This window comes from Cellulomonas chitinilytica, from assembly GCF_016862675.1.
In the GTDB taxonomy this organism is placed as follows: domain Bacteria; phylum Actinomycetota; class Actinomycetes; order Actinomycetales; family Cellulomonadaceae; genus Cellulomonas; species Cellulomonas chitinilytica.
The window spans coordinates 281,318-395,296 of the sequence record NZ_BONK01000001.1 but is presented as its reverse complement, the minus strand read 5'-3'; the positions used below and the strand labels follow the sequence as shown (position 1 = coordinate 395,296).

The 113,979-nt window shown below is 73.7% G+C and carries 104 protein-coding genes and 1 tRNA gene (2 of these 105 only partly in view); 69 read left to right on the top strand and 36 right to left on the bottom strand.

Annotated elements, in window-relative coordinates; genetic code table 11:
• Positions 1-829, top strand: the 3' portion of a protein-coding gene (locus Cch01nite_RS01880) for an MFS transporter (RefSeq protein ID WP_203747774.1). 410 nt of this gene lie to the left of the window's left edge; 829 of the gene's 1,239 nt are visible here — the last part of the coding sequence; the start codon falls outside the window, past its left edge; it ends in the stop codon at positions 827-829.
• Positions 830-925: 96 nt separating this feature from the next.
• Here Cch01nite_RS01880 and Cch01nite_RS01875 read toward each other — a convergent pair whose 3' ends face one another.
• Both Cch01nite_RS01875 and Cch01nite_RS01870 read right to left on the bottom strand, forming a co-directional pair.
• Complete coding sequence (locus Cch01nite_RS01875; RefSeq protein WP_203747771.1) at positions 926-1,780, bottom strand: ABC transporter permease; 855 nt, start codon at positions 1,778-1,780, stop codon at positions 926-928.
• The gene (locus tag Cch01nite_RS01870) at positions 1,777-2,751 is read right to left on the bottom strand and encodes an ABC transporter ATP-binding protein (RefSeq protein WP_203747769.1); all 975 of its coding nucleotides are present in this window, start codon (positions 2,749-2,751) and stop codon (positions 1,777-1,779) included. Before Cch01nite_RS01870 ends, Cch01nite_RS01875 begins: the two co-directional genes overlap by 4 nt.
• Before the next feature lie 196 nt (positions 2,752-2,947).
• Between Cch01nite_RS01870 and Cch01nite_RS01865 the strand changes: the two genes are divergently transcribed.
• The 3 genes from Cch01nite_RS01865 to Cch01nite_RS01855 all read left to right on the top strand — a co-directional run bounded on the left by Cch01nite_RS01865 (position 2,948) and on the right by Cch01nite_RS01855 (position 6,400).
• Positions 2,948-3,778: a Bax inhibitor-1/YccA family protein gene (locus Cch01nite_RS01865; protein WP_203747767.1), complete on the top strand. Its 831-nt coding sequence runs from the start codon at positions 2,948-2,950 to the stop codon at positions 3,776-3,778.
• A gap of 77 nt (positions 3,779-3,855) precedes the next feature.
• Positions 3,856-5,253 carry a cystathionine beta-synthase gene (locus Cch01nite_RS01860; RefSeq protein ID WP_203747765.1) on the top strand — a complete coding sequence of 466 codons (1,398 nt, stop codon included), beginning with the start codon at positions 3,856-3,858 and terminating at the stop codon, positions 5,251-5,253.
• 88 nt (positions 5,254-5,341) lie between these two features.
• The gene (locus Cch01nite_RS01855) at positions 5,342-6,400 is read left to right on the top strand and encodes an acetylxylan esterase (RefSeq protein ID WP_203747763.1); all 1,059 of its coding nucleotides are present in this window, start codon (positions 5,342-5,344) and stop codon (positions 6,398-6,400) included.
• 84 nt (positions 6,401-6,484) lie between these two features.
• On the opposite strand, the gene Cch01nite_RS01850 is transcribed toward Cch01nite_RS01855, so the two are convergent.
• From Cch01nite_RS01850 to Cch01nite_RS01840, 3 genes are all read right to left on the bottom strand, one after another.
• Positions 6,485-7,042 (bottom strand): aromatic ring-opening dioxygenase LigA, encoded by a 558-nt coding sequence (locus tag Cch01nite_RS01850; protein ID WP_203747761.1) that lies wholly within the window; start codon positions 7,040-7,042, stop codon positions 6,485-6,487.
• 338 nt (positions 7,043-7,380) lie between these two features.
• Positions 7,381-7,992, bottom strand: coding sequence for a TetR-like C-terminal domain-containing protein (locus Cch01nite_RS01845; protein WP_203747759.1), 612 nt, complete (start codon positions 7,990-7,992; stop codon positions 7,381-7,383).
• Positions 7,985-8,857, bottom strand: a complete 873-nt coding sequence (locus Cch01nite_RS01840) for an alpha/beta fold hydrolase (protein WP_203747757.1) — start codon at positions 8,855-8,857, stop codon at positions 7,985-7,987. Before Cch01nite_RS01840 ends, Cch01nite_RS01845 begins: the two co-directional genes overlap by 8 nt.
• Positions 8,858-8,957: 100 nt before the next feature.
• Here Cch01nite_RS01840 and Cch01nite_RS01835 point away from each other — a divergent pair, with 100 nt between their 5' ends.
• The 3 genes from Cch01nite_RS01835 to Cch01nite_RS01825 all read left to right on the top strand — a co-directional run bounded on the left by Cch01nite_RS01835 (position 8,958) and on the right by Cch01nite_RS01825 (position 11,316).
• The gene (locus Cch01nite_RS01835) at positions 8,958-9,365 is read left to right on the top strand and encodes an FKBP-type peptidyl-prolyl cis-trans isomerase (RefSeq protein ID WP_203747755.1); all 408 of its coding nucleotides are present in this window, start codon (positions 8,958-8,960) and stop codon (positions 9,363-9,365) included.
• A gap of 103 nt (positions 9,366-9,468) precedes the next feature.
• Positions 9,469-10,338: a MerR family transcriptional regulator gene (locus Cch01nite_RS01830; protein ID WP_203747753.1), complete on the top strand. Its 870-nt coding sequence runs from the start codon at positions 9,469-9,471 to the stop codon at positions 10,336-10,338.
• Between the two features lie 33 nt (positions 10,339-10,371).
• Entirely contained in the window at positions 10,372-11,316 is a 945-nt protein-coding gene (locus tag Cch01nite_RS01825; protein WP_203747751.1) for a transglutaminase-like domain-containing protein, read from the top strand.
• Between the two features lie 7 nt (positions 11,317-11,323).
• Here the strand turns inward: Cch01nite_RS01825 and Cch01nite_RS01820 are convergent, their stop codons facing one another.
• Both Cch01nite_RS01820 and Cch01nite_RS01815 read right to left on the bottom strand, forming a co-directional pair.
• Positions 11,324-12,574, bottom strand: a complete 1,251-nt coding sequence (locus Cch01nite_RS01820; protein WP_203747749.1) for a D-arabinono-1,4-lactone oxidase — start codon at positions 12,572-12,574, stop codon at positions 11,324-11,326.
• A 311-nt stretch (positions 12,575-12,885) separates the two neighbouring features.
• Positions 12,886-13,977, bottom strand: a complete 1,092-nt coding sequence (locus Cch01nite_RS01815; RefSeq protein ID WP_203747747.1) for a pectin acetylesterase-family hydrolase — start codon at positions 13,975-13,977, stop codon at positions 12,886-12,888.
• 114 nt (positions 13,978-14,091) lie between these two features.
• On the opposite strand from Cch01nite_RS01815, the gene Cch01nite_RS01810 reads away from it, so the two are divergent.
• Both Cch01nite_RS01810 and Cch01nite_RS01805 read left to right on the top strand, forming a co-directional pair.
• Complete coding sequence (locus tag Cch01nite_RS01810) at positions 14,092-15,360, top strand: sensor histidine kinase (protein ID WP_203747745.1); 1,269 nt, start codon at positions 14,092-14,094, stop codon at positions 15,358-15,360.
• Positions 15,357-16,016: a response regulator gene (locus tag Cch01nite_RS01805; RefSeq protein ID WP_203747743.1), complete on the top strand. Its 660-nt coding sequence runs from the start codon at positions 15,357-15,359 to the stop codon at positions 16,014-16,016. Before Cch01nite_RS01810 ends, Cch01nite_RS01805 begins: the two co-directional genes overlap by 4 nt.
• A 72-nt stretch (positions 16,017-16,088) precedes the next feature.
• Here the strand turns inward: Cch01nite_RS01805 and msrA are convergent, their stop codons facing one another.
• Complete coding sequence (gene msrA / locus Cch01nite_RS01800) at positions 16,089-16,757, bottom strand: peptide-methionine (S)-S-oxide reductase MsrA (RefSeq protein ID WP_203747741.1); 669 nt, start codon at positions 16,755-16,757, stop codon at positions 16,089-16,091.
• Positions 16,758-16,873: 116 nt separating this feature from the next.
• Between msrA and Cch01nite_RS01795 the strand changes: the two genes are divergently transcribed.
• The 3 genes from Cch01nite_RS01795 to ilvA are packed head-to-tail and all read left to right on the top strand — an operon-like array spanning position 16,874 to position 20,579.
• Positions 16,874-18,106, top strand: a complete 1,233-nt coding sequence (locus tag Cch01nite_RS01795; RefSeq protein ID WP_203747739.1) for a cystathionine gamma-synthase — start codon at positions 16,874-16,876, stop codon at positions 18,104-18,106.
• A complete protein-coding gene (locus tag Cch01nite_RS01790) occupies positions 18,103-19,380 on the top strand; it encodes an AI-2E family transporter (protein ID WP_203747737.1) in 1,278 nt (425 codons plus the stop codon). The genes Cch01nite_RS01795 and Cch01nite_RS01790 overlap by 4 nt, the downstream gene beginning before the upstream one ends.
• Positions 19,377-20,579, top strand: coding sequence for a threonine ammonia-lyase (gene ilvA, locus Cch01nite_RS01785; protein WP_203747735.1), 1,203 nt, complete (start codon positions 19,377-19,379; stop codon positions 20,577-20,579). Before Cch01nite_RS01790 ends, ilvA begins: the two co-directional genes overlap by 4 nt.
• Positions 20,580-20,665: 86 nt before the next feature.
• On the opposite strand, the gene greA is transcribed toward ilvA, so the two are convergent.
• Positions 20,666-21,151, bottom strand: coding sequence for a transcription elongation factor GreA (gene greA, locus Cch01nite_RS01780; RefSeq protein WP_203747733.1), 486 nt, complete (start codon positions 21,149-21,151; stop codon positions 20,666-20,668).
• Positions 21,152-21,439: 288 nt separating this feature from the next.
• Complete coding sequence (locus Cch01nite_RS01775; RefSeq protein WP_239069725.1) at positions 21,440-21,877, bottom strand: DUF4307 domain-containing protein; 438 nt, start codon at positions 21,875-21,877, stop codon at positions 21,440-21,442.
• 145 nt (positions 21,878-22,022) lie between these two features.
• Between Cch01nite_RS01775 and mca the strand changes: the two genes are divergently transcribed.
• The 3 genes from mca to Cch01nite_RS01760 are packed head-to-tail and all read left to right on the top strand — an operon-like array spanning position 22,023 to position 24,075.
• On the top strand, positions 22,023-22,886 hold the full coding sequence (gene mca, locus Cch01nite_RS01770; RefSeq protein WP_203748134.1) for a mycothiol conjugate amidase Mca: 864 nt from the start codon (positions 22,023-22,025) through the stop codon (positions 22,884-22,886).
• Positions 22,883-23,254, top strand: a complete 372-nt coding sequence (locus Cch01nite_RS01765; protein ID WP_203747729.1) for a hypothetical protein — start codon at positions 22,883-22,885, stop codon at positions 23,252-23,254. The genes mca and Cch01nite_RS01765 overlap by 4 nt, the downstream gene beginning before the upstream one ends.
• Positions 23,251-24,075, top strand: a complete 825-nt coding sequence (locus Cch01nite_RS01760) for a nitrilase-related carbon-nitrogen hydrolase (RefSeq protein ID WP_203747727.1) — start codon at positions 23,251-23,253, stop codon at positions 24,073-24,075. Before Cch01nite_RS01765 ends, Cch01nite_RS01760 begins: the two co-directional genes overlap by 4 nt.
• 34 nt (positions 24,076-24,109) lie before the next feature.
• Here Cch01nite_RS01760 and trhA read toward each other — a convergent pair whose 3' ends face one another.
• Positions 24,110-24,850: a PAQR family membrane homeostasis protein TrhA gene (gene trhA / locus Cch01nite_RS01755; RefSeq protein WP_203747725.1), complete on the bottom strand. Its 741-nt coding sequence runs from the start codon at positions 24,848-24,850 to the stop codon at positions 24,110-24,112.
• 230 nt (positions 24,851-25,080) lie between these two features.
• On the opposite strand from trhA, the gene Cch01nite_RS01750 reads away from it, so the two are divergent.
• Together Cch01nite_RS01750 and phoH2 are read left to right on the top strand one after the other, a co-directional pair.
• Positions 25,081-25,842, top strand: coding sequence for an isoprenyl transferase (locus tag Cch01nite_RS01750; RefSeq protein ID WP_203747723.1), 762 nt, complete (start codon positions 25,081-25,083; stop codon positions 25,840-25,842).
• A 353-nt stretch (positions 25,843-26,195) separates the two neighbouring features.
• A complete protein-coding gene (phoH2, locus tag Cch01nite_RS01745) occupies positions 26,196-27,548 on the top strand; it encodes an RNA 5'-3' helicase PhoH2 (protein ID WP_203748132.1) in 1,353 nt (450 codons plus the stop codon).
• A 50-nt stretch (positions 27,549-27,598) separates the two neighbouring features.
• On the opposite strand, the gene Cch01nite_RS01740 is transcribed toward phoH2, so the two are convergent.
• Genes Cch01nite_RS01740 through Cch01nite_RS01725 form a run of 4 tightly spaced genes read right to left on the bottom strand, consistent with a single transcriptional unit; the run spans position 27,599 to position 35,568 of the window.
• A complete protein-coding gene (locus Cch01nite_RS01740) occupies positions 27,599-28,321 on the bottom strand; it encodes an ABC transporter ATP-binding protein (protein ID WP_203747721.1) in 723 nt (240 codons plus the stop codon).
• Positions 28,318-29,367, bottom strand: coding sequence for an ABC transporter ATP-binding protein (locus Cch01nite_RS01735; protein WP_203747719.1), 1,050 nt, complete (start codon positions 29,365-29,367; stop codon positions 28,318-28,320). The genes Cch01nite_RS01740 and Cch01nite_RS01735 overlap by 4 nt, the downstream gene beginning before the upstream one ends.
• Positions 29,368-29,380: 13 nt before the next feature.
• Positions 29,381-32,245 carry an FtsX-like permease family protein gene (locus tag Cch01nite_RS01730; protein WP_203747716.1) on the bottom strand — a complete coding sequence of 955 codons (2,865 nt, stop codon included), beginning with the start codon at positions 32,243-32,245 and terminating at the stop codon, positions 29,381-29,383.
• Positions 32,242-35,568, bottom strand: coding sequence for an FtsX-like permease family protein (locus Cch01nite_RS01725; RefSeq protein WP_203747715.1), 3,327 nt, complete (start codon positions 35,566-35,568; stop codon positions 32,242-32,244). The genes Cch01nite_RS01730 and Cch01nite_RS01725 overlap by 4 nt, the downstream gene beginning before the upstream one ends.
• 281 nt (positions 35,569-35,849) lie before the next feature.
• On the opposite strand from Cch01nite_RS01725, the gene Cch01nite_RS01720 reads away from it, so the two are divergent.
• Together Cch01nite_RS01720 and Cch01nite_RS01715 are read left to right on the top strand one after the other, a co-directional pair.
• On the top strand, positions 35,850-36,497 hold the full coding sequence (locus Cch01nite_RS01720) for a PadR family transcriptional regulator (RefSeq protein ID WP_203747713.1): 648 nt from the start codon (positions 35,850-35,852) through the stop codon (positions 36,495-36,497).
• Positions 36,498-36,553: 56 nt separating this feature from the next.
• Positions 36,554-38,200, top strand: a complete 1,647-nt coding sequence (locus tag Cch01nite_RS01715) for a DHA2 family efflux MFS transporter permease subunit (RefSeq protein ID WP_203747711.1) — start codon at positions 36,554-36,556, stop codon at positions 38,198-38,200.
• 67 nt (positions 38,201-38,267) lie between these two features.
• Here the strand turns inward: Cch01nite_RS01715 and Cch01nite_RS01710 are convergent, their stop codons facing one another.
• Complete coding sequence (locus Cch01nite_RS01710) at positions 38,268-39,731, bottom strand: class II fumarate hydratase (protein WP_275407153.1); 1,464 nt, start codon at positions 39,729-39,731, stop codon at positions 38,268-38,270.
• Positions 39,732-39,783: 52 nt separating this feature from the next.
• Here Cch01nite_RS01710 and Cch01nite_RS01705 point away from each other — a divergent pair, with 52 nt between their 5' ends.
• Positions 39,784-40,116, top strand: coding sequence for a DUF2087 domain-containing protein (locus Cch01nite_RS01705; protein ID WP_203747709.1), 333 nt, complete (start codon positions 39,784-39,786; stop codon positions 40,114-40,116).
• A 31-nt stretch (positions 40,117-40,147) separates the two neighbouring features.
• Here Cch01nite_RS01705 and Cch01nite_RS01700 read toward each other — a convergent pair whose 3' ends face one another.
• Both Cch01nite_RS01700 and Cch01nite_RS01695 read right to left on the bottom strand, forming a co-directional pair.
• On the bottom strand, positions 40,148-40,750 hold the full coding sequence (locus Cch01nite_RS01700; protein WP_203747707.1) for a P-loop NTPase family protein: 603 nt from the start codon (positions 40,748-40,750) through the stop codon (positions 40,148-40,150).
• Positions 40,747-41,376, bottom strand: coding sequence for a carbonic anhydrase (locus Cch01nite_RS01695; protein ID WP_275407152.1), 630 nt, complete (start codon positions 41,374-41,376; stop codon positions 40,747-40,749). The genes Cch01nite_RS01700 and Cch01nite_RS01695 overlap by 4 nt, the downstream gene beginning before the upstream one ends.
• Positions 41,377-41,532: 156 nt before the next feature.
• On the opposite strand from Cch01nite_RS01695, the gene Cch01nite_RS01690 reads away from it, so the two are divergent.
• The 4 genes from Cch01nite_RS01690 to Cch01nite_RS01675 are packed head-to-tail and all read left to right on the top strand — an operon-like array spanning position 41,533 to position 45,925.
• Entirely contained in the window at positions 41,533-42,825 is a 1,293-nt protein-coding gene (locus tag Cch01nite_RS01690; protein WP_203747705.1) for an extracellular solute-binding protein, read from the top strand.
• A 13-nt stretch (positions 42,826-42,838) separates the two neighbouring features.
• Complete coding sequence (locus tag Cch01nite_RS01685; RefSeq protein WP_203747700.1) at positions 42,839-43,798, top strand: carbohydrate ABC transporter permease; 960 nt, start codon at positions 42,839-42,841, stop codon at positions 43,796-43,798.
• Between the two features lie 8 nt (positions 43,799-43,806).
• Positions 43,807-44,646 carry a carbohydrate ABC transporter permease gene (locus Cch01nite_RS01680; protein WP_373309760.1) on the top strand — a complete coding sequence of 280 codons (840 nt, stop codon included), beginning with the start codon at positions 43,807-43,809 and terminating at the stop codon, positions 44,644-44,646.
• A 16-nt stretch (positions 44,647-44,662) separates the two neighbouring features.
• Positions 44,663-45,925, top strand: coding sequence for an ABC transporter ATP-binding protein (locus tag Cch01nite_RS01675; protein ID WP_203747694.1), 1,263 nt, complete (start codon positions 44,663-44,665; stop codon positions 45,923-45,925).
• 74 nt (positions 45,926-45,999) lie between these two features.
• Here Cch01nite_RS01675 and Cch01nite_RS01670 read toward each other — a convergent pair whose 3' ends face one another.
• From Cch01nite_RS01670 to xseA, 3 genes are all read right to left on the bottom strand, one after another.
• Positions 46,000-46,929 carry a carbohydrate kinase family protein gene (locus Cch01nite_RS01670; RefSeq protein WP_203747692.1) on the bottom strand — a complete coding sequence of 310 codons (930 nt, stop codon included), beginning with the start codon at positions 46,927-46,929 and terminating at the stop codon, positions 46,000-46,002.
• A complete protein-coding gene (locus Cch01nite_RS01665) occupies positions 46,926-47,258 on the bottom strand; it encodes an exodeoxyribonuclease VII small subunit (protein ID WP_203747690.1) in 333 nt (110 codons plus the stop codon). The genes Cch01nite_RS01670 and Cch01nite_RS01665 overlap by 4 nt, the downstream gene beginning before the upstream one ends.
• Before the next feature lie 117 nt (positions 47,259-47,375).
• Positions 47,376-48,698 carry an exodeoxyribonuclease VII large subunit gene (gene xseA, locus Cch01nite_RS01660; RefSeq protein WP_373309756.1) on the bottom strand — a complete coding sequence of 441 codons (1,323 nt, stop codon included), beginning with the start codon at positions 48,696-48,698 and terminating at the stop codon, positions 47,376-47,378.
• Between the two features lie 187 nt (positions 48,699-48,885).
• Between xseA and Cch01nite_RS01655 the strand changes: the two genes are divergently transcribed.
• Entirely contained in the window at positions 48,886-49,200 is a 315-nt protein-coding gene (locus Cch01nite_RS01655; protein ID WP_203747686.1) for a hypothetical protein, read from the top strand.
• A gap of 126 nt (positions 49,201-49,326) precedes the next feature.
• Positions 49,327-50,376, top strand: a complete 1,050-nt coding sequence (locus Cch01nite_RS01650) for a 4-hydroxy-3-methylbut-2-enyl diphosphate reductase (protein ID WP_239069724.1) — start codon at positions 49,327-49,329, stop codon at positions 50,374-50,376.
• 12 nt (positions 50,377-50,388) lie between these two features.
• Here Cch01nite_RS01650 and Cch01nite_RS01645 read toward each other — a convergent pair whose 3' ends face one another.
• The gene (locus Cch01nite_RS01645) at positions 50,389-51,819 is read right to left on the bottom strand and encodes a DNA recombination protein RmuC (protein ID WP_203747684.1); all 1,431 of its coding nucleotides are present in this window, start codon (positions 51,817-51,819) and stop codon (positions 50,389-50,391) included.
• Positions 51,820-51,914: 95 nt separating this feature from the next.
• Here Cch01nite_RS01645 and Cch01nite_RS01640 point away from each other — a divergent pair, with 95 nt between their 5' ends.
• The 9 genes from Cch01nite_RS01640 (at position 51,915) to Cch01nite_RS01600 (ending at position 59,989) form a co-directional block, all read left to right on the top strand.
• Positions 51,915-52,715 carry an ABC transporter ATP-binding protein gene (locus Cch01nite_RS01640; protein ID WP_203747682.1) on the top strand — a complete coding sequence of 267 codons (801 nt, stop codon included), beginning with the start codon at positions 51,915-51,917 and terminating at the stop codon, positions 52,713-52,715.
• Positions 52,691-54,247 (top strand): hypothetical protein, encoded by a 1,557-nt coding sequence (locus Cch01nite_RS01635; RefSeq protein ID WP_203747679.1) that lies wholly within the window; start codon positions 52,691-52,693, stop codon positions 54,245-54,247. The genes Cch01nite_RS01640 and Cch01nite_RS01635 overlap by 25 nt, the downstream gene beginning before the upstream one ends.
• 135 nt (positions 54,248-54,382) lie before the next feature.
• On the top strand, positions 54,383-55,042 hold the full coding sequence (locus Cch01nite_RS01630) for a hypothetical protein (RefSeq protein WP_203747676.1): 660 nt from the start codon (positions 54,383-54,385) through the stop codon (positions 55,040-55,042).
• A 31-nt stretch (positions 55,043-55,073) separates the two neighbouring features.
• Positions 55,074-56,159 carry a redox-regulated ATPase YchF gene (ychF, locus tag Cch01nite_RS01625; protein WP_203747675.1) on the top strand — a complete coding sequence of 362 codons (1,086 nt, stop codon included), beginning with the start codon at positions 55,074-55,076 and terminating at the stop codon, positions 56,157-56,159.
• A gap of 217 nt (positions 56,160-56,376) precedes the next feature.
• On the top strand, positions 56,377-56,814 hold the full coding sequence (locus Cch01nite_RS01620; RefSeq protein ID WP_203747673.1) for a DUF3592 domain-containing protein: 438 nt from the start codon (positions 56,377-56,379) through the stop codon (positions 56,812-56,814).
• A gap of 156 nt (positions 56,815-56,970) precedes the next feature.
• Positions 56,971-57,402, top strand: a complete 432-nt coding sequence (locus tag Cch01nite_RS01615) for a DUF7832 domain-containing protein (protein ID WP_203747672.1) — start codon at positions 56,971-56,973, stop codon at positions 57,400-57,402.
• Between the two features lie 43 nt (positions 57,403-57,445).
• Positions 57,446-57,910, top strand: coding sequence for a DUF8821 family protein (locus Cch01nite_RS01610; RefSeq protein ID WP_203747671.1), 465 nt, complete (start codon positions 57,446-57,448; stop codon positions 57,908-57,910).
• A 136-nt stretch (positions 57,911-58,046) separates the two neighbouring features.
• Positions 58,047-58,856 (top strand): serine/threonine-protein kinase, encoded by an 810-nt coding sequence (locus tag Cch01nite_RS01605; RefSeq protein WP_203747670.1) that lies wholly within the window; start codon positions 58,047-58,049, stop codon positions 58,854-58,856.
• A complete protein-coding gene (locus Cch01nite_RS01600; RefSeq protein ID WP_203747669.1) occupies positions 58,853-59,989 on the top strand; it encodes a J domain-containing protein in 1,137 nt (378 codons plus the stop codon). Before Cch01nite_RS01605 ends, Cch01nite_RS01600 begins: the two co-directional genes overlap by 4 nt.
• A 28-nt stretch (positions 59,990-60,017) precedes the next feature.
• On the opposite strand, the gene Cch01nite_RS01595 is transcribed toward Cch01nite_RS01600, so the two are convergent.
• On the bottom strand, positions 60,018-61,415 hold the full coding sequence (locus Cch01nite_RS01595) for a sugar porter family MFS transporter (RefSeq protein ID WP_203747667.1): 1,398 nt from the start codon (positions 61,413-61,415) through the stop codon (positions 60,018-60,020).
• A 137-nt stretch (positions 61,416-61,552) separates the two neighbouring features.
• Positions 61,553-62,029, bottom strand: coding sequence for a nitroreductase/quinone reductase family protein (locus tag Cch01nite_RS01590; RefSeq protein WP_203747664.1), 477 nt, complete (start codon positions 62,027-62,029; stop codon positions 61,553-61,555).
• Positions 62,030-62,414: 385 nt separating this feature from the next.
• Between Cch01nite_RS01590 and Cch01nite_RS01585 the strand changes: the two genes are divergently transcribed.
• The 3 genes from Cch01nite_RS01585 (at position 62,415) to Cch01nite_RS01575 (ending at position 67,165) form a co-directional block, all read left to right on the top strand.
• A complete protein-coding gene (locus tag Cch01nite_RS01585) occupies positions 62,415-64,271 on the top strand; it encodes an ABC transporter family substrate-binding protein (RefSeq protein ID WP_203747661.1) in 1,857 nt (618 codons plus the stop codon).
• Between the two features lie 180 nt (positions 64,272-64,451).
• A complete protein-coding gene (locus tag Cch01nite_RS01580; RefSeq protein WP_308439181.1) occupies positions 64,452-66,092 on the top strand; it encodes an ABC transporter permease in 1,641 nt (546 codons plus the stop codon).
• Complete coding sequence (locus Cch01nite_RS01575; RefSeq protein ID WP_203747659.1) at positions 66,089-67,165, top strand: ABC transporter permease; 1,077 nt, start codon at positions 66,089-66,091, stop codon at positions 67,163-67,165. Before Cch01nite_RS01580 ends, Cch01nite_RS01575 begins: the two co-directional genes overlap by 4 nt.
• Before the next feature lie 63 nt (positions 67,166-67,228).
• On the opposite strand, the gene Cch01nite_RS01570 is transcribed toward Cch01nite_RS01575, so the two are convergent.
• Positions 67,229-67,840: a PH domain-containing protein gene (locus Cch01nite_RS01570; protein ID WP_203747657.1), complete on the bottom strand. Its 612-nt coding sequence runs from the start codon at positions 67,838-67,840 to the stop codon at positions 67,229-67,231.
• 80 nt (positions 67,841-67,920) lie between these two features.
• On the opposite strand from Cch01nite_RS01570, the gene Cch01nite_RS01565 reads away from it, so the two are divergent.
• From Cch01nite_RS01565 to Cch01nite_RS01535, 7 genes are all read left to right on the top strand, one after another.
• Positions 67,921-69,816, top strand: a complete 1,896-nt coding sequence (locus Cch01nite_RS01565; protein ID WP_203747655.1) for an ABC transporter ATP-binding protein — start codon at positions 67,921-67,923, stop codon at positions 69,814-69,816.
• A gap of 170 nt (positions 69,817-69,986) precedes the next feature.
• The gene (locus Cch01nite_RS01560; RefSeq protein ID WP_203747653.1) at positions 69,987-71,807 is read left to right on the top strand and encodes an ABC transporter substrate-binding protein; all 1,821 of its coding nucleotides are present in this window, start codon (positions 69,987-69,989) and stop codon (positions 71,805-71,807) included.
• Positions 71,808-71,875: 68 nt separating this feature from the next.
• The gene (gene typA / locus Cch01nite_RS01555) at positions 71,876-73,816 is read left to right on the top strand and encodes a translational GTPase TypA (protein WP_203747651.1); all 1,941 of its coding nucleotides are present in this window, start codon (positions 71,876-71,878) and stop codon (positions 73,814-73,816) included.
• A gap of 15 nt (positions 73,817-73,831) precedes the next feature.
• Positions 73,832-74,785 carry a PIG-L family deacetylase gene (locus Cch01nite_RS01550; protein ID WP_203747649.1) on the top strand — a complete coding sequence of 318 codons (954 nt, stop codon included), beginning with the start codon at positions 73,832-73,834 and terminating at the stop codon, positions 74,783-74,785.
• A 5-nt stretch (positions 74,786-74,790) separates the two neighbouring features.
• On the top strand, positions 74,791-75,270 hold the full coding sequence (locus Cch01nite_RS01545) for a hypothetical protein (RefSeq protein ID WP_203747647.1): 480 nt from the start codon (positions 74,791-74,793) through the stop codon (positions 75,268-75,270).
• Entirely contained in the window at positions 75,267-75,770 is a 504-nt protein-coding gene (locus Cch01nite_RS01540) for a flavin reductase family protein (protein ID WP_203747644.1), read from the top strand. Before Cch01nite_RS01545 ends, Cch01nite_RS01540 begins: the two co-directional genes overlap by 4 nt.
• A 172-nt stretch (positions 75,771-75,942) precedes the next feature.
• The gene (locus Cch01nite_RS01535; protein ID WP_203747641.1) at positions 75,943-79,452 is read left to right on the top strand and encodes a VanW family protein; all 3,510 of its coding nucleotides are present in this window, start codon (positions 75,943-75,945) and stop codon (positions 79,450-79,452) included.
• A 4-nt stretch (positions 79,453-79,456) separates the two neighbouring features.
• On the opposite strand, the gene Cch01nite_RS01530 is transcribed toward Cch01nite_RS01535, so the two are convergent.
• Positions 79,457-79,729: a hypothetical protein gene (locus Cch01nite_RS01530; protein ID WP_203747638.1), complete on the bottom strand. Its 273-nt coding sequence runs from the start codon at positions 79,727-79,729 to the stop codon at positions 79,457-79,459.
• 131 nt (positions 79,730-79,860) lie between these two features.
• Here Cch01nite_RS01530 and fdxA point away from each other — a divergent pair, with 131 nt between their 5' ends.
• The 3 genes from fdxA to Cch01nite_RS01515 all read left to right on the top strand — a co-directional run bounded on the left by fdxA (position 79,861) and on the right by Cch01nite_RS01515 (position 82,823).
• The gene (fdxA, locus tag Cch01nite_RS01525) at positions 79,861-80,187 is read left to right on the top strand and encodes a ferredoxin (RefSeq protein WP_203747636.1); all 327 of its coding nucleotides are present in this window, start codon (positions 79,861-79,863) and stop codon (positions 80,185-80,187) included.
• Positions 80,188-80,197: 10 nt separating this feature from the next.
• Positions 80,198-81,343: a succinyldiaminopimelate transaminase gene (dapC, locus tag Cch01nite_RS01520; protein WP_203747634.1), complete on the top strand. Its 1,146-nt coding sequence runs from the start codon at positions 80,198-80,200 to the stop codon at positions 81,341-81,343.
• Positions 81,344-81,524: 181 nt separating this feature from the next.
• Entirely contained in the window at positions 81,525-82,823 is a 1,299-nt protein-coding gene (locus Cch01nite_RS01515) for a citrate synthase (RefSeq protein WP_203747632.1), read from the top strand.
• A 64-nt stretch (positions 82,824-82,887) separates the two neighbouring features.
• Here Cch01nite_RS01515 and Cch01nite_RS01510 read toward each other — a convergent pair whose 3' ends face one another.
• Positions 82,888-83,793: a hypothetical protein gene (locus Cch01nite_RS01510; protein ID WP_203747630.1), complete on the bottom strand. Its 906-nt coding sequence runs from the start codon at positions 83,791-83,793 to the stop codon at positions 82,888-82,890.
• Positions 83,794-83,796: 3 nt separating this feature from the next.
• Positions 83,797-84,738 (bottom strand): 2,3,4,5-tetrahydropyridine-2,6-dicarboxylate N-succinyltransferase, encoded by a 942-nt coding sequence (gene dapD, locus Cch01nite_RS01505; RefSeq protein WP_203747628.1) that lies wholly within the window; start codon positions 84,736-84,738, stop codon positions 83,797-83,799.
• 182 nt (positions 84,739-84,920) lie between these two features.
• On the opposite strand from dapD, the gene dapE reads away from it, so the two are divergent.
• From dapE to Cch01nite_RS01475, 6 genes are all read left to right on the top strand, one after another.
• Entirely contained in the window at positions 84,921-86,012 is a 1,092-nt protein-coding gene (dapE, locus tag Cch01nite_RS01500; protein ID WP_203748120.1) for a succinyl-diaminopimelate desuccinylase, read from the top strand.
• Positions 86,013-86,114: 102 nt separating this feature from the next.
• Entirely contained in the window at positions 86,115-86,936 is an 822-nt protein-coding gene (locus Cch01nite_RS01495) for an LOG family protein (protein ID WP_203747627.1), read from the top strand.
• Positions 86,937-86,965: 29 nt separating this feature from the next.
• The gene (folP, locus tag Cch01nite_RS01490) at positions 86,966-87,907 is read left to right on the top strand and encodes a dihydropteroate synthase (RefSeq protein ID WP_203747626.1); all 942 of its coding nucleotides are present in this window, start codon (positions 86,966-86,968) and stop codon (positions 87,905-87,907) included.
• The gene (locus Cch01nite_RS01485; RefSeq protein ID WP_203747624.1) at positions 87,904-89,169 is read left to right on the top strand and encodes a putative hexosyltransferase; all 1,266 of its coding nucleotides are present in this window, start codon (positions 87,904-87,906) and stop codon (positions 89,167-89,169) included. Before folP ends, Cch01nite_RS01485 begins: the two co-directional genes overlap by 4 nt.
• 207 nt (positions 89,170-89,376) lie before the next feature.
• Positions 89,377-89,544, top strand: coding sequence for a DUF3117 domain-containing protein (locus Cch01nite_RS01480; protein WP_013772033.1), 168 nt, complete (start codon positions 89,377-89,379; stop codon positions 89,542-89,544).
• A gap of 17 nt (positions 89,545-89,561) precedes the next feature.
• Complete coding sequence (locus tag Cch01nite_RS01475; protein WP_203747622.1) at positions 89,562-91,190, top strand: leucyl aminopeptidase family protein; 1,629 nt, start codon at positions 89,562-89,564, stop codon at positions 91,188-91,190.
• 67 nt (positions 91,191-91,257) lie between these two features.
• Here Cch01nite_RS01475 and Cch01nite_RS01470 read toward each other — a convergent pair whose 3' ends face one another.
• Positions 91,258-91,890, bottom strand: coding sequence for an O-methyltransferase (locus Cch01nite_RS01470; RefSeq protein ID WP_203748117.1), 633 nt, complete (start codon positions 91,888-91,890; stop codon positions 91,258-91,260).
• 298 nt (positions 91,891-92,188) lie between these two features.
• Here Cch01nite_RS01470 and sigE point away from each other — a divergent pair, with 298 nt between their 5' ends.
• The 8 genes from sigE (at position 92,189) to Cch01nite_RS01430 (ending at position 99,794) form a co-directional block, all read left to right on the top strand.
• On the top strand, positions 92,189-92,761 hold the full coding sequence (gene sigE, locus Cch01nite_RS01465; RefSeq protein ID WP_203747618.1) for an RNA polymerase sigma factor SigE: 573 nt from the start codon (positions 92,189-92,191) through the stop codon (positions 92,759-92,761).
• Complete coding sequence (locus tag Cch01nite_RS01460; protein ID WP_203747615.1) at positions 92,758-93,759, top strand: zf-HC2 domain-containing protein; 1,002 nt, start codon at positions 92,758-92,760, stop codon at positions 93,757-93,759. Before sigE ends, Cch01nite_RS01460 begins: the two co-directional genes overlap by 4 nt.
• Positions 93,756-95,372, top strand: coding sequence for a S1C family serine protease (locus tag Cch01nite_RS01455; protein ID WP_239069722.1), 1,617 nt, complete (start codon positions 93,756-93,758; stop codon positions 95,370-95,372). The genes Cch01nite_RS01460 and Cch01nite_RS01455 overlap by 4 nt, the downstream gene beginning before the upstream one ends.
• Positions 95,373-95,469: 97 nt before the next feature.
• Positions 95,470-95,868, top strand: a complete 399-nt coding sequence (locus tag Cch01nite_RS01450) for a twin-arginine translocase TatA/TatE family subunit (protein WP_203747612.1) — start codon at positions 95,470-95,472, stop codon at positions 95,866-95,868.
• A 111-nt stretch (positions 95,869-95,979) separates the two neighbouring features.
• Entirely contained in the window at positions 95,980-97,149 is a 1,170-nt protein-coding gene (gene trpS, locus Cch01nite_RS01445; protein ID WP_203747610.1) for a tryptophan--tRNA ligase, read from the top strand.
• Complete coding sequence (locus Cch01nite_RS01440) at positions 97,146-97,775, top strand: 2'-5' RNA ligase family protein (RefSeq protein ID WP_203747608.1); 630 nt, start codon at positions 97,146-97,148, stop codon at positions 97,773-97,775. The genes trpS and Cch01nite_RS01440 overlap by 4 nt, the downstream gene beginning before the upstream one ends.
• Positions 97,776-97,784: 9 nt before the next feature.
• Complete coding sequence (locus Cch01nite_RS01435; RefSeq protein WP_203747606.1) at positions 97,785-98,846, top strand: YihY/virulence factor BrkB family protein; 1,062 nt, start codon at positions 97,785-97,787, stop codon at positions 98,844-98,846.
• Positions 98,847-99,059: 213 nt separating this feature from the next.
• Positions 99,060-99,794: a PP2C family protein-serine/threonine phosphatase gene (locus Cch01nite_RS01430; protein WP_203747604.1), complete on the top strand. Its 735-nt coding sequence runs from the start codon at positions 99,060-99,062 to the stop codon at positions 99,792-99,794.
• A gap of 3 nt (positions 99,795-99,797) precedes the next feature.
• Here Cch01nite_RS01430 and rarD read toward each other — a convergent pair whose 3' ends face one another.
• On the bottom strand, positions 99,798-100,748 hold the full coding sequence (rarD, locus tag Cch01nite_RS01425; protein WP_203747602.1) for an EamA family transporter RarD: 951 nt from the start codon (positions 100,746-100,748) through the stop codon (positions 99,798-99,800).
• Positions 100,749-101,040: 292 nt separating this feature from the next.
• Between rarD and Cch01nite_RS01420 the strand changes: the two genes are divergently transcribed.
• Together Cch01nite_RS01420 and Cch01nite_RS01415 are read left to right on the top strand one after the other, a co-directional pair.
• On the top strand, positions 101,041-102,909 hold the full coding sequence (locus Cch01nite_RS01420; RefSeq protein ID WP_239069720.1) for a carbohydrate-binding module family 20 domain-containing protein: 1,869 nt from the start codon (positions 101,041-101,043) through the stop codon (positions 102,907-102,909).
• Between the two features lie 278 nt (positions 102,910-103,187).
• Positions 103,188-104,564 carry an FAD-dependent oxidoreductase gene (locus Cch01nite_RS01415; RefSeq protein ID WP_203747598.1) on the top strand — a complete coding sequence of 459 codons (1,377 nt, stop codon included), beginning with the start codon at positions 103,188-103,190 and terminating at the stop codon, positions 104,562-104,564.
• A gap of 102 nt (positions 104,565-104,666) precedes the next feature.
• Here Cch01nite_RS01415 and Cch01nite_RS01410 read toward each other — a convergent pair whose 3' ends face one another.
• From Cch01nite_RS01410 to Cch01nite_RS01400, 3 genes are read right to left on the bottom strand one after another with little or no spacing between them, the layout of a single operon-like run.
• Positions 104,667-105,419, bottom strand: coding sequence for an amino acid ABC transporter ATP-binding protein (locus tag Cch01nite_RS01410; protein WP_203748111.1), 753 nt, complete (start codon positions 105,417-105,419; stop codon positions 104,667-104,669).
• A gap of 23 nt (positions 105,420-105,442) precedes the next feature.
• Positions 105,443-106,309, bottom strand: a complete 867-nt coding sequence (locus tag Cch01nite_RS01405; protein ID WP_239069715.1) for an amino acid ABC transporter permease — start codon at positions 106,307-106,309, stop codon at positions 105,443-105,445.
• Positions 106,306-107,154: an ABC transporter substrate-binding protein gene (locus tag Cch01nite_RS01400; RefSeq protein ID WP_239069714.1), complete on the bottom strand. Its 849-nt coding sequence runs from the start codon at positions 107,152-107,154 to the stop codon at positions 106,306-106,308. Before Cch01nite_RS01400 ends, Cch01nite_RS01405 begins: the two co-directional genes overlap by 4 nt.
• Positions 107,155-107,260: 106 nt before the next feature.
• On the opposite strand from Cch01nite_RS01400, the gene htpX reads away from it, so the two are divergent.
• Both htpX and Cch01nite_RS01390 read left to right on the top strand, forming a co-directional pair.
• Positions 107,261-108,145 carry a zinc metalloprotease HtpX gene (gene htpX, locus Cch01nite_RS01395; protein ID WP_203747592.1) on the top strand — a complete coding sequence of 295 codons (885 nt, stop codon included), beginning with the start codon at positions 107,261-107,263 and terminating at the stop codon, positions 108,143-108,145.
• Between the two features lie 145 nt (positions 108,146-108,290).
• A complete protein-coding gene (locus Cch01nite_RS01390; protein WP_203747590.1) occupies positions 108,291-109,454 on the top strand; it encodes an FAD-dependent oxidoreductase in 1,164 nt (387 codons plus the stop codon).
• A gap of 125 nt (positions 109,455-109,579) precedes the next feature.
• On the opposite strand, the gene Cch01nite_RS01385 is transcribed toward Cch01nite_RS01390, so the two are convergent.
• Positions 109,580-110,083, bottom strand: coding sequence for a YajQ family cyclic di-GMP-binding protein (locus Cch01nite_RS01385; protein ID WP_203747588.1), 504 nt, complete (start codon positions 110,081-110,083; stop codon positions 109,580-109,582).
• Between the two features lie 183 nt (positions 110,084-110,266).
• Between Cch01nite_RS01385 and Cch01nite_RS01380 the strand changes: the two genes are divergently transcribed.
• The 3 genes from Cch01nite_RS01380 to Cch01nite_RS01370 all read left to right on the top strand — a co-directional run bounded on the left by Cch01nite_RS01380 (position 110,267) and on the right by Cch01nite_RS01370 (position 112,299).
• A tRNA-Tyr gene (locus Cch01nite_RS01380) sits at positions 110,267-110,348 on the top strand.
• Between the two features lie 153 nt (positions 110,349-110,501).
• Positions 110,502-110,978, top strand: coding sequence for an RrF2 family transcriptional regulator (locus Cch01nite_RS01375; protein WP_203747586.1), 477 nt, complete (start codon positions 110,502-110,504; stop codon positions 110,976-110,978).
• A gap of 58 nt (positions 110,979-111,036) precedes the next feature.
• Positions 111,037-112,299, top strand: coding sequence for an acyl-CoA dehydrogenase family protein (locus Cch01nite_RS01370; RefSeq protein ID WP_203747583.1), 1,263 nt, complete (start codon positions 111,037-111,039; stop codon positions 112,297-112,299).
• Here Cch01nite_RS01370 and Cch01nite_RS01365 read toward each other — a convergent pair.
• A complete protein-coding gene (locus Cch01nite_RS01365; protein WP_203747579.1) occupies positions 112,212-113,504 on the bottom strand; it encodes an MFS transporter in 1,293 nt (430 codons plus the stop codon). The genes Cch01nite_RS01370 and Cch01nite_RS01365 overlap by 88 nt on opposite strands.
• Positions 113,501-113,979, bottom strand: partial view of an LLM class flavin-dependent oxidoreductase gene (locus Cch01nite_RS01360; protein ID WP_203747576.1) — the 3' portion only. 589 nt of this gene lie beyond the right edge of the window; only the last 479 of its 1,068 coding nucleotides appear in the window; its start codon lies off the right edge, out of view — the gene reads right to left on this strand; it ends in the stop codon at positions 113,501-113,503. The genes Cch01nite_RS01365 and Cch01nite_RS01360 overlap by 4 nt, the downstream gene beginning before the upstream one ends.

Here is a 113,979-nt window from a genome sequence, read left to right as displayed (position 1 = left end):
GTTCGAGACCTGCGTCGGCCTCGGCTTCGCGATCGGCCCGCTCATCGGCGGGCTGCTCGGCGAGATCAGCTGGCGCGTGCCGTTCCTGCTGTGCGGCGTGTTCATGATCGTCGCGCTCACCGTCTCGGTCACCCGGCTCAAGGACCCCGCCGAGAAGCCCGCGCCGCTCACCCTCGGCCAGGTGTTCACGCCGTTCCGCCGCCCCGCGTTCGTGATCCTGTGCGTCATCACGGCGACCTACAACTTCGTGTTCTTCGTCGTGCTCGGGTTCACGCCCGTGTTCCTGCACCTCGACGTCATCCCGCTCGGCTTCGTGTTCACCGCCTGGGGCGTCGGCCTCGCCCTCGGCATCCTCGTGGTCGGCCACCGGCTGGCGCACCGGATCGGTGCCGTGCAGACCGTCGGCATCGCGATCATCGTGCTGCTCGCGTCCCTGTTCGGCCTCGCGACGTCGCACAGCACCACGCAGTCCGTGCTCGTGCTCGTCGTCGCCGGCGTCTGCATGGGCATCTGCAACGCCAACCTCACGGACCTCGCGCTCGCGGCCGGCTCGCCCGACCGGCGCGTCACCACCGGGTCGTTCAACCTGGTCCGCTGGGGGTTCGCGGCCCCCGCGCCCGTCGTCGCCGGGCTGCTCGCCGAGCACGTCGGCCTCACGTCGCCCTACTGGGTCGCGATCGGCGTGCTCGCCGTCGGCGTCCTCACGTTCCTCGTCGCCGGTCACGTTCTCGCCCGCAACGTCGGGGAGCGGGTCTTCTGGTCCCGGCTGAACCGCGACGCCGCGACCGTCGAGGGCACCCCCGAGGAGGCGGTCGCCGAGTTCGTCTGACGAGCCGCCGCAGACGAGCGACGCCCGGCCGGACCGTGAGGTCCGACCGGGCGTCGCTCGTTCGTGCGGGACGAGCCCGCCGCGTCAGGCGTCGGGTCAGGCGTCGCGACGCTTGAGCAGCACCGCGGCCGCCGCCAGCACGACGACGACGTACGCGGCGAGGACGCCGAAGCCCGCCCACGCCGACAGCGTGATGACGTCGGGCTGGGCCGCCGCCATCGCCGCGATCTGGTCGTTCGTCTGCGTGACCTGCGCACCGGCCACGTTCGGCAGGAACGGCATGATCTTGTGCAGCGGCTCCCACGGGATCGCGCTGAACATGATCGGCAGGATGAGCAGCGCGCCGAGCACGGTGGCGATCGCCGCGGCGGAGTGCCGCATGAGCGCACCGAGCGCGAACGAGAGCAGCCCGATCATCGAGATGTACAGCGCGTAGCCGGTCAGCGCCCGCAGCGTCTGGGAGTCGTAGACGTCGACCGTCATGCCGTCGCCGCCGAAGATCGCGGCCTGCAGCAGCGCCGCGACCGCGATGGACGCCGCCGAGACGACGAACACGACCACGAAGAGCACGAGCGCCTTCGCCCACAGCACCGGGGTGCGGCGGGGCTCCGCGGTGAGGCTGGAGCGGATCATGCCCGTCGTGTACTCGCCCGTGATCGACAGGGCGCCGAGCACCGCGACGGCCAGCGGACCGAGGTAGACGTTCAGGCCGAACGCGTCCAGGGGGTTCGTCGGCGCGCCGGCGTCGTCGGGCGCGTTGACCATGGCCAGCGTGAGCAGCACCGTGAAGCCCACGAGCGCGACGGCCGTGATGGCGAGCGTCCAGATGGTCGAGCGGACCGACCAGAACTTGATCCACTCGGACTTGAGCAGGTGGCCGAACGACAGCTTGTGCGTCGTCGTCGGGCGCGTCACCTCGGCCCGCGCGGGGGCGACGGTGGTGGTGCTCATCGGGCGTTCTCCTCGTGGGTCGGGGCGGCGGCGTCCGTGCCTGCCGAGGTGTGCCCGCCGGCAGGTACGGCAGCCGAGTGGTACTCGACGGCGTCCTGCGTGAGGCTCATGTACGCCTCCTCGAGCGAGCCCGTGATGGGCGTGAGCTCGTGCAGCACGATCCGGCCGGCGGCCGCGACCTCGCCGACGGCCTCGGACGTGGCGCCGTGCACCTCGAGCAGGCCCGGCTCGGCGGACGTGATCGTGACGTCCGGGGCGGCGAGCAGCTCGGCCAGCTGCGAGGCCTGCGGCGAGCGCACCTTGACCGTCGCACGCGTCGCGGCGGCGATGACCTGGTCCACCGGGCCGTCCGTGATGATCCGGCCGCGGCCGATGACCACCAGGTGGTCGGCCGTGAGGGCCATCTCGCTCATGAGGTGCGACGACAGGAAGACCGTGCGGCCCTCCGACGCCAGGTACTTCACGAGGTTGCGGACCCACAGGACGCCCTCGGGGTCGAGACCGTTGACCGGCTCGTCGAGGATCAGTGTGCGCGGGTCGCCGAGCAGCGCCACGGCGATGCCGAGCCGCTGGCCCATGCCGAGCGAGAAGCCGCCGACGCGCCGCTTGGACACGTCGTGCAGGCCGGTCATGTCGATGACCTCGTTGACGCGCTTGTCGCCGATGCCGTGCGTGGCGGCGAGCGCGCGGAGGTGGTTCTTGGCGCTGCGGCCCGTGTGGACCGCCTTGGCCTCCAGCAGCGCCCCGACCTCGGTCAGGGGCGAGCGGTGCTGGGCGTAGGGGCGGCCGTTGACCGTGACGGTGCCGGCCGTCGGGCGGTCGAGCCCGACGATCATGCGCATCGTGGTGGACTTGCCGGCGCCGTTCGGGCCGAGGAAGCCCGTCACCTTGCCGGGCTGCACCGTGAACGAGATGCCGTCCACGGCGGTCTTCGCGCCGTACTTCTTGGTCAGGCCTTGGGCCTCGATCATCATCGGTCCTCGTCTGGGGAAACTGTGACTGTTCGACCCTAGGTGCTCGCCCGGGCGGTTGTATCCGTCATTGGGTGGATATCCGGGACGGTTCAGGGTGGACCCTGAGTCGTCCCAAGGAACGATCCGGGGTTCACCCGCGTTCGGTACGGTGAACGCAGTCCTTGCGTGCTGCCGAGCCGTCCAGGAGGACGACGTGCCCAATCCCGTCTTCGACAACAGTCCCGTGTTCTCGGACCCTGCCGACCGGCGGGCCCGCACCAACGCGCAGCCCGGGGGGTCGACGGCCACCGCCGGCCAGGGCAACGCGCGCACGCTCGACGTCGCGCAGCTCGACGAGATGTACGCCCTGCCGTCCGCCGGCCCGCGCGAGACCGGCCGGATGACGTACGACGACGTGATCATCCGCACCGGCGGCCTGCTGGCCCTGCTCGTGGCGAGCGCCGCGGTGACCTGGGGCGTCGCTCCCGGCCTGTGGGTGGTCGGCGCGATCGTCGGGCTCGTGCTCGGGCTCGTCAACGCGTTCAAGCGCAAGCCGAGCCCCCTGCTCATCACGCTGTACGCGCTCGCGCAGGGCGTGTTCCTCGGCGGCCTGAGCAAGTTCTACGAGGACTGGCACGACGGCATCGTCGGGCAGGCCGTGCTGGCGACGGCCGCGGTGTTCGCGACGTCGCTGATCCTGTTCCGCTCCGGCAAGGTCCGCGTGACCCCGAAGTTCACACGCATGGTGCTGCTCGGCCTCGTCGGCTACCTGGTGTTCTCGCTGCTCAACGTCGTCCTCATGCTGTTCGGAGTGGGCGGCGGCCAGTTCGGGCCGATGCGCAGCGGCTGGCTGGGCGTGGCCGTCGGCCTGGTCGCCGTGGCGCTCGCGGCCGCGAGCCTCGTCATCGACTTCGACTCGATCAAGCGCGGCGTCGAGCAGGGCATCCCGTCGCAGTACGCCTGGTACGCGGCGTTCGGCCTCGTGGTCACGCTGGTCTGGCTGTACCTCGAGCTGCTGCGGCTGCTGGCGATCTTCCGGCAGTGATCCGCAGGCCCTGATCTGCGCACGCCGAGCGCGCGCCTCGGCGGGTCATCCGTGGCCCGCCGGGGCAGACTCGGCACGTGAAGTACGCACACCACATCTCGGAGCTCGTCGGCGGCACCCCGCTCGTCCAGCTCACGTCCGTGACCGCAGACCTGACGGCGACGATCCTCGCCAAGGTCGAGTACATGAACCCCGGCGGGTCCGTGAAGGACCGCATCGCCCTCAAGATGGTCGAGGCGGCCGAGGCCAGCGGTGCGCTGCGGCCCGGCGGCACGATCGTCGAGCCGACCAGCGGGAACACCGGCGTCGGCCTCGCGCTCGTCGCGCAGCGCAAGGGGTACCGCTGCGTGTTCGTCTGCCCCGACAAGGTCAGCCAGGACAAGCGCGACGTCCTGCGCGCGTACGGCGCCGAGGTCGTCGTGACGCCGACGGCGGTCCCGCCCGACCACCCCGACTCGTACTACTCGGTCTCCGACCGGCTGGTGCTGGAGATCGAGGGCGCCTGGAAGCCGAACCAGTACGCCAACCCGAACGGCCCGGCGAGCCACTACGAGTCCACCGGGCCGGAGATCTGGGCCGACACCGACGGGCTGGTCACGCACCTCGTCGCGGGCGTCGGCACCGGGGGCACGATCACCGGGACGGGGCGCTTCCTCAAGGACGCGTCGGCGGACCGCGAGTCCGGACCCGTGGTCGTCATCGGGGCGGACCCCGCGGGGTCGGTGTACTCCGGCGGCGACGGGCGCCCCTACCTCGTCGAGGGGGTCGGCGAGGACTTCTGGCCGGCCGCGTACGACCCGACGGTCCCCGACGAGGTCATCGCCGTCTCGGACGCCGACTCGTTCGCGATGACCCGCCGCCTCGCCCGCGAGGAGGGGCTGCTCGTCGGCGGCTCCTGCGGCATGGCCGTCGAGGCGACGCTCCGGTACGCCCGCCGCCTGCAGGACCGCGACCCCGAGGCCGCCGCGCGCGCCGTGATCGTGGTGATCCTGCCCGACAGCGGTCGCGGCTACCTGTCGAAGATCTTCAACGACTCGTGGATGCGCTCGTACGGCTTCCTCGCGGCCGACGAGGGGGCGACCGTCGCGGACGTGCTCAAGACGAAGACGGGGACGCTGCCCGACCTCGTGCACACCCACCCGAACGAGACCGTGCGCGACGCCATCGAGATCCTGCACGAGTACGGCGTCTCGCAGATGCCCGTCGTCGGGGCGGAGCCGCCCGTGAAGATCGGCGAGGTCGCCGGTGCGGTGTCCGAGCGGGCGCTGCTGGACGCGGTGTTCGCGGGCGACGCGTCCCTGTCCGACAGGGTCGACCGGCACATGTCCCCGCCGCTGCCGCTCATCGGGATCGGCGAGGCCGTGCAGGCCGCCCGCGCCGCGCTGCAGCAGGCCGACGCGCTCATGGTCGTCGACGACGGCGCGCCCGTCGGCGTGCTCACGCGGCACGACCTGCTCGGTTTCCTCGCCCGCTAGTGAGCCGTTCGTCAGCCCGTCGACCTGCCGGGTAGCCTCCCGGCAGACGGCCCGCGGCCGTCCCACGACCGACGTCCGAGGGAGCACGATGGCCCTGTTCGACCTGCCCCTGCCCGAGCTCGAGCGCTACCTGCCGGAGCTCGACGAGCCCGCGGACTTCGACGCGTTCTGGACCACGACGCTCGTCGAGGCCCGCGCGCACGACCTCGCGCTCACGGCGGTCCCGGTCGACACGGGCCTGCGGCTGGTCGACACGGAGGACGTGACGTTCGCGGGGTTCGGCGGGCACCCGATCAAGGCGTGGGTGACGCGCCCGGCGGGCAGCGCGGGGACGCGCGAGCTGCTGCCGGCGGTCGTCGAGCTCCTCGGGTACGGCGGTGGGCGCGGGTTCCCGCACGAGCGTCTCGCGTGGGCCGCCGCGGGCTACGTGCACCTCGTCATGGACACGCGTGGGCAGGGGGCGACGTGGGGGAGCGGCGGCCACACGGCCGACCCCGCCGGCACCGGGCCCGCGTTCCCGGGCGTGATGACCCGCGGCATCGAGGACCCCGCCGACCACTACTACCGCCGGCTCATCACCGACGCCGTGCGTGCCGTGGACGCGGTGCGGGCGCTGCCGGGGGTCGACCCCGACCGGGTCGCCGTGACCGGGATCAGCCAGGGCGGAGGGCTCGCGCTCGCGGTGGGCGGCCTGGCCGACGGCCTCGTCGCGGTCATGCCGGACGTGCCGTTCATGTGCCACTACCGCCGGGCCGTCGACATCAGCGACGCCAAGCCGCACGGTGAGCTCGTCGACTACCTCGCCGTGCACCGTGGGCGCGAGGCCATGGTGTTCCGGACCATGTCGTACCTCGACGGCGTGCACTTCGCCCGCCGTGCGAGCGCCCCCGCGCTGTTCTCCGTCGCGCTGCGGGACGTCACGTGCCCGCCGTCGACCGTGTTCGCGGCGTACAACCACTACGCCGGACTGGCCGGCGAGCGGCCCGCGACCGAGATCGAGGTGTACGCCTACAACAACCACGAAGGCGGCCAGGCGTACCAGGTGGACCGTCAGATCCGGTGGCTGGGTGCGCTGCTCGGCGGCCGGGGGGCACCCGTGCCGGCGGTCGGCGCGGCGGTCGGCGCGGAGGTCGCCGCAGAGGTCTGAGCGCAGACGTGCGGGAGGCCGGCGCCTGGATGTGGCGCCGGCCTCCCGGTGGTCGCACGTGCGGCGGGTTGTCCGCCGGACGGGTCAGACCGCGGCTGCTGCGAGCGGCCGCTCCGCGCCTGCCGTGGTCGCGGCGGTGGCGGGGGTGCCGGCCGAGCGGATCGCCCAGCCGATGAAGGCGATCGTGACGCCGAGACCCATCGCGAGGAACGCGACACCGAACGCGATCACCGAGGTGAACAGCGAGGCGCGCAGGAACGAGCCGTTCATCACGACGGTGCGCAGCGCGGTCAGCTTGGCGTAGTCCGCGTCCTTGGCGAGCTCCTCCTTGGAGGCGTCCGGGTTCGCGGCCTCGATCTCGTGGAGCTCGGTGCCGATCTCGGCGTACGTCTTGTCACCCGTCGCGGTCAGCGCGTGGTGGTTGATGATGTCGGCCTGCGCGAACGCCTCCCACGGCGTGTCGACGAGCTGGCCGCCGAAGTGGGCCGCGTCGGGCGACACGGTGATGTCCTCGGCCTTGAGGTGGCTCGACACCGCCCCCCAGGTGACGGCGCCGGCGACGAGGAACACGCCGCCGAGGATCATGACGATGAGGCCGTACAGGCGGGTGTGCGAGGCGGGGCGGGCGATGCTGGTGCTCATGTCTTGTGGACTCCTTCGAGTACCCCCGGTGTCCGGGCCTCTCCAGGCCCGATGAGCCGATCGGGCTCATGCGGAGATACTTGCGCGGCGTCATCTCCCGGGTGCAGGACCCAAGTCCCGGGTGCGGGTGATGTGAAGACGCAGGTCAGCGAGGGGGGCATCCGGGCGCGCGGAGGAGGGCGCGCCCGAACCGGGGGGTCGGACGCGCCCTCCTCGTCACCGGGGACGCATCCCCACGTCCCGGCGACGGGCCCCCTGCCACCTCGGCCGGCCGCACCCGCCGGACCCCGAGGCCTTGACGGTCATCCGACCGCACGCAACCGGGGACGGCCTGGGACCTAGGTCACGACGACGCGTCGCAGGCCGCCCACCAGGCCCTCGACGAGGAAGTCGAAGCTCTCGTCGACGTCGTCGGGCATGCCGAAGCCGCCGTCGAGCTCGAGGACCACGAAACCGTGCACGGCGGCCCGCACGGCGCGCACGGCGTCGATGCGCCGTTCGGGCGGGACGCCGAGCGCCGCGACGGCCGCGGCCAGGTGCTCGACGACCGCGGCGCCCGCCGCGCGGACGGCGTCGGCGTCCGGGTCGTGCACCCACAGGCTGCCCTGGACCGCCTGGTAGCGGCCGGGTGAGCGGCGGGCGAGGTCGCGCACCGCGTGGGCCATCGCGCGCAGGGTGCCGTCGTCGGCGCGCTCGTCGTGCTCGTCGGCGCCGTGCTCGGCGTCCACGGCCGCGAGGGCGTCCCGGAGCTGCTCGACGCAGACCAGGGCGACCTCGCGGCGCAGGGCGGGCAGCCCGGCGACGTGCTTGTAGAGGCTGGGCACCGCGACGCCGGCGCGGGCGGCGACGGCGGCGAGGGTGAGGTCGGCGAAGCCGGTGGGCCCGCCGTCGTCGACCACCGCGAGCGCGATCGTGACGACGGCGGACCGGTCGAGACCCGCCCTAGGCACGGGTGGCCGCGCGGACCTGGAAGCGGCCGTCGGCGTCCCGGGGGAGGCCGGCGAGGAACGCCAGGGTGCCGGGGACGACGACCTCGGGGGCCTGGTTCTGCGGGTAGTGCCCGACCTCCGGGATGAGCGTGACGTCGGCGTCGATCGCGCCGCGGAGCCAGGCGGCCTCGGCGGCGGGGTCCTTGAAGTCGGGGTCGACGGCGCCGACGAACGCGACGGCGGGGGCGGTGACCTGCGGCACGCGGGCCTCGACGGGGGCGTGCGTGAGCTGGACGGTGAGGTGCCGGAACGAGCGCAGGTGGGCGGGGTCGTGCATGGCGGCCCGCAGGTCGGCGACGTGCTCGTCGAGCCAGGGCGCCTTGCGGCCTCGGTTCAGGTACCCGCGGTAGTAGGACGCCCAGATCGCGGCGCCCCAGGGCCGGGAGAACAGGACCCGCATGAGGCCGTGCATGGTCGCGGTGACGAACCCGGGGACCGACGGATCGCGCAGGAACGGGCCGGTGAGCACGAGTCCGGCGACGAGGTCAGGCCGCTCGGCCGCGGCCCACGCGACGGCCCCGGCGCCCATCGAGTTGCCGCCGAGCACGGCCGGCCCGCCGAGGTGCTCGACGAGCGCGATCGCGTCCTGGCCGGTGACGACGTCGCCGTGGGTGCGGAAGGTGGTGTCCGAGTCGCCGTGGCCGCGCAGGTCCATGACGGCGACGCGGTGACCGGCCTCGACGAGCGGGCCGACGAGCTCGCGCCAGGTGCTGCGCAGGTCGCCCATGCCCGGGACCAGGACGACGAGCGGGGCGTGCGCCGGGCCGTCGACCGTGTACGCGATCCGGCCCTCGGGCCGCTGCAGGTGGTGCACCGTGGTGGTCATGACTGCAAAGCTAATGCCATTAGCCAAGCGGGTCAACAGGTTCGCGTCGGCGGCTGTTGGCAAGATGGTCCGGCACTGTCATCCATCGAAGGAGTACGTCATGTCCGCAGCGCTTCCCGAGGCGTCCGGCTCGTTCGGCGAGAAGCCCACGCTGACCTTCCCCGACGCGCAGGCACCCGCCGAGCTCGAGGTCGTCGTCCTGTCCCGCGGCGACGGCGCGCTCGTCGAGGCCGGCGACGACATCGAGGTGCACTACCTCGGCCAGACGTGGGGCGGCCACGTGTTCGACAACTCCTACGACCGCCGCGAGTCCATCAGCTTCCCGATCGGCGTCGGCGCCGTCATCGGCGGCTGGGACGAGGGCCTCGTCGGCCAGCAGGTCGGCTCCCGCGTGCTCCTGTCGATCCCGTCGCACCTGGGCTACGGCGACCGCGGTGCCCCGCAGGCCGGCATCCGCGGCGGCGACACCCTCGTGTTCGTCGTGGACATCGTCAACACCAGCAACTGACGCCAGGCACGGGCGGGACCCGGGGGAGCAGGTGCCCCGGGTCCCGCCCGTCCCTCGTCCCACCGCCGTTCCCACCGGCCACGGCCGCCCGTATCCTCGGCCCGTGCCGTCGGACGCGGATCTCACGATCGGGGAGTTCGCCCGCAGGTCAGGGCTCTCGCTCAAGGCCCTGCGGCTGTACGACGCGCGCGGGATCCTGCCGCCCGAGCGAGTCGACCCCGGCAACGGGTACCGGTACTACGGCGCCGGCCAGCTCGACCGGGCACGGACGATCGCCCTGCTGCGCCGGCTCGACATGCCGCTCGCGCTCGTCGGCGAGCTCCTCGACGGTCCGGAGGACCGGCTCGCCGGCACGGTCCGCACCTGGTGGGCCGACCGGCGGCGCGAGCTCGACGACCGCGGGCCCGCCGTCGACCTGGTCGTTCGGACCCTGGCGACCGCCGCCGACGCGCCGAGCAGGGCCGGGACGACGGCGGTGACCGGGTTCACCGGCGCCGACGTCGTCGTCGAGCGGGCCCCCGCCCGGCGCGTCGCCACCCTCCGTCGCCACGTGAGCCAGCCCGAGCTCGTGGCGTCCTTCACGGCCGACGTGCTCACGCTGCGCCGCCACCTCGCGGACGCCGGGGCGTCGACGGGCGCCGAGTTCTGGGTCCTGTTCCACGGTGCGGTCGGCCCCGACGGGGACGGACCCGTCGAGACGTGCGTGCCGTACGAGGGCCACGCGGACCCCGCCGGACCGGTCGTGCTGCGCGAGGAGCCTGCGCACCTGCTCGCGTCGGTGCCCGTGACGGCGCAGGACTGCCGCTACCCGCAGATCATCGGCGCGTACCTCGCGCTCGAGGGCTGGTTCGCCGACCACCGGCTCGACGGTGCCGGACCGGTGCGCGAGCTCTACCCCGTGCCGTGGTCGGACGAGGGCGTCGTCGCCCACGTCGCCCAGCCCCTGCCTGACGGCGCGGACCTCATCCCTTGACCCTGCCCCAGGGGCAGACCGGACCCTGACGACATGCCGCACATCGACGCGTACGCCCAGCACAGCCCCTACTCCGACCCCGGCCCCCACGGCGCGCTGCTCAAGGAGGTCGAGCCGACACCGCCCGCGCTCCACCAGGCCGCCTGCGCGACGATCGTCCACTACCGCGGCCAGGCGTCCGAGCTGGCCGCCGGGCAGGACGCCGACATCGACCTGCGCTGGCTGTCACACGTGCTCGACGTCGCGACGGCGCGCGTCCCCGGGTCGCTCACCGCGGACCGTCCGGTGCACGACCGGGTCGCGGGCTGCTGCCGGGACCACTCGCTGTTCGCCGTGGCCGTGCTGCGCGAGCACGGGATCCCGGCGCGCACGCGGGTCGGGTTCGCGGGGTACTTCGAGGGCGGCTTCCACCACGACCACGTGGTCGCCGAGCTGTGGGACGGCGACCGGTGGGTGCGGTTCGACCCCGAGCTGGACCCGGTGAACGGACCGGTGGGCGGCCCGCAGCCGTGGGGCTTCGACATCGACGACATGCCCACCGGACCGGGGGCACCGTTCCAGACCGCCGCCGAGGTGTGGCAGCAGGTCCGCGCGGGGACCGTCGACCCGAGCGTGTACGGCGTCGACGCGTCGATGCCGGAGCTGTGCGGCGCCGAGTTCGTGCGCGGGTACGTCGTCGAGGAGCTCGCGCACCGGCAGCGCGAGGAGCTCCTGCTGTGGGACGTGTGGGGCGACACCGTGCCGCGTGACCTGGCCGACGGGCTCCCGCCCGAGGAGGAGGTCGACGCTCTCGTCGACGAGGTCGCCGACCTGCTCGTGCGTGCCGACGCGGGGGACCGGGACGCCGAGGCGGCCCTCGACGCGCTGTACGGGACGAGCCCGCGCCTCAACCCGAGCGCGGGCGTCCTCACGCTGTCGCCGACCGGCCGCGTGGGGGACACCGACCTGGCCGCCCGCTCGACGCGCTGGCGCCCCTGACCCAGGCTCAGTCGCGCAGCACGTGCCGGTCGAGGAAGCCGTTCCGGAACACCCCGTCGGGGTCGACGCGCGCGACGAGCGCCCGGAAGTCGTCCCACCGCGGGTACAGCCGGCGCAGGTCCCGGTCGACGTCGGCGAACAGCTTCCCCCAGTGCGGCCGCGCGTCGAACGGGGCGAGCGCCGCCTCGATCGTCGGAAGCAGCGCCTCGACCTCGGGCTGGCGGGGGAGCCACGTGAAGTGCAGGCCGACGACGTCCTCGCCGTACGCGCTCGACAGCCACAGCTCGTCGGCGGCGACCGTGCGGACCTCGCTGACCTGCAGCAACGGCGCGATCCGGTCGCCGAGGTCCCGGAGGGCGGCGAACGCGCCGACGGCGTGCCGGCGCGGCACGAGGTACTCGGACTGCAGCTCGTCGCCGTTGCTCGGCGTGAACGCGAGCTTGAAGTGCGGCCACCGCTCGTGCCACGGACCCGGGACGCCGCCCTGCTGCGTGGCGTTCACGGGGTCGATGCCGGGCAGCATGTGCCGCTGGGAGGCGGCGGCCGTCCCTCCGAACAGGTCGGTGCGAGGCGCGTACGACGAGGTCACGCGGGTCTTGCGCCACACCTGACGCAGCGTTGGCTCGGCCCAGTCGGTGAACACGCTCACCGAGTCGGCGCTCGCGGTGAGCTCGTCGTAGTGGTGCAGGACCGCGTCCCACGGCACCTCGTCGTGCACCTCTTGCGCGACGTCGTACGTGGGCTCCACGTCGAGCGTCACGCGCGCCGCGACCCCGAGCGCTCCCAGCGCGACGACGGACCCCGCGAAGTCGTCGTCCCCGCGCGCGACCTGCCGGAGCTCGCCGCCGGGGCCGACGTACGTGAGCGCCGCGACCGCCGCCGCGAGGTTCGTCGACCGGTCCCCGGAGCCGTGCGTCGCCGTCGCGACCGCACCCGCGACGCTGATGTGCGGGAGCGACGCCAGGTTGTGCACCGCCCAGCCCGCGGCGTGCAGGTGCTCGGCGAGCGCGCCGTACCGGACCCCGCCGCCGACCGTGACCGTCCGGGCCGCGGTGTCGAGCACCACGTCCGGCGCGATCTCGTCGAGCAGGACGAGCGCCTCGGGCCCGTCGCCGAGGTCGTTGAAGCAGTGCCGGGTGCCGAGCGCGCGCACGTGGCGGGCGTCCGCGACGACCTGCCGCAGCTCGTCGACGGAGCGTGGTCGGTGGACCGTCTGCGCGCCGTACGCGTAGTTGCCCGCCCAGGTCGTCAGCGTCATGGGTCGTCCTCCTCGTTCCTGCCCGTCGTCGGACCGCCCTGCCAACGTACGTCAGCCCGCTGACCTGGACCTCGGTCCTGCCCTGCGTGGACAGTCGTGGACCGGCGGACACTCTTGTCATTACCGTTTCTGACAGGCCGCTACGCGGTCGCACAAGCCACTACCGGAGGCAGCAGGGAACGGGTCACGGGGGCCCCGGCCTGCTGCACGGCGGGCGGGTGGTCGACGAGGGGCGCGTCGGCCACCCGCCCGACGAACTCCGGCCGGCTCCGTCACGGGAGCCGGCCGGAACGTCGTGCACCGGATCGACCCTACGGACCGCAGTCGTCGCAGTGGACGTCGTCGGGTGCCTCGCCCGCGACCAGGGAACGCACCCAGTCGACGAGCCGTACGCCGTCGACCTCGACCTGGTAGAACTTCGCCGGCTCGAAGATCTGGTGGTCCGCGCCCGGTGCCGTGAAGCTGTGCAGCGTCACCCCGGCGGCCTCGATCGAGGACTCGTTCGCGTCGATCACGTCGAGCAGGTCGGGCGGGTCCCCGTCCATCCACCGCGTCACCTCGGACGCCGCCTGCGGGTCGTACGCGAAGTCGAAGCGAGCCAGCACGAGGTCGGGGTCGTGCCGTCCGGCCTGCGACCAGAACCGAGGAGGGCCCCACTCCTGGGCCGAGAGCCCGGCGACGGCCCAGTCGGGCACCGCGTCGTGGGCGCCCCATCGCCCGGCGAGGACGTCGGCGTCGAGCTCGGGGTCGTCCGGCCACGCACCGGACTGGCCGCCGAGCACCGTGACCTGCGCATCGGGCAGCCGGTCGGCGACGAGGCCGCCGTAGATCGGCGCAGCGACCGAGCCGGCCGTCTTGCCGACGACGACGACCTGCGTGGCGTCCGGATACTGCCCCACGAGGTGGTCGAGCGCCGCCGTCCCGTTGACGTAGCCGCGATGCTCCACCGTCAGCCCTGACCCGTACACCTGGGTGGCGTCACCCAGGTGCGCGTCGCCGGTGCACGAGCTCACGTAGAGGAACGAGTAGTCGCGGAACGGGTTGTCGGCCCGGGTGATGTCGAACATCCCGCTCCGGTTCTCCGGCTCCGTGCCCTGGATGCTCCAGTCGTAGAAGTCGTTCTCGCCGCGCTCGCCGGTGAACGCGCACATCGCGGCGTCCCAGCAGACCCCGCCGCCGTTCAGGAACAGCACGACCTTGGTCGGGTCGGCCCGCCACTCCCGGAACGCAAACTCGCTGCCGTCGGCGCAGTGGCAGTCGCCCCCGGGGACGACACGGGTCCACTCGAGCTGCACCGGGTGGCTGCAGCCGGTGAGCAGGGCGATCGTCGCGGCGAGCACGACGAGGGCGAGGCGGGGTGTCGTCGCACGGCGGCGGGTCGTGGCGGGCGGCAAGGTCGGCATGGGTGCCACGCTGCGCGCTGCCGTGCCCGCCGCACACCCGTCCGAGGTCATGCGCCAGAACCTGACCTCCGTCGGGTGTGGGGCAGCGACGCCCGGAAATAGGGTGGTGCGCGTATGAGGACTCCCGTGGCGGCCCGGTGGGCCGTCGTGCGCAGACCGAGCGTCCGCGACGCCGGTCTCGGCCTCCTGCTGCTCGCCGGCACGGTGGCGGTCGGTGGCGGTCCGGCGACGACCGGCGGCTCGCCGGAGACGGTCTGGCCGTGGGCCCGGTGGGTCCTGGCGGGGATCTGCGCCGCGGCCGTGGCCGTGCGCCGCCGCCTGCCGGTCCCCGCCCTCGTCGCCGCGGCGCTCGCCACCCTGGTGCCGATGGCGGTGGGCGCCGGCCCGGTCCCGACCGACCTGGCGGTGCCGATCGTCCTGGGCACGATCGCCGCCCGGCGCCCGCCCCGGGTCTCGCTCACGGCGCTCGGCGCGACGCTGGCCGTGGTGGCGGCGTGGTCGTCCGTCGTGGCGCTCGACGGCCGGGCCGACGGCCGGCACTTCACGGGCCCGTTCGCCACGGGCGGGCAGGTGCACGGTCAGGACGGCGCCGCGCCCGGTCCGACGGCGTGGGGCGGGCTCCCCGTCCTCGGGCTGCTGCTGGTCCTGGCGTGGACGATCGGGTGGGGTGTCCGGAGCCGACGCGCGTACCTCGGCGAGATCAGGGCGAGGGCGGCGCACGACCTGGAGCGTGAGCGCGAGCAGCAGGCGGCGCTCGCGGTCGCCGCCGAACGGGCGCGGCTCACCCGCGAGGTGCACGACGTGGTGGCGCACGGCCTCGCCGTGATCGTGATGCAGGCGCAGGGCGGAGCGGCGGCGTTCGCCAGGCGGCCGGCCGACACCCTCGCGGCGCTCGACACCATCGTGGCGACCGGCCGCGGCTCGCTCGCCGACATCCGCCACGTGCTGTCCGTGTCCGGGCAGGACGACGACGCGACGGCACCCGTGCCGGGCATCGCGCAGCTGCCCCGGCTGGCCGAGCAGGTCAGGCAGGCGGGCACACCGGTCGAGCTGCAGGTGACCGGGGTTCCTCGCACGCTGCCGACCAGCATCGACGCCTCGTCGTACCGGATCGTCCAGGAGGCGTTGACCAACGTGATGAAGCACGCCGGACCGGGGGCTCACGCCGAGGTGGTGGTGTCCTACGAGGGCGACGGGCTGACGATCGACGCCCGCGACGACGGCGCGGGTCCGGCGCCGTCGGACGGGACCGGCGGTCACGGGCTGCGCGGCATGCGGGAACGCGTCGCGCTCCTCGGGGGCGAGCTGACCGCCGGACCGGGGCCCGCGGGCGGCTACCTCGTCCACGCCCGCCTCCCGCTCGACCCGGACGGGCGGCCATGATCCGCGTCCTGCTGGCCGACGACCAGGCCCTGATCCGTGCCGGCCTCCGGATGATCGTCGAGAACGCCGACGACATGGAGGTCGTCGGGGAGGCCTCCGACGGCGCCGAGGCGACGGCGCTCGCGGCCGCGGCGAGCCCCGACGTGATCCTGATGGACGTCCGGATGCCCGGTGTCGACGGGCTGGAGGCGACCCGTCGCATCCGCGACGGCCGCCCGGACGGGCCGCGCGTCCTGGTCCTCACGACGTTCGACCTCGACGAGTACGTCTACTCGGCGCTGCGCGGCGGGGCGAGCGGGTTCCTGCTGAAGGACACGCTCGCCACCGACCTGCTGTCCGCGATCCGGGTGGTGGCGCGGGGAGACGCCGTCGTCGCGCCCGCGGTCACCCGCAGGCTCGTCGAGCGCCACGTCGGCACGTCCGGCCCGCTGCCCCGGACCGAGGCGGACCTGCGTGCTCTCACGGAGCGCGAACGGGAGGTGCTCGAGCTGGTCGCCCGGGGCCTGTCCAACGCGGAGATCGCCGGACGCCTCTTCCTCACCGAAGGGACCGTCAAGGGTCACGTCAGCCGCATCCTGGCCAAGCTCGACCTGCGGGACCGGGTGCAGGCCGTGATCTTCTCCTACGAGTGCGGCCTGGTCCGCGCCGGCGCCTGACGGGCGGTCAGCACGACGCCGCCGTCGCGGGGGCGCGAGGTGCGCTGCTCCGCGACGGCGGCGTCGGGTCGGTCAGGCGCCCGTCGGGCGGGGGCACGAGACTCCCGTGCCGCCCAGGCCGCAGTACCCGTTCGGGTTCTTGTCGAGGTACTGCTGGTGGTAGCCCTCGGCGTAGTAGAACGTGCCGGCCTCGGACGCGGGCCGGATCTCGGTGGTGATCGCGCCGAAGCCCGAGCGGGTCAGCCGCGGCTGGTACTCGTCGCGGGTGCGCTTGGCCGCGTCGGCCTGCTCCGGCGTGGTCGTGTAGACCGCGGACCGGTACTGCGTGCCGCGGTCGTTGCCCTGGCGGAAGCCCTGCGTGGGGTCGTGCGACTCCCAGAACTTCCGGAGCACGTCCTCGTCGGAGATCACGCTCGGGTCGTAGGCCACGAGGACGGCCTCGGTGTGCCCGGTCAGGCCGGTGCAGGTCTCCTCGTACGTGGGGTACGGCGTGTAGCCGCCCTGGTAGCCGACGGCCGTGGTGACGACGCCGGGGGTCTGCCAGAAGGCGCGCTCGGCGCCCCAGAAGCAGCCCATCGCGACGTACAGCACCCGGGTGCGGTCCGGCCAGGGTCCGTGCAGCGGGGTCCCCAGGACGGTGTGCGTCGTGGGCACCGCGTAGGCGTAGTCCTCGCGACCGGCGAGCGCACGCTCGGGCTCGACCATGGTGGAGGAAAGTGCGGATCCGAACAGCCAGTTCATGGTGCGGGGTCCTTTCCCGGGAGGCCTCGGGGCGGCTGGGTCGCCGCCTGATCCTTCCCGGCGTGTGCAACCGTCCTACACCTGCCGGTGTTCCCGGCACCGCCTAGCCTGAGGGCGTGACCACCGACCCCCTCGCAGCCGGGTACGACTGGAGCTCCGCAGGATTCTCGACCCGCGCCATCCATGCAGGTCAGGAAGCCGACGCGACGACCGGAGCCGTCGTGCCGCCCATCTACCAGGTGTCCACCTACAAGCAGGACGGCGTCGGTGGCCTGCGCGGCGGGTACGAGTACTCCCGCTCCGCGAACCCGACCCGCACGGCCCTCGAGGAGGCGCTCGCCGCGGCGGAGGGCGGTGCCGCGGGCTTCGCGTTCGCGTCGGGCCTCGCCGCCGAGGACACGCTGCTGCGCGCGGTCCTGCGGCCCGGCGACCACGTCGTCGTGCCGGACGACGCCTACGGCGGGACGTACCGGCTGGTGGCGCGCGTGTTCGGGCCGTGGGGGATCGAACACACACCCGCCCACCTGTCCGACCCCGGCGCGGTGCTCGCCGCGATCCAGCCGGGCCGGACGAAGGTCGTGTGGGTCGAGACGCCGACGAACCCGCTGCTCGGCATCGCCGACATCGCCGAGCTCGCGGCGCACGCCCGGTCCGCGGGGGCGCTGCTCGTCGTCGACAACACGTTCGCGACGCCGTACCTGCAGAACCCGATCGCGCTCGGCGCGGACGTCGTCGTGCACTCGACGACGAAGTACGTCGGCGGGCACTCCGACGTGGTCGGCGGCGCGCTGGTCGTCGCCGACGGCGCGCAGCTGCCCGTCGGGCTGGAAGGCCCCACGGGGACCACGAACGTCGCGGACGCGGTGCGGTTCCACCAGAACGCGTCCGGTGCGGTCGCCGGGCCGTTCGACGCGTGGCTCACGCTGCGCGGGCTGCGCACGCTCGCCGTCCGGATGGACCGGCACGTCGCGAACGCGACGCGGGTCGCGCAGTTCCTCGTCGAGCACGACGCCGTCACCCACGTCATCTACCCGGGACTGGAGCAGCACCCGGGGCACGAGGTCGCCGCCCGCCAGATGCGCGGGTTCGGCGGGATGGTGTCGTTCCGGACGGGGAGCGAGGCCTCCGCGCTGGCCGTGTGCGGCGCGACGCAGGTGTTCACGCTCGCGGAGTCGCTCGGCGGCGTCGAGTCGCTCATCGAGCACCCGCACCGGATGACGCACGGCTCCGTCGCCGGGACCGCGCTCGAGGTGCCCGACGACCTCGTGCGGATCTCGGTCGGCATCGAGGACGTCGACGACCTGCTCGCCGACCTGGACCAGGCCCTCGCCGCCGGACGGACCGCGTGAGCGGGCCCGTCGTCGCGTCGGAGGCGCCCGAGCCGACCGAGACCGACCCCGCTCGTCCCGTCCCGCAGTCCGTCCGCACCGCCGCGTCGTGGTCGTGGCGTCTGCTGCTCATCGGGGCCGCCCTCGCGGTGCTCCTGTGGCTGCTGTCGGCGCTCAAGGTCGTCGTCGTGCCGGTCGCCGTCGCGCTGCTCGTCACCGTCCTGCTCACGCCCGTCGTGCACTGGCTCCACGTCAGGGCCCGGCTGCCGCGCGTCGTCGCGTGCATGGTCGCGCTGCTCGGGCTCGTCCTGCTCGTCGGGGGCCTGCTGACGCTCGCGGGCCGCTCGATCGTCAAGGGCATCGGCGAGATCTGGGACCAGGCCGCCGAGGGCATCGACAAGGTCACCGACTGGCTCTCCACCGGTCCCCTCGGGCTGTCCAGCGCGGACCTCACGGCCCTCACGGACCGGCTGCGTGACGCCACGGGCGGCGGTGGCAGCTCCGAGCTCGTGTCCGGGGCACTGCACGCGACCACGACGGTCGGCCACGTGCTCGCCGGCACCCTCATCGCGCTGTTCTGCACGTTCTTCTTCCTGCTCGACGGCCGGACCATCTGGGCCTGGGTCGTCGGGCTGCTGCCCCGCGGCTCGCGCGAGCACGTGCACCAGGCGGGGCGGCGCGGCGTGGTGACTCTCGGCGCCTACACGCGGACGCAGATCCTCGTGGCCGCGGTGGACGCGATCGGCATCGGGCTCGGCGCCGCGATCCTGCAGGTGCCGCTCGCGCTGCCCCTGGCGATCCTCGTGTTCCTCGGCTCGTTCGTGCCGATCGTGGGCGCCGTGGTGACCGGGTCGATCGCGATCCTGGTCGCCCTCGTCGCACAGGGCCCCGGTGCCGCGCTCATCATGCTGGCGGTCGTCGTGGCCGTGCAGCAGATCGAAGGGCACGTGCTGCAGCCGTTCCTCATGGGCCACGCGGTGTCGCTCCACCCCGTCGCCGTGCTGCTCGCGGTCGCCGCGGGGTCGTTCACGGCCGGCATCATCGGCGCCCTGTTCGCGGTGCCCATCGCGGCGGTGCTCAACACGATGGTTCTCTACCTGCACGGGCACGACAAGTTCCCGCAGCTCGGGCGCGACGACCACGTGCCCGTCCGCGGGCGGGGGCACCCGGTGCTCGACCGGGCCATCGCCCAGGTCGTCGAGCGGGAGTCCGAACGGCAGGCGGAGGCCGACGAGCAGCACCCCGACGACCACGGGACCGGTGCCGTCGGGTCGCCCGAGCGGGACAACCGGTGATCGGGCTCGCCGAGGTCCAGGCGGCCGCCCGGCTGCTCGAGGGCGTCGCCGACCGCACACCCGTGCACGTCAGCCGAGCCCTGTCCCAGCTCGTCGGGGGCGACGTGTGGCTCAAGTGCGAGAACCTGCAGCGCGCCGGGTCGTTCAAGCTGCGCGGCGCGTACGTGCGGATGTCACGACTGTCCGAGGAGGAACGCGCCCGGGGTGTCGTCGCGGCGAGCGCCGGCAACCACGCGCAGGGCGTCGCGCTCGCGGCCCGCATGCTCGGCCTCGACGCCGTCGTGTTCATGCCCGTCGACGCGGCGCTGCCGAAGATCGCCGCGACCCGCGACTACGGCGCGCACGTCGAGCTCGCGGGGCGCAGCGTCGACGAGGCGCTCGTGCACGCGCGCGAGCACGCCGAGCGCACCGGCGCCGTGCTCATCCACCCGTTCGACCACGTCGACGTCGTCGCGGGCCAGGGCACCCTCGGCCTCGAGATCCTTGAGCAGGTGCCGGACGTCGCGACCGTGCTCGTGCCGGTGGGCGGGGGCGGTCTCGCGGCCGGTGTGGTCGCGGCGCTCGCGGAGGCCCGGCCGGACGTGCGGGTCGTCGGCGTGCAGGCCGCCGGTGCGGCCGCCTACCCGGCGTCGCTCGCGGCGCACCGCCCCCTGCGCGCCCCCGAGCTGCGGACGATGGCCGACGGCATCGCGGTCGGCATCCCCGGCACCGTGCCGTTCGAGGTGCTCGACACCCGGCACATCGACGTCCGGACGGTGTCCGAGGAGGACATCTCGCGGGCGCTCCTGCTCGTCGCGGAGCGCGCCAAGCTGCTCGTCGAGCCTGCCGGGGCGGTCTCCGTCGCCGCGCTGATGGCGGCTCCCCGGGACTTCGAGGGGCCGGTCGTCGCGATCCTGTCCGGCGGGAACGTCGACCCGCAGCTGCTCCTGCGGGTGGTGCGGCACGGGCTCGCGTCCGCCGGGCGGTTCCTGCAGATCCGGGTCCGGATCGACGACGCCCCCGGGTCGCTCGCCGCGCTGCTGCAGCACCTCGCGTCGTCGGGCGGCAACGTCATGGACGTGTCGCACGTGCGCACGGGCGGTGATCTCGCGCTCGACGAGGTGGGCGTCGAGGTGCAGGTGGAGACGAAGGGACCCGACCACTGCGCCCAGGTCCTGCAGCACCTGCGGGCGGAGGGGTACCGGCTCCAGGAGGGGTGAGGCGCGCCCGCTGCGACGAGCCCGGACGACGAACGCGGTGCCGCCCTCGTCGGTCGGGGGCGGCACCGCGTCCGGTGAGGCTCAGGTCAGGCGTCGAAGGGCTTGGCCGCGACGACCTGGACCGGGATCTCGCGCCCGTTCGGGGCCGTGTACGCGGTGGAGTCGCCCACCGACTTGCCGAGGATCGCCGCACCGAGCGGCGACGTCGGGGAGAACACCTCGATGTCCGCGCCCCCGGCGATCTCGCGCGAGCCGAGCAGGAACACCATCTCGTCGCCCGCGACGACGGCGGTGACGACCATGCCGGGCTCGACGATGCCGTCGTCCGGCGGGGTGCCGATCTGCACGTTGCGCAGCTTCGCCTCGAGCTCGCGGATGCGGGCCTCCTGCTTCGCCTGCTCCTCGCGAGCGGCGTGGTAGCCGCCGTTCTCCTTGAGGTCGCCTTCGTCGCGCGCAGCCGCGATGCGCTGCGCGATCTCCGTGCGGCCCTCACCCTTGAGGCGCTCGAGCTCCGTGCTGAGCCGGTCGTAGGCCTCCTGCGTGAGCCAGGTGGCCGCAGTCGTGTCGGTCACGATCGCTCCCTTCCGTGCGTGGGTGCCGGACGTCGCCGGCAGGTCGGCCCCGGGGTGGCGCCACAGCGCGACGCGGGCGTTCGAGAGCGTCTTGCGGGGGTGCTCGCCGTGCCTTCTCGGTCGCGTCGACCTGTGGTCACGCCGGACCGGGGCGGCGTGTGAAACGACCAGGATAGCAACCGGGGCGCTCGCGGGTGGGCCGGACGGGTGACGCCCTGCGGCCGACCTGCGCGATCGGCGCCCGCCTCGCGGGTCCGGGCCCGCGCAGGCCCCGGCTGTGACCGGCCCTCAGTAGCCGTCGACCGCGGGTGCCCCGGACGGCACGACCGGGTCGCACGACGCGACCGTGCCGCTGACCGCCAGCTCGGCGGTCGGCACGGTGACCGTGACCCGCTGCGTGCCGGTGTCGGCGGGGCCGACCTCGACGGTCCGGACGCCGACCTCGGCGAACGACTGCGACAGCGCCTGCACGCGGCACGCGACGGTGTCGCCCTTCGGCTTGGTGACCTCGAACGTCACGTCCGTGGAGGTCGCGCCGTCCACGTGGTACCCGACGTCCTTCCACGTCACCCGCTCGTCGGTGACGCCGATCGCGACCCACACGAGCAGCGCGGCCGCGACGAGCCCCAGGACGCCCCAGCCGACCCACCGGCGCGCACCGGTGCGCACGGTCGGCTCGGGGCCGTAGCGGCCGGCCGGTGGCTGGGGTGCGGGTGCGGTGGTCACAGGTCTCCTCGGAGCGGTGCGCGAGCACCTCGGGGCGTGCGCGATCATTGTCTCTCGTCCCACCGCTGGTCCGGACCGTCGGGTCCGTGCGCGGGTGGGCACCCGACGGGAGGGCGCGAAGGTGACCGAGGAGCGGCTGCGACTGATGGCGGTGCACGCCCACCCCGACGACGAGTCGAGCAAGGGTGCCGCGACGACCGCGATGTACGCCGCCGACGGCGTCGACGTGCTCGTCGTGACGTGCACGGGCGGCGAGCGCGGCGACGTGCTCAACCCGCAGTACGGCACGGTCGAGGGCGGCCTGGAGGGCATGCGGGCGGTGCGCCGTCGGGAGATGGCCGCGGCCGCCGACGCGCTCGGCGTGCGGCAGCATTGGCTCGGCTTCGTCGACTCGGGCCTCCCCGAGGGGGACCCGCTGCCGCCGCTGCCGGACGGCTGCTTCGCGCTCGTGCCGCTCGAGGACGCGACCGCCCCGCTCGTCGAGGTGATCCGGGACTTCAAGCCGCACGTCATCACCACGTACGACCCGTCGGGCGGGTACCCGCACCCCGACCACGTGATGTGCCACCGGGTGTCCGCCGAGGCCTTCGAGGCCGCGGGCGACCCCGAGCGCTACGCCGACCGGGGCGAGCCGTGGGCGCCGCTCAAGCTGTACTACAACCACGGGTTCTCGCTCGCCCGGATGCGGGCGGTGCACGACGCGCTCGTCGCAGCGGGCCGGGAGTCGCCGTTCGGCGACTGGATCGACTCGCGGGAGGCCCGCGAGGTCCCCGAGCGGGAGGTCACGACGCACATCCCGTGCAGCGCGTTCTTCCCCGCACGCGACGCGGCGCTGCGGGCGCACGCCACGCAGATCGACCCCGACGGCTTCTTCTTCGCGGTCCCGCGCGAGGTCGAGCTCGCGCAGTGGCCCACCGAGGAGTACGAGCTGGCGACGTCGCGCGTGCCCGTGACGCTGCCGGAGAGCGACCTGTTCGCCGGGATCCGCGCGCAGGACGAGGCCCGATGAGCCGGCTGCTGGCGGCGGGCCTCGCGTTCGTCGAGCCGAGCCCGTCGCCCTCGGGCGTGGAGATCACCGACGCCGCCAAGGGCTCGCCGGGGTTCATCGGCTTCGTCGTGACGTTCCTGCTCGCGCTCGCGGCGGTCGGGCTGTTCCTGTCGCTGACCAAGCAGCTGCGGGTCGTGGACCGTCGCGCCAAGCAGCTCGGGCTCGACGACGACGACGCGCCGCACCAGGACCGCGGCGTCATCGACGCCGGTCCGGCCGGTCCGGACGTCGAGGTCGACGCCGACGTCGAGACGACGTTGCGCGACTACCGGCCGCAGGACCCGGAGGACGGGCCGCAGGACGGGCCGCAGGACGGCGGCGCCCGGTGAGCCGTCCCGAGCCGCCGCTGCGACCGGCCGTCCGGATCACCGTCGGGCAGGTCTCCGTGAGCGACGACCGGGCGGCCAACCGCCAGCTCGTCGCGGAGGCGTTCGCCGTGGCGGCGCAGCGCCGGTCGGACCTGCTCGTGCTGCCCGAGTACGCGTCCGCCTTCGACAAGCACGGTGTCGGGAAGGCCTACGCCGAGCCGCTGGGCGGCCCGTTCGTCTCGCTCCTGCGGGAGCGGGCGGCCGCGACGGGCGTCGCCGTGATCGCCGGGACGGTGCTGCCCGGGGCCGGCGACCTGGCCGTGAACGCGGTGGTCGCGGTCGACGGGTCGGGCGAGCTCGTCGGGGTGTACCGCAAGGTCCACCTGTACGACGCGTTCGGCCACCGCGAGTCGGACCGCCTGGAGGCCGGCCCTGCCGACGCCCCGCCGCTCGTGATGGACGTCGCCGGGGTCCGGTTCGGGGTGCTGACCTGCTACGACCTGCGGTTCCCGGAGTCGGCGCGGCGCGTGGTCGACGCGGGCGCCGACGCGCTCGTCGTGCCGGCCGCGTGGGCCGACGGCGAGCTCAAGGCCATGCACTGGCGGACGCTCGCGATCGCCCGCGCGATCGAGAACACGTCCGCGGTGGTCGCGGTCGGGCAGGCCGGTGACGGCGTGGTCGGTCGCTCCGTCGTCGTCGGGCCGGACGGCGTCGTGGGGCTGGAGCTGGACGAGCAGCCGGGCCTGCGGACCGTCGACCTGGACGCCGAGGCGCTCGCGGCCGTGCGGGACCGGAACCCGTCGCTGGCGAACCGGCGGTACCGGGTCGTGCCGAAGGACTGACGTCCGTCGAGACCGTCCGACGTGGTCGGCGCCGTCAGGCGTAGCGGTACGACGCGATCGACACCGCGATGTAGTGGCACGCGAACGCGAGCACCGTGAGCGCGTGGAACACCTCGTGGAACCCGAACCAGCGGGGGCTGGGGTTGGGTCGCTTGAGCCCGTAGACGACGGCGCCGAGCGTGTACGCGAGCCCGCCCGCGGCGACGAGCCAGATGATCTCGGGACCGCTGCCCCGGTAGAACGCCGGCATGAACCACACGGCGACCCAGCCGAGCGCCAGGTAGACGGGCACGTAGACCCAGCGGGGCGCACCCAGCCAGAAGACCCGGGAGAGCAGACCGAGCAGCGCGCCGGACCAGACGACGATCAGCAGGACCTTCGCCGTCTTCTCGGGCAGCAGGAGCACGGCCAGCGGCGTGTAGGTGCCGGCGATGATCAGGAAGATGTTGGTGTGGTCGAGCCGGCGCAGGATGCCGCTGACCCGCGGCGACCAGCGGCCGCGGTGGTAGATCGCGCTCGTGCCGAACAGCATGACCGCGCTCAGGCCGAACACGGCGGTCGACCACTTCGCGGCGGGCGTGGGGGAGAGCACGACGAGCACGATCGACGCCGCCAGGACCAGGGGGGCGACGCCCGCGTGGATCCAGCCGCGCAGGCGGGGCTTGACGGACTCGGCCACCTGCTCGACGGCGCGGGAGACGCTCACGGTGACATCCTCGCGCAGCGACGGGGGTCCGGACGACGACCCGGGGCGGGGCGCGGAGGTGGCACTCACAGAGGGGCTCGTCTCGTCGGAGGGTCGTAACTTACGAGACCGTAGGTTACGGCACCGTAACCTCACGTGTCGACCGCCCCGGTGCGCCGTCGTCCGGCGGGGCGCGGGCACGGCGGGCAGGAGGGGGACGGAGCCGCCGACCCGGCCACGACGGGACGCGGCGGCCGGTACGGTGAACCTGGTCCCGACCCCCTCCGGGGCCCCGCCCCGACGAACCCCAGGAGCGCTGCGTGCGTCTGCCCCACCCGCTCTACGGGCTGTACGAGCGCCGGCTGGCGGCCTCGCTCCCGGCGGACCGGGTGCCCCGTCACGTCGGGGTCATCCTCGACGGCAACCGCCGGTGGGCCCGCAGCATCGGCGAGTCCACCGCGACCGGCCACCAGCGCGGCGCCGACAAGATCGCCGACCTGCTCGAGTGGAGCGAGGACATCGGCGTCGAGGTCGTCACGCTGTGGATGCTCTCCACCGACAACCTCGAGCGTGCCCCCGAGGAGCTCGACCCGCTGCTCGCGATCATCGAGTCCGCCGTCCGCGACCTCGCCGCGACCCGACGGTGGCGCCTGCAGCCGATGGGGGCGCTCGAGCTGCTCCCCGCGCACACCTCGGACGCCCTGCGCGCCGCGCAGGAGGCCACCCAGGACGTCGCGGGGCTGCACGTCAACGTCGCCGTCGGCTACGGCGGGCGCCGCGAGATCGCCGACGCGGTCCGCTCGTTCCTGCGCGAGCACGCCGAGGCCGGCACCGACCTGGACGAGCTCGCCGAGCAGTTCGACATGGAGCACATCGCCGAGCGGCTCTACACCAAGGGCCAGCCCGACCCCGACCTCGTCATCCGCACCTCCGGCGAGCAGCGGCTCGGCGGGTTCCTGCTCTGGCAGAGCGCGCACTCGGAGTTCTACTTCTGCGAGGCGTACTGGCCCGACTTCCGGCGGGTCGACTTCCTGCGGGCGTGCCGGGCGTACGCGGCGCGCGAGCGGCGCCTCGGGCGCTGAGCGCGACCCGCCGACGACACGCCGAGCGCCCCGACGAACCCCGTCCCTCAGCCAGGTGAACGTCGTGTGACAAGTGCGCGTGTCGGCCCGGGCATGTCGGGGGTGCGAGTTACGTTCCGCCATAGAGGACGGCGACCGCCGTCCCGGGAGGCCAGCCCATGGAGCATCCGCTCCGGGAGGAGGGCCGGACCCGGCCCTCTCTCACCGGAGGGGCCGACCGCCCCCGTCCCGTCGCCGATCGTCGGCTCCCCGGTCCGCGTGCGCGGACTGCCGACGTGAGGCGCCCTACGCGGCGCACGTAGCGCCGGAGGGAGCCTGCCGTGGTCAGCAAGGCACAGCACGTCACGGACACCATCACCACCAGCGACACCGCCGACGGACGCATCACGTACGTCCTCGACACGTCCGTGCTCCTGTCCGACCCCAAGGCCATCCTGCGATTCGCCGAGCACGACGTGGTCCTCCCCGTCGTCGTGATCACCGAGCTCGAGGGCAAGCGGCACCACGCCGAGCTCGGCTACTTCGCGCGGTCCGCCCTGCGGATGCTCGACGACCTGCGCCTCAAGCACGGGCGCCTGGACGCGCCCCTCCCGATCGGCGACCAGGGCGGGACCCTGCGCGTCGAGCTCAACCACACCGACCCGCAGGTGCTGCCCGCCGGCTTCCGGCTCGGCGACAACGACACCCGCATCCTCGCCGTGGCCGCGAACCTCGCCGCCGAGGGGCGCGACGTGACCGTCGTGTCCAAGGACCTGCCGATGCGGGTCAAGGCGTCGGCGTGCGGCCTGCGGGCGGAGGAGTACCGGGCCGAGCTCGCCGTCGACTCCGGCTGGACCGGGATGGACGCGCTCGACCTCACCGAGCAGCAGATGACGGACCTGTGGGAGCACGAGTCGGTCGCGCTCGCGGACATCGACGCCGGGTTCCAGTCCGCCGGCGCGCCGGCCGACCCGACCGACCTGCCCTGCCACACCGGCCTCGTGCTGCACAGCCCGCGCGGGTCCGCGCTGGGCCGTGTCACCGCCGACAAGCACATCCAGCTCGTCCGGGGCGACCAGGACGTGTTCGGCGTGCACGGCCGCAGCGCCGAGCAGCGGATCGCGATCGACCTGCTGCTCGACGAGGAGGTCGGGATCGTCTCGCTCGGCGGCCGGGCCGGCACCGGCAAGTCCGCGCTCGCGCTGTGCGCCGGGCTCGAGGCCGTGCTGGAGCGCCGGCAGCACCGCAAGGTCATGGTGTTCCGCCCGCTGTACGCGGTGGGCGGGCAGGACCTCGGCTACCTGCCGGGCAGCGAGGCCGAGAAGATGAACCCCTGGGCGCAGGCCGTGTTCGACACGCTCGGCGCGCTCGTCAGCAAGGAGGTCGTCGAGGAGGTGCTCGACCGGGACATCCTCGAGGTGCTCCCGCTCACGCACATCCGCGGGCGGTCGCTGCACGACGCGTTCGTGATCGTCGACGAGGCCCAGTCGCTCGAGCGCAACGTGCTGCTCACCGTGCTGTCCCGGATCGGGCAGTCGTCGCGCGTCGTCCTCACGCACGACGTCGCGCAGCGCGACAACCTGCGGGTCGGCCGGCACGACGGCGTCGCCGCGGTCATCGAGGCCCTCAAGGGCCACCCGCTGTTCGCGCACGTCACGCTGACGCGCTCCGAGCGGTCGCCCGTCGCGGCGCTGGTCACCGAGCTGCTGGAGGGCATCGAGGTCTGAGCCCGACGCACGAGGGCCCCGCGGTCGAACCCGCGGGGCCCTCGCGCGTCTCAGTCCTCGACGAGCTGCCCGTCCGCCAGCCGGATCACGCGGTCCGCCAGCGACAGCATCAGCGGGTCGTGGGTCGAGACGATCGCGGTCATGCCCTCTGCCTCGACGACCGCGCGCAGCAGGGCCATGACCGCCGTGCCGGTCTCGGTGTCGAGCTGCCCGGTGGGCTCGTCGGCGACGAGCAGGCGCGGGGAGTTCGCGAGGGCGCGGGCGATCGCGACCCGCTGCTGCTGGCCGCCGGACATCTCGCCCGGACACTGACGGGCGTGGTCGCCCAGGCCGACCAGGTCGAGCAGCAGGGCGACGCGGGCCTCCCGGTCGGCGGTCGGCAGGCGGCGCAGCCGCAGCGGGACGCCCACGTTCTCGGCGGCCGACAGGACGGGCACCAGGCCGAACGTCTGGAACACGAACGAGACGACGTCGCGCCGCAGCTCGACCAGGCCGCGCTCGTCGAGCGCGGACACCTCGCGCCCGTCGACCACCACGCGGCCCTCGTCGGGCTTGTCGAGGCCGCCGATCGCGTTGAGGAGCGTCGTCTTGCCGGACCCGGACCGCCCGACGAGCGCGACGAGCTCGCCCGGCGCGATCGTGAACGACACGTCCCGCAACGCGTGCACGGCGGTCGCGCCCGAGCCGTAGGTGCGGGTCACGTGCTCGACCCGGACGAGCGCGTCACCGGCCGGGGCCGAGGTGCGTGCGGTCGCCGTCGTGGGGCTCGTCATCGGCCCGCCTCCTCGTCGGTCGTGCCGGGCGCCGGGACCGCCGCGTGCCGGCCGGTGTGCGCGGGGGGCTCGTCGTGCGGCCGCGTCTGCGGGCCGTGGGGTCCCCGTGGGGGCGTCGGACGGTCGGGCCAGACGGACACGTGCGACGACTCCAGCGCGAGCCGCACCCGGCCGACGAGGTCGAGCGTCTGCCTGTACTCGCGGGGGAGCTGCACCCGGCCGGCGCGGTCGAGCACCGCGTACTCCTCGGCGACGACGGACTCGGTGCCGTCCTCCGCCGTGTGGGTGCGGCGCACCACCTCCGAGCTCGTGCGGCCGTCGCGGATGGCCACGGTGCGCTGCACGTGCTCGCTGACGCCCGCGTCGTGCGTCACGACGACGACCGTGGTGCCGAGCTCGCGGTTCACCGTGCGCAGGCCCTCGAGCACGTCGTGCGACGTCGCGGTGTCGAGCTCGCCGGTCGGCTCGTCCGCGAACAGGACCTCGGGGGAGTTCGCCAGCGCCACGGCGATCGCGACGCGCTGCTGCTCGCCGCCCGACATCTGCGCGGGCCGCCGGTCGGCGCAGTACCCGACGCCGAGCACGTCGAGCAGCTCGGCGGCCCGCTTCTCCCGCGCGCGGCGCGGCATCCCCGCGAGCGCCATCGGGAAGGCCACGTTCTCGGCCGACGTCAGGTACGGGACGATGTTGCGGGCCGTCTGCTGCCACACGAACCCGACCATCGAGCGCCGGTAGTCGACGCGCTGCCTCGCGGTCATCGACATGAGGTCCCACGGGCCGACCCGGACACGGCCGGCCGTCGGCACGTCGAGCCCGGACAGCACCGCGAGCAGCGTCGACTTGCCCGAGCCGGACGCACCGACGATCGCGACCAGCTCGCCGGACTCCACGAGCAGGTCCAGGCCCTGCAGGGCCTGCACCTCGACGCCCTCCGACTGGTAGATCCGCACGAGCGAGTCGCACACGATCAGCGCGCCGTCGCCGAACGTCCCCGTCCGGCGGCGCGCCCGTTCCTCCAGCGCGCCGAGGCTCTCGGTCACGGTCATCGCGTCCTCCCCGTCATCGTTCGCCCACCCTCAGCACCTCACCCAGCCGGTCCCGACGCCGCACCGCCGACTCCACGAGCACCGCGACGACGAGCGCGACGAGCACCACGAGCGCGGCTCCCGCGACCGGCAGCCAGTCGACCCGCAGCCGCGCGGCCCCCGGAGCGCCCGCGAGCGCGTCGAGACCGAGCGCCCCCGTCAGGACCCACGGCATCCCGACGCCGATCACGCAGCCCGCCAGCACGGCGGTCACCGCGAGCGGAGCCAGCTCGCCGAACGTGAGCGCCCGGGCCGTCCGGGCGTCGAGACCCTGCGTCCGCAGCGCCGAGACGGTCCGCGCGCGTTCCCGCGCCGTCCCGACCACCGTGAGCGCCAGCGCGACGACCGCGTAGCCGGCGAGCGCGAGGCCGGTCGCGACGAGCAGCGCCAGGAGCCCGGCGTTGAACGACGACGTGCGCCACTCGGTGAGCCAGCTGTCGCGCTCCGTGACGGTGACACCCCTCGACCGGTCGAGCCCGGCGGCCTCGGCGGCGGCCGCGGCACCGGGGCCGTCGACCCAGATCGTCTGGATCGCCAGGGGTTCCCCCTCGGCGGCGGCGAGGCGTCCCCAGTCCGCGAGGAGGGTCAGGTCGTCGTCGGGGTCGACGGGCGTGGTCGGCTCGGTCGGCGCGCCGCGAGAGGCGGTGGCGGCACCGGGCACGAGCGGGACGTCGGCGACCGTGCCGACCACGTCCACCTGGACGACCTTCTCGGTGACCCGGACCTGCGGCTCGACCAGCGCCGCGGCAGCGGCCGCCCGTGGGGTCGCGAGGACGCGCACGGTGTCCCCCTCGCCCAGCGTCGCCAGGCCGTCGGGGACCGGCAGCCCGTGCGCCGCGCGCGCCCGCGCCAGGTCGGCGGCGTCGACCGCGACCAGCCGGACGGCGAGCGCGGCGTCCTGGCCGAGGGTCCGCTTGCCCAGCTCGACGGCACCGGCGACGGCCGTCACCCCGGGCGCGGCCCGCAGCGCGGCCACGTCGGCCGGGGTCAGGTCGCCGTCCAGCCGTACCTGCGCGCCGACCGTGAGGTCCGCCGCACGGGCCTGACCGCCGCGGACGGTGACCGCGGTCGTCGCGCAGAACACGACGAGCGCGAGCGAGACCGTCAGCGTGAGCAGCGGCACCGCCGTGCCCGCGGTCCGTGCCGCCCGCGCCGTCGCGACCACGGGCACCAGGCCGCGGCGCCGGGCCGCGGTGCGCGACATCCCGCGCAGGACCGGGGGGAGCAGCCGGACGGCGACGACGGTCGCCGCGGCGGCGAGCAGCACGGGAGTGGCCGCGAGCAACGGGTCGACGGCGCCGGTGCGGGTCTGCGTGAGCCCGCGGCTGCGCACGGACACCAGGGCCGCGGCGGCGACGGCGACCAGTGCGAGCTCGACGACCACGCGACGGGACCGGCGCCGGCCCAGGAGCCGCTCCCGGTCGGCCCGGTTCGCGGGGAGCCGCTGCCCGGACCACGCCCGCCGGACGAGCAGCGCGGACCACACGGCGGGGGCGAGCGCGGCGGCGAGCACCACGAGCGCGGCCCCCGTCCAGGACCCGTCGGCGCCCGGGAGGAGCGCCTGCGCACCGGCGGCGCCCACGGCCGCCGCGAGCACGGCGAGCGGCACGCTCTCGACGAGCGCCCGGACCGCGACCGACGCGACGGACGCACCGCGGGCGCGCTCGGCCAGCAGCAGCGGCTCGCGGCGCAGGACGAGAAGTCGGGCCGCGAGGACCAGGGCGAGCGCCCCCGCGGCGGCGAGGCCGACGAGCAGGAGCGAGACCTGGGCCCGGGACGCGGCGAGCCGACCGTCGACGGCGTGCAGGACCGGCTCGAGGGTGCTCCGGATCGTCGGGGTGCGGCCGTCGTTGCCGGCGAGCGCGCTCGGCGTCGCTGAGAGCCGTGCCAGGGCCGCCTCGACCGCGGCCGTCGACGGCGCGTCGAACCGGTCCGCGACGACGGGGAACCGGTACGTCGTCACGAGCCCCCGGGCCTGGACCCCGAGCAGGAGGTCGGGCAGCGAGTCGTCGGTCACCAGGAACGCGACCCGGGCGTCCAGCGCGGAGGAGGGGACGGCCGGGAGAGGGGCGAGGAGGTCGCCCTGGTCGGCCCAGACCCGCGCGGCGGCGTCGGTCGGCGCGAACACGCCCGTGACCTCGGCGGCGAGCGTCCCCTTCGTCGTCCCGGCCACGTGGAACCGGTCACCCACCGCCAGGCCCGTGCGGGCGGCGACGGCCTGCGAGACACCCACCTCGACGACGCCGGTGGTGCCGTCGGCCGGGGCTCCCGGTGCGGTGCCGGCGACCCAGGTCACCAGCCCGGCACCGTCGCCGGTCCGGGTGGTGCCGACGTGGACGAGGCGCGTGCCGTAGTCGGCGGCGCCGATCGCGGTGGGGGTCGTCCGGGTGGCGGTCGCCGTCACGGGCTCGGTCGTGACCGCGTGCAGCGGCGCCGGCAGCGCGTGCCACATGTCCGCGGCGGCGTTGGCCTCGAGCTGTGCCGCGTCCTCGTCGCGGCCGTCGGCGGACCGGGGGGCCGCCCCGAGCTCGGCGGAGAGGTCCGCGTCGGGGCCCGCGTGCGACACGGCGTCGCGCACACCGTCGTCGGCGGCGTCCGACGTGAGGCGCGGGACGACGAGCGAGAGCAGGACCGTGACCGCGAGGAGCGCGGCGGCGAGCGCGAGCAGCCCCGCGTCCTGCCGGGCACGACGCCGCGCGACGAGGAACGCGGCGGCGCCTGTCGCGCGCACGGACCAGCCCACGGACCTGCCCACGGACCTGCGCACGGGCGTGCCCCCGGGCGTCCGGCCGGTCGCCGGCGCTGCGGACCTCGGTGTGCGGACGTCGGTGGGTGTCATCGTTCGTCCCCCAGGCGCAGGAGCGCACCGGACGCGCGGCGCAGCAGGGCGGAGGTGGTGACCGCGACGGCGGCGCCCACGAGCACGACGAGCGTGGCGACCAGGGCGAGCTGCGTCGGCCACGGCCACTGCACGACCACGGCGGGCACCGGTCGGGAGCCCGCGGCCGACACCGTGACCAGGGGGCCGACGACGCTCGCGAGCAGCGCACCGAGCGCGAGGCCGGCCACGAGGCCCAGCACGCCGAGGATGGCGTGCTCGACGAGGACCGCGCGCACCAGGCCGGAGCGGGACGCCCCGAGCGCCTGCAGCCGGGCGAGCTCGAGCCGGCGGGTGCGCACGGAGACGGTCGCGCTCATGGCGAACCCCGCGACGGCGAGCGCGAGGGCTGCGGTCGTGACGATCCCGAGGGCGGCCTGGACCCCGACACGCAGTGGCCCGTCGGTCGCGACCTCACGGGCCTGGGCACGGCTCGACGCCTCCCCGAGGTCCTGCTCGGTCGCGGCGGCGACGACTCCGGCCGCCCGGTCGTCGGGCACCTGGAGCCACCAGCCGTCGAGCAGCGGTGCGGGCTGAGACGCGAGCACCGCCGCGCGCGTGAGCGTGTCCCGGTCGGCCAGCAGCCCTTCGCCGGTGGGGTGCCCGGGCAGGTACGGCACCTCGCGCTCGACGACGACGGGGACCATGGCGCCGTCGAGGTCGACGGCGAGCTCGTCGCCGACCTCGACGTCGAGCGTGCGCAGCAGCGTGTCGGTCGCCAGCACCGGGACGGGTCCCTGGTCGAACGTCGCGGCCGTGAACGCGACCTGGCCGAACATCAGCTGGAGGACGTCGGCGGTCGTGGAGATCTTCAGGCCGTCGGCGGTGGCCGTCGGCGTCGTGACGGCGGGGGAGACGTGCTCGTCCGCCACGGCCCTGCCGCCCCACGTCGCGCCCGTGAGCGGCACGGCGACCGGGTCGGGCCTGTCGTCCGACCCCGCCTTCGACCCCGCCTTCGACCCTGCGTCCGGGGCCGGGTGCACGCGCAGGTCGGAGACCGTCACCACGACGCGGCCGGACGGCGACGCCGACGGCGAGGGGCCGACGTCGTCGGGCAGCGCCGTCGCGGCCGAGGACACGACGGCGACGAGCTGGAGCCCCGCTGCGGGCTCGGGCAGCGTCACGCCCACCACCTGGTCGGCGCCGTCGACGTCGACGCGAGGCAGGTCCAGGGGCGTGCGCGTGCCGTGGGCGTCCTGCACGACGAGCGTGACCTGCAGCGGCCCGACGAGCGCGGGGAACGTGTCGGTGCGCAGGCGGACGTCGATCGACGCCACGGTCCCCGGCAGCGCGATCCCGGTCGCGGGCGCCGCGGGGACGAGGGGTGCGGCGAGGGTCGCCCAGGCCGGTGCGGACCGGCCGCGCAGCACGTCGGCGGCATGGGTCGTGTCGACCGCGAGCAGCTCGACGGCGTGGGTGGTCGAGTCGTCCGCGGTGCCGGCCCCCAGGCCCACCGACCGGTGCGTGACGGCCGACGCCGCCCCGACGTCGGGGAGGGCGGTCACGGCCGCGGCCTGCTGGTACGGGGTGCCGTCGAGGTGCTCGAGGCGCACGTCGGTGCCGACGAGCAGGTCGGCCTGGTCCTCCTGGGAGGCGCGCCACGTGCTGAGGAACGCCTGCGAGAACGAGCCGACGGCGACGGCGAGCGTGAGCAGCAGCACGGCGCCCGACGCGCGGCCCGGGCGGCGCCCCACCTCCCAGGCGGCGAGGGGGGCGACCAGCGACCGGCTGCGCGACGCCAGACGCTCGCCGAGGCCCGACACGACGGGGAGCAGCCGCAGCGCGAGGACGGCACCGGCCAGCAGCAGGAGGGCGGGCGCGGTGACGAGCACGACGTCGACCCGGCCGAGCTGCTCCGGGTCGGTGCTGGTCAGGACCGGCGACCGGTAGCTGCGCAGCTGCCACACCCCGAGGCCGGCCAGCACGACGACCGCGAGGTCCGCCCCGGACCGGGCGATCGCGCCGCGCCGGTCCTGGCGGACGAGCTGCTGCTCGGCGTCGACGACGCTGCCCCGGCGGCGCAGCAGCGGTGCGACGAGGACCCCGGCGAGCAGCACCGACGCGACGGCGCACGTCACCCACAGGGACGCGGGGTGCCCGGTGCCGTCGTGCAGGCCCGCACGCCGCAGCACGTCGGCCCGCGTGACGGCCTGGTACACGGCACCGGCCAGCCAGGGGGACACCAGCGCCGTCACGAGCGCGACACCGAACGCCTCGAGGGCGGCCAGGCCGAGGACCTGGCCGGCGGACGCGCCGCGGGACGCCATGAGGGTCTGCTCGGCGGCCCGCCGCTCGGCGAGGAGCCGGGCCGCGAGCAGGAGCACGGTGACGGCGAGCACGACGAGCATGAGCCCGACGATCACGAGGCTGATGCGCGTCACGGCGAGGCCGCCCGTCGCGGTGTCGACCGTCGTGTCGAGGAGGCTGGAGAAGCGCGTGCCGGTGACGGTGGCGCCCATCGCCTCCATGAGGGCGGGCCGGGCGTCGACGAGCCGTGCGCGCATGCCCTCGAGCGCGCCGTCGGGCGCGTCGCTCAGCCGCGGGGTCGCGACGACGTGCGCGCTGCCGAGTGCCGCGGGCTGCGCGAGCACGTCCGGCGCCACCACCAGCGGTCCCCACGCGTCGGTCCGGACGAACCCGAAGCTGCCGGGCACGGGGTACGCGGGGTCGTGCTCCGCGCCCTGCAGGGTGTCGCGGTACCAGGTGCTCGCCGGCCCGGTGAGGGTGTGCACGCCGACGACGACCACGGAGGTGGGGGCGGTGGCGGCGGTCCCGGAGATGTCCACGACGCTGCCGACCGACCAGCCGTAGGCCGTCGCCGCGACCTGCGGCACGGACACCTCGACGTGCCCCGCGCCGTCGGTCACCCGGGTCGGCCACCGTCCCGCGACGAGGTCGGCATGCGCGGGGACCTCGGGGTTCGACGCGAGGTAGACCAGCGGCGCGATCGTGCCGGGGTGGCCGGTCAGGCCGTACATCGGGGACGCGAGCCACCGGTCGCGCTGCGCGGGCACGTCGCCGAGCAGGTCGTCCAGGAACCCGTCCGCGGCGGACAGCGCCGTCGCGGGGTCCTGCCCGTCGAAGGTGAGGGACACGTCGACCGAGGTCCGGGACGTCGGCGTCCGGTCGAGCGCCGCGTCGAGGGCGCGGTGCTCGCTCGCGTGCAGGAGCAGCGCGAACGTGCCGAGCAGCGTCGCGCCGACGACGGCGACCGCGAGGACGGCGACGAGCAGGGTGCTCTGCGCGGCGGCGCGGTGGCGCAGCAGGCGCAGCGTCCAGCCCACGGGTGGCCTCCTCGGCGTCGTCGTCCTGGGGCCGCGGAGGGCCCGGGCGCGCCCCGACCGACGGCCGGCCCGGTGGGTCGACGGGGTGTCGGGGGAGCGACCGGCGGGTCGCGGCTCTCGCGATGCTAGGCGAGCGTCCAGGGGGTGTGGGAGCGATTCCGCAGGTCACGGGCGGAGCGAGACGAAACCGTTATCGATCGGACGTGCCGGTCTCGACAGCCGGACGTCCGGCGGCGTATATTCCAGCCGGAATAATTTGACGGGAGGTGACGGACGTGGCCGTGGGTGAGCTCTCCGCCGTCGCCGTCCTCGTCCTCGGCCTCCTGCACGAGCAGCCGATGCACCCGTACCAGATGCACCAGAACCTGGTGGAGCGGGGCGACGCCCGGCTCGTGAGGATCAGCCTCGGCGCCGTCTACCACGGCGTCGAACGCCTCGAGCGGGACGGGCTGGTCGGCGTGGTCGGCACCGACCGCACCGGCAACCGCCCCGAGCGCACCACGTACCGGATCACCGAGACCGGGCAGGCCGCGTTCGCCCGACGGCTCACGAGCTTCCTCGGGGACGACCACCCCACCTACCCGCTGTTCTCGGTGGGTCTCGCCGAGGCCACCGACCTGCCCCGGGACGTCGTCACCGCCCAGCTCGAGCGGCGCCGCGCCCGGGAGGCCGGCCGGCTGGCCGACCTCGAGAGCGCCTACGAGCGGATCCGCGCCCAGGGACTGCCCCGGCGCTACGTCCTCGACGTCGAGCACGACCTGCACCTCATGCGTGCCGAGCTCGCCTGGCTCGACGGGGCGCTCGCCGAGATCCGGGACGGCTCGTTCCTGTGGGGCGAGCCGATCCCCGCCGCGTTCGTCGAGGCCTACCGCGCGGCCCGGCGCCACGCCCCGCAGGCTGAGGCTGACGACCTCACCGCCGCGCTCTGAACCACCCGCACCGCATCCCGCACCGCACCTCGCACCGCACCGTCCCCGGAGGACCCATGACCACCGTCGAGCCACCTCGCTCGCTCGTCGACCTGCACGGGCGCAGCCCGTGGAGCATCCTGCCGCCGCTCTGCCTCGGCTTCTTCATGATCATGCTCGACACCACGATCGTGAACGTCGCCGTCCCGACCCTCATGAAGGACCTCGACGCGGACGTCACGGCGGTCGGCTGGGTCAACAGCGCCTACCTGCTGACGTTCGCGGTGCTGCTGCTCGTCACGGGCCGCATGGGTGACAAGTTCGGCCCGCGGCCCGTCTTCATCACCGGCCTCGTGGTCTTCACGCTCGCGTCGCTGTGGTGCGGGCTGTCCGGCTCGGTCGAGATGCTCATCGTCGCGCGCGCCGTGCAGGGCGTCGGCGGTGCGCTCATGACCCCGCAGACCATGTCGATGATCACGCGGGTGTTCCCGCCGCAGAAGCGCGGTGCCGCGATGGGCATCTGGGGTGCGGTGGCCGGCGTCGCGACGATCACCGGCCCGGTGCTCGGCGGCATCCTCGTGCCGGTCGGCTGGGAGTGGATCTTCTACGTCAACATCCCCGTCGGCGTCGTGGCCCTGTTCTTCGCGCTGCGCAACCTGCCGGCGCTGCCCACGGCGAACCGCTCCTTCGATGGTCTCGGCGTGGCCCTGTCGATCGTCGGCATGTTCCTGTTCGTCTTCGGCCTGCAGGAGGGCTCGACGTACGACTGGGGCACCATCCGCGGACCGATCACGGTGTGGGGCGTCATCGCGGCGGGCCTGCTGATCCTCGTGGCGTTCGTGCTGTGGCAGCGCCACCGCGGGGACGACGCCCTCATGCCGCTGCGCCTGTTCCACAGCCGCAACTTCTCCCTGTCGAACGTCGCCGGCGCCGCCGTGACCTTCGCGATGACCGGGATCTTCTTCCCGTTCACGATCTTCCTGCAGGTGGCCCTCGGCATGACGCCGCTGCACTCGGCGCTCGTCGGGCTCGGCGGCTCGCTGCTGTCCGGCGTCGTCGCGCCGTTCGCCGGCCGCCTGTCCGACCGCGTCCCCGGCAAGTGGATCGTGGCGCTCGGCTTCGCGATCCTCACCGGCGTCGTCTGGGTGCTGTCGGTGCTGGCGACGCCCGACGTCGAGGTCTGGAAGCTCGTCGTGACGATGTGCTTCTTCGGCATCGGCACCGGCTGCCTCTTCTCGCCGCTGGCCAACCTCGCGACGTCCGGGCTCGACCACCGCAACGCCGGTGCGGGTGCGGGCGCGTTCAACACCAACCGGCAGATCGGCGGCGTCATCGGCTCGGCCGCCATCGTCGCGATCCTGACGTCCCGCCTGGGGATCGAGATCCCGAAGGCCGCGCAGGCCGCCGCCGGCCAGCTGCCCGAGCAGGCCCGCCAGCCGTTCCTCGACGCGTTCGCGCACGTCGACCAGAGCGCGCTCGCGGGCGGGGCCGGCGGTGCGTTCCCCACGCCCGAGGGGGTTCCCGCCGACGTGGCCGCCCAGATCCAGCAGGCCGCGCTCGACGCCGTGCACTCCGGGCTCTCGACCGCTGTCAGCCAGACGCTGCTGCTCACCGTGGCGATCCTCGCGGTGGGCCTGGTGTCCGCGCTCGCCATGAAGGGCGTCCGGCCGCACCCCCACGGCGCGCCCGCGCCGGAGCAGGCCGCGGCGGCCGTCGGCCACTGACGGTCCCGCGCCCGCACGACGAAGGCCCGGCCCCCCTCGGGGGCGCCGGGCCTTCGTCACGTCCGCGTCAGGCCTGCGGCGGCCGCGTCATGCTCAGCACGTCGAGGGCCGCGTCGAGCTGCTCCTCGGTGACCTCGCCGCGCTCCACGTACCCGAGGTCGACGACCGCCTGGCGGATCGTGAGCCCCTGCTTCACCGCGTGCTTCGCGATCTTCGCGGCGGCCTCGTACCCGATGACCCGGTTGAGCGGCGTGACGATCGACGGCGACGACTCGGCGAACGCCCGCGCCCGGTCCTCGTTCGCGACGAGCCCGGCGACCGTCTTGTCGGCGAGCAGCCGGCTCGCGTTCGCGAGCAGCCGCACGGACTCCAGCACGCCGGCGGCGATCACGGGGATCTGCACGTTGAGCTCGAAGGACCCGCTCGCACCCGCCCAGGCGACCGTCGCGTCGTTGCCGACCACCCGCGCGGCCACCATGAGCACCGCCTCCGGGATCACCGGGTTCACCTTGCCGGGCATGATCGACGACCCGGGCTGCAGGTCGGGGATCGCGATCTCGCCCAGGCCGGTGTTCGGGCCGGAGCCCATCCACCGCAGGTCGTTGCAGATCTTCGTCAGGCTCACCGCGATCGTCCGCAGCGCGCCCGACAGCTCGACGAGCCCGTCGCGCGAGCTCTGCGCCTCGAAGTGGTCACGCGCCTCCGTCAGCGGCAGGCCCGTGTCCTCGACGAGCAGCGCGATGACCCGCTGCGGGAACCCGGCGGGGGTGTTGATGCCGGTGCCGACGGCCGTGCCGCCCAGCGGGACCTCGGCGGCGCGGGGGAGCGCGGCCTGCAGGCGCTCGACGCCGTACCGGACGGCCGCCGCGTACCCGCCGAACTCCTGCCCGAGGGTCACGGGGGTCGCGTCCATGAGGTGCGTGCGGCCCGACTTCACGACGGACTTCCACGCGTCGGCCTTGACCTCGAGCGCCGCGGCGAGGTGCTCCAGCGCGGGGACCAGGTCGCGCACGACACCGGCCGTCGCGGCCACGTGCACGGACGTCGGGAACACGTCGTTGGACGACTGCGACGCGTTGACGTCGTCGTTCGGGTGCACGGGGCGACCGAGCCGGCGGGTCGCGAGCGTGGCGACGACCTCGTTCGTGTTCATGTTCGAGCTCGTGCCCGAGCCCGTCTGGTAGACGTCGATCGGGAAGTCGCCGTCGTGCGCGCCCCGCGCCACCTCGTCCGCCGCCGCGACGATCGCGTCGGCCACGTCCGCGTCCAGCACACCGAGCTCGGCGTTCGCCCGGGCGGCGGCCTTCTTGATGCGGGCGAGCGCCTCGATGTGGCTGCGCTCCAGGTGGGTGCCGGAGATCGGGAAGTTCTCGACGGCCCGCTGCGTCTGCGCCCGGTACAGGGCGTGCACCGGGACGCGGACCTCGCCCATGGTGTCGTGCTCGATGCGGTACTGGGTCGCCTCGGCCTGCGTGGTGTCGGCCTCGGTCGCGGCGGGCTGCGTCGGCGCCGGGACGGTCTCAGAAGTCATGAGTTCATCCTGCCGCACGGCACGGTCGCCGCCCACGCGTCACGATGGCGGTATGGACGACGTCACACCCGCCGGCGCCTGCCCCGCCGAGCGGTTCCTGGAGCACGGTCGCCTCGTCCGGACGCCGCGACGCCAGGACGACCGGCTGCTCGTGCTCGAGCACCTCGTGTCGCGGCTCATCGCGCCCGGGGAGGCCGCGACCGAGACGGCGCTCACCGAGCGGATCACGGCCGTCAGCACCGACCCGGTGCGGCTGCGCCGGGACCTCGTGGAGGCGGGACTCGTGGGGCGCCGCGAGGACGGGTCCCGGTACTGGCGCGAACGCATGACGGCCCACGACGACGAGCCGGGTGCGCGGCCCGGCCCCGAGGACTCCTGGCTCTGAGCCGCCTCGGGCGTCCGGTGCCGCGCGGCCGTCAGGGGCCGACCGGTGCGAGGCCCGCGAGCCACCGCCGGACGTCACGAGCGGACCGCAGGCGCACCACCGGGATCTCGCCCGTCGCCGCGAGCGCGCCGTAGCGCTCCCGGTACACCTCGTGGTGCTGCCACGACCACAGCACGACGTTGCGGTGCGGGTCCCGGCTCAGCAGGTCGAACGGCCGCTCCCGGTTCCCCGCCCACAGCTCCTCACGGGTGATCGCACGACGCAGGGTCCGCGTCACCAGACGGCGCATCACCACCCGCCGGGGCAGGTCGAGCCACACGATCGCGTCCGTGCCGTCGAGGAGGGGGACCGCCTCGAGCCAGTTGCCGTCGACCACCCACCCGTGCTGCCCCTCCGCGCCGCCGAGGCGGTCACGCAGGATCACCAGGGCCTCGTCGGGCTCGCGCTTGCGCCAGCCCTCGGCCCAGAACACCGCGTCGAGCTCGACGTGCGGCACGCCCAGGCGGGCCGCGGCGGCCGAGGCGAGCGTGGACTTGCCGGAGCCGGAGCTGCCGACGACGCGCCACCGGGCGGGATGCCGCCGGACGGGCTCGGAGCCCGGTCCGTCATCCGGACCGTCGCCCCGCGGCGTCACAGGTCGCCGATCGTCTCCGTCAGGTGCACCTTGCCGTCGGCCAGCGTGTACTCCAGGCCGACGATCGCGCACCGGCCCTCCGCCACGGCCTCGGCGAGCGAGACCGAGTAGCCCTGCAGCATCCGGACGGTGTGCTTGACGTGCTCGTGCCCGAGCGCGGCGGGGTCGACGGGCTCGGTCGCGCCGCCGGCCAGGTTGACGATGCTCGGGATGACCCGGTCGACGACCGCCCGCACGAACCCGCGCGGGAGCTCGCCGTGGTTGAGCGCCGCCGTCGCGGCCGCGACCGCACCGCACGAGTCGTGCCCGAGGACCACGACGAGCGGCGCGCCGAGCACCTCGACCCCGTACTCGATCGAGCCGATGACCGTCGTGTCGAGGACGTGGCCGGCCGTGCGGACCACGAACAGGTCGCCGAGGCCCTGGTCGAAGATGATCTCGGCGGCGACGCGGGAGTCGGAGCAGCCGAACAGCACCGCGAACGGGTGCTGCTCGGTGGACACCTCCGCCCGACGGTCGATGCCCTGCGACGGGTGCTGCATCTCGCCGCGGACGAACCGGTCGTTGCCTTCTCGGAGGGTGGCCCAGGCCTGCGCGGGGGTGAGGGTGTTCGGCACGTCGGTCATGGTCGCACCCGGCGGGCCGTCCGTGCAGGCCGGACCACGTTCCGGGCGGTCGTACAGGTGGCGCACGGCCGCGGGCGGGTGTACCCAGGGACCAGGTGATTCGTCCGTTCCTGACGGCACCTGCGGACGACGGGGTCACGCGCATTGGGGGAATCGGTGCGACGGCGGACGAGAGCTCTGGCACTGGGCACGGCGCTGGCGGCGCTGCTGCCGCTCGCCGCGTGCTCGGCGGAGTCCGGACCGCCCGTGCTCACGTGGTTCATCAACCCCGACGACGGCGGCCAGGCCGAGATCGCGAAGCGCTGCACCGACCAGTCGGGCGGCGCGTACTCCATCGAGGTGTCGATCCTCCCGCGCGACGCCGCCTCCCAGCGTGAGCAGCTCGCCCGGCGGCTCGCGGCGAGCGACTCGTCGATCGACATCATGAGCCTCGACCCGCCGTTCATCCCCGAGCTCTCGGAACCGGGCTTCCTCGCCCCGATCCCCGACGACGTCGCGACGAAGGTCTCGCAGAACGTCGTGGCGGGTGCGCTCGCGGGGGCGACGTGGAACGGCAAGCTCGTCACCGTCCCGTTCTGGGCGAACACGCAGCTGCTCTGGTACCGCAAGTCCGTCGCGGCGGCCGCCGGCATCGACCCCGCGGCAGGCCCCGTGACGTGGAAGCAGATCATGGACGCGGCCAAGTCGCAGGACAAGTTCCTCAGCGTGCAGGGCGCCAAGGCCGAGTCGCTGACCGTCTGGATCAACGCGCTCGTCGCGTCTGCCGGCGGGCAGATCCTCGAGAACCCCGAGGCACCGGCCGACGAGCTGAAGCTGGGGCTCGACACCCCCGCGGGCAAGGCCGCCGCCGACATCATCGGGACCATCGGCCGGGAGAACCTCGCCGGGCCGTCGCTGCCCACCGAGGACGAGGGCGTCTCCCTCACCGTCTTCCAGGGGGACCGCGGCTCGTTCATGGTCAACTGGCCGTTCGTCTGGTCCGCCACGAACGCGTCCGTCGAGCAGGGCACCCTGCCCCAGTCGCTCGTCGACGACATCGGCTGGGCCCTGTACCCGCAGACGGACGCCGCGCAGCAGTCGCGGCCGCCGTACGGCGGGATCAACCTCGGCATCGGCGCGTTCAGCAAGCACGTCGACCTCGCGTTCGACGCCGCGCAGTGCATCGTGACGCCCGAGAACCAGGCGTACTACTTCGTCGCGAACGGCAACCCGCCGTCGAACACGGAGTCGTACAACGACCCGGCGGTGACCAAGGCGTTCCCGATGGCGGACGTCATCCGGCAGTCCCTCGAGCAGGCCGCGCCGCGCCCGCAGACGCCGTACTACAACGAGGTGTCCACCGGCCTCCAGGAGACGTGGCACCCGCCGTCCTCCGTGAACCCCGAGACGACGCCGCAGAAGTCCACCGAGTTCATCACCGCCGTGCTGCACGGGGAGCAGCTGCTGTGAGGGGGGAGGCGCCATGACGACGACCGCTCCCACCGCGGCCGACGCGGACCGGGCGCGCACGACGAAGGTGCTGCTCAGCGACCGGACCAAGTCCGAGCGGCGCCTCGGCTGGTGGCTCGCCGGGCCGGCGTTCGTCGTCATGCTGGCCGTCACGGTCTACCCGATCCTGCAGGCCACCTACGACTCGCTGTTCCGGTACCGGCTCACCGCGCCGGACGACCGGGCGTTCATCGGGCTCAACAACTACGCCGTCGTCCTCACCGACTCCGTGTTCTGGAACGCGCTCGGGGTGACGGTGTTCATCACGATCGTCACCGTGCTCGTCGAGGTGATCCTCGGGTTCGTCCTCGCGCTGCTGATGCACCGGGCCATCACGAGCCTGCGCGGCATGCTCCGCACGGTGATCCTCGTGCCGTACGGGATCATCACCGTGGTCTCGGCGTTCGCCTGGTTCTACATGTTCGACATCACGTCGGGCTTCGTGAACAGCTGGTTCGACTGGGTGCCGGGCATCTCGCAGGACCTCAACTGGTTCGCGCACCAGGGCACGAGCCTGTTCGTCATCATGGCGTCCGAGATCTGGAAGACCACGCCGTTCATCTCGCTGCTCCTGCTCGCCGGCCTCGCGCAGGTGCCGAGCGAGCTCGACGAGGCGGCCGAGGTCGACGGCGCGACGTGGGGCCAGCGGTTGCGCCGCGTCACGCTGCCGAACATGAAGGCCGCGATCATGGTCGCCGTCCTGTTCCGGGCGCTCGACGCGTTCCGCATCTTCGACAACGTGTTCATCATGACGAACGGCGCCAACGGCACCACGGTGCTGTCGCTGCTGGCCTACCGCACGTCCATCGGACGCCTCGAGATCGGCCTCGGCTCGGCCATCTCCGTGCTGCTGTTCCTGTGCGTCATCGGGATCTGCTTCCTGGCCATCAAGCTCTTCAAGGTCGACCTGGCCGGTGCGAGGGGGGAGAGCTGATGCGCGGCATGCCCACCCGGCTGAAGATCGGCTGGACGATCATCGTCATCGCCGTCCTGACGTACACGCTGTTCCCCGTGGCGTCGATCGCCGCGACGTCGTTCAAGCTGCCCGGCGAGCTCAACCTCGGCACGTTCCTGCCGGTGCACTGGACGTGGGACAACTACACGCAGATCCTCGGGCCCGACGGCTCCGCGCGGGACCTGTTCGTGCCGTCGCTGCGCAACTCCATCGGCATCTCGCTCATCGCCACGGCCATCGCCGTCGTCCTCGCGACGCTCGCCGCGTACGCGATCGCCCGCCTCGACTTCCGCGGCAAGCGGCTCATCCTCACCACCGCGCTCGGGGTCTCGATCTTCCCCGTCATCTCGATCGTCACGCCGCTGTTCAACCTGTGGCGCCAGATCGGCCTGTACGACACGTGGCTCGGCCTGATCATCCCGTACCTGTCGCTCACCCTGCCGATCTCCATCTGGACCCTGGCCGCGTTCTTCCGGCAGATCCCGTGGGAGCTCGAGCAGGCCGCGCAGGTCGACGGCGCCACCACCTGGCAGGCGTTCCGGAAGGCGATCGTGCCGCTCGCGGCCCCCGGGGTGTTCACGACCGCGCTCATCGCGTTCTTCATCGCCTGGAACGACTTCGTCTACGGCATCTCGCTCACCTCGACGAGCCGCGCGCGCCCGGTGCCCGCCGCGCTGGCCTTCTTCACCGGTGCCTCGCAGTTCGAGGAGCCGACGGGTGCCATCTCCGCCGCGGCGGTCATCGTCACGATCCCCGTCGTGATCCTCGTGCTGCTGTTCCAGCGGCAGATCGTCTCCGGCCTGACGCAGGGCGCCGTCAAGGGCTGACCCCGAAGGAGGATCCATGGCTGCGATCACGCTGACCGACATCGTCAAGAGGTACCCGGACGGGTACCTGGCGGTGAAGGGCGTGAGCCTCGACATCGCCGACGGCGAGTTCGTCATCCTCGTCGGACCGTCCGGGTGCGGGAAGTCGACGCTGCTGCGGATGATCGTCGGCCTCGAGGACATCACCGACGGCGAGCTGCAGATCGCGGGCAAGCGCGTCAACGAGCGGGCCCCCCGCGACCGCAAGCTGGCGATGGTGTTCCAGAACTACGCGCTGTACCCCCACCTCACCGTCTTCGAGAACATCGCGTTCCCGCTGCGGCTCGCCAAGGGGAAGTTCACCGAGCAGGAGATCCAGGACAAGGTCAACTTCGCCGCGCAGACCCTCGAGCTCAAGGACCACCTGCAGCGCAAGCCTGCGAACCTGTCCGGCGGCCAGCGGCAGCGCGTCGCGATGGGCCGCGCGATCGTCCGCGAGGCCGACGCGTTCCTGTTCGACGAGCCGCTGTCCAACCTCGACGCCAAGCTCCGCGGCCAGATGCGTACCGAGATCAGCCGCATGCAGCGCCGGCTCGGCACCACCACCGTGTACGTCACGCACGACCAGACGGAGGCGATGACGCTGGGCGACCGGGTCGCCGTGCTCCGCAAGGGCGAGCTGCAGCAGGTCGCGTCGCCGCGCGCCCTGTACGAGCACCCCGTGAACCTGTTCGTCGCCGGGTTCATCGGCTCGCCGCCCATGAACTTCGTGCCGGGGGAGATCTCCGGCGACGTCATGAAGCTGCCGTTCGCGGAGGTCCCGCTCACCGCCGACCTCAAGACGCGGCTCGGCTCGAACACCCTCGTCATCGTCGGCATCCGGCCCGAGCACTTCGAGGACCACGCGATCGCCGAGCAGCAGGGCCGCAAGGGCGGCGTGCCGTTCAAGGCGAGCGTCGACGTCACCGAGTGGCTCGGCTCCGACCTGTACGCGTACGTGCCGTTCGAGACGCGGCCCGAGGTCGCCGGCAAGCTCGAGGAGCTCGACCGGGACCTCGACGGCGAGGGGCTGCGGACCCAGCTCGTCGTCGCGCTCGCCTCCGACTCCCGGGTCCGCGACGGCGACGACGCACCCCTGTGGTTCGACCCGAGCAAGATGCTCGTCTTCGACCCGGAGTCCGGCGAGAACCTCACCTACGACGCCGACGCGGCACGGGCCATCGACGAGCAGAACGAGAAGGACCGCAAGGCGTCGATCGAACGGGCGAAGAAGCGGGAGGCCGCCGCGGCGAGCGCCTGAGCGGCGGAACTCGAGCCGCGACCGTCACGCACGACGCCCCGGGCGTCGGGGGCGTCGTGCAGCGGTCCGTGCCGTCAGGCGTCGAGCTCGGTCGACGTCGGAGGGTTCGCGCCCGGGCGGGACACGGTGATCGCCGCGATCCGCACGCACCGGTTCAGCACCTGCTCGACGGTCGCGGTGTCGACGTCGGCGAGCGCCTCGCGCCGGTCCGCGCCGAGCAGGCCGGCCGACCACAGGCCGTCGATGAGCCCGCCCATGAACGAGTCGCCCGCGCCGACCGTGTCCGCGACCTGCACCTGCTGGGCGGGCACGTGCATCCGGGCGCCCGACGAGGTGCTCGCGAACGCACCGTCCCCGCCGTGCGTGACGACGACCAGCGCCGGGCCGGACCGGCTCCACTCCTCGGCGATCTCCGCGGGTGCGACCCCGGGGTGCAGCCACGCGAGGTCCTCGTCGCTGACCTTCACGACGTCGGACAGGCGCACCAGGGCGTCGACGACCGGCAGCGCGTGCGCGGGCGAGCCCATGAGCACGGGCCTGAGGTTCGGGTCGTACGTGATGGTCGACGTCGGTCGGCGACGGGCCAGCAGGCGGGCCACTGCGGCGCCTCCCGGCTGCAGCACGGCCGCGATGGAGCCCGTGTGCACGACGAGCGGGTCGCCCGGCTCCTCGTCCCAGGTCTCCGGCAGGTCCCACTCCAGGTCGAACTCGTAGGTGGCCGTGCCCGTCGCGTCGACGAGCGCCGTGGCCGTCGGCGTCCGCGCCGCGGACCGGTTGCCCGTGAGGACATGCACGCCGGACGCCTCCAGGTGGCGGCGGATCGCGTCACCCTCGACGTCGGAGCCGAGCCACGTCAGCAGGTCCGCGTGGCGACCGAGCCGCCCCAGGCCCAGTGCCACGTTCGCCGGGCTCCCTCCCGGGTGCTCGCCCCGCGAACCGTCGAACCGCTTCACGACGTCGATGAGCGCCTCGCCCACGACCAGTGCCCGCCCGTCCTGGCTCATCGGACCTCCCCCTCGTCCTGCGTGTCGTCCTGCGCTGCGACGCGCACCGGCTCACGGACGGCGGACAGCCGCTCCCGAGCACCGTCGAGCCACTCCTGGCAGCGTGCCGCGAGCGCCTCGCCGCGCTCCCAGAGGGCGAGCGAGTCCTCCAGCGACGCGGCACCCGCCTCCAGCCGGGAGACGACGGCGACGAGCTCGTCGCGCGCCTGCTCGTACGTCAGGCCGCTGACGTCGGGGAACGCCGCGCCGGGGCCGCCTGGCGTCGCGTCGCCACGTGCGGCGTCGTCAGGTGCAGGGGCCGAGCGAGGGTCCGTCGTCGTCTTGGGCACAGGGCCAGTCAACCAGCCGGTGACCACACGGTCGCCCCGGTCCGGCCCTCGGGCGGCCGCGGGCCCGGGACGAGCCGGTGGCACCGGGCCACGACGCCGCGCGGGGCAGCGGTGCGCCTACCGGGCGCTCGCCCGCGCGGCCGCGCCGGTGGGCCTCGGCCCGGCTCCCACGGTGGCCGCGAGCTCGCCCCCGGCGACACGGATCCGCAGCGCGTCGCCGGCCTCGACGTCCGCGGGGTCGCGGACCACGTGCCCGTCGGTCCGCTGCACGACCGCGTAGCCGCGTTCGAGCGTCGCAGCGGGGGACAGGGCTCGGACCTGCGCCCGCAGGCCCGCGATCTCGGCGAACCCGTGGACCAGCCCGGTGTGCAGCGCGCGCCGGGCGGTGTCCCGCAGCGTGTGCAGCCGGGTCTCGTGCGCGTCGACGAGCGTCGTCGGCTGGGCGAGCGCGGGGCGGCTGCGCCAGTGGTCGAGCGCCGCCTGCTCGCGGGCGAGCCGGTGCGTCACCGCGGCACGCGCGCGGGTGCGGGCCTGCACGAGCCGGGCACGCTCCTCGGACACGTCGGGCACGACGCGCTTGGCGGCGTCCGTCGGGGTGGACGCGCGCAGGTCCGCGACGAGGTCGAGCAGCGGTGAGTCGAGGTGGTGCCCGATCGCGCTCACGAGCGGGGTGCGGCACGCGGCGGCCGCCCGGACCAGCGTCTCGTTGCTGAACGGCAGGAGGTCCTCGAACGACCCGCCGCCGCGTGCGACGACGATGACCTCGACCCGTGGGTCCGCGTCGAGCTCCGCGATCGCCGCGCGCACCTCCGGCACGGCCCGCGGGCCCTGCACGGTGACGCGGCGGATCTCGAACTGGACGGCGGGCCAGCGGGCGCGGGCGTTCGACACGACGTCGTGCTCGGCGTCGCCCTGCTGCGCGCACACCAGCCCGACGACCGCCGGCAGGAACGGCAGCGGCCGCTTGCGGTCCGCGTCGAACAGGCCCTCGGCCCCGAGCACGCCCTTGAGGTGCTCGATCCGCGCCAGCAGCTCGCCGAGGCCCACCAGGCGCACGTCGTCGGCCGCGAACGTGAGGTCGCCCTTCTTGGCGTGGAACCGCGGCCGGGCGTGCACGACGAGGTGCGAGCCGTCCGCCAGCCGGTCCGCGATCGGCGCGATCGCGCCCGCCGGGGCCGTCACCGACAGCGACATGTCGAGGTCCGTGTCCCGCAGCGTCAGGAAGTACAGCGTGTTCCATCGCTTGAGGTTGAGCACCTGCCCCTCGACCCACACCGGCGGCATCCGTGCGATGTAGTCCGCGATCTTCGGCGCGAGGTGGCGCACCGGCCACGGCCGCTCGGGGGTGGTGTCGCCCGCCTTGAGCGGCAGCGGGCCTGCGGACGCCCGGACCGCGCCGTCGGGCACGTCCAGCCGGTCCGGGGTGGGGTCGATGCTCACCGGACCAGCCTGCCCCATGACGCCGACACCGCCCGCACGCCGTCCGGGCCGTCCGCGCGGACGGGGGACACCGACGCCGAAGCCCCACGGACGCGGCGCCGCCGTCGGTACGGTCCGAGCGACCAAGCCCGCCGGTCGTCGACGCCCGGCCGGTGGACCTGCAGCCGAACCGGACAGGAGCCACGCCATGAACGGCGACACCCGGGCGCCCGCCCGGCCGCAGGTGCTCCTGACGATCGCCGTCGTCGTGATCGCGCTGATCGCCGCGGGCACCTTCGGGTTCTCCGCCCTGCTGCTCGGGAGCGGGTTCGCCGCCGGCCCGCCCGCAGCGCCCGGCACGTCCGTGGTCCTGTGGGTCCTGAGCGGTGCGGCCCTGGCCGCTCCCGTGGCGCTCCTGCCGACGCTGGGCTTCCCGGTGCGACGGCGCACGTCACTGGTGGTCGCGGTGGCGGTCGTCGTCACGGCGGCGCTGGTGGGCGTGCTCGGCCTGAACCAGGACTGAGCACCGACCGACGGCCGCAGCGCCCGTGGCGCGGCGGTGTCATCGCCGTGCAGGATCCGTGCAGGTGCGCCGGCGTCGGCCCGCCCGGCCACGAGGGGGCCCCGTGGTCGACCGTAGACTCACGGCGTGACGTCCTCCTCCGCCGGTACGGCCCCCGACTCCGACGCCCCGGTCAAGCGTGTGCTGCTCGCCGCGCCCCGCGGCTACTGCGCGGGCGTCGACCGGGCCGTCGTGGCCGTCGAGAAGGCGCTCGAGCACTACGGCGCCCCCGTGTACGTCCGCAAGGAGATCGTGCACAACAAGTTCGTCGTGGAGACGCTCGCCGCCCGCGGTGCCGTGTTCGTCGACGAGACCGACGAGGTGCCGGAGGGTGCGCGCGTCGTCTTCTCCGCGCACGGCGTCTCGCCGGCCGTCCACTCCGCCGCCGCGGCCCGGTCGCTGCAGACCATCGACGCGACCTGCCCGCTGGTGACCAAGGTGCACAAGGAGGCCGTGAGGTTCGCGGCCGACGACTTCGACATCCTGCTCATCGGCCACGACGGCCACGAGGAGGTCGAGGGCACGCAGGGTGAGGCCCCCGAGCACATCCAGGTCGTGAACTCGCCCGAGGCGGTCGAGCACGTCGAGGTCCGTGACCCCGAGCGGGTCGTGTGGATCTCGCAGACGACGCTGTCGGTCGACGAGACGATGGAGACGGTGCGCCGGCTGCGGGAGAAGTTCCCGCACCTGCAGGACCCGCCGAGCGACGACATCTGCTACGCCACGCAGAACCGCCAGGTCGCGGTGAAGAAGCTCGCGCCGCAGTGCGACGTCGTCATCACTGTCGGGTCCGCGAACTCGTCGAACTCGGTCCGGCTCGTCGAGGTGGCGCTGGAGGCCGGCGCGCGCTCGTCGTACCGGATCGACACCGCCACGGAGATCGACCCCGCCTGGCTCGACGGCGCCACGACGGTCGGCGTGACCTCGGGTGCGTCCGTGCCGGAGATCCTCGTCCAGGACGTGCTGGCTGCGCTGGCCGGGCACGGGTTCGGCCAGGTCGAGGAGGTCCGCACGGCGACCGAGGACCTGATGTTCTCGCTGCCGCGTGAGCTGCGCGCGGACCTGAAGGCCGCCGGCAACCCGGCCACGACCCCGCGCCGCGAGGGCCGCCGCTCCCTGGACGTCCAGCCCGCCTGACAGGGCTGGGCCTCACGCGGTCGTGGCTGCCCCGCCGCCGTCGCCGGTCTCCGTCGTCGGCCGGACGGCGTCCCGGAGCGCCTGCTCGTCCCGGTCCGCGCCCTCGGGGCCGAGCGCGAGCCGGTCGAGGGCGACGAACTGCTCCTCCGCGGACGCGACGAGCTCGGGTGCGGTGACGACCGACAGCTGCGGGTTCACCGGTGCGGGCGCCGGCAGCTCGCCGTCCACGACGTCGAGCGTCGCGAACCGCCGGGCGCTGACGAGCACCCGGGTCTCGAGCGACGACACCGTCTGGTTGTAGGCGCCCGCGGCGGAGTCGAGGGCGCGACCGAGGCGGGCGAGGTGCGCCCCCATGGTGGCGAGCCGCCCGTGCAGCTCCTTGCCGAGCGTCAGGACGGCCTGCGCGTTGTCGGCGAGGGCGTCCTGCCGCCACGCGTACGCGACGGTGCGCAGTAGCGTCAGGAGCGTCACGGGCGTCGCGATCACCACGTTGCGCTCGAACGCGTACTCGATCAGCGCCGGGTCCTGCTCGGCGGCGGCGTGCAGGAACGACTCGGCGGGCACGAACATCACGACGAGCTCGGGAGCCGGCGCGAACTGGTCCCAGTACCGCTTCGCCGCGAGGTCGTCGACGTGCTTGCGGACGTGGCGGGCGTGCGCCGCGAGGCGGTCGGCGCGCACGGTCTCGTCCGTCGTCTGGACAGCGTCGAGGAAGCCGAGGAACGCGACCTTCGCGTCGACGACGATCCGCTTGCCCCCCGCGAGGCGCACGACCATGTCCGGCCGGAGCAGGCCGTCGTCCGTGCGGACCTGCTCCTGCTCCACGAAGTCGACGTGCGCGAGCATCCCGGCGGCCTCGACGACCCGGCGCAGCTGCACCTCGCCCCATCGCCCGCGCACCTGCGACGAGCGCAGCGCGGTGACGAGCTGCGACGTCTCGCCGCGCAGCTGGTCGGAGGCCGTGCGCATCGCCCGGACCTGCTCGCCGAGCGCGGCGTGCCCCTCGGCGCGGGCCTTCTCGGCGGTGGAGAGCTCGGCACGGACGTGCTCGAGCGTGCGGGCGAGCGGCTCGACCATCGCCCGGACGGCCTGCTCCCGCTGCGCGAGCTCGCCGACCTGCGTCTGGTGGTCCGCGGCGAACCGCTGGTGCGCGAGGGCGAGGAACTGGTCCGTGCTCGTCGCGAGGGCGTCCGCGGCGAGGGCCCGGAACTGCTCGGTGAGTCGCTCGGAGTCCGCCCGCGCGGCGTCGAGCCGGTCGGCGGTCGCGGCGCGCTCCGCGTCGAGGGAGGCCCGTGCCCGCGCGGCGTCCACCTCGGCGGCCCGCACACGGTCGGCGGCTCGCTCCTCGACGCGCCGAGACGCGAGGAGCCACGCGATGACGCCGCCCACGACGAGGCCGACGACGAGGCCGGCGGCGAGCCCGACGAGCATCCCTGTGTCCATGGCCCGCACCCTCTCAGGCGCCTCCGACATCCGCGGGACCGCCGCACCCGGACGGCGGCCTGACCAGGCGTGGAGGGTCCCCCTATGCTGACCGGATGCCGCCCGAGGACGTCCGCGCCACCCTGCCCGACCAGGCGCCCCCCGCGCTCCTGCTCCAGGGTCTGTGGCGCCGGTTCGGCCAGAAGATCGCGGTCGCCGGCATCGACCTGACGGTGCCGGCCGGCTCGTTCTACGGCCTCGTCGGCCCGAACGGCGCGGGCAAGACGACGACGCTGTCGATGGCGACCGGGCTCCTGCAGCCCGACTTCGGCACGGTCCTGGTGCACGGCCGCGACCTGTGGGCGGACCCGGTGGGCGTCAAGGCCGTCCTCGGTGTCCTCCCCGACGGCGTGCGACTGTTCGACCGGCTCACGGGCGCGCAGCTCATCACGTACGCGGGGCTGCTGCACGGCCTGGACCGCGAGACCACCGCCGCCCGCACCGCGGACCTGCTCGCCGCGCTCGACCTCGCCGCGGACGCGCAGACGCTCGTCGTGGACTACTCGGCGGGCATGACGAAGAAGGTCGCGCTCGCGTGCGCGCTGGTGCACGCCCCGCGGCTGCTCGTGCTCGACGAGCCGTTCGAGGCCGTCGACCCGGTCTCGGCGGCGAACATCCGCGACATCCTCGCGTCGTACGTCGCGAGCGGCGGCACCGTGATCGTGTCGTCGCACGTCATGGACCTCGTCCAGCGGATGTGCGACCACGTGGCCGTGATCGCCGGGGGGCACGTCCTCGCGGCGGGCACGGTCGACGAGGTCCGCGGCGACGCGAGCCTGGAGGACAGGTTCGTCGAGCTCGTGGGCGGTCGCGTCGGCGGGGAGGGGCTCGCGTGGTTGCGCACCTCGTCCGACTGAAGCTCACGCTGCTGCGCAACGGCCTGCGCCGCAGCGCGTGGCAGATCGTCGGCCTGGCCGTCGCGGCGTTGTACGGGCTGGTCGTGCTCGGGCTCGTCTTCGCGGGGCTCGTCGGGACGAGCGTGACCCGCCCGGACCTGCTGCCCACGGTCACGGTGCTCCTGGGGTCCGTGCTGGTCCTCGCGTGGGCGCTCGTGCCGCTCCTCGCGTTCGGGGTGGACGCGACGGTCGACCCGGCCCGGTTCGTGCTGTTCCCCATCCCGCGGCGCGCGCTCGTCACGGGCCTGGCGATCGGTGCCCTCGTGGGTGTCCCCGGGGTCGTGACGACGCTCGTGGCGCTCACCGTGGCGGGCGTGTGGTGGCGGGACCCGCTCGCCGTCGTCGCCGGGCTCGTCGGCTCGGTCCTCGGCGTGCTCACGTGCATCGTCGCGAGCCGCACGACGACGACGCTCATGTCGACGCTCCTGGCCAAGCGCCGGTTCCGGGAGATCCTGGCGGTGCTCGTCGTGCTGCCGTTCATCCTGCTCGGGCCCGTGCTGAGCCAGGCGCACCGGCTCGACGTCGGCGCGGGCACCCTCGACCGCGTCGTCCTCGTGCTCGGTTGGTCGCCTCTGGGCGCCGCCTGGGCGGTCCCGGCGGCCGTCACGGACGGCGACCCGCTGGGGGCCCTCGCGCGGCTGGCCGTCGCGCTCGTCACCGTGCTCGTCCTGGCGATCGTCTGGGACCGGGGCCTCGCGCACAGCGCGGTGAACCCGCCGCACGAGCAGGGCTCGTCGAAGGCGCACGGGCTCGGGTGGTTCGGCCGCCTCCCCGCGTCGCCGCTCGGTGCCGTCACCGCCCGGTGCCTCACCTACTGGGTCCGCGACCCGCGGTACGCGATGTCGATCGTGTTCATCCCGGTGTTCCCGCTGATCATGTGGGTCGTCGCGCCGGACAGCCAGGTGCTGCTGCTCGTCGGGCCGGTCACCGCGTTCTTCCTGGGCTGGAGCATCTCGCAGGACGTCTCGTTCGACGGGACGGCGTTCTGGACGCACGTCGCGGCGCCGCTGCGCGGGTGGACGGACCGGCTCGGCCGGGTGCTGGCCGTGACCGTGCTCGGCCTGCCCGCCGTGCTGGTGTTCGCGGTCGTGCCGACGGTCGCGACGGGGCACGGCGGCGACCTGCCGGCCGTCCTCGGTCTGTCCATCGGCGTGTTCCTCACGGCGCTGGGCGTCGCGAGCGTCGCGTCCGCGCTCGTCGTCATGCCCGTGCAGAAGGTCGGGGAGAACCCGTTCGGCTCGCGCCAGGGCGGGTCCACCGCGGCGGTGACGTCCCAGCTCGCGGGGTGGGCGGCGACGTTCGGGCTCGTGCTGCCGACGATCGGGCTCGCCGTCGTCGCCGTGCAGCAGGGGTCGGCGGTGCTCGGCGGGCTCGCGCTGCTCGTCGGGGTGGCGCTCGGGGTGACGTTCCTGGTCGTCGGCGTCCGGATCGGTGGCCGCGCGTTGGAGCGCCGGCAGACCGCGCTCCTGAGCCGGCTCGTCTCGTTCCCCTAGGAACCTGGGCCGGGGCGGCGTGCCGGCCCGGTCGGGGTCTGCCCGATCGAGCACGGATCGCCGACCGCCTCGACATCCTCGCCGGCCGTCGCCGACACTGGAGGGTCGGGAGCAGGTCGCCTCCGGGAGGTCCAGATGTGGGCGCGGGACACCGTCGGTGGACGCCCGCCCCGCACGCCCACCCGCCCGGAGGAGGCCGAGTCGCCGGCCGCTCCCCGGTCCCTGCTGGCCCTGCAGGCGACCGCCGGCAACAAGGCCACGGTCAGCTGGGTGCAGGGCACCCGTGCGTTCCCCGCGGTGCAGCGGGACGAGCTGGAGCACCCCGAGGACGCCGGTGAGCCGAGCGAGGCCGAGGAGCTCCAGGACCGACCGCGCCCCCGGACCAGGGAGCAGGCCCGGGAGATGGTCGACGCCCACGTCGTGCCCAGGAGCTGCTTCATCGAGCTCGAGAACAGCCGGGCGGGGTGGCGCGCCATCCCGGGCACCGGGTGCGCCCACTGGGTGGCCCACCAGCGCGGCGGCCCCACCGGGACCAGCCGCGTGTGCGAGCTCGGCTTCAAGTACCGGGTCACGGAGCTCCTCGCCTCGCTGACGCAGCGCTCGGCCGACCTGCAGGGGGCGCGGGTCGGTGACGTCTGGTCGGCCAACGGCTCCTCCCACGTCGGGATCGTCCGCGCCGTGAACCTGGAGGACGGCGGCACCCGCGTGGTCTCGGTGAGCGTCGAGAACGACAGCTCGGCCAGCGGGGGCGTCGTCACCCAGACCAAGACCGACGGCTCCATCTACGGCGGCTAGGAGCGAGCACCGCCCCGTAGACTTGCCGCCCGTGGCACTCACCATCGGCATCGTCGGCCTGCCCAACGTCGGCAAGTCCACCCTCTTCAACGCCCTGACCCGCGCGCAGGTCCTCGCGGCGAACTACCCGTTCGCGACGATCGAGCCCAACGTCGGCGTCGTCCCGCTGCCCGACCCGCGCCTGAACGTGCTGGCCGACCTGTTCGGCTCGGAGCGGATCCTGCCCGCCACCGTCTCGTTCGTGGACATCGCGGGGATCGTCAAGGGCGCCAGCGAGGGGGAGGGCCTGGGCAACAAGTTCCTCGCCAACATCCGCGAGGCCGACGCGATCTGCCAGGTCACGCGCGCGTTCGCCGACCCGGACGTCGTGCACGTCTCCGGCGCGGTGAACCCGAAGGACGACATCGAGATCATCGCCACCGAGCTGATCCTCGCCGACCTGCAGACCCTCGAGAAGGCGGTCCCGCGTCTCGAGAAGGAGGTCAAGGGCAAGAAGGCCGACCCGGCCCTCCTCGCCGCCGCTCAGGGCGCCCAGGCGCTGCTCGAGAAGGGCCAGACCCTCTTCGCCGGCGCCGCCGCCGCGGGCCTCGACCCCGAGTACGTGAACCAGCTCCAGCTCATGACGAGCAAGCCGTTCATCTACGTCTTCAACACCGACGACGCCGGCCTCGCCGACACCGCGATGCAGGACGAGCTGCGCGCCCTCGTCGCCCCCGCCGACGCGATCTTCCTCGACGCCAAGTTCGAGTCCGAGCTCGTCGAGCTCGAGCCCGACGAGGCTCGCGAGATGCTGGCCGACAACGGCCAGGACGAGGCGGGCCTCGACCAGCTCGCCCGCGTCGGCTTCCACACCCTCGGCCTGCAGTCGTACCTGACCGCCGGCCCGAAGGAGGCCCGCGCCTGGACGATCCACCAGGGCTGGACGGCCCCGCAGGCCGCCGGCGTGATCCACACGGACTTCCAGAAGGGCTTCATCAAGGCCGAGGTCATCTCGTTCGACGACCTCGTGTCCGCCGGCTCCGTCGCCGCCGCCCGCGCCGCCGGGAAGGCCCGCATCGAGGGCAAGGACTACGTGATGGCCGACGGCGACGTCGTGGAGTTCCGCTTCAACGTGTAGCGATGGCCGTTCGCTCGAAGGGTCGCGTGATGCGCGCAAGGGTCTCGTCGTGGACCATCGACGGTGATGATCTGAGCTCGGCCGTCGTCGAGGATGTGACCGACGTCGTGGTCGTCGGGCCCGCCAGGTGAAGCGTCGTGGCCCTCGCTTCGGAGGAGCCCTGCCCCCACCGCCCCCTCGGCCGCCGAGAGGGCCACGCCGCGGGTTCGCCGACTGGGTGAACAGCGCACAGGTGTCGACGGTCCTGCTCGTCCTGGTTGCCGTCGGCACGACGGCGGGCACGTGGTTCGCGTACGGCGCGGCCCATGCCCTGCAGGAGCGTGGTGTGCAGGCGAGCGCAGTCGTGGTGGACGTCCACCAGGCGACGGCCCGCACGGACAACAGTTACGTCACCGTCAGTTTCGTGGACCAGGCTGGCCAGGAGCAGACCGTGGAGGTCGCCAACTACAGGTGGAGTCCCCGGCCGCGCGTCGGGGACAGACCGGTCGTTCTGTACGACCCTGAGGACCCGTCCACGATCGCCGACGTGCGGATGGGTCCCGACTTCCTGCTCAGTTGGCTCCTCGCAGCCGCGGCCGTCACGGCCGGTGTGCTGGCCTGGTTGACGTGGACGAGGCGCCTGGACTGGAGCAAGCTGCGCTGGCTGACGGCGTGACGGCAATGGAGCCCGACGGCGACGTGGTGGAGTTCCGCTTCAACGTCTGACCCTGCAACCGCTGGGCGCGCGCCGGGTGCAGGTCGGCAGCACGATGTCGTCGCGTTCCGGTTCAATGTGCGACGCGAAGTGACGCACGGGCGGCGAGGGGAACTCATGCTGGTCTACGACAAGGCCAAGTACCACGACGAGAGCGTGGAGGAGGAAGGCCTTCCTCATGAGCATGCCGACCACCACATCGTCTACTTCCTGCGCTGGCTGATCGAGAACGACCTCGTCAGCCGTGAGATGACGAAGGGCGGGGCCGGCCGTGCGCTCAAGGCGTACCGGTCGGGGCGGCAGTCGATCTTCTGGCTGTTCGAGTGGTGGGACCGGTGCTTCGTGAGCGACATGGTGTCTGCGGAGGCTCGACCCTTCGTCGACTCCTACTTCGACTACCAGCACGGTCAGTACCTCGCGGACTACGACAGCGTCCTGGTCGGGGAGCTGCCGTCCTTCTTCCACGTGACGTACACCGACGCGAGCTATCGACTTCTCGCGGCACGCGTCTCCGCACGGTGGGACGACTTCCGGACGGCGGCTCGCTGACAGCCGCGCTGCCGTAGATTCCGCACGAACCCGAGGAGGACACGTGTCGTACGTCGTCGATTTCGAGAACGTCTCCACCACCGGCCTGGAGTCGTCACCGGTCGCCGAGGCCCTCGCGGGCCTGCGCGCCAACGAGGCCCGGTACTTCCGGAACAAGTACGACCACGTCTTCACGGTCGAGCCGGCGTCGGAGGCGCAGGACGCGGTGGCGTACGTGAGTCGCGTCCTGCAGGAGGAGCGGGACCTCGTCATCGGCTCGCGACCGCTCGAGGCGACGTCCTTCGAGGTCGACGGGATCCGCTGGACCTACGTGTTCTACGAGTCGGGCCTGTCGATCAATGTGCTCTACACCCTGGAGGAGGGCGGGAAGCGAGCGGTCGGCTTCAAGCTCTCGGACGGCATGGAGGTCCCGGCCGAGCTCGCGGACCGCTTCAAGTTCGCCCGGCAGAAGTCGAAGCTCGCCGGGACGATCCGGGGCTCGTTCTTCGTCGTCAAGGGCGAGTACTGAGCGTGCCTGCGTCGTCGGCCATGCGCGTGCACTGACCTGGCCGGACCGACGGTCGAGGGCGCGGAATGCCCGGGCGGGGCCGGGTGCGGCCTGGCTAGGGTGTCGGCCGACGCGCACGACCGAGGGGGAGGCCTGCGTGACGGATGTCGGGTCAGGGGCGCACGCGGTCGTGCTGCGGGGCGGGTCGGAGCTGACCGCCCCGGGGTCGCCGGCGGCGGTGAGCACGGAGTCGGTGGCGTTCGACCGTCGCCCGGTGTCGTGGGACGACCTGCCGTCGGACCTGCGCGACCGGACGACGCGCGCCACGGCGTTCGTGGGTGAGTGCGCGGGGCTGGATGCCGAGCTGGACGTCGCCGACGGGTTGCCGGTGCAGGTGTGCCGGGCGTGGCGCGCGTACCGGGACGTCGTCTTCGTCGCCGAGGTGGTGCGGTCCGTCGCGCCCGGCCCTCGCGGTGGCGTCGAGGCCGTGGGCCCGTGGCGGGAGCGTGCCCTGGCCGCGTACGCGGTGCGGGGGGTGCCGGACCGCCGGGTCGGCTCGGTGGACGCCGAGGTCGCGGAGCCCGGCTCCGAGGGTCAGGTCCGGATGACGCAGCCGGCGCCCGTCCCGTCTGCGCACGCGGAGGCGGCGACGGCGTGGACGTTCTTGCCGGGCGCCGTGCGTGCCGGCGCGGAGGGACGGGTGCCCGAACCGACCGTCTGGCTCGGCACCCTCGTCCAGCAGCAGAGCTCGGCGGGTTTCCCGCTCGCGCAGGACGTCCTGGTGCTGCGTCTGGGGACCGCGGCGGCCGTGGTCGTGCGCGCCACCCGGTCGGTCGCGGCGGTCCCTGGTGCCACCGTCGCGGCGCAGCGGGCCCGGATGGCGCGCACGCCGTGGCTCGTCGAGCAGGTCACGTTCGCGCTGGGCGGCCCGGACGTGCAGCGTGCACGGCTGGCGGCGGGATCGTGACTCACTACGAGCTGCTCGGGGTCGCGTCCGACGCCTCCGACGACGACCTGCGCCGTGCCTACCGCGCCGCCGTCCGGCGGGCGCACCCGGACACGGGCGGCAGCGCCGAGCAGTTCGCCGCCGTCCAGGCGGCGTGGGAGGTCTTGTCGAACCCGCAGCGGCGCGAGGCCTACGACGCCGAGCTCTCGGGCGAGCCGTCGTGGGACGACGACGCATGGGGCGCGTCGGTGCCGTTCGACGACGACGCGGAGGTCCCGGAACCCGCGCGGCCGGAGCCCGCGCGACCGGACCACGTGCCGCCGTCGGACCGGGAGACGGCGCCGGATCAGGGACCCGACGCGGCCTGGGACGGCGTCGTGCCCGACCCGTACACGTCGGAGCCTCTCGTGCTGCCGGACGACGTCGACGTGGCGCCCGAGCCCTTCCGCCCGGAGCCTGCCGACGAGCAGGAGCGGTTCGCCCGCGCCACGGCACTGGCGTCCGCCGCCGGGTTCGTCGTGCTGGCGTCCCTCCCCGCGGTGCGCAGCGGTCCCCGAGGCTCGGAGCCCGTCGGGATGGCGTGCTTCGTCGCCGTGCTCGCCGCCCTGGTGCTGGCAGCGCGCTCGAGGCAGCGGGACTCCAGCGCGGCCCGGACGGCGGCACTGGTGCTCGTCGAGTCGGTGCTGGTGCTCGTGCTGGTGCTGGGCGCGACCGACGCGAGCGGTGCCGCGAGCGCGATGTTCCTCGTCGCCGCGGTCGCGACGGCGACGGCCTGCGTGTGGGTCGAGCAGCGGCACGCGCGGCTGAGCCGGCGGGGTGCTCACGACGCGGCGCACGACCGGCGCGTGGCCGCGGCGCGGGCCGTCCTGGCGCGCGCGCACGCGTGGAACGACCTGCTGGCCGTGCGCCGGGACACCGGTGGCACGGTGTGGTGGGTGGAGTCGCTCGCGGGCGACGGTGACGCGACGGTTGCGATGGTGCGCCTGCCGGACGACGGGGGCGCGGCGGTCCCGATGGTGCTCGGCGCCTGGGTCCCCGCGCACATGTGGGTGGTCCTCGACGCGGACGGTGACGTCGTCGCGCTCGCCCTGCCGGGTGCGCCGGAGGAGTGGCGGTCGGTCCTGGCGGACGCGCTGGCGGCCGCGCGCGTCTGACGGCGGGCGCCGAGCTGCACGGGCGCCGTCAGTGGCCCTGCGGTCCCGAGCCGGCGCCGGCGACGTCCTCCTCGCTGAGCTCGATCCCGAGGCTCCTCTCCATCTCCTCGAGCGGCACGCCCTTGGTCTCGGGCATGACGAGGACGACCCAGACCAGCTGCCCGATCATGCACACGAAGAAGAGCGCGAAGGCCGTCCCACCGCCGAGCGCGGAGGCGATCCCGGGAAACGTCCAGGACACGGCGGCGGCGAACACCCAGTGGGTGAGCGACCCGAGGGACTGCCCGCGGGCACGGATGCGGTTGGGGAAGATCTCGGAGATGAACACCCAGATCACGGACCCCTGCCCGAAGGCGTGGGACGCGATGAACACGACGAGCCCGGCGAGCACGAGCACGCTGGAGAAGCCCGAGAACTCGCCGTCGAACGCGAAGAACACGACGGCGAGCGCCCCGAGGCTCACGAGGTACCCGATGGACCCGACGAACATCAGGCGCCGTCGCCCGATCCGGTCGATGACCGTGAGGGCGGCCATGGTCGCGACGAGGTTGACGAGACCGACGACGACGCTCTGCAGCGAGGCCGCGTTGTCCCCGGCGCCGGCCATCCGGAAGATGTCGGGGGCGTAGTAGAGGATCGCGTTGATGCCGGAGAGCTGGTTGAACGCGGCGATCGCGAAGGCCAGCAGGATGACGCGCCGGTTCTGCCGGACGAAGAACGGCACGCGTGTGGCGCCGTGGAGCTTGGCGAGCGCCTCCTCGATCTCGCGGATCTCGAACTCTGCTTCCTCGGGCGAGCCCGTGGTCCGGTCGACCACCGCGACGGCCTCCTCGCGCCGCCCGACGGAGAACAGCCAGCGGGGCGTCTCGGGCACCGTGAACAGCAGCAGGAAGAAGACGACGGCGGGGAACGCCATGACCATGAACATCCAGCGCCAGGCGGTGTCCTGCGGCAGCGTGTTCTCGATGACGAAGTTCGACAGGTAGGCGAGCAGGATGCCGAGCACGATGTTGAACTGCACGAGCCCGACGAGCCGTCCGCGGTACCTCGGCGGGGCGATCTCGGCCGTGTAGATGGGGGCGACGACGGACGCGACGCCGACGCCGATCCCGCCGAGGAACCGGAACACCATGAACAGCCACAGGTCGCTCGCGAGCCCGCTGCCGAGCGCTCCGACGAAGTACAGGATGCCGATCGCGAACAGGACCTTGCGGCGGCCGTACCTGTCGGCGGGCCGGCTCGCGGCGAGGGCGCCGACGATGGTGCCGATGAGGGCGGTCGCGACGGTGAACCCGAGCATGAACCCGCCGATGTCGTAGACCCGTTCGAGGTCCTCGGTGGTGCCGGAGATGACCGCGGTGTCGAACCCGAAGAGGAGTCCGCCCAGTGCGGCGACGATGGCGCTTCTCAGCACGAGCCCGTTCATGGTGCCCCCTTGCGACCGTGCGAGGTCGAGGGAGTGCGCTCGTTGCTCGACGTCCTGGTCCCTGCCCCTGCGGCCATGGTCGACCCGCGGGCGGCGGGCTGCACCTCACGCTGTGGACGGGTGCTCGTGGCGCGGGTCTATCCGGCGGGCACCGCCGGGGTCAGCACGAAGACCCGCAGCTCGCGGACGGTCCGCGCGTCGTAGTCGTCGTACCCGGGCCAGATCGCGCGCAGCGTACCCAGGAGCCGGGCGCGCTCGTCGTCGTCGGCGAGGTGCGCGACCACCTCGACGCGCCGCCCGCCCACGGTGACGGCGGCGTGGGGGTCGGCGAGCAGGTTGCCGGACCAGGCGGGGTGGTGCTGCTGGCCCCAGTTCGAGCCGATGACGACCCAGCGCTCGCCGTCGCGGGCGTAGAGGAGCGCGGCGTCGCGCGGCTCGCCGGACCTGCGGCCCGTGGTCGTGAGGATGAGGTGGGGGAGCGTGGGGCGGCCGAGCACGCTCCAGCGGCCGTCGGTGGCCTTCTGGATGCGCTTGTCGATCCGGGAGACGGCGCGGCCGAGGCGGGCGAACCAGCGGGTGCGGCCGGCGCGGCGCAGGGCGGCGGTGATGTCCACGCCCACGAGTGTGCGGCACGCGCCGCGGTGCTTCGCACGGCCAGGCCGACGGCCCCGACGGGGTCCCATAGCAGACACCAAGGTCTGGTGCATAGCACATAGAGGGTGTGTCGAGGGCCGAGATGTCCGATCTTGCTGCTCGGGGGCCAGATCTGGCAGGTTTCAAGGATGTTTCCGCAGGCCGCTGTCTCGTATGCTGGACAGTACCGGCCAGTATCAATCAGATAACGATCCGCCGTTCGTGGTCACCGTGCCCGATATGTCCGACCCTGCTTGACTAGCGTGTGCGCAACTCACGGCGGACGTGTATCTACGTGACATACCGGCGAACAGTGATCCTGCTCTCGGCCCGGAGATCACCGTCCACCCCTTCCCAGGAGGAACATTGAAGATCAGGCGAATCAGCGCCGCCGCCGCGGTCGTCGCGGCCGGCGCGCTCGTGCTGGGCGCATGCTCCGGTCCGGCGGGCTCCACCATCGAGGAAGACACCGCGGTCAACGTCGGCTGGAACGAGCCGTTCCGCTCGACGAACAACCTCACGTCGAACGGCAACGCCACGACGAACGCGAACATCCTTTACCTGATGAACTCGTTCTTCAACTACTACGACGGCGACCTGAAGCTCGCGAAGAACGAGGACTTCGGGAAGTACGAGGTCGTGAGCGAAGACCCGTTCAAGGTGAAGTACACGATCAACGAGGGCGTCAAGTGGTCCGACGGCACCGCCGTCGACGCCGCCGACCTGATCCTCTACTGGGGCTCGCAGAACGACCAGTTCGACACCGTCACCGGCGACGACGTCGAATACGGCGAGGACGGCTCGATCGACGCGAAGGACGCCGCCGCGGTGTACTTCGACGGCTCGTCGCCGGCCATGAACCTCATCACGGACTTCCCGGAGATCGGCGACGACGGCCGCTCCGTCACGCTGAGCTACACCGAGCCGCGCTCCGACTGGGAGGTCTCCTTCCAGGCGTCGCCGATCGCGGCCCACGCGCTGGCGAAGCTCGCGCTCGGCATCGACGACCCGAAGGAGGGCAAGCAGGCCGTCGAGGACGCGTTCAAGAACGACGACAAGGAGGCGCTGGCGAAGCTCTCGAAGTCCTTCAACAACGACTTCAACTTCACCAAGCTCCCCGCCGAGAAGGAGAAGTACCTCTCCTACGGCGCGTACGTCATCACGGACTACGTCGAGAACCAGTACCTGACGCTCTCGGCCAACAAGGACTACACCTGGGGCCCGAAGCCCAAGGTCGAGTCGGTCACCATCCGCTACACGGAGGACCCGCTCGCGTCCGTCACCGCCCTGCAGAACGGTGAGGTCGACCTCATCGCGCCGCAGTCCTCGGTGGACGTCCTCAAGACGCTCGACGGCATCGACGGCATCTCGTACACCACCGGTGACGAGGGCACGTACGAGCACGTCGACCTGACCTTCAACAACGGCGGCCCGTTCGACCCGGCCACCTACGGCGGCGACGCCGAGAAGGCCAAGCTGGTGCGCGAGGCGTTCCTCAAGACGATCCCCCGCCAGGAGATCATCGAGAAGCTCATCAAGCCGCTGAACCCGGACGCCAAGACGCGTGACTCGTTCACCGTCGTCCCGGGTGCCGCGAACTACGACGAGGTCGTCAAGAACAACGGCTCGGACGCCTGGACGAACGTCGACATCGACGGCGCCAAGGCGCTCCTCGCGCAGGCCGGCGTCACGACGCCGATCGACGTCCGCTTCCTGTACGGCAAGTCGAACGTCCGCCGTGCCAACGAGTTCCAGCTGATCTCGGCCTCGGCCGCGCAGGCGGGCTTCAACGTGCTGGACAACGGTGACGACGCCTGGGGCTCCAAGCTCGGCAACGGCACCTACGACGCCTCGCTGTTCGGCTGGCAGTCCACGAACACCTACGCCCTGAACTCCGAGGCGAACTACATCACCGACGGTCTGAACAACTTCGGTGGGTACTCCAACGAGAAGGTCGACGGCTGGTACAAGGACATGTCGACCAACACGGACGCGGACAAGGAGACCGAGCTCATCATCAACATCGAGAAGCAGATGAACGATGACGCGTTCGGTGTCAACATCTTCCAGTTCCCCGGTGTCGTCGCTCACCGCGACGTCCTGAAGGGCGTCTCGACGATCGCGCTGTCGCCGACGATCTTCTGGAACTACTGGGACTGGGAGATCAGCGCGGACGACACCCTCGAGGGTCCGACGGAGACGCCGGCTCCCGCCGAGAGCTGACGCTGATCCACACCGTGTGACACCCACGCTCAGCGGGGGCACCACGGCGGTCATCCCGACCGTGGTGCCCCCGCTGGCGTGGCCCGGAAAGTCCGTCGCAGACGGGTGCCGACCGGCCGCGCCCACCTCGCGCGCGTAGAATTCGTCGGCACGAGCCCGTCTCCAGGTCAAGGACCCCTGATGGCCACCACCACCACTTCCGGCAGCGCAGCAGCCGAGACCGACGCGCGATCCGCGTCGGACGTCGCTCCCGCTCCGGTCAGACGACAGCGCCGCGGCGCGCCCATGGCGACGTTCCTCGGTCGCCGGTTCCTGTCGTCCCTCATCGTCCTCGTCGGCGCGACGTTCATCGTCTACATGCTGCTGGCGTACGCGATCGACCCGCTCGAGGACCTCCGCACGAGCACGGCCCCGAACAAGGCCCAGCTCATCGAGGCCCGCATCAACGCGCTCAACCTCGACACGCCGCCCGCGCTGCGGTGGCTCGAGTGGCTGCGCGGCGCCGCCGGGTGCCTCGTCGGCAACTGCGACCTCGGGACCAGCTGGGTGACCGGCAACCAGGTGACGTCGATGCTGCAGGGCGCCGTGTACTCGACCGTGCAGCTCGTCGCCACGGCGACGTTCCTCGCGATCGGCCTCGGCGTCGTGGTCGGCATCGTGTCCGCGCTGCGGCAGTACACGGGCTTCGACTACTCGGTGACGTTCGGCTCGTTCGTCCTGTACTCGCTCCCCAGCTTCTGGGTCGCCGTGCTGCTCAAGCAGTGGGGTGCCATCGGCTTCAACGACTTCCTCGCCGACCCCGTCGTCAAGACCGGGACGACGGTCCTGCTCGCGGTGATCGCCGGCATCGTGTGGTCCGCGATCATCGGCGGACCGCTCCGACGGCGACTCACCACCTTCGGTGTCGCGGCCCTCGCGACCGCCGCGGTGCTCGTGTTCGTCTCCGAGACCGGGTGGCTGCTCGACCCGAGCCTGGGGCCGGTGGTGATCGGCGCGCTCGGCGTCGGCATCGCCTACGCGGTCGTCGCGCTCGGCGCCGGGCTGAAGAACCGGCGTGCGCTGTACTCCGCACTGACCACGGTCGCGCTGGGCGTCGCGCTGTACTACCCGTTGCAGTACGCGTTCGTGAACGCCAGCTGGCCGCTCATCATCGGGCTGGCCGTCGTGGCGGTCGGCGCGGGCCTGCTCATCGGCTACCTGTTCGGCGGACCGGACCGGGTGGTCTCCGCCCGGGCGGCCGCGATCACCGCGGTCGGCGTCGGCTTCCTCATCTTCGTCGACCGCGTCATGGCGGTCTGGTACACGTACTCGAACTCCACGCGCATCAACGGGCGGCCGATCGCGACCATCGGGTCGCAGACGCCGGGCCTGCAGGGCGACTTCTGGGTCGAGGTGCTCGACAAGTTCACGCACCTGCTGCTGCCGACGATCGCGCTGATCCTCATCTCGTTCGCGGCCTACACGCGCTACTCGCGGGCCAGCCTGCTCGAGGTGATGAACCACGACTACATCCGCACGGCGCGCGCCAAAGGCCTTCCCGAGCGCGTCGTCACGGTGCGGCACGGGTTCCGCAACTCCCTGATCCCGCTCGCGACCGTCGTCCCGCTGGACCTCGCCGCCCTCTTCGGTGGCGCGATCATCACCGAGCGCATCTTCGCGTGGAGCGGCATGGGCACCATGTTCCTCAAGGGCCTGCAGACCGCCGACGCCGACGTGGTCATGGGCTACTTCATCGTGACGGCCACGCTGCTCGTCGTCGCCAACATCGTCGTGGACTTCGTGTACGCGGCCCTGGACCCCCGGATTCGGGTGAACGCATGACGCTCCAGCCACCGCTCCAGCCCGCCGAGGAGCACCACGACCCGGCGGAGGCCGTGGAGCAGAACGAGAACGCCATCGAGCTCAAGGAGGTCGAGGGCCTCTCCCAGGGCCGCATCGTCCTGCGCCGCTTCGTGCGGCACCGCGGCGCGATGATCTCGGCGTTCGTCCTGCTCTTCGTCATCGTCCTCGTCACGACGTCGATCGGCTGGGGTCCCATCCCCGGCTGGTGGAAGTACGACTACCGGGAGCTCAACCCGATCACCAACGCCGGTGGTGCGCCCACGATGGGGTGGCACGACGGCAGCTTCACCTTCGGGGACCACCCGTTCGGGCAGGACAACATCGGCAAGGACGGCTTCGCGGTCGTCATGCGCGGCACGCAGCAGTCGCTCACCGTGATGTTCGTGCTCGGCATCGTCTCGACGTTCATCGGCATCGTCATCGGCGCGTCCGCGGGCTTCTTCCGCGGCCGGACCGACAACGTGCTCATGCGGGTCACGGACATGTTCATCACGATCCCCGTGATCATGATCGGCGCGATCCTCGGCAAGTGGGTCGGCGGTGCGAGCCCGTGGGCGCTGGCCTTCGCGCTGGCCATCGTGTCGTGGACCGGCATGGCCCGGCTCGTCCGCGGTGAGTTCCTGTCGCTGCGCGAGCGGGAGTTCGTCGACGCCGCGCGCGTGGCCGGCGCGAGCAACGGCCGGATCATGTTCAAGCACATCCTGCCGAACGCGATCGGCGTGATCATCGTCAACGCGACGCTGCTGATGGCGGCCGCGATCCTGCTCGAGACGGCGCTCAGCTACCTCGGGTTCGGCATCCAGTCGCCCGAGGTGTCGCTGGGGCAGCTCATCAGCGAGTACCAGACCGCGTTCGCGACGCGGCCGTGGCTGTTCTGGTGGCCCGGCCTGTTCATCGTGACGATCGCGCTGACCATCAACTTCATCGGTGACGGTCTGCGTGACGCCTTCGACCCGCGGCAGCGGCGCATCCCGACCCGTCGGGCGCTCGCACGTGCCGACCGTCGGCGTGAGCACGCCGCGGCCCGCGCGGTCGCGTCGGCGAAGGCCTGATCCATGGGCGGCGGCTCAGGGCGTCGGTCCGACGCCCCCGAGCGTGAGGGTCGGCCGGGCGCGTCAGAGCGTGAGCGTCAGCACGGACAGGGCGGCGAGGAACAGCACGGACGCGATGAGCGCCACGTGCACACGCACCACGGGTCGGCTGCGCTCGAGCCGGGGGTCGTCGAGCAGGCCCGCGTCACGGACCTCCTCCCACCGGGAGCGGACGAGCGCGGCGGCCTGCCCGGAGTCCGAGGACATGAGGTCGCCGGGCCGGACGGTGCCGCCCGGGCCGTAGCTGCTCTCGGGCAGGTGCGCCATGTCGCCCGGGCCGGCCGTCCGGGCGCGCGTGCGGCTCGGGGCCGGTGCCGCCCACGAGGAGTACGAGCCCCACGCCGTCTCGAGGGTGAGGGCGTACTTCACGTCGACGAGCCGGATCGTCGGCCACGGCAGCTCGACGGTGCGCAGCACGTTGCGCAGCTCGACGCCCGCGGGCGTCACGACGACCGCCGGGTTCCAGTACGCGGCCCACATCAGCAGCGCGACGAGCGCGACCAGCGGGAGCCACTGCCAGGTCGTCCCGGGCGACCGCACCAGGCCGCTGACCACCACGAACGCGCAGCCGACCCACACCACCACCGACAGCCCGCGGCCGAAACCCGGCCGGAACACCACGACGTCCGACGACATGCGGCCATCGTCGCAGACCCGCTCGGACGACCCGCTCCCGGGGCCAGGACCCCGGCACGGACGGAAGGAACCCCTCAGCCGTGAGCACGCAGACCCTGGAGCCGGCAGGCGCCGACCCGCAGACGAAGGCCCCGATCCTCGAGGTGCGCGACCTGACGGTCGAGTTCTTCGTCGACGGCGCGTGGTACCCCGCCGCGATCGACGTGACGTACGACGTCCGCCCCGGTGAGGTCCTCGCGATCGTGGGCGAGTCGGGCTCCGGCAAGACGCAGTCGTCGATGTCGCTGATCGGGCTGCTGCCGCCGAACGGGCGCGCCGCGGGTTCGGCGAAGCTCGGCGGGAAGGAGCTGCTGGGGCTGACCCACAAGCAGCTCTCGTCCGTGCGCGGCAAGGAGGTCGCGGTCATCTTCCAGGAGCCGATGACCGCCCTGAACCCCGTCTACACGGTCGGTTTCCAGATCGTCGAGACGCTGCGCGTGCACTTCGACATCGGCCCGAAGGAGGCGCGGGCCCGGGCGGTCGAGCTGCTGCGTCTCGTCGACCTGCCGAACCCCGAGGCGGCCGTCGACAAGTACCCGCACCAGCTCTCCGGCGGGCAGCGGCAGCGCGCGATGATCGCGCAGGCCCTCGCGTGCGACCCGAAGCTGCTGATCGCCGACGAGCCGACCACGGCCCTCGACGTCACGGTCCAGGCCGAGATCCTCAAGCTCATGCGCGACCTGCGCAGCCGCATCGACTCGGGCATCGTCCTCATCACGCACGACATGGGTGTCGTCGCCGACCTCGCGGACCGCGTCATGGTGATGAAGAACGGCAAGGTCGTCGAGCACGGCACCGCGGACGAGATCTTCAACCACCCGAAGCACCCGTACACGATCCAGCTGCTCGAGGCGGTGCCCCACCTGGGGTCGCAGATCACCGAGGACGCGCCGGCGGACGGCACGGCAGGCACGGCCGTCGCGGACCGTCCTGCCGTCGCGACGTCGCCGGTGACGGCGCCCGCGCCCGCGCCGGCCACGGGCCTGGGTGACGCGCTCGTCGCGAAGGACCTGATCATCGAGTACCCGTCGCGCGGCCGCGTGCCGGCGTTCCGGGCCATCGACGGCGTGGACCTGTCGATCGGCCGCGGCGAGGTCGTCGGACTCGTCGGCGAGTCCGGCTCGGGCAAGACGACCGTCGGGCGTGCCGCCGTCGGCCTGCTCCCGGTCGCCGGTGGGTCGCTGCAGGTCAACGGCGTGGAGCTGGCCGGCATCAAGCCGAAGGACCTGCGTGCGGTCCGGCAGGACGTGTCGATCGTCTTCCAGGACCCGGGCTCGTCGCTGAACCCGCGCCTGCCGATCGGCGAGTCCATCGGCGAGCCCCTCAAGCTGCACAAGATCGCGCAGGGGGCGGAGCTCAGCAAGCGCGTCGAGGACCTGCTCGACCAGGTGCACCTGTCGCGCGGCATGCGCAACCGGTACCCGCACGAGCTGTCCGGCGGCCAGCGCCAGCGTGTCGGCATCGCCCGTGCGCTCGCCCTGAGCCCCAAGCTGCTCATCGCCGACGAGCCGACGTCCGCGCTCGACGTGTCGGTGCAGGCCCGCGTCCTGGACCTGTTCCAGGAGCTGCAGCGCGAGTACGGCTTCGCGTGCCTGTTCATCAGCCACGACCTCGCAGTCGTCGAGATCCTGTCGTCCCGCATCGCGGTGATGAACAAGGGCCAGCTCGTCGAGGTGGGGGAGCGCGACACGATCCTGCGCAACCCGCAGCAGGACTACACCAAGCGGCTCCTCGCCGCGGTGCCGGTGCCGAACCCCGCCGAGCAGAAGCTCCGTCGGGAGGTCCGCGACCGCCTGCTCGAGGAGGCGGCGGCCGAGCTCTCGGCGCGCGACTCGGAGATCGGGCACCAGGACGCCGTCGCGGAGAGCGACGAGGCCGAAGAGCAGCTCAAGGGCGACTACGAGGTGCGCAACTCGCGGCGTCTGCCGGGCAACTGATCGACCCGTCCGTGCCCGCGTGGCACGGACCCGTGCACCCGATTCGTCCGGCAGAGTTCAGTTCCGGGCGGCGATGACCGATACACCCGCATGCGGGGGGCAGGTCGTGGCCGCCCGGAACCTTGTCCGGCCGGCATCCGCGCCGGTCGGAGCGACGATCGGGAGGCGCGGTGCGCAGGGCGTTCACGCAGGGGGCGACCGGGTTCGCGGCGGTGCTGGGGCTGGTCCTGGCGCTCACGGCATGCACCGGACCCGAGCCGGACCCGGAGCGCGCCGGCACCGTGGTCGTCGCGGTGAGCGCACCGTTCCTGTCGCTGAACGGTGGCACGGTCGAGGGGCGCAGCCCGGGCAGCACCCTGGTCCGGGGGCTCGCGCAGGGCGGGTTCGTGTCGCTCGACGAGGACGGCGAGGCCGTGCCGGACCCGGCGTTCGGCACGATCGAGAAGCTCTCGGACTCGCCGCTGACGGTCCGCTACACGATCGCCGACTCGGCCACGTGGTCCGACGGCACGCCCGTCACCCCGGCGGACCTGCTGCTGGAGTGGGCGGCGCGCAGCGGCCAGCTCGACACCGTCGTCCCCGAGCTCGACGACGCAGGGGAGATCACGAACGAGGACGCGCTCGACGAGGGCGTCGCGTTCGCGGCGACGTCGCCGGCGCTCGTGCACGTCGAGCAGGTCCCGGCGGTCGACGGTGCGACCGTGACGCTCACCTACGCGTCGCCCGTGGCCGACTGGCAGACGGCGCTCGACGTCGGTGTGCCCGCGCACGTGGTCGGCGCGGCCGCGCTCGACATCGAGGACCCGCAGGAGGCCGCTGCCGCGGTCACGACGGCCATCACGTCGGCCGACCCGGTCGCGCTGCGGTCGGTGTCGGCCGCGTGGCGCACGTCGTTCGACGCGACGGTGCTCGCGGACGACCCGTCGCGCGCCGTGTCGACCGGCCCGTACAAGATCAGCGACGTGGTCCCCGACGGCCGCGTCGAGCTCGTCCGCAACGACGAGTACACGGGCCCGAGCCCGGCGGCGTTCGACACGGTCGTGGTCCGCAGCGACCTGCACCCGCTGGACGCGGTCGACGCGCTGGCCGACGGCGAGGCCGACGTCGTCGCCCCGCTGGACACCCCGGACGTGCTGGACGCGCTGGAGAAGGTCGACGGCGCCGTCGTCACCACCGGCGGGGACAGCACCCTCCAGCTCCAGCTCCAGGTGGCCGGCGGTGGGGCGTTCGACCCGGCGACGTACGGGGGCGACGCAGCCGTCGCGAGCGCGGTCCGTCGCGCGTTCCTGCTGGCCGTGCCGCGGGACACGGTCGTCGCCGACGCCGTCGTGCCGCTCTGGCCGGACGCCACGGTGTCCGACGCGATGCTGCCCTCGGTCGGGCCCGAGCTCGGGGAGGTGACCGCGTCCGCGTCGGCGGACCCCGACGCCGCCGCGGACCTCCTGGAGCAGGCGGGCGTGACGACGCCGGTCACCGTGCGCGTCCTCACCAACGGCGACGACCCGGTGCGGCACCAGGCGCTCGACGCCCTGACCGCGGCCGCCGCGGACGCGGGGTTCACCGTCGAGCCCTACACGCCCGACCTCGGGGTGGCCGCCGACCTGCTGGGTGCGCCCGACGCGTGGGACGCCGCTCTCGTCCCCGTGACGCAGGGCGACCTGCCCGTCGCGTCGGTCGTCGACCGGTGGCGGACGAAGGGCGCGACCAACGTCACGGGCTGGAGCGACCCGGCGCTGGACACCGCGCTCGACACGCTCGCCGCGACCGTCGACCCCGCGCAGGTCGCGACCGCCGCGCAGAGCGTGGCGCAGGCCCTCGCCGACGGCGGCGCCGCCGTGTCCGTCGTCCGCACCCCGGTCGTCGTGGCCACCCGCAAGGCGGACCCGAGCACGGCCGACCGGCTGCCCACGGTCCCCGCCGTGCCGCTGCTGACGCTCGGCCGGGCGGACCTCACATCGTGGTGGGACTGGGCGCGCACGCCCGCATCGTGACAGGCGGGTAGAATCGGTCGGCGCCCGACGACGCGGCGCCCTCCCCACCTCCTGAGATGAGTTCCCCCATGCCTGAGCCCACGTCTGTGGTGACCACGACCGGCGTGCGTTCCGACCTGCGCAACGTCGCCATCGTCGCGCACGTCGACCACGGCAAGACGACGCTCGTCGACGCCATGCTGTGGCAGTCCGGCGCGTTCGGATCCCACGCCCACGTGGACGAGCGCGCGATGGACTCGGGCGACCTGGAGCGGGAGAAGGGCATCACGATCCTCGCCAAGAACACCGCGGTCCGGTACTCCGGCCCGGCGGCGGCGGAGTTCGGCCAGCCCGACGGCATCACGATCAACGTCATCGACACCCCGGGCCACGCCGACTTCGGCGGCGAGGTCGAGCGCGGGCTGTCGATGGTCGACGGCGTCGTCCTGCTCGTCGACGCGTCGGAGGGCCCGCTGCCCCAGACGCGGTTCGTGCTGCGCAAGGCGCTCATCGCGAAGCTCCCCGTCATCCTCGTGGTGAACAAGACGGACCGCCCTGACGCCCGCATCGACGAGGTCGTGCACGAGGCGACCGACCTGCTGCTCGGCCTCGCGTCCGACCTGCACGAGGACGTGCCGGACCTGGACCTCGACGCGATCCTCGACGTCCCCGTCGTGTACGCCGCCGCCAAGGCCGGTCGTGCGTCGATGAACCAGCCCGCCGACGGCGGCCTGCCGGACTCGGAGAACCTCGAGCCGCTGTTCCGCACGATCCTCGAGAAGATCCCGGCGCCCACGTACACCGAGGGTGCGCCGCTGCAGGCGCACGTCACCAACCTCGACGCGTCGCCGTTCCTCGGCCGGCTCGCGCTGCTGCGCATCTTCAACGGCGAGCTGCGCAAGGGCCAGACGGTCGCGTGGGCCCGCCAGGACGGCACGCTGCAGAACGTCCGCATCACCGAGCTGCTGGAGACGAAGGCCCTCGAGCGCGTCACCACCGAGTCGGCCGGCCCCGGCGACATCGTCGCCGTCGCGGGCATCGAGAACATCACTATCGGCGAGACGCTGACGGACCCGGACGACCCGCGCCCGCTGCCGCTCATCACGGTCGACGACCCGGCCATCTCGATGACCATCGGCATCAACACGTCCCCGCTGGCCGGCAAGGGCGGCAAGGGCCACAAGGTCACCGCCCGCCAGGTCAAGGACCGCCTCGACAAGGAGCTCGTCGGCAACGTCTCGCTCCGCGTCGTGCCCACCGAGCGTCCCGACGCGTGGGAGGTGCAGGGCCGTGGCGAGCTCGCGCTCGCGATCCTCGTCGAGCAGATGCGCCGCGAGGGCTTCGAGCTCACGGTCGGCAAGCCGCAGGTCGTCACGAAGAAGATCGACGGCAAGATCCACGAGCCCGTCGAGCGCATGACGATCGACGTCCCCGAGGAGTACCTCGGCGCCGTCACCCAGCTCCTCGCGCAGCGCAAGGGCCGCATGGAGACGATGTCGAACCACGGAACCGGCTGGGTCCGCATGGAGTTCCTCGTCCCGGCGCGTGGCCTCATCGGCTTCCGCACCCGGTTCCTCACGGACACCCGCGGCACCGGCATCGCCTCGTCGATCGCCGAGGGCTACGAGGCGTGGGCCGGCCCGATCGAGACCCGCATCAACGGCTCGCTCGTCGCCGACCGCCCCGGCCCGGCGACGCCGTTCGCCATGATCAACCTGCAGGAGCGCGGCTCGTTCTTCGTCGACCCCACGCAGGAGGTCTACGAGGGCATGATCGTCGGCGAGAACTCCCGCAACGAGGACATGGACGTCAACATCACCAAGGAGAAGAAGCTCACCAACATGCGCTCCTCCACGGCGGACAACTTCGAGAACCTCGTGCCGCCGCGCAAGCTCACGCTCGAGGAGTCCCTCGAGTTCGCACGCGAGGACGAGTGCGTCGAGGTGACGCCCGAGGTGGTCCGCATCCGCAAGGTCGTCCTCGACCAGACGGAGCGCGCTCGCATCACGGCGCGCAACAAGAAGTCCTGATCTCCGCCTGAGGAGATGACCCTGGTGGCCGGCGGTCTCGTCGCGGTGCACGCGCACCCGGACGACGAGTCGCTGGCCACCGGTGCGTTGCTGGCCTCGTGGGCGGCGTCCGGCGGCCCGGTCACGCTCGTGACGTGCACCCGGGGGGAGCGCGGCGAGGTGATCGGTGCCGGGCTGGCCCACCTGGAGGGTGACGGGCCCGCGCTGGCCGCGCACCGCGAGGCGGAGCTCGAGGCGGCGCTGGCCGCCCTGGGCGTCCCCGACCACGTCTTCCTCGACGAGGTCGGTCCGCCCGCCGGCGCCCGCTACGAGGACTCGGGCATGGCCTGGCTCGCCGCCGGCCGGGCGGGCAGCGCCGACGACGTCCCCGCCGGGGCCTTCGTCGCCGTCCCGCTCGACGAGGCCGCCGCACGGCTCGCCCACGTCCTGCGCTCACGACGCCCCGACGTCGTCGTCACGTACGAGCCCGCCGGGGGCTACGGGCACCCGGACCACGTGCGCGCGCACCAGGTGACGATGCGCGCGCTCGAGCTCGCCGTGCTCCCCGACGCCGGGCTGCCGGCGGCGCCCGCGCCGGTGGTGCTGTGGGCCGCGCAACGCGCCGGTGCGCTGCGGGCCGCGCGCCACGCCCTCGACGGCTCGGGTGTCCGGATCGCACTCGGCGCCGCGCGCGACGGGCTCACTCTCCCCGCGCCCGGCGACGGCCTGCCGTCCGTCGCGGTCCCCGACGAGGCGGTCGACCTGCTCGTCGACGTCCTCCCCGTCCGGGACCGGGTGCTCGCCGCCCTGCGGGCGCACGCGACCCAGGTGCACGCCGTGCGGCCGATCGACGGCGTCGGCGACCTGGTCGGCTGCTACGCGCTCAGCAACGACGTCCTCGCACCCGTCCTGCCGACCGAGGACTACCGGGTCGTCGCCGGCTCGGGTGCGGCCGTCGTCTGGCCCACCGGCGTGCGGCCGGTAGCCTGACGCGCGTGCACCCCCTCACCGCCGGCAGGGTCGGCAAGGCGCTCGTCGCGCTCGTGCTCGGCGTCGCCGTCGGCACGGTCGGCACCCTCATGCACCGCAGCGTCCAGCCGTGGGGCGTCGTCGCGTGCCTCGCGCTCGTCGCGACCGCCGGCGTCGTCGCCCGCGCCTGGGACGGGTGGCCGACGCTCGTCGCCTACGCCCTGGGCGTGCTCGGGTCCACGCAGCTGCTCGCGCGGGAGGGCCCCGGCGGTGACGTGCTGATGCCCGCCGGCCAGGCGATCGGCTGGGTCTGGGTCCTGGGTGCGGTCGTCGTCGTGCTGGGGGTCGCGGCCGCGCCCCGGCGGCTGTTCGTCGACCCGCCCGTGGAGCGACCGTCCGCCGTCACGTCGGCGTCGACGACGCCGTGGCCCGAGCCCGTCGCGCAGCCGGGCGCGGTCGGCGCTGGAGACCCGGTCCTCGAGGCCGGGGACGACACGGCACCGTGACGACCGAGGAGCGCGGCGTCGCGCCGGACGACCTGCGGGCCGCCGTCGGACGCCTCCCGGCAGGCGTGGCCGTCGTGACGCTCGCGTGGCGCGGGACGGTGCACGCGACGACCGTCAGCTCGTTCACGTCCGTCTCGCTCGAGCCGCCGCTCGTGCTGTTCTGCGTGCACGCCGACGCCCGGCTCCGGGACGCCCTCGACGACGTGGACACCTGGTCCGTCAGCGTCCTCGCCGACGACCAGGCCCCGACGGCCGACTGGCTCTCGTCCTACGGCCGGCCGACGATCGACCAGCTCGCCCGCGTCCCGCACCGCACCGCGCCCGTGTCCGGGAGCGCATGGATCGACGGCGCCGCCGCGTGGTTCGACTGCCGGACGTACGCCGTGCACAGCGCAGGCGACCATGATGTCGTCGTCGGCCTCGTCGAGGCCGTCGAGCAGGGACGGCCCGGCGCCGGGGGGCTCGTGCACCTCAGAGGGCGCGTCCGGCCCGTCTCCTGACGGCCGCCGCGACCCCGCGCACCGCGCGCGTGACGTGCACGGGCCGGGCGGGTCGTGTGACGACGAGGTGAGAAGGTCGCCGCACCGCGCGCGAAGACCCTGATGGTCGGGGTACCGCCACTAGAATCGCCCGGGCGCGGGCCACGCGCACCTTCAGCAGCAGGGGAGCACGATGACCGACGGCACCGACCTCGACGACGCCGAGCAGGCCGTTCGGCCGGGTCCCGGCACCACGGACCCGGTGCGCAAGCCCGTCCCGCACACGAACGGGACGGCACCGCAGCCGCACGGCGCCGGCGCCTCGGACGGCGCGACGGACGGCTCCGTGAGCCGCGACGCGGCGGACGCCGCACCGAGCGACGCTCCGACCGAGGGTGCTCCCACGGACCTCGATGACGCGACCGCCGCGACCGCACCGCCCGCGGAGCCCGAGCCGACGGTCGCCGACGACCCGACCGGCATCGACGTCGCAGCCGCGGCGGACGCCGGTGACGCGGACGACGCAGCCTTGACCGGCGCCGGCACGGACGGCGCCACCACGACCCACGAGGACGACGTCGAGGTGGCGGGCGCGGACGTGGCCGGCGACCCGTTCGACGACGCCGAGCCCGAGGCGCTCGCGCCGGGCGCCGGGGTGACGTCCGACGAGGCGACCGATGCTCCCGATGTCGCGTCGAGCGGCCCCGAGTGGCCCGTCTGGGGTGGCTCCGGCTCCGCCGCGTCGGGCGCTGCCCAGACCGTCGTGGATGACGCGACACCGGATGCGGCAGCCTCTGACGAGACGGCCTCTGACGAGACGGCCTCTGACGAGACGGCCTCTGACGAGACGGCCTCTGACGAGGCAGCGTCCGTCGAGACGGCATCCGTCGAGACGGTGTCCGACGAGACGACCTCCGGCGAGGCGGACCTCGACGAGGCGGGCGCGGACGAGGGCCGCACCGCTCCGGAGGCCGTCGAGCCGGTCGTCGGCTCGCACCCCGTCACCCACGCCGGGCCTCCGGCCGAGGGGGAGTCGGTCACCGGCGCCGAGCCCGGCACGGACGTTCGTCCCGTCGCTGACCCGGAGCCGGCGACGCACACCGGGCCGCCCGCCGACGCCAGGCAGGACGTCGACGAGGAGCCGGTGGCCGCCGCTGAGCCAGTCGTTGAGGCTGAGCCGGTCGTTGAGGCTGAGCCGGTCGCCGAGGCAGAACCCGTCGTCGAGGCTGAGCCGGTCGCGCCCGCCGAGCGGGTCGTCCCCGCGGTCGCGCAGGCGGAGCAGCCTGCCCCGGCGGCATCTCCAGGCGGTTCGCCGGCCCCCGTGCCCCCGGCCGGTGCTGGCCCGACGACCGCTGGGCCCGTTGCTGCCGCGCCGCCCGTGGCTGGTGCGCCGGTCGGTGCCGCGCCGCCCGTCGCCGGTCCGCCGGTTGCTGCCGGTCAGCCGGCCGCTGCCGGTCAGCCGGTCGCTGGTGCGCCGGTTGCTGCTGCGACGCCCGTCGCCGGCCCGCCGGTCGTGGCCGCGCCGCCGGTGGCTGGCCCGACCGTCGTGGCGCCGGGCGCTGCGACCCCGGTCGTCACGCCTCCCGTCGTCCCGACCGTGGCCGCTGCGGCGCCGGCGGTCGGGCTGCAGCCTGCGGCCCCGCAGCCGGTCGCCCCGCAGCCGGTCGCCCCCCAGCCGGTCGCTCCCCAGCCGGTCGCCCCGCAGCAGGTCCCGGCCGCATTCGCCCCGCCGACGTACACCGCGCCGCCCGCCGCTGCGCCGCCCGTCGTCGCACCGCCCGTCACCCCGCCGCCCGCGCCGCCCGTGCGCACGTCCGTGTCGGCACCCGCACCCGCACCCGCACCCGCGCCCGCGCAGGCCGCGCCGCCCCGTGGCCCGTTCGCGCCGGTCGAGAGCGGTGCGCCGTCGACCGCGCCGCGCATCCCGTCGGGCCCGGTCGTCACGGGCCCGGAGTCGAGCGGTCCGGAGCGACCCGCGTCGCCGCTGGACGACTTCGACGCGGAGGACGGCACCCGGCGCTGGCCGCGGCGGCTGCTCATCACGGCCGGTGTGGTCGTCGTGCTCGGCGGCGCGTACGTTGGTGCGTCGTACGCGCTCGCGGACCATGTGGCGCGCGGTGCGACGGTGGCCGGCGTCGACATCGGCGGCCTCTCCTCGGCGGCCGCCGTGGACCGGCTGACGTCGGAGCTCGGTGAGGCGACGACGCAGCCGATCCCGGTCGTCGCGAACGACGTCCAGGCGACGATCGACCCGACCGCGGCGGGCCTCGTGCTCGATGCGGAGGCGACGGTCGCGACGTTCACGGGTCCGCACCTCGCGGACCCTGCGCACCTGTGGCGGCAGATCGTCGGCGAGGGTGAGCACCCGGCGACGTCGCACGTCGACGAGGACAAGCTCGCGGCCGCGGTCGAGGACCTCACCTCGTCGCTCGCGCTCGCCCCGGTGGACGGCACGGTCGTGTTCGTCGACGCGGCACCGAAGTCGACGGCCGCCGTGGACGGCTGGAAGCTCGACGAGGACGGTGCGGTCCAGGTCCTCACGGACGGGTGGATCAGCGCGGAGCGTCCCGTCGTCCTGCCGACGGAGGTCGTCGAGCCGGCGGTGACCCAGGCGGAGACGGACGCGGCGATGACCGGTGCCGCCCGCGCGCTCACGTCCGGCCCGGTGTCCGTCATGGTGGCGGACCGGCTGGCCGTCCTGAAGCCCGAGACGCTCGCGGCGAACGCCTCGTTCACGCCCACCGACGGCGCGCTCGTGCTCCAGCTCAACGGCGAAGGGCTCGCGAAGGACGTCCTGACCCAGCTCCCCGACCTGCTCACCGAGTCGGCGGACGCGCACTTCGAGTTCCAGAACGACGCGCCCGTGATCGTGCCCGGCACGCCGGGCACGTCGCTCGACCCGGCGGCGCTGGCCACGGCGGTCGCGACGGCGGCGGGGGCGGGCGACCGGACGGCGCACGTGGAGCTCGTGCAGGCCGACCCGGCCGAGTCGACCGCTGAGCTGGAGGCGCTCGGCATCAAGGAGGTCGTCGCGGAGTTCTCGACGCCGCTGACGTCCGAGCCCCGCCGCACGACGAACATCTCGAACGGCGCGGCGAAGATCACGGGCACGCTCATCAAGCCGGGCGACACGTTCAGCCTCACCGAGGCGCTCGGCCCGGTGGATGCGGCGCACGGGTTCGTCGAGGCGGGCGCGATCATCAGCGGCGAGCACACCGACGCGTGGGGCGGCGGCCTGTCGCAGCTGTCCACGACGACGTTCAACGCGGCGTACCTCGCGGGCATGGAGGACATCACGCACACGCCGCACAGCGAGTGGTTCGCGCGCTACCCGGAGGGTCGTGAGGCGACGATCTTCACGGGCTCGATCGACATGAAGTGGAAGAACAACACCCCGTACGGCGCGCTCGTGCAGGCGTGGACCGCGGGTGGCCGCACGTACGTCCGGCTGTGGGGGACGAAGTACTGGACGGTCGAGTCGACGACGAGCGCGCGCTCGGGCGTCGTGGCGCCGACGACGGTGTACTCGCAGTCGCCGACGTGCGAGTCGTCCGCGGCGGGCAACCCGGGCTTCAGCGTGACGGTGACGCGCAAGACGTACCTCGGCACGGAGCTGAAGAAGACGGAGTCGAGGACGACGCGGTACAAGCCGCAGAACAAGGTGATCTGCGGCGCACCGCCGGCGGCGACGCCGACGCCGTAGCGTCTCAGCCGCCGGCTCTGCCCCTGCGGGGTGGGGCCGGCGGCACCGTCTTGGCGAGGCTGATGTCGGCCGCGGGGACGTGCACGTCGCCGTGCCGGGTGCGGACGAGCACACCGTCGTCGTCGACGGAGATGAGGTCGCCCAGCACGTCGGTGTACCGCGGCTCCCCGCCGGACCGGGCGGGCGGTGCGTCGTCGGGGACGTCGTCGCGACGGCGCCGGACGACGACCCGGACGCCGGGAGCCCAGCCACGCCAGGCGTCGGTCGGGGTGCTCATGCGGACCGCCGGGGGGTCGCGGTGCTGGTGGGCGGGGGTGCCTGGCCGTTCGTCGACGGTCGTGGACACCGCGTCACGGCGGCGGGCATGTGAGGGATAATAGGACCCCCTGCTCAGTGGAGGACTCTGCCGTGACCTATGTGATCGCCGAACCCTGCGTGGACGTCAAGGACAAGGCGTGCATCGAGGAGTGCCCGGTCGACTGCATCTATGAGGGCAAGCGCTCGCTCTACATCCACCCGGACGAGTGCGTGGACTGCGGTGCGTGCGAGCCGGTCTGCCCGGTCGAGGCCATCTACTACGAGGACGACGTCCCGGAGCAGTGGAGCGAGTACTACAAGGCGAACGTCGAGTTCTTCGACGACCTCGGCTCGCCCGGTGGTGCCGCGAAGATGGGGGAGATCGACAAGGACCACCCCATCATCGCGACGCTCCCGCTGCGCGTGCACGACGCCTGACCGCGCCCGGATGGGCCTGCTGACCGGCACGCTGCCGGACTTCCCGTGGGACACGCTCGTGCCGTACGCGGAACGTGCGCGTGCGCACGAGCGCGGTCTCGTCGACCTGTCCGTCGGGACGCCCGTGGACCCGACGCCCGCTGTCGTGCGCGACGCGCTCGCGGCGGCGGCCGACTCGCCGGGGTACCCGCTCACGCACGGCACTCCCGCGCTACGGGAGGCGGTCGTCGCGTGGTTCGCGCGCCGGCGGTCGGTGCCGGGCCTGGACCCGGCCGCGGTGCTGCCGACGGTGGGGTCGAAGGAGCTCGTCGCGCTGCTGCCGTCGCTGCTCGGCCTCGGTGCGGGCGACGTGGTGCTGCACCCGGCGACGGCGTACCCGACGTACGACGTGGGGGCGCGCCTCGCCGGTGCGACGCCGGAGCCGACGTCCGACCCGGTCGCGCGGCTCGCCGAGGGGGGCGTCCGGCTCGTCTGGCTGAACTCCCCGGGCAACCCGGACGGCCGCGTGCTGGGGGTCGACGAGCTCCGCGCGGTGGTCGACGCCGCCCGCGCAGCCGCGGAGCGTGAGGGCGCGCCGGTCGTCGTCGCGTCGGACGAGTGCTACGCGGAGCTGGCCTGGGACGAGCCGTGGGCGTCGTCCGGCGTGCCGAGCGTGCTGGATCCTCGCGTCACGGGCGGCGACCTGACGGGTCTGCTCGCCGTGTACTCGCTGTCGAAGCAGTCGAACCTCGCGGGGTACCGCGCCGCGTTCACCGCGGGCGACCCGGAGCTGGTCGGCCGGCTGCTCGAGACGCGCAAGCACGCCGGGATGATCGTGCCCGGCCCGGTGCAGGCGGCGACGGCGGCGGCGCTCGCGGACGACGAGCACGTCGCGGAGCAGCGCGAGCGGTACCGGCGGCGGCGGCAGGTGCTCCGGGCGGCGTTCGAGGGGGCGGGGTACGCGGTCGACGGGTCGCACGCCGGCCTGTACCTGTGGGTGCGCCCCGAGCACGGCGCGCAGGACTGCTGGGTCACGGTCGGTGACCTCGCCGAGCTGGGGATCCTCGTCGCGCCGGGTGCGTTCTACGGCGCACGAGCCGCGGGGCACGTCCGGGTGGCGCTGACGGCGACCGACGACAGGGTGGCCGAGGCGGCCGCACGGCTGACCGGAGCCTGACGGCTGTGAGCGGCGTCACACCGAGACGGACCCTCCGAGGATTCGTCACGGCACGCCAGCCGCAGGTACCGTCGAGGCTGGCCAACGAGGGCCCCCGAGCCGCCGGCCACCGGCCGCCGTCATCGACCACCTGCTCCACGCGGTACCCCCGCCACAGCCGGTCGTCGCAGGAAGGAACACCATGTCGGATGTCGTGACCGCGCCGGTGCAGCTGATCGTGGACGGCCAGTCGCGGGACCTCCCGATCGTGCCTGCGACCGAGGGGAACGACGGCATCGTCGTCTCGTCGCTGCTGCGCGACACCGGCCTGGTCACCGTCGACCCCGGCTTCATGAACACCGCGTCCTGCGAGTCGAAGATCACCTACATCGACGGCGACGCGGGCATCCTGCGCTACCGCGGCTACCCGATCGAGCAGCTCGCCGAGCAGGCGACGTTCCTCGAGGTGGCGTACCTGCTGATCCACGGCGCGCTGCCGACGCCGACGGAGCTCGACGCGTTCACGGAGCGGGTCAACCGTCACACGCTCGTGCACGAGGACTTCCGCACGTTCATGGGGACGTTCCCGCGCAACGCGCACCCGATGGCCGTGATGTCGTCGGCGATCAACGCGCTGTCCACGTTCTACCCGGAGTCGCTGGACCCGCAGGACCCCGAGACGGTCGAGCTCGCGACGGTGCTGATCCTCGCGAAGACGCGGACCATCACGTCGTACGTGCACCGCGCCTCCAAGGGTGAGCCGCTGCTGTACCCGGACTACTCGCGCGGGTACGTCGAGGACTTCCTGCGGATGACGTTCGCGGTCCCCTACCAGCAGTGGGACCCGGACCCGGTGGTGGTCCAGGCGCTCGACAAGCTGCTCATCCTGCACGCGGACCACGAGCAGAACTGCTCGACGTCGACGGTCCGCATCGTCGGCTCGTCGCAGGCCAACCTGTACGCGTCGGTGGCCGCGGGGATCAACGCCCTGTCCGGCCCGCTGCACGGCGGCGCCAACGAGGCCGTGCTCAAGATGCTCACCGAGATCCAGCAGAACGGCGGCGACGCCACGGACTTCATGCGTCGGGTCAAGGACAAGGAGCCGGGCGTCCGGCTCATGGGCTTCGGCCACCGCGTCTACAAGAACTACGACCCGCGCGCGGCGATCGTGAAGAAGAGCGCCGACGCGGTCCTCGCGGCCCTCGGCAAGGACGACGAGCTGCTCGACCTGGCTCGCGGCCTCGAGGAGATCGCGCTCAGCGACGACTACTTCATCTCCCGCAAGCTGTACCCGAACGTCGACTTCTACACCGGGCTGATCTACAAGGCCATGGGCTTCGACGAGCGGATGTTCACACCGCTGTTCGCGCTCGGTCGGATGCCCGGCTGGATCGCCCAGTGGCGCGAGATGATGCTCGACCCGCAGACGAAGATCGGCCGCCCGCGGCAGATCTACACGGGGGAGACAGCCCGCGACTACGTGCCGGTGGACGCCCGCTGATCGGGACCGCCGCGGCGGCCGCGTGAGGCGAGCCCGGGACTACGTGCCGGTGGACGCCCGCTGATCAGCCGGCGAGCGTCACGACGACGCTTCCGGGGCTGACGGGCTCCGCGTCGGGCACGGTCGACCACGTGTCGCCCTCGCCGCGGTCCCACACCTGGTCGGCGACCTCGACACGTGTGACCGCGAGGGGCTGCGCGACGGCGACCGCCCACTGCGCGACGGCCCACCCGAGCCGGTCCCGGTCGGTCTCGGGCCCGAGGGGCCCGGCGTCGATCGACACGTCGATCTCGCCGTCGGTGCTGGGCTGCACCTGCGCGGGCAGGTCGCCGAGGTCGCGCCGGACCCGGTCGACGAGCGCCTGCGCCGACCCGCTGCCGGGCTGGGCGTCGGCGAGCGTGCAGGTCAGCGCGTTCGGCGACCACCCGGTGAGCGCGGACGCGTAGGCCCGGGCCACCCCTTCGTGCTGCGCGTAGGCGTCGGGGAACCCGGAGCGCTGCACGGCCTGGGCCGCCTCGGTGACGGACAGCTGCTCGTAGCCGTCGACCTGGGTGAGCCCGTCATAGAACCGCCCCGTCGAGTACACGGGGTCGAGGATCTCCTCGGGCGTCCCCCAGCCCTGCGAGGGTCGCTGCTGGAAGATGCCGAGCGAGTCGCGGTCGCCGCCGGGCAGGTTGCGGAGCTTCGACTCCTGCAGGGCGGTGGCGAGCGCGATCGTGACCGCGCGGGCCGGGAGGGTGCGCCGGACGCCGACGGCGGCGACCAGGGCGGCGTTGTCGGACTGGTCGGGGTCGAGGAACCACCGGGTCCCGTCGACGTCCGCCGCGCACCGTTCGGCGACCGGCGTGGCGTCGTGCTGGCGCAGGACGGTCACGACGACGCCCACGGCGGCCGCGAGCACGACGAGCACGACGACGAGCCCGCACCCGGCGCGGGCGGCGCGGCGGCGGCGTGCCCCTCGGCGAGCCACCCGTCAGTTGGCGTGCAGGGCGGCGTTGAGCTCGACGCCCGAACCCTGACGCGCGACCGCCTCGACGCCGCCGGTGAGCGAGTTGCGGCGGAACAGCACGCCGTCGACGCCCGCGAGGTCCCGGGCCTTGAGGATCTTCGGCTCGTCGCCGCCGACCAGGGTCACCTTCGTCCCGGCGGTGACGTACAGGCCGGCCTCGACCACGCAGTCGTCGCCGAGCGGGATGCCGACGCCCGCGTTCGCGCCGAGCAGGCTGCGGCGGCCGATGGAGACGACCTCGCGCCCGCCGCCGGACAGAGTCCCCATGATCGAGGCGCCGCCGCCGATGTCGGAGCCGTCGCCGACGACGACACCGGCGGAGATCCGTCCTTCGACCATCGACGTGCCGAGGGTGCCCGCGTTGTAGTTGACGAAGCCCTCGTGCATCACGGTGGTCCCAGGCGCGAGGTGGGCGCCGAGCCGCACGCGGTCCGCGTCGGCGATCCGGACGCCGGACGGGACGACGTAGTCGACCATCCGCGGGAACTTGTCGACGCCGAGGACGCTGACGGGGACCCCGGTCGCGGCACGCAGGCGGGCCCGGGTGGTCTCGAAGCCGTCGACCGCGCACGGGCCGCGGTCGGTCCACACGACGTTGGGCAGCACGGCGAAGATGCCGTCGAGGTTCTGGCCGTGCGGGGCGACGAGCCGGTGCGAGAGCAGGTGCAGGCGCAGGTACGCGTCCGCGGTGTCGACGGGGGGCGTGTCGAGGTCGACGACGGTGCGGACCACCTCGACCCGCACGCCGCGGAGGTCGTCGGTCCGCTCGGCGGCCGTGAGGTCGGCCGGTGCGTCCGCGTCGTCGGCGGGAGCGCCGAGCTCGGGGGCGGGGTACCAGACGTCGAGGGTGGTGCCGTCGTGGGTCACCGTGGCGAGGCCGAAGCCCCACGCCGTGCGCGCAGTCATGGCGCCAACCCTAGGACAACGGCGACCGCTTCCCGTGCCGTCGGCGACGCGGATGACGGGCCGGTTCCCGCGTGCGCGGGCGGGGCAGGCGGCGGGCCGGAGGGCCTGCGTCGCGCCGGGCTAGGGTCTCTCGTGTGACCGACCGACCCGCACCCGCCGCCCCCACGTCCGACCCCACGGCGGTGCCGACGGTGCGCCTGGACCTGGACGGCGATCTCGTGGATCTCACGCGGGCGCTGTGCGACCTGCCGTCGGTGAGCGGCGACGAGCGGGCGATCGCGGACGCCGTCGAGGAGGCGCTCCGGGCGTACCCGCACCTCGAGGTGCTGCGGGACGGCGACGCGGTCGTGGCCCGCACGTCGACGGGCCGGCCGACGCGTGTGGTGGTCGCCGGGCACCTCGACACGGTGCCGATCGCCGACAACCTGCCGACGCACGTGGTCGGCGAGGGCGTGCACGCCGAGATCTGGGGTCGCGGCACGGTCGACATGAAGGCGGGCGTCGCCGTGCAGCTCGCACTGGCCGCGGAGCTGGCGACCCCGACGCACGACGTCACGTGGGTGTTCTACGACCACGAGGAGGTCGCCGCGGACCTCAACGGCCTGGGTCGGTTGTCGCGCGAGCACCCGGACTGGCTCGCCGCGGACTTCGCGGTGCTGTGCGAGCCGACGGCGGGCGGCCTGGAGGGGGGCTGCAACGGCACGATGCGGCTCGAGGTCAGGCTCGAGGGCGTCGCCGCCCACTCGGCACGCGCGTGGGTGGGGCGCAACGCCGTGCATGCCGCCGGGGAGGTCTTGCGGCGGCTCGAGGAGTACGAGCCCCGGTCCGTCGAGGTCGACGGGCTCGTCTACCGCGAGAGCCTCAACGCCGTGCTCATCTCGGGCGGCACCGCGGCCAACGTCATCCCCGACGCGTGCGTCGTCACGATCAACTACCGCTTCGCCCCGTCGACGTCGGTCGAGCAGGCCGAGGCGCACGTCCGCGAGCTGCTCGACGGGTACGACGTGGTGGTCGTCGACGCCGCACCCGGCGCCCGCCCGGGGCTCGACGACCCCGCCGCACGTGACTTCGCCGCAGCAGTCCTCGCCGTGACGGGCGGCGTGCCGGCCCCGAAGTACGGCTGGACGGACGTCGCCCGGTTCTCGGCGATGGGCATCCCCGCGGTCAACTTCGGGCCGGGCGACCCGCTGCTCGCGCACAAGGCGGACGAGCGCTGCCCGGTGTCGCAGATCGCGGTGTCGCACCTCGCCCTGCGGGCCTGGCTGACCGCCTGACGGTGTCGGGCCGGTGACGGCTCTGCGACGAACGGGCGACAGCCGCTCATCACCCGCTCGGGGCGGCGCGTCCGCGCGGTTCACGCGCTTACAGTCGAACGCATGAGCGACGACGGTCAGCCCGCTCCGGGCCACGGCTACCGCAAGGGTCCGGTGCTGCTGCGCGGGCAGCAGATCCCGACCACCACGTCCGACCAGCGGCTGCTGAGCCGGACCGACCCGGCCAGCTGGCTGCACGACGACCCGTGGCGGGTCATGCGGATCCAGAGCGAGTTCGTGGAGGGCTTCGGCGCGCTCGCGGAGGTCGGTCCGGCGGTGAGCGTGTTCGGCTCCGCCCGTGTGCCCGTCGACCACCCGGACTACGCGCTCGGGGTCGAGGTCGGCAGCCGGCTCGCGGAGGCCGGGTACGCGGTCATCACCGGCGGCGGCCCCGGGATCATGGAGGCCGCGAACTGCGGCGCCAAGAAGGCGGGCGGCCTGTCGGTCGGGCTCGGCATCGAGCTGCCGTTCGAGCAGGGCATGAACGACTTCGTCGACCTGGGCGTGAACTTCCGCTACTTCTTCGCGCGCAAGACGATGTTCGTGAAGTACTCCGAGGGCTTCGTGGTGCTGCCCGGCGGGTTCGGCACGCTCGACGAGCTGTTCGAGGCGCTCACCCTGGTGCAGACCCACAAGGTCATCAGCTTCCCGATCGTCCTCGTGGGCACGGACTATTGGAGGGGCCTCATCGAATGGGCCTCCGGACCGGTGCTGGAACGCGGCATGATCTCTCCCGTGGACCTGGACCTCATCAAGCTCGTGGACACCGCCGAGGAGGCGGTCGCGATCGTGCTGGAACGGGGCGCGGAGCTGCGCGCCGAGGAGGAGCGCGCCGCCGCGGCGACCGCGCAGGCCCAGCAGGCGGCCGAGAGCACCACCCGGTGACGGGCGGGCCTGCGGCCGACGTGGGGGCGGTGCCCGGTCGGGTCCCGCCCGCCGGCGCCCCGCTGCGGCTGCGGGACCGGGTCATCGGGCCCGACCGCCCGGTGGTGATGGCGGTCGTGAACCGTACCCCGGACTCGTTCTACGCGCCCGCCCGGCACGACGACGCCTCCGCGGACGCCGCCGTCGCGCGGGCCGAGGAGGAGGGCGCCGACATCGTCGACCTGGGCGGCGTCCGGGCCGGCCGCGGTCCCCGGGTGGAGCCCGACGAGGAGATCGCCCGGGTCGTGCCGCTCGTCGCGCGCGTCCGGCGTCGGCACCCCGGGCTGCTCGTGAGCATCGACACGTGGCGCGCCGAGGTCGCGCGGGCCGCGGCGGACGAGGGCGTCGACCTGGTCAACGACACGTGGGCCGGTCACGACCCCCGGCTCGTTGAGGTCGCGGCGGAGCGCGGCCTGGGCGTCGTGTGCTCCCACACGGGCGGTGCCCGGCCGCGCACGGACCCGTTCCGGGTCGCGTACCCGCGGTCGGCGTCGCGGTCGGGGCCGGGGACCGGTGACGCGTTCGACGAGGTCGACGGCGTGCTCGACGACGTCGTCGCGACCGTCTCGGCCGCGGCGGCCCGCGCGGTCTCGCTCGGCATCGATCCCGGGAGCGTGCTCGTCGACCCGACGCACGACTTCGGCAAGAACACCTGGCACTCGCTGCACCTCGTGCGCAGGACGCAGACGCTGGTCGCTCTGGGGCACCCTGTCCTCATGGCGTTGTCGCGCAAGGACTTCGTGGGCGAGTCGCTCGACCTGCCCGCCGAGGAACGGCTCGAGGGCACGCTCGCGGCGACGTCGGTCGCGGCCTGGCTCGGCGCCCGGGTCTTCCGAGCGCACGACGTGGCGGCCACCCGGCGCACGCTCGACATGGTCGCGACGATCCGCGGCGACCGGCCGCCCGTGCGCGCCGTGCGGGGCCTGGCGTGACCGCGCCCGCGGGGGCGCCCGCCACGCAGGACGGCGAGGAGCCGGCACCCGTCGCGTCGCGCTGGGACCCGCGCACGTGGCCGTGGTGGTGCCAGACGCTCGCCGTCTACGCGGCGGCGCGGCTGTTCAGCGCGATCGCGTTCGTCGTGACCGCGCAGCACCAGGTCGAGAGCTACTTCGGTCCCGCCGCACCGTCCTACCTGCAGTTCACGGGCGGCTGGTGGGACGCGCTGTGGTACCAGCAGATCGCCGAGGGCGGGTACCCGTCCGAGCTGCCGCGGGACGAGCAGGGCGTCGTCCAGCAGAACCCGTGGGCGTTCTTCCCCCTCTTCCCGATCCTGGTCCGCGGTCTCATGGCGGTCACGACCGCGCCCTGGCACGTCGTCGCTCCGATCCTCGCCCTCGTGCTCGGCGGCGCCGCGACCGTCGTCATCTACCGGCTCGTCGAGAAGGGGGCACCGCGGGCGGTCGCGGCCCGGCCGGGCCTGCCGCTCGCGACGGTGCTGCTCGTCAGCGTCTTCCCGACGGCTGTCGTCCTGCAGGTCGGATACACCGAGTCCCTCGCGCTGCTGCTCATCGCGTCCGCCCTGCTGCTCCTCGTCGAGCGGCGGTACCTGCTGACCGCCGTCGTCGTCCTGGCCCTCGGCTTCACCCGGGCGGTGGCCCTGCCGATGGCGGCGGTGATCGTCGTGCACGCGGTCGTGCGCTGGTGGGGGAGCCGCAAGGGGACCGACCACCTGGGCCTGCGGGACGCGGGCGGTCTGGTCGCGCTCGCGGCGTCCGCGGTGGTCTCGGGGGTCGCGTGGCCGTTGATCTGCGGCTGGGTGACGGGCGAGAAGGACGGGTACCTGCTGACCCAGGAGTCGTGGCGCGGGGTGCACGAGGTCGTCCCGTTCGGGGCGTGGGGGTACGTGTCGCACTTCTGGTTCGGCGAGTGGGCGTGGTGGGTGGTCGGTGCCGGCGCGCTGCTCGTGCTGGCGGTCCTCGTGGTGCCGGCGGCCTGGCGGCTCGGCAACGAGCTGCACACGTGGCCGGCCGCGTACGTGCTGTACATCGCGGCGGCGATCGAGCCTGGCAGCAGCCTCGCCCGGTTCCTGCTGCTGGCCTTCCCGTTCGCCGCCGTGACGGCCGGCGTGGTCACCCGTCCCGCCGTGGCCCGGCGCCTGTGGCTGGGGGCCGTGGTCGCGGTGATGCTCGGGCTGCAGCTCGTGTGGATCTGGAACACGTGGCGGCTCACGCCGCCGTACGGCTGGCCGCCCTGACGGGAGCTCGCGGACACTGGACGTGCGTCCGGCCGTACCCCCGTTCATACGCCCGGTCGGGGGTCTCGACGTACGTCGACCGAGGTAGGGGCCCTCGCGGTCGACTAGGATGAACGCGGACAACCGGCAGCTCGGGCCGTCGGCCTGTGCGCGCGAGCGCACGGGTGCGGCCCGGTCCGGACGCACGAGGCGAAGGAGAGGCCCCGCATGGCCGCGATGAAGCCGAGGACCGGTGACGGACCGCTCGAGGTGACCAAGGAGGGACGAGGCATCGTGATGCGCGTCCCGCTCGAGGGCGGTGGACGGCTGGTGGTCGAGCTCAACGCGACCGAGGCCGCCGAGCTGGGCGAGGCTCTGACGTCCGTCGTCTCCTGACGGCGGACGCCGATCGCATGGCACGGACCACGGACGCGCGACCCCGGTCGGCACCTGACACCGTGATCGGCCGGACCCCGCCGGCCGTCGTGCTCGACGGCGCCGAGCTCGGCACGTCGGCGCTCCTGACGGACGGGTCCACGGACGCCGTCGCCGTCCCGGTCGCCCCCGCAGGGCCGGGCGACGAGGGCGTCCAGCCGCGCGAGGGCACCGCGGAGGCCGCGGCCCGGTTCGGGCTGGACCTCGCGGAGATCGCCGAGCGGGTGCGCCTCACGGGTGCGCCCGGCGAGTCGTACGTGCTGCAGCTCCCGCGGCCCGTCGGCTCGTCGGTGGTGCTGCCCTGGTCCGACCTCCCGCCGCGGCTGGTGCTCGTCGGCGTCGGCGAGGGGACACCGGGCGACCTGCGCCGGGCGGGCGCCGCGCTCGCCCGGGCCACGCGCGGGCTCGGTCGGGTCGTCACCACGCTCGGCGCGCACCGTGGCCAGTCGGCCTCCGACCAGGCGACGGCGGCCCGCGCGCTCACGGAGGGGTACCTCCTGGCCGCGTACACGCCGCCGAGCGCGGCCGCGCGGACGGCCCCCGAGACGCCGCCCGCGGAGCTGGTCCTGCTGGGTCGGGACGGCGGCCGGGCTGCTGCGGCGGTCGAGGCGGGACGGGTCGCCGCGCAGGCCACGTGGCTGGTCCGCGACCTCGCGACGACGCCGTCGAGCACCAAGAACCCCGCATGGATGGCCGACCAGGCGGTCCGGCTCGCGACGGCGGCCGGGCTCGAGGTCGAGGTGCGCGGCCCGCGCGAGCTCGAGGCCCAAGGCTTCGGGGGGATCGTGGCCGTCGGCGCCGGCTCGGCGTCGCCACCCCGGCTCGTCACCGTCGGCTACACGCCGTCGACGACCGGTGGTGGCGCCCACGGGGTCCGGCACGTCGTCCTCGTCGGCAAGGGCATCACCTACGACACGGGCGGGCTGTCCATCAAGCCGCGCGAGGCGATGGTGCCGATGAAGACGGACATGACCGGTGCCGCGGTGGCCCTGGCTGCCGTGCTCGGTGCCGCGCAGGCCGGGGTCGGGCACCGCGTGACGGCGGTGCTGCCGCTCGCCGAGAACCACTTCGGAGGGGCGTCGTACCGGCCCGGGGACGTCCTGCGGCTGTTCGGGGGCACCACCGTCGAGATCGCGAACACCGACGCCGAGGGGCGCCTGGTGCTCGCGGACGCGCTCGCCTGGGCCGACGCCGCGCTCGACCCCGACGTGCTCGTGGACGTCGCGACGCTGACCGGGGCGGCGACGCTCGGGCTCGGCAAGCAGCACGCCGCGCTGTACGGGTCGGACGACGACCTCGTCGCCGCGCTCGTCGAGGCGGGCGACGCGTCGGGCGAGCTCGCCTGGCACATGCCGCTGGTCGACGAGTACGAGGAGGCCGTCCGGTCGGACGTCGCCGACCTGCGGCACGTGCCGTCCGACAAGCGGATCGGGGGCGGGTCGATCACGGCCGCGCTGTTCCTGCGCCACTTCGTCGGGCAGCGCCGGTGGGCGCACCTCGACATCGCCGGCCCGGCGCGTTCGACGGCGGACCGCCACGAGGTGACCGAGGGGGCGACCGGGTTCGGTGCCCGGCTGCTGCTGCGGTACCTGTCCGACCTGCAGTGACGCACGCCTGAGCCGGCCCGCCCGGACAGGGCGGCGCGCGCCCCGAGGGCAGCGGGTGGGGGTCGCGTCAGCGGCGCACGGCCACCAGCAGCCCGTCCCCCGACGGGAGCATCGCGGGCAGCAGGCGCTCGTCGCCGCGCACCGTGCGACCGACCTCGCGGATGATCGTCGTCAGCTCGTCGCGGCGCGCCGGGTCCGCCACCCGGTCGTGCCACAGGGCGTTGTCCACGGCGAGCACACCCCCGGGCCGCAGCAGGCGCACGGCCTGCTCGACGTAGCCGGGGTACGACTCCTTGTCCGCGTCGACGAACACCAGGTCGTACCCGCCGTCCGTGAGGCGCGGCAGCACGTCGAGCGCCCGGCCCGAGATGGTCCGCGTCCGCGTCGGCCGGACACCCTCCTCGGTGAACGCCTCCTTCGCGGCACGCTGGTGCTCGACCTCGAGATCGATCGTGGTGAGCACGCCGTCCGTGGGCATGCCCCGCAGGAGGTAGAGGGAGCCGACGCCCGTCCCCGTGCCGATCTCGACGACCGCGCGCGCACCGGCGGCTGCGGCGAGCACGGACAGGGCCGCGCCCGCGCCCGGCAGCACCGGCGTGCACCCGAGCTGCGCGGCGCGCTCCCGGGCGCGCAGCAGCACGTCGTCCTCGGGGAGGAACTCCTCGCTGTAGACCCAGCTCTGGGCCTTGTCGGTGGAGATGGCGGCCTCCCGGCGGTGCTGGTGGTGCGTCTGGACGTCGTCTGGCGAGGTGCGGCGGACGTGCCGCGAAAGCGCTGGTGGGCGCTGGTCGCGGCCAGCCTATCGGCCGCCTCGGCGGGGGCACCGCAGGCGGCACCGGGCACCTCGTGCGGGTGAGGCCGGAACTTCCGGGGCCTGCGCGGCGTTGCTCCGGTTCGTACGGGTCGGCAGGACCTGGGACACTGAGGACCCGCACCGACGTGGTACGCGCCCGAGCACACGCAGCACGCACCGCACCACCCGAAGGAGCACCGAGGACATGACCGCGCAGCCGGCTGCCTGGCAGCCGCCGACGTGGGAGCAGATCGTGCGCGAGCACTCCGCGCGCGTCTACCGCCTCGCGTACCGGCTCACCGGGAACCAGCACGACGCCGAGGACCTCACGCAGGAGACGTTCGTGCGGGTGTTCCGCTCGCTCGGCACGTACACGCCCGGGACGTTCGAGGGCTGGCTGCACCGCATCACGACGAACCTCTTCCTCGACCAGGCGCGCCGCAAGCAGCGGGTCCGGATGGACGCGATGGGCGAGGAGCAGGAGCGCTACGCGTCCACCGACCAGCTCGCGGCGCCCGAGCGGGCCTTCGAGCACGCGCACCTCGACCACGACGTGCAGCGCGCCCTCGACGAGCTGCCGCCGGAGTACCGGGCCGCGGTCGTCCTGTGCGACATCGAGGGCCTGTCGTACGAGGAGATCGCGGTCACGCTCGGCATCAAGCTCGGCACCGTGCGGTCCCGCATCCACCGGGCACGGGCCCGCCTGCGTGAGTCGCTCGGCCACCGCGCCCCGGGCGCCTCAGGGACCGTCCCCGCACCCGCCCGGGCGTCGCGATGACGCACCTCGGGTCGTGGATCAGCGCGCTGGTCGACGGTCAGCTGTCCGTCGCCGCCACCGAGCGCGCGCTCGCGCACGTCGCCGGGTGCCCGCAGTGCGCCGCCGACCTGGCCGCGGCGCGCGCCGCACGCACGGCGCTGTCGTCGTCCGCGGACGACGTGCAGCCCACCGCCGACCTGACCGCGCGGCTGCTCTCGCTGGCACCGGCGGCCGACGCACCGGTCCGGTTCGGTGCCGACCCGTTCGCGCCGCCGCCGCGGCGCAGCCGTCCCGAGCTCGCGTCGTACGGGCTCACCGGCGGCGTCGCCGCGCGCGCCTGGGCAGGACGCACCGGCGCGCCGCTGCGCGGCCAGGTCGCCCCGCGCCGCTCACCGGTGCGGCTCGCCGCCGGCTCGGTCGCCGGGCTCGGCGCCGTCGCGGCGATGCTGTTCGTGCTCGGGGAGCGGCCCGACGTCGTCCCGGTCGGCAGCCCCGGCGCGGACCTCGAGGCGCTCGCAGCAGCCGTCCCCACCGGTCCGGGCACCGCCGTGTCCACGCGCTGGGCGCCGGACCCGGTGTCGGCGGTGGCCGTGGACGACGACACCCTCGGCTGGCTCCGGTCGCACGGGTGGTCCGTCCCGCAGTCGCTGCCGTCGGGCTGGTCCGTGGCCGCGGTGCGCTGGTCGGGTGACGACGCGACGGTGCTGGAGGTCGACGTCGCGACCCCCACGGGGTCGTTCGTCGTGACCGAGCAGCAGGGCCGCCTCGACACCGAGCAGCTCGCCGCCGTGCCCGTCCAGCAGGTCCGGGGGCGCGACGTGTACGTGCTCGCGTTCGAGCCGTGGCACGTGGCGTGGCAGGCGGACGCGACCGTGGTCCAGGTGATCGGCTCGGCGCAGGACGACACGGACGTCGACGCTCTCGTGGGAGCCTTTCCCGGTGGCACCTTCGACGACGGGGTGCCGGCGCGGATGACGCGCGGCTGGGACACGGTGACAGGAGCTTGGCAGCGCCCATGACGAACCCCGACGACGACGCCGTGCACCGTCCCGCGCCGATGCCGGACCCTCAGCCGGACCCGCAGCCGCACGCGTCGTCGGTGGACCACGCGCAGGCCGAGGCCGCCGCCGAGCCCGCCCCTCTGTTCGCACCTCCCGGGCCGCGCAGCTGGTCGGTGCCCGGCACCGGTGCGGCGCCGACCTCGCCGGTGACGCCGCACGGGCCCGTCCCGGGCGCCGCGCCCGTGTCGGACAACCCGTTCGCCGCGCCGCACCGGCCGTCCGCGCACGCGTCGGGCGTCGCCCACGCTCCCGGCTCGCCGTACGCGCCGGGCACCCCGGGGGGCGCGCACGTCTCGCACGCGTCGTCCGCGCACGCGCCCGGACCGTACGCGCACGGGGTGCCCGCGGCGCACGCGTCCGGGCCGTACGCACCCGGGACGCACGTGGCCGGCCCGCACGCCGCGGACCCCCACGGCCCGCACGCACCTGCCGGTCTCGTCGGCCCCACGGCGGGCCCCCGGCGCCGGCGGCGCACCCTGTCGGTGGCGTGGGTCGTCCCGCTGGTGGCCCTCGCGCTGGTCGCGGGCGTGGTCGGCGGCGTGCTCGGCTCCCGGATCGGCCCGGACCCGCACCTCGCGGACGCGGGCCTGCCGGTCGCCGCGGCGGGCTCCGGCTCGCAGAGCGTCGACCGCGCGCCCGACTCGGTCGCGGGCATCGCCTCGAAGGTCCTGCCGAGCGTGGTCTCGATCCAGGTGGACGGGCCGTCGGGGACGGCGACGGGGTCGGGCTTCGTGCTGCGCCAGGACGGCTACGTCGTGACGAACAACCACGTCGTCGCGGACGCGGCGGACGCGTCGACGTCGATCACGGTGACGTTCTCCGACGGGAGCGAGAAGCCCGCGACGATCGTCGGGCGCACCTCGGAGTACGACCTGGCCGTCGTGAAGGTCGACGTCGAGGGCCTGACCCCGCTCCTGCTGGGCGACTCGGACACCGTGGTCGTCGGCGACCCGGTCGTCGCGATCGGTGCGCCGCTGGGCCTGGCCGGCACGGTGACGACCGGGATCGTGAGCGCGCTCAACCGGCCGGTGTCGGCGGGCGACGAGACGGACACGGCCTTCATCAACGCGATCCAGACCGACGCGGCGATCAACCCCGGCAACTCCGGCGGCCCCCTCGTCGACGGCTCGGGTGCGGTCATCGGCATCAACTCGGCGATCGCGCAGCCGCCGGGGTCGCTGAGCGAGGTCGGCGGCAGCATCGGTCTCGGCTTCGCGATCCCGTCGAACCAGGTGCGGCGGACGGCCGAGCAGCTGATCGAGACGGGTCACGCGACCTACCCCGTCATCGGTGTGCTGCTGGACCAGCGCTACGTGGGCGAGGGTGTCGCGGTCTCCGCGGTCGACCGGGACGGCACCCCGGCGATCACCCCCGACGGACCGGCCGACCGGGCGGGCATCCACCGGGGCGACATCATCCTCGCGATCGACGGCCGGCCCGTGACGGACCCTGACGAGCTCATCGTCGCGATCCGTGCCCGGACGCCCGGCGACACGGTCGTGCTGCACGTGCGGACGGGTTCCGACGAGCGGGACGTCCGCGTCCGGCTCGACGAGGGCCCCGCGAGCTGACCGCCGACGCTCGCTGAGGCGGCCGGATGCGCCGGGCCCGTGCCCGGCCGTCCCGCAACGCCCCCGGGGGCCCAGGAGCGGGGGGTACCCTGACCGGGTGTTCGGGATCAACGGCGGAGAGCTCGTGGTGCTCCTCGTCGTCGCGGCGCTCGTCATCGGGCCCGAACGCCTCCCTGCCTACGCCGAGCAGCTCGGCACGTGGGTGCGTCGTGCGCGCCGGTTCGCGCAGGACGCCAAGGCCCGGGTCGACGAGGAGCTGGGCGAGGAAGCCCGCGACATCGACTGGGCGTCGCTCGACCCCCGCCGGTACGACCCGCGGCGCATCGTGCGCGAGGCGCTGCTGGAGGACACGGCCCCGGCGCGCCCGGTGACGGTGCCGTCCACGTCCCGCCCGACCGCGGGGCGGGTGCCCGGTGGGCTCGCCGCGGGGGCGACGTCGACGGCCGTGGGCGGTGAGCCGAGCTGGCGGGCTCCGTTCGACGACGAGGCGACCTGACGCCGACGTCACCCGACCACCCGAGCGCGGGCACCGCCGGCGCTCGAGGCTCCTGAGCCCGCCTTCCGCACAGCCCCGCGGCCCCCGCGCCGCGCCCGACAGAATGGTCTGATGGTCCGCATGGTCACGGCCCCGCACCGCTCGCGCATCTTCTCCGGGATGCAGCCGACGTCCGACTCGCTCCACCTGGGCAACTACCTGGGCGCGCTGACCCAGTGGGTGGCGCTCCAGGACGACCACGACGCGATCTACTGCGTGGTCGACCTGCACGCCCTCACGGTCGGCCCGGACCCGGCGGTCCTGCGTGAGCGCACGCGCCGCACGGCCGCCCAGTACCTGGCGGCGGGCGTCGACCCGGCGCGTTCGATCCTGTTCGTGCAGTCGCACGTCCCCGAGCACGCGGAGCTGGCCTGGTTGCTGTCGTGCCAGACGGGGTACGGCGAGGCGAGCCGGATGACGCAGTTCAAGGACAAGGCGGCGAAGCAGGGCACGGACGGCACGACGGTCGGCCTGTTCACGTACCCGGTGCTCATGGCGGCGGACATCCTGCTGTACGGCACGGACCTGGTGCCCGTCGGTGAGGACCAGCGTCAGCACCTCGAGCTCACGCGGGACCTCGCGCAGCGCCTGAACAGCCGCTTCGGCAAGGACACGGTCGTGGTGCCCGAGGCGCACATCGTCAAGGCGACGGCGAAGATCTACGACCTGCAGGAGCCGACGGCGAAGATGAGCAAGAGCGCCGAGAGCCCCAACGGGCTGATCGAGCTGCTCGACGACCCGAAGGTCGTCGCCAAGCGCATCCGCTCGGCGGTCACGGACACCGAGCGGGAGATCCGGTTCGACACGGCCGCCAAGCCGGGCATCTCGAACCTGCTCACGATCTACTCGGCGCTCTCGGGCACGGACGTCGCGACGCTCGAGCGGCAGTACGAGGGCAAGGGCTACGGCGACCTGAAGAAGGACCTCGCCGAGGTCGTCGTCGACTTCCTCACGCCGTTCCAGGCGCGGGTCAACGGCTACCTGGCGGACCCGTCGTCGCTCGACGCGGTCCTCGCCGACGGCGCGGACCGGGCGCGCGAGCTCGCGTCGCCGACGCTCGACCGCGTGTACGACCGGCTGGGCCTGCTGCCGCGGCGGACGGCCCGGCGGGGTCTGCACGCGGCCGACGGCTCGCCGCGCGACGCCTCCTCGGGCGCGTCCGACGGTGCGGCTGCGGCTGCGGGCGCGGCTGACGGTGCCGCTGACGGTGCGGCACCGGACGTGGTCAGGGCCGGGGCGTGAGGTTGCCGGAGCGATCCGGCAACCAGGTCCGGATCGGCGTCGCGATCACCGTGCCGGAGCCGTACGGCTCCGAGCTGCAGGCGGCCCGTGCCCGTTTCGGCGACCCGTGGGCGGACTTCATCCCGCCGCACATCACGCTGCTGCCGCCGACGGTCGTCGAGCACGACGCGATGCCCGGGATCGACGCCCACCTCGCGGACGTCGCCGCGCAGCACGCGCCGTTCGTCGTCCGGCTGCGGGGGACCGCGACGTTCCGCCCGGTGTCGCCGGTCGTGTTCATGCAGCTCGTCGAGGGCATCTCCGGCTGCGAGGGGCTCGAGGCGGACGTCCGGGCGGGGGTGCTGGCGCAGGAGCTGCGGTTCCCGTACCACCCGCACGTGACGATCGCGCACGAGGTCCCCGACGCCCAGCTCGACATGGCGTTCGACGGGATGGCCGACTTCGACGCGACGTTCGTCGTGACGCACCTGCACTGCTACGCGCACGGCGACGACGGCGTGTGGCGTCCGTCGCGGGACTTCGTCCTCACCGGGCCCGAGCCTGACGGGACGGGGACGGCGGCCGGGACGGGGGCCGACGTCGGGGCCTCGCGGCCCGCGGATGCCGGGAGCGTGACGTCGACCTAGGGTCGTCGCATGGCGGCAGGCGCGGCACGGCGGCCGGACGAGGACACCGCCGGCCCCGCGGTCGGCGAGGGTGCCGCGCACGTCCACGCGGCGGCCGTCGCACCGGACCCGCCGGGCAAGCCGGGCAGGCAGGGCGCAGGGAGCGCGCGACCGTCGCTCGTCGACCGCGCGAAGGCCCTGATGGAGTGGTGGAAGCACTCCCGCCCGGGTCGGGCGAACGCCCGGTTCGGGGCACGCGGCGGCGGGCTGCTCACCGGGGGCATCGCGTACGCGGCGCTGTTCTCGGTGTTCGCCGGGCTGACGATCGGGTACACGGTGTTCATGGCCGTGCTCGGCGGCAACGACGAGCTGCGGCAGAAGGTGCTCGACTCGCTGTCGGCGTCGTTGCCCGGCCTGCTGAGGACCGACGAGGGCACGGGTCTGATCGACCCCGACGCGCTCGTCCTGAGCCCCACCCTCACGGCGGCGGGAATCGTCGCGCTGGTCGTGCTCGTGCTCAGCGCGCTGTCGGCGACGGCGGCGCTCCGCACGGGGGTGCGGGCGATGTTCGGTGCCGTCGGCGGCGAGAACGCCGTGATGGGCAAGCTGCGCGCGCTCGTCGGCTTCGTCGGCATGGCGGTGGCCGTGCTCCTGTCGGCGTTGCTCACGACCGCCGTCGGGGCCGCGACGCAGTGGCTCCTGCAGGTGGTCGGCTGGACGGGCACGTCGAGCCTCGCGGTCCGGGTGGTCGGCATCGCGGTGGCGTTCGTGGTCGACGTCGGGACGTTCCTGCTGGTCGTGAAGGTCCTCGCGGGGGAGAACCCGCGCTGGCGGGACCTGTGGTGGGGGTCGGTCATCGCGGCCACCGGGATCGGGGTGGTGCGGATCCTCGGGACGTCGGTGGTCGCGGGCAGCGCGAGCCGGAACCCGCTGCTCGCGTCGTTCGCGGTGATCGTCACGCTGCTGGTGTGGATCAACCTGATCTCGCGCATCGTGCTGCTGGCGGCGGCGTGGACGGCGGACCCGCCGCTCGAGGAGCCCGCGGGCGAGGATGCGACGCCGGCCGGTCCCGCCGAGCCGCGCCGGGGGTGACGGCGACGGTCCGTCACCCGTCCGGAGGCATGCTGCGGGCGGCGCGCCGTGCGGGCGGGTCGCGGGCGCTGACCTCGGCCGCCGTGCTGACTATGCTGACCGACGACCTCACGCGGGCCGGCCGGCGCCGGCGCACCAAAGGACACCGATGACCAGCCCGACCTCGCGCCCGACCGTGGTCGGGTCGTGCCGCCGGTGGGACGGGTCCGCCCGATGACCGTGGACGGCGTGCGTCTGGAGGTCGGGGTCGCGACCGACCGCGCGGGGCGTGCGACGAACGAGGACACCGCGCTCGCGCTGCGCGGCGTGTACGTCGTCGCGGACGGGATGGGCGGCCACGAGGCGGGCGAGGTCGCGAGCGGCATGGCGATCGAGACCGTCCGGGCGCTCGTGGGCACCACGCCGGACCTGGAGACGGTCCGTGCGACGCTGCGCGCCGCGCACGCGCGCCTGCGGGACCTGCCGTCGTCGACGGGTCGCCGGCCGGGGACGACGATGACGGGCGTGATCCTCACCGAGCACGAGGACCTGCCGTGCTGGATCGTGCTGAACGTGGGCGACTCCCGGACGTACCGGATGGCGGGCGGGGTGCTCGAGCAGGTCACGCGGGACCACTCGGAGGTCGCGGAGCTGGTGGCGAGCGGCGTCGTCGCGGCCGAGGAGGCGTCGCGGTACCCGCGCCGGCACGTGGTGACCCGGGTGCTGGGCGGTGGCGCGTCGGAGGTCGACCCGGACCTGTGGATGTTCCCGGTGAGCCCGGGCGACCGGATGCTGGTGTGCTCGGACGGCCTGACGGACGAGCTCACGGACGCCCGGATCGAGGCGGCGCTGCGGGCGACGCCGGACCCGCAGGACGCGGCGGACCGCCTGGTCGGCGAGGCCCTGGCAGCCGGGGGCGCCGACAACATCACGGCCGTGGTGGTCGACGCGACGCTCGCGCGCTCCTGAGCGTCAGACGGTCGAGGCGGCTCGTCGGGCGAGCGCGTGGGACCGGCTCGACCGCATGCCGTCGACGGTGAGGATCACGAGCGCCGTCCAGACGAGGCCGAACCCCCACCACCGGGCGGGCGGCATCTGCTCGTGCAGCACGACGACGCCGATGAGGAACTGCAGCACCGGGGTGATGTACTGCAGCAGCCCGATGGCGGTGAGCGGGAGCCGTCTGGCCGCGGCGCTGAACAGCAGCAGGGGCACGGCGGTGACGACGCCGGCCGACGCGAGGAGCACGGCGTGCCCGGCGCCCTCGGTGCCGAACGTGCCGGTGCCCTGGATCCCGGTGACGACGAGGTAGCCGAGCGCGACGGGGGCGAGGACGAGCGTCTCGGCGGCGAGGCCGGGCACGGCCTCGACGGACCGGCCGACGCGGTTCTTGACGAGCCCGTAGATCCCGAAGCTGGCCGCGACGGTGAGCGCGATCCACGGCAGCCGGCCGTACCCGGCGGTGATGACGACGACGGCGGCGGCACCGAACCCGAGCGCGACCCACTGCACCGGGCGCACGCGTTCGCGCAGCACGAGCACGGCGAGGCCGACGGTGACCAGCGGGTTGATGAAGTACCCGAGGGCCGCGTCGACCACGCGGTCGGTGAGCACGCCGATGACGAACGCGAGCCAGTTGACCGCGAGCAGGACGCCCGCCAGGGCGAGCAGCCGCATGGTGCGTGCGTCGCGCAGGGTGGTCCGGAACGAGCCCCACGTCCGGGTCACGGACAGCAGCACGAGGCAGAACAGCAGGGACCAGACCACCCGGTGGGCGATGATCTCGACGGCTCCGGCGGGCTGCAGCAGCGGGAAGTACAGGGGCAGCGCACCCCACAGGACGTACGCGCCGATGCCGGTGCCGAGTCCGAGGCGGTCGAGCGGGGTGGGAGCGGGTCGGGGGGCGGGGGAGCGGTCGGGCACCCGACGAGCGTAAGCGGCGGTTGACGACAGCCCGGACGCCCCCTAGTGTCCGATTGCTGCAAGTTTCATGAGCGTTGCACCTTCTGTTGCAGGAGGCGTGGCGCCTGCGCGCCGCCCACCGGTGAACCCGTCGGACGGCACACACCTCCTCCCGGGACCTGGCGGTCCCACCCGCGCCGCGCAGCGTCCGACCCCGGGCACGGCGGCGGTAGCAGGCCGGTCGTCGCGACGACGCGACGGCCCCGGAGCGGCTCGACGACGAGGTCGGGCCTTGCCGCGAGGAGTGCACGACGTGTCCCACCACCCGACCCAGCACCACCCGACCCAGCACCACCCGACCCAGCATCCGACCCACCATCCGACCCACCATCCGACCCAGCACCCTCCGCGCCGGGCGGCGCTCTGCGCCCTGCTCGCCGTCGTCCTGACGCTGACCGGGCTCGCCGCGACGAGCCTGGCCGCCGCCCCACGTGCCGACGCCGCGCCCGCCACGATGCGGCCGGCGGCGAACCTGTTCCAGTGGACGTGGAACTCGATCGCGAGCGAGTGCACGACCGTGCTCGGCCCCGCCGGCTACGGCTTCGTGCAGACGTCGCCGCCGAACGAGCACGTCGTCCTGGCCGGCCAGTGGTGGACCTCGTACCAGCCCGTCAGCTACAAGATCGAGTCCAAGCTCGGCACCCGCGCCGAGTACAAGGCGATGATCGACACCTGCCGCGCCGCCGGCGTCTCCGTCATCGCCGACGTCGTGGTCAACCACATGTCCGGCCAGACCTCGGGCACCGGCTGGGCCGGCACGGTGTTCACCGAGGAGCACTACCCCGGCCCGGAGGGCGGGTACGGCCCGCAGGACTTCCACTCGTGCCGCACGAACATCAGCAGCTACAACGACCGCTGGCAGGTGCAGAACTGCCGGCTGGTCAACCTCCAGGATCTCGACACGGGCGCGGAGTACGTCCGCCAGGAGATCGCGAACTACCTCAACGACCTCATCTCCCTCGGCGTCCGCGGCTTCCGGGTGGACGCGTCCAAGCACATCGCGGCGACCGACCTCGAGGCGATCAAGGCGAAGCTGACCGACCAGAGCGTGTACGTCGAGCACGAGGTCATCGCCGGCGCCGGCGAGCCGATCCAGCCCTCCGAGTACCTCGGCTCCGGCGACTCCAACGAGTTCACCTGGTCCCGCACCCTCAAGTCGGTCTTCCAGAGCGGCAACCTGTCCTCGCTCGCCGGGCTCAAGGACCAGTCCTGGCTGCTGCCGACCGACAGGGCCGCGGTGTTCGTCGACAACCACGACACCGAGCGCAACGGCGAGACCCTGAGCTACAAGAACACCACGGACTATCGGCTCGCGAACGTCTTCCAGCTGAGCTACCCGTACGGCTGGCCGACGGTGTACTCCGGGTACGCGTTCAGCACCAACGACGCCGGGCCGCCGCAGCAGGGCAGCGGCGAGGTCGACGACGCCGTGTGCGGGCAGGGCACGTGGACGTGCGCGCACCGGTGGAACGAGACCGCGCACATGGTCGGCTTCCGGAACACGGTGGGCACGGCGGCGCTGACGAACGTGTGGAGCGACGGCGGCAGGCTCGCCTACGGCCGCGGCGACAAGGGGTACGTGGTGATCAACCGTGACGGCTCCGCGCTGCAGCGCACGTTCCAGACGTCGCTGCCCGCCGGCCGCTACTGCGACGTCATCAGCGGCGCGGCGACGTCGGGCGGGTGCTCCGGGACGGTCGTCACCGTGGCCTCCGGGGGCGCGGCGACGTTCACGGTCCCGGCGAACGGCGCCGTCGCGCTGCACGTCGGGCAGCTCGCGGGCGGGACCGGGTCGCCCACGCCGTCGCCCACCCCGACGCCGACGACGGCGTCGCAGGTGTCCTTCGGGGTGAACGCCACGACCGTGTGGGGGCAGAACGTCTTCGTGGTCGGAGACCGTCCGGAGCTGGGCGGCTGGGCGCCCGCGAACGCGGTCCCGCTCTCGTCGGCCACCTACCCCGTCTGGCGCGCGTCGGTGACGCTCCCCGCGGGGACGGTCGTCCAGTACAAGTACGTGCGCAAGGAGTCGAACGGGGCGGTGACCTGGGAGTCCGGTGCCAACCGGACCGTCACGGTGCCGGCGAGCGGTGTGCTCACCCTGACCGACACCTGGCGCAGCTAGGCCGCCACGAGGTGGCGCCGGGTCGTCGGACCCGGCGCCACCCGGGCCCACGGACGGGGTGGCGTCGAGCGCGTGGAGGTGTGCGGCGCCACCCCTGGGCCCCCGCCGGAGCCGTCTCACGTGTGTCCAGATGCTGGCGACGGGCTGAGGATCCCCTCATCTGCCGCCCTACACTGGGCCGAGCACAGCCCTGCCGTGCCGTCCGGAAGGCCCGCGAGAACCGCGGCCGAGGACGCACCCGCCAGCAGGGCTCCCCTGATCGGAAGGCACCGCGTCCCGTGAGCACCCCGACCTTGCGCGTCGCCGTCGTCGGCGCCGGACCGGCCGGCATCTACGCGGCCGACATCCTGTCGAAGACCGACCTCGACGTCAGCATCGACCTGTTCGAGCGCCTCCCGGCGCCGTTCGGCCTCGTGCGGTACGGGGTCGCGCCCGACCACCCGCGCATCAAGCAGATCATCGTCGCGCTGCACAAGGTGCTCGAGCGCGGCGACATCCGGCTGCTCGCGAACGTCGACTACGGCACGGACCTCAAGCTGGACGACCTGCGCCAGTTCTACGACGCGGTCATCTTCTCCACGGGCTCGATCCGCGACGCCGCGCTGCCCGTCCCGGGCATCGACCTCGACGGCTCCTACGGCGCCGCCGACTTCGTGTCGTGGTACGACGGGCACCCGGACGTGCCCCGCACGTGGCCGCTCGAGCACCAGCACGTCGCCGTCCTCGGCGCCGGCAACGTCGCGCTCGACGTCGCGCGCATCCTCGCCAAGCACGCCGACGACCTGCTGCCCACGGACGTCCCCGCCAACGTGTACGACGTGCTCAAGCAGAACCCGGTGAGCGACGTCCACGTGTTCGCCCGCCGCGGCCCGGCGCAGGTGAAGTTCTCCCCGCTGGAGCTGCGCGAGCTCGGCCACGTGCCCGACGTCGACGTCATCGTGTACCCCGAGGACTTCGAGTTCGACGAGGGCTCGATGGCCGCGATCCACTCCTCGAACCAGACCAAGCAGGTCGTCAAGACCCTCACGGACTGGACGCTCAAGGAGCCCGAGGACCTCACCGCCAGCCGCCGCATCCACCTGCACTTCCTGCACAAGCCCGTCGAGCTGCTCGGCGAGGACGGCAAGGTCGTCGGCCTGCGCACCGAGCGCACGGTGCTCAACGGCGACGGCAACGTCTCCGGCACCGGGCAGACCGAGGACTGGCCCGTCACGGCCGTCTACCGCGCGGTCGGGTACTTCGGCTCGCCGCTCGTCGACATCCCGTTCGACGACGTCGCGGGCGTGATCCCCAACCGCGAGGGCCGTGTCCTCGACGTGGACGGCGACCACATCCCCGGCGTGTACGCGACGGGCTGGATCAAGCGCGGGCCCGTCGGCCTCATCGGCCACACCAAGTCGGACGCGTCGGAGACCATCCGCCACCTCGGTGAGGACGTCGCGGAGGCCGGTGACGCGTTCTACACGGCCACCGACCGTGACCCGTCGGCCGTGACGGACTTCCTCGTCGGACGTGGCGTCGAGGTCGTCCAGTGGTCGGGCTGGGAGCTGCTCGACGCGTACGAGAGGGAGCTCGGCGAGCCCCACGGCCGCGAGCGCATCAAGGTCGTCCCGCGCGAGGACATGGTCGCCGTGGCGCTGGGCCGCGAGGCCTGACCCGACGACGAACCGACGGGGGCCCGCTCGGCGACCACGCCGGGCGGGCTCCGTCGTCCCCTGGCTCGATCCGTCGTCCCCGGCCCGATCCGGTGACCCGGCTCAGCCCGTGATGCGGCGCAGGAACTCCCGCGTGCGCTCCTGCCGGGGGTCGCCGAGCACCTGGGCGGGCGTGCCGCGCTCGTGCACCCGCCCCTCGTGCAGGAAGCACACCTCGTCGGCGACCTCGCGCGCGAAGCCCATCTCGTGGGTCGCGACGACCATCGTGAGGCCGGTCTGCTTGAGCTCGGCCAGCAGCTGCAGCACCTCGCCGACGAGCTCCGGGTCGAGCGCGCTCGTCACCTCGTCGAGCAGCATGACGGCGGGCCTGCCGACGAGCGCGCGGGCGATCGCGACACGCTGCTGCTGCCCGCCGGACAGCTCGTCCGGGAACGCCGTGGCGCGGTCGGCCAGCCCGACGCGGTCGAGCACCGCCATCGCCTCGGCCCGGGCCTGGTCGCGGCCGGTGCCGTGCACGAGCCGCGGCGCGAGGGTGAGGTTGTCGAGCACGCGCAGGTGGGGGAAGAGGTTGTACGCCTGGAACACCATGCCGATGCGGGCGCGGACCGTGTCGGCGTCGAGCCGGGGGTCGGTGATGTCCTGGCCCTCGAGCTCGATCACCCCGTCGTCGACGTCCTCGAGCAGGTCGATGCAGCGCAGCAGCGTGGACTTGCCCGAGCCGGACGCGCCGATGAGCACGACGACCTGGTGCGCGTGCACGTCGAGCGACAGGTCGTCGAGCACGACGTGCTCGCCGAACGCCTTGCGGACGCCACGGACGGACAGCAGCGGGGAGCTCGGCAACGACCCCGGCATGGGGTCGCGCACGCGTCCCGGGGTCATCGCATCGCCCCGCCGCCGGCCAGCGCGCTCTGCGCCCCCAGCCAGCCGGACCGTCGGGCGAACCGGTCGGTGAAGCGGGTCAGCGGGATGGTGAGCGCGACGAAGAGCACGCCGGCGACGACGTACGGCGTGAAGTTCGCGTACCGCGCGGTCTCGATCTGCGCGGCCCGGACGGCGTCGATCGCGCCGAGGATCGAGATGAGCCCGGAGTCCTTCGACAGCGCGACCAGGTCGTTGAGCAGCGGCGGGACCACGCGCCGGACGGCCTGGGGGAGCACGACGTGCCGCATCGCCTGCGCCCGGGTGAGGCCCAGCGAGCGGGCCGCGGCCATCTGCGACGGGTGCACCGACTCGATCCCGGCCCGGAACACCTCCGCCACGTACGCGGAGTAGGTGAGCACGAGCGCGATCCCGCCCAGCACGACGGCCGACGTGGGGATGCCCTGCAGCCGCAGGCCCGGCAGGCCGAAGCCGACGAGCAGCAGGACGAGGATCAGCGGCAGGCCCCGGAACACGTCGACGTACCCGGTGGCGAGCGCGCGCACCGGGAAGAACACCGGTCCGTGCAGGGTGCGCGCGAGCGCGAGGAGGAGGGCGAGGACCAGGATGAACACCGCGCTGACGGCCATGACCCGGATGTTCAGCCACAGCCCGTCGAGGATCGCCGGGAACGACGCCGTCGCGACGTCCCAGTCGAAGAACGACGCCTTGACGCGCGGCCACCCGGGCGAGGACGTGAGCGCGAGGACGGCCACGGCGACGAGCGCGACCGTGGAGACGGCGGCGACGAGTGTCGAGCGGTGCGCGCGGCTGCGACGGTAGGCGTCCCGCTCCTGCTGGCGCTCGGAGGGCGCCCAGCTCACTTCAGGACCGGCGCACCCGCGGCGTCGGTGAGCCACGTCGCCTCGAGCTTCGCGAGCGTGCCGTTGGCGCGCAGCGCGTCGACGGCCTCCGTGACGGGCCCGGTGAGGGCGCTGCCCTTGTCGAGCACGAGGCCGAACTGGTCGCCGCCCGCGCTGTCCGGGAGCTGCCCGACGAGGATCCCGCCGTCCAGCTCCGCGCTCGTGAGGTAGAGCGCGGTGGGCAGGTCGACGACGATCGCGTCGACGAGCCCCGACGTCAGGGCCTGCTTGGCCTGGTCGTTGTCGTTGAACACGGAGACCGGCGTGGCCGGGTCGATGGTGTCCTGCGCGGCGGTGAGGCTGGTCGTGCCGACCATCGCGCCGATCCTGAGCCCCTGGAGGGCGGCGAGGGACTTCGCGGTCTCGCCGGCCGTGCCCTCGAGCGTCACGACCGCCTGCGCGGTCTCGTAGTACGGCGAGGAGAAGTCGAGGTTCGCCTTGCGCTCGTCGCTGATCGACACCTGGTTGATCGCGATGTCGAAGGTCTTCGCCCCGGGGGCGATGATCTGCTCGAAGCTCGCCACCTCCCAGGTGACGTGCTCCTTGTCGAAGCCCAGCTGCTCGGCGACGGCGTACGCGACCGCCGCCTCGAAGCCCTTCCCGGTGGTCGGGTCGTCGTCGACGACCCACGGCTCGTAGGCGGGGTCGGACGTCGCGACCGTCAGCACACCGGGCGTGACGGTCGTCAGCGTGCCGTCCGAGGGGGTGGCGTCCGAGCCTGCGTCGTCCGTCGGCGCGCACGCGGCGAGCGCGAGGGCGGCAGCGGCGGCCACGGCGGCGAGAGCGGTCCAGCGAGCGCGGCGCACGGGGTCCTCCGGGGTGTGGGGCGGAAGGTGGGGCAAGGATACGAGGGAACCGGTCCGTGACGGCGTGCGTTCCACGGGTGCAGGACTGCGAGGAGAGAGAAGAACCATGGGTCACCAGCACTACAACGGCCTGAAGACGGCGGCGCTGTTCGGCGCCATGTGGGCGGTGCTGCTCGCCGTCGGCTGGCTGCTCGGCGGCGGCACGCCCAAGTTCCTGCTGTTCTTCACGGTCCTCGGCCTGGTCATGACGGCTTTCTCGTTCTGGAACTCGGACAAGATCGCCATCAAGGCGATGCGCGCCCGGCCGGTGAGCGAGCTCGAGCAGCCGGTGATGTACCGGATCGTGCGCGAGCTCTCGACGGCGGCCCGGCAGCCGATGCCTCGGCTGTACGTCTCGCCGACGGCCGCGCCGAACGCGTTCGCCACCGGGCGCAACCCGCAGAACGCCGCGGTGTGCTGCACGGAGGGCATCCTGCAGCTGCTCGACGAGCGCGAGCTGCGCGGCGTCCTGGGGCACGAGCTCATGCACGTCTACAACCGGGACATCCTCACGTCGTCGCTCGCGGCGGCGGTCGCGGGCGTCATCACGTCGCTGGCGCAGTTCGCGCTGTTCTTCGGCGGCGGCAACGACCGCGACCGCGGCGGCAACCCGATCGCCGGGCTCCTGCTGGTGTTCCTCGCGCCGCTCGCGTCGACCCTGATCCAGCTGGCCATCAGCCGGACCCGGGAGTACGACGCCGACGAGGACGGCGCGCGCCTGACGAACGACCCGCTCGCGCTCGCCTCGGCGCTGCGCAAGCTCGAGGCCGGCACGAAGGCCCGCCCGCTTCCGCAGGACCGCGAGCTCACCAACGTCTCGCACCTGATGATCGCGAATCCGTTCCGCGGCCAGGGCGTCGCCAAGCTGTTCTCGACGCACCCGCCGATGCAGGAGCGGATCTCCCGGCTCAAGGCCCAGGCGGGCCAGCAGGGCGGCATCACCCGCTACTGAGCGTGGGGTGAGAGGGCTGCGGATGAGGTAACTCTCACCGAATCTCCACGCTCATCCGATGAGATCGAACCGTCACATTCCGGACGGAACCCTAGGCTTGCTGGCCGCGAGGGGGCGCGGTGCCCGCTCGCGTCGAGGAGGCGCTGTGGCCCAGGACCGGTACGACGTCGCGGTGGTCGGAGGTGGGGCCACGGGCTCCGCGACGGCCTGGGCCCTGGCCCGCAGCGGGCACACGGTGGTGCTCGTGGAGGAGCGGACGTCGCTCGCGGAGACCGGCTTCGACCTCGTCCGGCTCGGGCACGCCGACCCCGACCGCACGCGGCTCGCGCTCCTGGCGCACCAGTGGTGGCAGATCCTCGAGCAGGAGTCCGGCGCCGAGCTCCTCACCCTGACCGGCTGCGTCGAGCACGGGCCCGTCGAGGCCCTGCGGCCGCTCGTCGAGACCCTCCTCGTCTCCGACATCCCGTTCGAGTACCTCACCGGGCCGGAGGCGGCCCTCCGGTGGCCGTGGCTGGCGTTCGACGACCGGGTCGTCGTGCAGCCCGTCGCAGGCGTGGCCGACGCCGGCCGGACGATCCTCACGCTCCAGGAGCAGGCGGCGCTGCACGGCGCGGAGATCCGCCGGGGCACGCGTGCGGTGCGCGTCGAGCGGGGTGACGACGGCGTCCGCGTGCACGTGGCACGGGCCGGCGCCGCCGACCCGCACGCGTGGGACCAGGTCTCGACGATCGAGGCCGGGGCGGTCGTCGTCACGGCGGGACCGGCGTCCGCCGGGCTGCTCGGCGAGGTCGTGACCCTGCCCGCGAGCCGGGCCGTCCAGGACCACCGGTCGCAGGGGACGAGCACGGAGTCGCACCCGAGGGACCAGGGGCCCGCCTTCGTCCACCGCGTCGACGCCGCCGCGCACGGCGCCGCCCGCGGCTCGCTCGGCCCCGACGACGGCTACCCGACGGACGGTGTCCGCGGCTACCACGCGCCGGACGGGTCGCTCACGGTGGTGAGCCGGACCGAGGACCTGGATCGCGTGGTCCTCGACGAGTACGTGGCGGCGTGGCTCCCGGGCGTCACGCTGTCCGAGCAGCCCGTCCCGGTGGCGACCCGGCACGACGGCCCGATCGTCCTGGACCGGCTCGGCCGCGTCGTCGTCGGCGTCGGGATGGGCGTCCACGGCGTCGCGTTCGCCCCGGGGACGGGGCACGTGCTGGCGACGCTCGCGGAGGACGCCCTGGGGTTCGCCCGGCTCTACGACGACCCGGAGGCGTTCGACCGGGCGCCGTTCGCCCTCACCGCCCTGGTCCCGACCGCCTGAGCGGTCCGGGCCGCCCCAGAGGGCGGGCCGCCTCAGAGGACCGGGCCGACGGTCTGACGGAGGACCTGCCGGGTGGCACCCCGGCGGGGTCCTGCGCCGGGCGGTGGGCCCGGCGCAGGACCGGGTCAGCGGTAGTTGACGAACTGCAGGGCCGCGTCGACGTCGGCACCCTTGAGCAGTGCGATGGTGGTCTGGAGCTCGTCGCGGCTCTTCGCGGAGACCCGCAGCTCGTCGCCCTGGATCTGCGTCTTGACGCCCTTGGGGCCCTCGTCGCGCACGATCTTGGCGAGCTTCTTGGCGATCTCGCTGCTCAGGCCCTCCTTGATGAGCGCCTCGAGGCGGTACTCCTTGCCCGACGGCTTCGGCTCGGGGCCGTCCTCGCCGGTGTCGAGCGACTTGAGCGAGATGCCGCGCTTGATGAGCTTGGACTGGAACACGTCGAGCACCGCGAGCACGCGCTCGGAGGAGTTGGCGACCATGAGGATCTTCTCGCCGCTCCAGGTGATCGACGCGCCGACCCCCTTGAAGTCGTACCGCTGGGCGATCTCCTTCGCCGCCTGGTTGAGCGCGTTGTCGACCTCCTGCCGGTCGACCTTGCTGACGACGTCGAACGACGACTCGCTCGCCATGTGTCTCCTCCTGCCGCCCGGTCTCGCCGGGTCATCTCCTGCGGGGTGGCCCTCGTCGGGCCGCACCCCACCGTGCTGCATCTCGGGCCGTTTCGCGAGCACTGCCCGCGGCTTGCTATCCTTCCACCCGCACGCCGCTCGCGGTGTCGGCCTCCGGGTCGACGGTGACGGCGGGCAGACCCTGGCGGGTTACCCGAGTGGCCAAAGGGGGCTGACTGTAAATCAGCTGGCAACGCCTACGGGGGTTCGAATCCCTCACCCGCCACACTGCACGACGAGAGCCCGGACCTTCGCGGTCCGGGCTCTCGTGCGTTTCTCGCGAGGAGCGCGTCCTGCTGCCTAGGGTGGGCGCAGGTCGGCCGACGGCCGCCGCCGCCCGCCCCCGGGGCGCCGCGCCCGGCGACCTGGAGAGGGCACCATGCACATCTCGGCCAAGTCCGACTACGCGATCCGGGCCGCCCTGGAGATCGCCCAGCGGGAGCCCGACGTCGTCACGGCGGACACCATCGCGGGCGGGCAGGGCCTGCCGCGCACGTTCGTCGTGTCGATCCTGGCGGACCTGCGCCGCGCCGGGCTGGTCCGGGCGCACCGGGGCTCGTCCGGCGGGTACGTGCTGACGCGGCCGGCGTCGGACGTCACGCTCGGGTCGATCATCCGCGCCGTGGACGGGCCGCTGGGGCAGGTGCACGGGCTGCGGCCGGACGAGGTCGAGTACCCGGGGGTCGCGGAGCACCTCCCGGACGTGTGGGTCGCGGTGCGCTCGAGCCTGCGTCTGGTGCTCGACGGGACGACGCTGCAGCACGCCTTGACGGGTCGGCTGCCCGCCCCGGTGGCGCGGATGCGGGATGCGCCCGGTGCGCGGGAGCCGCGTGCGGTGCCGTCGTGGGCGAGCTGATCGTCCACGATCCAGACGAGCGGCGATAAAGCCGACTCAATCGGTAGGCTATTGGCGCATGACCCTCACCCAGCCCGTCGAGGTCGCCGGTCGCGTGAGCGACGCGGAGCTGCTCGCGAGGTACCGGCCGGTGTTCGCCCGGATCGCGCAGGGCACGCTCGAGCGTGAGGCGTCGGGCCGCCTGGCCCTGGAGGAGTCCGGCTGGCTGCGCGACGCGGGGTACACCGCGGCCCGCGTCCCGCGCGAGCTCGGTGGCGACGGAGCCAGCCTGCGCCAGCTCTTCCTGCTCACCGTCGAGCTCGCCGCCGCGGACTCCAACCTGCCCCACGCGCTGCGGATCCACTTCCGCACCACGGAGGACCACTGGGCGCGACGCGACGAGGCCCGGGCGCAGCAGTGGCTGCGACGGATCGCGGACGGCGCGGTCGTCGGCACCGCGGTCAGCGAGCGCACCGGGGAGTTCCGCAAGCCGGCCACGACGCTGCGCCGCGAGGGTGGTCGCCTCGTCCTGAACGGCACGAAGTACTACAGCACCGGCGCGCTGTACGCCGACTACCTCACGGTGTCCGCAGCGCGGGAGGACGGCGAGCTCGTCACCGCGGTCGTCCGGGCGGACGCGCCGGGCGTCGAGCGCATCGACGACTGGGCCGGCTTCGGACAGCGGGGGAGCGCGAGCGGCACGACGGTGTTCGTGGACGCCCCGGTGGAGGGCGAGGACTGGGTCTTCCCGCCGCCGGGCGGTGGCGCCGGGCGGCTCGCGCACCTGCAGCTCACCCACCTGGCGACCGCGGCGGGGATCGTGCGGCGTGCGACCGACGAGGTGGCGGAGTTCGTCCGGCGCCGGCACCGGACGTACCCGCACGCGAGCGCGGCCGTGGCCGCCGACGACCCGCTGGTGCAGCAGGTCGTCGGCCGGGCGGACGCGGTCGCCGGGACGCTGCGCGCGATCGTGCTCGACGCGGCGGACGCGCTCGACCGGGCGGCCGACGCCCGGTACGCGGTGCGGACCACCCCGCCCGCGGAACGCTCCGCCCGGGCCCTCGACGAGGCCGCCGCGCTCGAGGTCGAGGCGGAGCTGAGCGCCTACCGGGCGCAGAGCGTGGTCCTCGACCTCGCGCTGCGGACGGTCACGGACATCTTCGAGGTCGGTGGCTCGTCGGCGCTCGACGGCAGCCACCACCTGGACCGGCACTGGCGCAACATCCGCACCCTCGCGTCGCACAACCCGGTGATCTACCGGGAGCGCCAGCTCGGCGACCACCTCCTGAACGGCACGCCGCCGCTGCTCGCCTCGGCGGAGGACACCGCGACCGCAGGCTGAACGACGGGGGTCGAGCGGGCGAGCGGCACGAGGGCCGCGGCGGCCACGAGGGACGCGGCCCCCATGACGAGCACGAACCGCTCGTCGGCGATCCACGCGCCCACCAGCGGTGCGCCCGCCCGGGACAGCGCCATCGGCACGGTCATGACCGCGAGGATGCTCGCGAAGCGCGCGACCCCGAACGTGTCGGCGACGATCGACGGCCGCGCCACGACGCTGATGCCGTAGCCGAGCCCGAACCCGCCGACGCACGCGAGCGTCAGCGGGAGGGACGTGCCCGCGAGCGGCAGGACGAGCAGCGACGCACCCTGGACGGCGAACGACACCGCCGTGACCGTCGCCATGCCGAACCGGCGGGCGAGCGGTGCGAGCGCGAGCCGCGAGCCGATCTGCATGGTGCCGACCGCCAGCGGGAGCGCGGAGGCCGTCGCCGGGCTGAACCCGACGTCCCGGAAGTACGTGACCATGAGCAGCAGGAACGCCGACGTGGCACCGGCCTGCGCGACGAACGCGACGAGCAGCAGCCAGAACCGGGGGCTGCGCAGTGCGCCGCCGACGGGCGCCCCGCTGCGAGCGGTGGCGCGCAGCGAGTGGGCGGCCCGCCCCGGCACGGCCCACAGGTGCACGGGGACCGCGACGAGCGCGAGCGTGCCGGCCAGCACCAGGAGGGCCGTGCGCCAGCCGAGCAGCCCGTCGAGCCAGCCGGTGAGCGGGTAGTAGAAGCTCGTGGCGAGCCCCGTGATCATCGTGAGCACGACGATCGCGCCGTCGCGGTGCCGGTGCTCGGTGGCGACCACGAGCACCGCGAACGCCGCCTCGTACGTCGACATCGCCAGCGCCAGGCCGACGAGCGTGAACGCGAGGTACAGGCCCGTCAGCGACCCGGCCCGGGACCAGAGCAGCACCGCGACGACGCCCACGGCCGAGCCCGTCGTCATGAGGGTGCGACCGCCGTAGCGGTCGAGCAGCGACCCGACCGGGAGGGCGGCCGCCGCGCCGACGAGCGTCGAGATCGTCGCGGCGAGCGTCACGGCTGAACGGCTCACGCCCAGGTCGTCCGCGATGGGCACGAGCAGCACCGTGAACGACTGGATGAGAGCGCCGTAGCCGACGGTCTGCGTGACCGCGAGGACGAGGACGAGCCGCCGCCAGCGGTGCTCGTCCTGCTGCTCCGGGCGGGCGGTGGTCGGTGCCGGAGCGCTCATCCGCGCAGCAAGGGCAGCAGCTCGTCGCCCTGGCGCCGGATCTCCCGCAGGTACGGGGTGTCGGAGAGCACGAAGTGGGTGATGCCGAGGTCCTGGTACCGGCGCAGCGACTTCGCGACGTCCTGCGCGGAGCCGACCAGCCACGTGGTCCCCGCGCCGCCGCCGCCGAACCGGCCGGGCGTCGTGTACAGGTTGTCGTCGAGCACCTCGCCCTGCGCGGCGAGGTCGAGCAGTCGCCGCTGCCCGACGGCCGTCCCGCGGTGCCGGTCCCGCGGATGACCACCCTGGGAGCGGGCCATCTCCGCGACCCTCGCCTCGGCGTCGGTCCACGCCTCGTCGGTGGTGTCCCGCACGAACGTGGTCACCCGCAGCCCGAACTGCAGCGGGGCGTGCTCGCGGCCGAGCTCGTCGCTCAGGGCCCGGAGCCGCTCGATGCGCTCCTGCACTCCGGCGAGCGGCTCGCCCCAGAACAGCT

What these genes read in the sequence shown, in the direction of transcription:
- Cch01nite_RS01715 (WP_203747711.1), top strand. Translation starts at nt 36,554, where the DNA reads ATGACCACCGTCGAGCCACCTCGCTCGCTCGTCGACCTGCACGGGCGC.
- Cch01nite_RS01615 (WP_203747672.1), top strand. Translation starts at nt 56,971, where the DNA reads ATGCTGGTCTACGACAAGGCCAAGTACCACGACGAGAGCGTGGAGGAG.
- Cch01nite_RS01430 (WP_203747604.1), top strand. Translation starts at nt 99,060, where the DNA reads ATGACCGTGGACGGCGTGCGTCTGGAGGTCGGGGTCGCGACCGACCGC.
- Cch01nite_RS01710 (WP_275407153.1), bottom strand. Translation starts at nt 39,731, where the DNA reads ATGACTTCTGAGACCGTCCCGGCGCCGACGCAGCCCGCCGCGACCGAG.
- Cch01nite_RS01840 (WP_203747757.1), bottom strand. Translation starts at nt 8,857, where the DNA reads ATGACCACCACGGTGCACCACCTGCAGCGGCCCGAGGGCCGGATCGCG.
- Cch01nite_RS01460 (WP_203747615.1), top strand. Translation starts at nt 92,758, where the DNA reads ATGACGCACCTCGGGTCGTGGATCAGCGCGCTGGTCGACGGTCAGCTG.
- Cch01nite_RS01535 (WP_203747641.1), top strand. Translation starts at nt 75,943, where the DNA reads ATGACCGACGGCACCGACCTCGACGACGCCGAGCAGGCCGTTCGGCCG.
- Cch01nite_RS01550 (WP_203747649.1), top strand. Translation starts at nt 73,832, where the DNA reads ATGACCCTGGTGGCCGGCGGTCTCGTCGCGGTGCACGCGCACCCGGAC.
- Cch01nite_RS01855 (WP_203747763.1), top strand. Translation starts at nt 5,342, where the DNA reads ATGGCCCTGTTCGACCTGCCCCTGCCCGAGCTCGAGCGCTACCTGCCG.
- Cch01nite_RS01675 (WP_203747694.1), top strand. Translation starts at nt 44,663, where the DNA reads ATGGCTGCGATCACGCTGACCGACATCGTCAAGAGGTACCCGGACGGG.
- Cch01nite_RS01825 (WP_203747751.1), top strand. Translation starts at nt 10,372, where the DNA reads ATGCCGCACATCGACGCGTACGCCCAGCACAGCCCCTACTCCGACCCC.
- Cch01nite_RS01645 (WP_203747684.1), bottom strand. Translation starts at nt 51,819, where the DNA reads ATGGACACAGGGATGCTCGTCGGGCTCGCCGCCGGCCTCGTCGTCGGC.
- typA (WP_203747651.1), top strand. Translation starts at nt 71,876, where the DNA reads ATGCCTGAGCCCACGTCTGTGGTGACCACGACCGGCGTGCGTTCCGAC.
- Cch01nite_RS01850 (WP_203747761.1), bottom strand. Translation starts at nt 7,042, where the DNA reads ATGAGCACCAGCATCGCCCGCCCCGCCTCGCACACCCGCCTGTACGGC.
- Cch01nite_RS01410 (WP_203748111.1), bottom strand. Translation starts at nt 105,419, where the DNA reads ATGCCGGGGTCGTTGCCGAGCTCCCCGCTGCTGTCCGTCCGTGGCGTC.
- msrA (WP_203747741.1), bottom strand. Translation starts at nt 16,757, where the DNA reads ATGAACTGGCTGTTCGGATCCGCACTTTCCTCCACCATGGTCGAGCCC.
- Cch01nite_RS01530 (WP_203747638.1), bottom strand. Translation starts at nt 79,729, where the DNA reads ATGAGCACCCCGACCGACGCCTGGCGTGGCTGGGCTCCCGGCGTCCGG.
- Cch01nite_RS01515 (WP_203747632.1), top strand. Translation starts at nt 81,525, where the DNA reads ATGTCGGATGTCGTGACCGCGCCGGTGCAGCTGATCGTGGACGGCCAG.
- Cch01nite_RS01705 (WP_203747709.1), top strand. Translation starts at nt 39,784, where the DNA reads ATGGACGACGTCACACCCGCCGGCGCCTGCCCCGCCGAGCGGTTCCTG.
- Cch01nite_RS01820 (WP_203747749.1), bottom strand. Translation starts at nt 12,574, where the DNA reads ATGACGCTGACGACCTGGGCGGGCAACTACGCGTACGGCGCGCAGACG.
- Cch01nite_RS01670 (WP_203747692.1), bottom strand. Translation starts at nt 46,929, where the DNA reads ATGAGCCAGGACGGGCGGGCACTGGTCGTGGGCGAGGCGCTCATCGAC.
- Cch01nite_RS01385 (WP_203747588.1), bottom strand. Translation starts at nt 110,083, where the DNA reads ATGGCGAGCGAGTCGTCGTTCGACGTCGTCAGCAAGGTCGACCGGCAG.
- Cch01nite_RS01875 (WP_203747771.1), bottom strand. Translation starts at nt 1,780, where the DNA reads ATGAGCACCACCACCGTCGCCCCCGCGCGGGCCGAGGTGACGCGCCCG.
- Cch01nite_RS01735 (WP_203747719.1), bottom strand. Translation starts at nt 29,367, where the DNA reads ATGACCGTGACCGAGAGCCTCGGCGCGCTGGAGGAACGGGCGCGCCGC.
- dapC (WP_203747634.1), top strand. Translation starts at nt 80,198, where the DNA reads ATGGGCCTGCTGACCGGCACGCTGCCGGACTTCCCGTGGGACACGCTC.
- Cch01nite_RS01575 (WP_203747659.1), top strand. Translation starts at nt 66,089, where the DNA reads ATGACGCTCCAGCCACCGCTCCAGCCCGCCGAGGAGCACCACGACCCG.
- Cch01nite_RS01495 (WP_203747627.1), top strand. Translation starts at nt 86,115, where the DNA reads ATGAGCGACGACGGTCAGCCCGCTCCGGGCCACGGCTACCGCAAGGGT.
- sigE (WP_203747618.1), top strand. Translation starts at nt 92,189, where the DNA reads ATGACCGCGCAGCCGGCTGCCTGGCAGCCGCCGACGTGGGAGCAGATC.
- Cch01nite_RS01455 (WP_239069722.1), top strand. Translation starts at nt 93,756, where the DNA reads ATGACGAACCCCGACGACGACGCCGTGCACCGTCCCGCGCCGATGCCG.
- Cch01nite_RS01695 (WP_275407152.1), bottom strand. Translation starts at nt 41,376, where the DNA reads ATGACCGACGTGCCGAACACCCTCACCCCCGCGCAGGCCTGGGCCACC.
- Cch01nite_RS01815 (WP_203747747.1), bottom strand. Translation starts at nt 13,977, where the DNA reads ATGCCGACCTTGCCGCCCGCCACGACCCGCCGCCGTGCGACGACACCC.
- Cch01nite_RS01595 (WP_203747667.1), bottom strand. Translation starts at nt 61,415, where the DNA reads ATGAACGGGCTCGTGCTGAGAAGCGCCATCGTCGCCGCACTGGGCGGA.
- Cch01nite_RS01810 (WP_203747745.1), top strand. Translation starts at nt 14,092, where the DNA reads ATGAGGACTCCCGTGGCGGCCCGGTGGGCCGTCGTGCGCAGACCGAGC.
- Cch01nite_RS01740 (WP_203747721.1), bottom strand. Translation starts at nt 28,321, where the DNA reads ATGACGAGCCCCACGACGGCGACCGCACGCACCTCGGCCCCGGCCGGT.
- Cch01nite_RS01765 (WP_203747729.1), top strand. Translation starts at nt 22,883, where the DNA reads ATGAGCCGGCTGCTGGCGGCGGGCCTCGCGTTCGTCGAGCCGAGCCCG.
- Cch01nite_RS01480 (WP_013772033.1), top strand. Translation starts at nt 89,377, where the DNA reads ATGGCCGCGATGAAGCCGAGGACCGGTGACGGACCGCTCGAGGTGACC.
- mca (WP_203748134.1), top strand. Translation starts at nt 22,023, where the DNA reads ATGGCGGTGCACGCCCACCCCGACGACGAGTCGAGCAAGGGTGCCGCG.
- Cch01nite_RS01730 (WP_203747716.1), bottom strand. Translation starts at nt 32,245, where the DNA reads ATGACACCCACCGACGTCCGCACACCGAGGTCCGCAGCGCCGGCGACC.
- Cch01nite_RS01435 (WP_203747606.1), top strand. Translation starts at nt 97,785, where the DNA reads ATGGCGGCAGGCGCGGCACGGCGGCCGGACGAGGACACCGCCGGCCCC.
- Cch01nite_RS01640 (WP_203747682.1), top strand. Translation starts at nt 51,915, where the DNA reads ATGCCGCCCGAGGACGTCCGCGCCACCCTGCCCGACCAGGCGCCCCCC.
- Cch01nite_RS01805 (WP_203747743.1), top strand. Translation starts at nt 15,357, where the DNA reads ATGATCCGCGTCCTGCTGGCCGACGACCAGGCCCTGATCCGTGCCGGC.
- dapD (WP_203747628.1), bottom strand. Translation starts at nt 84,738, where the DNA reads ATGACTGCGCGCACGGCGTGGGGCTTCGGCCTCGCCACGGTGACCCAC.
- Cch01nite_RS01680 (WP_373309760.1), top strand. Translation starts at nt 43,807, where the DNA reads ATGCCCACCCGGCTGAAGATCGGCTGGACGATCATCGTCATCGCCGTC.
- Cch01nite_RS01570 (WP_203747657.1), bottom strand. Translation starts at nt 67,840, where the DNA reads ATGTCGTCGGACGTCGTGGTGTTCCGGCCGGGTTTCGGCCGCGGGCTG.
- Cch01nite_RS01475 (WP_203747622.1), top strand. Translation starts at nt 89,562, where the DNA reads ATGGCACGGACCACGGACGCGCGACCCCGGTCGGCACCTGACACCGTG.
- Cch01nite_RS01630 (WP_203747676.1), top strand. Translation starts at nt 54,383, where the DNA reads ATGTGGGCGCGGGACACCGTCGGTGGACGCCCGCCCCGCACGCCCACC.
- htpX (WP_203747592.1), top strand. Translation starts at nt 107,261, where the DNA reads ATGGGTCACCAGCACTACAACGGCCTGAAGACGGCGGCGCTGTTCGGC.
- Cch01nite_RS01580 (WP_308439181.1), top strand. Translation starts at nt 64,452, where the DNA reads ATGGCCACCACCACCACTTCCGGCAGCGCAGCAGCCGAGACCGACGCG.
- Cch01nite_RS01835 (WP_203747755.1), top strand. Translation starts at nt 8,958, where the DNA reads ATGTCCGCAGCGCTTCCCGAGGCGTCCGGCTCGTTCGGCGAGAAGCCC.
- Cch01nite_RS01870 (WP_203747769.1), bottom strand. Translation starts at nt 2,751, where the DNA reads ATGATCGAGGCCCAAGGCCTGACCAAGAAGTACGGCGCGAAGACCGCC.
- Cch01nite_RS01655 (WP_203747686.1), top strand. Translation starts at nt 48,886, where the DNA reads ATGAACGGCGACACCCGGGCGCCCGCCCGGCCGCAGGTGCTCCTGACG.
- Cch01nite_RS01685 (WP_203747700.1), top strand. Translation starts at nt 42,839, where the DNA reads ATGACGACGACCGCTCCCACCGCGGCCGACGCGGACCGGGCGCGCACG.
- Cch01nite_RS01365 (WP_203747579.1), bottom strand. Translation starts at nt 113,504, where the DNA reads ATGAGCGCTCCGGCACCGACCACCGCCCGCCCGGAGCAGCAGGACGAG.
- Cch01nite_RS01375 (WP_203747586.1), top strand. Translation starts at nt 110,502, where the DNA reads ATGCACATCTCGGCCAAGTCCGACTACGCGATCCGGGCCGCCCTGGAG.
- Cch01nite_RS01370 (WP_203747583.1), top strand. Translation starts at nt 111,037, where the DNA reads ATGACCCTCACCCAGCCCGTCGAGGTCGCCGGTCGCGTGAGCGACGCG.
- trpS (WP_203747610.1), top strand. Translation starts at nt 95,980, where the DNA reads ATGGTCCGCATGGTCACGGCCCCGCACCGCTCGCGCATCTTCTCCGGG.